General features: G+C 49.9%; 69 protein-coding genes. 25 read left to right on the forward strand and 44 right to left on the reverse strand.

Annotated features, from left to right (window positions below; all coding sequences use genetic code 11):
• Window positions 1-474 precede the first annotated feature (474 nt).
• Entirely contained in the window at window positions 475-2,001 is a 1,527-nt protein-coding gene (locus AC27IB_RS17420) for a S10 family peptidase (protein WP_487122534.1), read from the reverse strand.
• A 172-nt stretch (window positions 2,002-2,173) separates the two neighbouring features.
• Entirely contained in the window at window positions 2,174-4,948 is a 2,775-nt protein-coding gene (prsT, locus tag AC27IB_RS17425; RefSeq protein ID WP_487122536.1) for an XrtA/PEP-CTERM system TPR-repeat protein PrsT, read from the reverse strand.
• Window positions 4,949-5,107: 159 nt separating this feature from the next.
• Between prsT and AC27IB_RS17430 the strand changes: the two genes are divergently transcribed.
• The 3 genes from AC27IB_RS17430 (at window position 5,108) to AC27IB_RS17440 (ending at window position 9,375) form a co-directional block, all read left to right on the forward strand.
• Entirely contained in the window at window positions 5,108-6,862 is a 1,755-nt protein-coding gene (locus tag AC27IB_RS17430) for a DEAD/DEAH box helicase (RefSeq protein ID WP_487122538.1), read from the forward strand.
• A 90-nt stretch (window positions 6,863-6,952) separates the two neighbouring features.
• A complete protein-coding gene (cysG, locus tag AC27IB_RS17435) occupies window positions 6,953-8,350 on the forward strand; it encodes a siroheme synthase CysG (protein ID WP_296043891.1) in 1,398 nt (465 codons plus the stop codon).
• A gap of 50 nt (window positions 8,351-8,400) precedes the next feature.
• Entirely contained in the window at window positions 8,401-9,375 is a 975-nt protein-coding gene (locus AC27IB_RS17440; RefSeq protein ID WP_487122540.1) for a hypothetical protein, read from the forward strand.
• 136 nt (window positions 9,376-9,511) lie between these two features.
• Here AC27IB_RS17440 and AC27IB_RS17445 read toward each other — a convergent pair whose 3' ends face one another.
• Window positions 9,512-10,909 (reverse strand): PhoH family protein, encoded by a 1,398-nt coding sequence (locus tag AC27IB_RS17445; RefSeq protein WP_296043894.1) that lies wholly within the window; start codon window positions 10,907-10,909, stop codon window positions 9,512-9,514.
• Between the two features lie 295 nt (window positions 10,910-11,204).
• Here AC27IB_RS17445 and rapA point away from each other — a divergent pair, with 295 nt between their 5' ends.
• From rapA to AC27IB_RS17470, 5 genes are all read left to right on the forward strand, one after another.
• Window positions 11,205-14,027, forward strand: coding sequence for an RNA polymerase-associated protein RapA (gene rapA, locus AC27IB_RS17450; RefSeq protein WP_296043896.1), 2,823 nt, complete (start codon window positions 11,205-11,207; stop codon window positions 14,025-14,027).
• Window positions 14,028-14,042: 15 nt separating this feature from the next.
• A complete protein-coding gene (gene rluA / locus AC27IB_RS17455; RefSeq protein ID WP_296043898.1) occupies window positions 14,043-14,753 on the forward strand; it encodes a bifunctional tRNA pseudouridine(32) synthase/23S rRNA pseudouridine(746) synthase RluA in 711 nt (236 codons plus the stop codon).
• Window positions 14,754-14,814: 61 nt separating this feature from the next.
• On the forward strand, window positions 14,815-15,657 hold the full coding sequence (locus tag AC27IB_RS17460; RefSeq protein ID WP_487122543.1) for a hypothetical protein: 843 nt from the start codon (window positions 14,815-14,817) through the stop codon (window positions 15,655-15,657).
• 244 nt (window positions 15,658-15,901) lie between these two features.
• The gene (locus AC27IB_RS17465) at window positions 15,902-16,225 is read left to right on the forward strand and encodes a hypothetical protein (RefSeq protein ID WP_296043902.1); all 324 of its coding nucleotides are present in this window, start codon (window positions 15,902-15,904) and stop codon (window positions 16,223-16,225) included.
• A 103-nt stretch (window positions 16,226-16,328) separates the two neighbouring features.
• The gene (locus AC27IB_RS17470; RefSeq protein WP_487122545.1) at window positions 16,329-17,678 is read left to right on the forward strand and encodes an AmpG family muropeptide MFS transporter; all 1,350 of its coding nucleotides are present in this window, start codon (window positions 16,329-16,331) and stop codon (window positions 17,676-17,678) included.
• 10 nt (window positions 17,679-17,688) lie between these two features.
• On the opposite strand, the gene AC27IB_RS17475 is transcribed toward AC27IB_RS17470, so the two are convergent.
• The 7 genes from AC27IB_RS17475 to rppH form a co-directional block, all read right to left on the reverse strand.
• Window positions 17,689-18,636: a sensor domain-containing diguanylate cyclase gene (locus tag AC27IB_RS17475; RefSeq protein ID WP_487122604.1), complete on the reverse strand. Its 948-nt coding sequence runs from the start codon at window positions 18,634-18,636 to the stop codon at window positions 17,689-17,691.
• 19 nt (window positions 18,637-18,655) lie between these two features.
• Complete coding sequence (locus tag AC27IB_RS17480) at window positions 18,656-19,669, reverse strand: response regulator (RefSeq protein ID WP_296043906.1); 1,014 nt, start codon at window positions 19,667-19,669, stop codon at window positions 18,656-18,658.
• 8 nt (window positions 19,670-19,677) lie between these two features.
• A complete protein-coding gene (locus AC27IB_RS17485; RefSeq protein WP_296043908.1) occupies window positions 19,678-20,511 on the reverse strand; it encodes a thymidylate synthase in 834 nt (277 codons plus the stop codon).
• Between the two features lie 7 nt (window positions 20,512-20,518).
• Window positions 20,519-21,343 (reverse strand): prolipoprotein diacylglyceryl transferase, encoded by an 825-nt coding sequence (gene lgt, locus AC27IB_RS17490; protein ID WP_296043909.1) that lies wholly within the window; start codon window positions 21,341-21,343, stop codon window positions 20,519-20,521.
• A gap of 3 nt (window positions 21,344-21,346) precedes the next feature.
• Window positions 21,347-22,153, reverse strand: coding sequence for a sulfite exporter TauE/SafE family protein (locus tag AC27IB_RS17495; RefSeq protein WP_487122548.1), 807 nt, complete (start codon window positions 22,151-22,153; stop codon window positions 21,347-21,349).
• Window positions 22,154-22,239: 86 nt separating this feature from the next.
• Window positions 22,240-24,534, reverse strand: a complete 2,295-nt coding sequence (ptsP, locus tag AC27IB_RS17500; protein ID WP_296044007.1) for a phosphoenolpyruvate--protein phosphotransferase — start codon at window positions 24,532-24,534, stop codon at window positions 22,240-22,242.
• A gap of 44 nt (window positions 24,535-24,578) precedes the next feature.
• Window positions 24,579-25,109 (reverse strand): RNA pyrophosphohydrolase, encoded by a 531-nt coding sequence (rppH, locus tag AC27IB_RS17505; protein WP_105935729.1) that lies wholly within the window; start codon window positions 25,107-25,109, stop codon window positions 24,579-24,581.
• A 115-nt stretch (window positions 25,110-25,224) separates the two neighbouring features.
• Between rppH and mutH the strand changes: the two genes are divergently transcribed.
• Together mutH and AC27IB_RS17515 are read left to right on the forward strand one after the other, a co-directional pair.
• A complete protein-coding gene (mutH, locus tag AC27IB_RS17510) occupies window positions 25,225-25,902 on the forward strand; it encodes a DNA mismatch repair endonuclease MutH (RefSeq protein ID WP_487122550.1) in 678 nt (225 codons plus the stop codon).
• 120 nt (window positions 25,903-26,022) lie between these two features.
• Window positions 26,023-26,268, forward strand: coding sequence for a YfhL family 4Fe-4S dicluster ferredoxin (locus AC27IB_RS17515; protein WP_296043914.1), 246 nt, complete (start codon window positions 26,023-26,025; stop codon window positions 26,266-26,268).
• A 19-nt stretch (window positions 26,269-26,287) separates the two neighbouring features.
• Here the strand turns inward: AC27IB_RS17515 and AC27IB_RS17520 are convergent, their stop codons facing one another.
• Both AC27IB_RS17520 and AC27IB_RS17525 read right to left on the reverse strand, forming a co-directional pair.
• Entirely contained in the window at window positions 26,288-27,370 is a 1,083-nt protein-coding gene (locus tag AC27IB_RS17520; protein ID WP_487122552.1) for a helix-turn-helix domain-containing protein, read from the reverse strand.
• Between the two features lie 24 nt (window positions 27,371-27,394).
• Window positions 27,395-28,900: a CYTH domain-containing protein gene (locus tag AC27IB_RS17525; protein ID WP_487122554.1), complete on the reverse strand. Its 1,506-nt coding sequence runs from the start codon at window positions 28,898-28,900 to the stop codon at window positions 27,395-27,397.
• A 191-nt stretch (window positions 28,901-29,091) separates the two neighbouring features.
• Between AC27IB_RS17525 and AC27IB_RS17530 the strand changes: the two genes are divergently transcribed.
• Window positions 29,092-29,694 (forward strand): TIGR04211 family SH3 domain-containing protein, encoded by a 603-nt coding sequence (locus AC27IB_RS17530; RefSeq protein WP_487122556.1) that lies wholly within the window; start codon window positions 29,092-29,094, stop codon window positions 29,692-29,694.
• Between the two features lie 67 nt (window positions 29,695-29,761).
• Here AC27IB_RS17530 and putA read toward each other — a convergent pair whose 3' ends face one another.
• Window positions 29,762-33,562: a bifunctional proline dehydrogenase/L-glutamate gamma-semialdehyde dehydrogenase PutA gene (gene putA, locus AC27IB_RS17535; protein WP_487122558.1), complete on the reverse strand. Its 3,801-nt coding sequence runs from the start codon at window positions 33,560-33,562 to the stop codon at window positions 29,762-29,764.
• A 328-nt stretch (window positions 33,563-33,890) separates the two neighbouring features.
• On the opposite strand from putA, the gene AC27IB_RS17540 reads away from it, so the two are divergent.
• The 10 genes from AC27IB_RS17540 (at window position 33,891) to rpoS (ending at window position 42,214) form a co-directional block, all read left to right on the forward strand.
• Entirely contained in the window at window positions 33,891-35,606 is a 1,716-nt protein-coding gene (locus AC27IB_RS17540; protein WP_487122560.1) for a TIGR03545 family protein, read from the forward strand.
• Window positions 35,607-35,655: 49 nt separating this feature from the next.
• The gene (gene ftsB, locus AC27IB_RS17545) at window positions 35,656-35,946 is read left to right on the forward strand and encodes a cell division protein FtsB (protein ID WP_296043923.1); all 291 of its coding nucleotides are present in this window, start codon (window positions 35,656-35,658) and stop codon (window positions 35,944-35,946) included.
• A gap of 80 nt (window positions 35,947-36,026) precedes the next feature.
• A complete protein-coding gene (gene ispD, locus AC27IB_RS17550; protein ID WP_487122607.1) occupies window positions 36,027-36,728 on the forward strand; it encodes a 2-C-methyl-D-erythritol 4-phosphate cytidylyltransferase in 702 nt (233 codons plus the stop codon).
• A gap of 9 nt (window positions 36,729-36,737) precedes the next feature.
• On the forward strand, window positions 36,738-37,208 hold the full coding sequence (ispF, locus tag AC27IB_RS17555; RefSeq protein ID WP_487122562.1) for a 2-C-methyl-D-erythritol 2,4-cyclodiphosphate synthase: 471 nt from the start codon (window positions 36,738-36,740) through the stop codon (window positions 37,206-37,208).
• Between the two features lie 5 nt (window positions 37,209-37,213).
• Entirely contained in the window at window positions 37,214-38,272 is a 1,059-nt protein-coding gene (truD, locus tag AC27IB_RS17560) for a tRNA pseudouridine(13) synthase TruD (RefSeq protein WP_487122564.1), read from the forward strand.
• A gap of 44 nt (window positions 38,273-38,316) precedes the next feature.
• Window positions 38,317-39,060 (forward strand): 5'/3'-nucleotidase SurE, encoded by a 744-nt coding sequence (gene surE / locus AC27IB_RS17565; RefSeq protein ID WP_487122566.1) that lies wholly within the window; start codon window positions 38,317-38,319, stop codon window positions 39,058-39,060.
• Between the two features lie 42 nt (window positions 39,061-39,102).
• Window positions 39,103-39,738, forward strand: a complete 636-nt coding sequence (locus AC27IB_RS17570; RefSeq protein WP_487122568.1) for a protein-L-isoaspartate(D-aspartate) O-methyltransferase — start codon at window positions 39,103-39,105, stop codon at window positions 39,736-39,738.
• The gene (locus AC27IB_RS17575; protein ID WP_487122570.1) at window positions 39,735-40,313 is read left to right on the forward strand and encodes a YqaA family protein; all 579 of its coding nucleotides are present in this window, start codon (window positions 39,735-39,737) and stop codon (window positions 40,311-40,313) included. The genes AC27IB_RS17570 and AC27IB_RS17575 overlap by 4 nt, the downstream gene beginning before the upstream one ends.
• Window positions 40,310-41,149 (forward strand): peptidoglycan DD-metalloendopeptidase family protein, encoded by an 840-nt coding sequence (locus tag AC27IB_RS17580; protein ID WP_487122572.1) that lies wholly within the window; start codon window positions 40,310-40,312, stop codon window positions 41,147-41,149. Before AC27IB_RS17575 ends, AC27IB_RS17580 begins: the two co-directional genes overlap by 4 nt.
• A gap of 69 nt (window positions 41,150-41,218) precedes the next feature.
• Window positions 41,219-42,214, forward strand: a complete 996-nt coding sequence (gene rpoS / locus AC27IB_RS17585; protein WP_296043935.1) for an RNA polymerase sigma factor RpoS — start codon at window positions 41,219-41,221, stop codon at window positions 42,212-42,214.
• Between the two features lie 35 nt (window positions 42,215-42,249).
• On the opposite strand, the gene folA is transcribed toward rpoS, so the two are convergent.
• The 4 genes from folA to rplU form a co-directional block, all read right to left on the reverse strand.
• Window positions 42,250-42,744, reverse strand: a complete 495-nt coding sequence (gene folA, locus AC27IB_RS17590; protein WP_296043936.1) for a type 3 dihydrofolate reductase — start codon at window positions 42,742-42,744, stop codon at window positions 42,250-42,252.
• Window positions 42,745-42,772: 28 nt separating this feature from the next.
• Window positions 42,773-43,930 (reverse strand): Obg family GTPase CgtA, encoded by a 1,158-nt coding sequence (gene cgtA, locus AC27IB_RS17595; protein ID WP_296043938.1) that lies wholly within the window; start codon window positions 43,928-43,930, stop codon window positions 42,773-42,775.
• Window positions 43,931-44,093: 163 nt separating this feature from the next.
• Window positions 44,094-44,351, reverse strand: coding sequence for a 50S ribosomal protein L27 (gene rpmA, locus AC27IB_RS17600; protein WP_273643031.1), 258 nt, complete (start codon window positions 44,349-44,351; stop codon window positions 44,094-44,096).
• 15 nt (window positions 44,352-44,366) lie between these two features.
• A complete protein-coding gene (gene rplU / locus AC27IB_RS17605; protein WP_105935712.1) occupies window positions 44,367-44,678 on the reverse strand; it encodes a 50S ribosomal protein L21 in 312 nt (103 codons plus the stop codon).
• A 424-nt stretch (window positions 44,679-45,102) separates the two neighbouring features.
• Between rplU and ispB the strand changes: the two genes are divergently transcribed.
• The gene (gene ispB, locus AC27IB_RS17610; RefSeq protein ID WP_296043949.1) at window positions 45,103-46,074 is read left to right on the forward strand and encodes an octaprenyl diphosphate synthase; all 972 of its coding nucleotides are present in this window, start codon (window positions 45,103-45,105) and stop codon (window positions 46,072-46,074) included.
• Here ispB and AC27IB_RS17615 read toward each other — a convergent pair.
• The 3 genes from AC27IB_RS17615 to AC27IB_RS17625 are packed head-to-tail and all read right to left on the reverse strand — an operon-like array spanning window position 46,071 to window position 50,141.
• Window positions 46,071-46,781 carry a ZIP family metal transporter gene (locus AC27IB_RS17615; protein WP_487122576.1) on the reverse strand — a complete coding sequence of 237 codons (711 nt, stop codon included), beginning with the start codon at window positions 46,779-46,781 and terminating at the stop codon, window positions 46,071-46,073. The two genes, ispB and AC27IB_RS17615, sit on opposite strands and share 4 nt — an antisense overlap.
• A 33-nt stretch (window positions 46,782-46,814) precedes the next feature.
• Window positions 46,815-48,140, reverse strand: a complete 1,326-nt coding sequence (gene pepQ / locus AC27IB_RS17620) for a Xaa-Pro dipeptidase (protein WP_487122609.1) — start codon at window positions 48,138-48,140, stop codon at window positions 46,815-46,817.
• 57 nt (window positions 48,141-48,197) lie between these two features.
• Window positions 48,198-50,141: a transglycosylase SLT domain-containing protein gene (locus AC27IB_RS17625; RefSeq protein WP_296044015.1), complete on the reverse strand. Its 1,944-nt coding sequence runs from the start codon at window positions 50,139-50,141 to the stop codon at window positions 48,198-48,200.
• Between the two features lie 424 nt (window positions 50,142-50,565).
• Here AC27IB_RS17625 and fadB point away from each other — a divergent pair, with 424 nt between their 5' ends.
• Both fadB and fadA read left to right on the forward strand, forming a co-directional pair.
• A complete protein-coding gene (gene fadB, locus AC27IB_RS17630) occupies window positions 50,566-52,716 on the forward strand; it encodes a fatty acid oxidation complex subunit alpha FadB (protein WP_296043950.1) in 2,151 nt (716 codons plus the stop codon).
• A gap of 20 nt (window positions 52,717-52,736) precedes the next feature.
• Window positions 52,737-53,900: an acetyl-CoA C-acyltransferase FadA gene (gene fadA, locus AC27IB_RS17635; RefSeq protein ID WP_296043953.1), complete on the forward strand. Its 1,164-nt coding sequence runs from the start codon at window positions 52,737-52,739 to the stop codon at window positions 53,898-53,900.
• A gap of 144 nt (window positions 53,901-54,044) precedes the next feature.
• Here fadA and gmhB read toward each other — a convergent pair whose 3' ends face one another.
• From gmhB to AC27IB_RS17650, 3 genes are all read right to left on the reverse strand, one after another.
• The gene (gene gmhB, locus AC27IB_RS17640) at window positions 54,045-54,599 is read right to left on the reverse strand and encodes a D-glycero-beta-D-manno-heptose 1,7-bisphosphate 7-phosphatase (protein ID WP_296043955.1); all 555 of its coding nucleotides are present in this window, start codon (window positions 54,597-54,599) and stop codon (window positions 54,045-54,047) included.
• Between the two features lie 34 nt (window positions 54,600-54,633).
• The gene (locus AC27IB_RS17645; RefSeq protein WP_487122579.1) at window positions 54,634-55,722 is read right to left on the reverse strand and encodes a hypothetical protein; all 1,089 of its coding nucleotides are present in this window, start codon (window positions 55,720-55,722) and stop codon (window positions 54,634-54,636) included.
• Window positions 55,723-55,912: 190 nt separating this feature from the next.
• Window positions 55,913-57,283 carry a hypothetical protein gene (locus AC27IB_RS17650; protein WP_487122581.1) on the reverse strand — a complete coding sequence of 457 codons (1,371 nt, stop codon included), beginning with the start codon at window positions 57,281-57,283 and terminating at the stop codon, window positions 55,913-55,915.
• Window positions 57,284-57,853: 570 nt separating this feature from the next.
• Between AC27IB_RS17650 and AC27IB_RS17655 the strand changes: the two genes are divergently transcribed.
• Window positions 57,854-58,429: a D-sedoheptulose 7-phosphate isomerase gene (locus tag AC27IB_RS17655; RefSeq protein WP_487122583.1), complete on the forward strand. Its 576-nt coding sequence runs from the start codon at window positions 57,854-57,856 to the stop codon at window positions 58,427-58,429.
• A gap of 90 nt (window positions 58,430-58,519) precedes the next feature.
• Here AC27IB_RS17655 and AC27IB_RS17660 read toward each other — a convergent pair whose 3' ends face one another.
• From AC27IB_RS17660 to AC27IB_RS17760, 21 genes are all read right to left on the reverse strand, one after another.
• On the reverse strand, window positions 58,520-59,875 hold the full coding sequence (locus tag AC27IB_RS17660) for a cytochrome-c peroxidase (RefSeq protein ID WP_487122585.1): 1,356 nt from the start codon (window positions 59,873-59,875) through the stop codon (window positions 58,520-58,522).
• 211 nt (window positions 59,876-60,086) lie between these two features.
• Entirely contained in the window at window positions 60,087-63,074 is a 2,988-nt protein-coding gene (locus AC27IB_RS17665; protein WP_487122587.1) for a thrombospondin type 3 repeat-containing protein, read from the reverse strand.
• 48 nt (window positions 63,075-63,122) lie between these two features.
• Window positions 63,123-66,122: a glycosyltransferase family 39 protein gene (locus AC27IB_RS17670; protein WP_487122589.1), complete on the reverse strand. Its 3,000-nt coding sequence runs from the start codon at window positions 66,120-66,122 to the stop codon at window positions 63,123-63,125.
• 5 nt (window positions 66,123-66,127) lie between these two features.
• Window positions 66,128-67,462 (reverse strand): tetratricopeptide repeat protein, encoded by a 1,335-nt coding sequence (locus AC27IB_RS17675; protein WP_487122591.1) that lies wholly within the window; start codon window positions 67,460-67,462, stop codon window positions 66,128-66,130.
• A gap of 3 nt (window positions 67,463-67,465) precedes the next feature.
• Window positions 67,466-68,953, reverse strand: a complete 1,488-nt coding sequence (locus AC27IB_RS17680; protein ID WP_487122593.1) for a flippase — start codon at window positions 68,951-68,953, stop codon at window positions 67,466-67,468.
• Between the two features lie 8 nt (window positions 68,954-68,961).
• Window positions 68,962-70,305 carry a TolC family protein gene (locus tag AC27IB_RS17685; protein WP_296043972.1) on the reverse strand — a complete coding sequence of 448 codons (1,344 nt, stop codon included), beginning with the start codon at window positions 70,303-70,305 and terminating at the stop codon, window positions 68,962-68,964.
• Entirely contained in the window at window positions 70,295-71,452 is a 1,158-nt protein-coding gene (locus tag AC27IB_RS17690; RefSeq protein ID WP_296043975.1) for an efflux RND transporter periplasmic adaptor subunit, read from the reverse strand. The genes AC27IB_RS17685 and AC27IB_RS17690 overlap by 11 nt, the downstream gene beginning before the upstream one ends.
• Before the next feature lie 12 nt (window positions 71,453-71,464).
• Window positions 71,465-72,073 (reverse strand): metal-dependent hydrolase, encoded by a 609-nt coding sequence (locus tag AC27IB_RS17695; protein WP_296043977.1) that lies wholly within the window; start codon window positions 72,071-72,073, stop codon window positions 71,465-71,467.
• Window positions 72,074-72,083: 10 nt separating this feature from the next.
• A complete protein-coding gene (locus AC27IB_RS17700) occupies window positions 72,084-73,235 on the reverse strand; it encodes a beta-galactosidase (protein WP_296043979.1) in 1,152 nt (383 codons plus the stop codon).
• Window positions 73,232-73,975, reverse strand: coding sequence for a nucleotidyltransferase family protein (locus tag AC27IB_RS17705; RefSeq protein WP_296043981.1), 744 nt, complete (start codon window positions 73,973-73,975; stop codon window positions 73,232-73,234). The genes AC27IB_RS17700 and AC27IB_RS17705 overlap by 4 nt, the downstream gene beginning before the upstream one ends.
• Window positions 73,976-73,987: 12 nt before the next feature.
• The gene (locus AC27IB_RS17710; RefSeq protein WP_296043984.1) at window positions 73,988-74,575 is read right to left on the reverse strand and encodes a serine O-acetyltransferase; all 588 of its coding nucleotides are present in this window, start codon (window positions 74,573-74,575) and stop codon (window positions 73,988-73,990) included.
• Window positions 74,565-75,956, reverse strand: a complete 1,392-nt coding sequence (locus AC27IB_RS17715; RefSeq protein WP_296043986.1) for a glycosyltransferase family 4 protein — start codon at window positions 75,954-75,956, stop codon at window positions 74,565-74,567. The genes AC27IB_RS17710 and AC27IB_RS17715 overlap by 11 nt, the downstream gene beginning before the upstream one ends.
• A complete protein-coding gene (locus AC27IB_RS17720; RefSeq protein WP_296043988.1) occupies window positions 75,949-76,626 on the reverse strand; it encodes a hypothetical protein in 678 nt (225 codons plus the stop codon). The genes AC27IB_RS17715 and AC27IB_RS17720 overlap by 8 nt, the downstream gene beginning before the upstream one ends.
• Entirely contained in the window at window positions 76,614-77,462 is an 849-nt protein-coding gene (locus AC27IB_RS17725) for a sulfotransferase domain-containing protein (RefSeq protein WP_296043990.1), read from the reverse strand. The genes AC27IB_RS17720 and AC27IB_RS17725 overlap by 13 nt, the downstream gene beginning before the upstream one ends.
• Window positions 77,463-78,011 carry an LbetaH domain-containing protein gene (locus tag AC27IB_RS17730; protein ID WP_296043992.1) on the reverse strand — a complete coding sequence of 183 codons (549 nt, stop codon included), beginning with the start codon at window positions 78,009-78,011 and terminating at the stop codon, window positions 77,463-77,465. It lies immediately after the preceding gene.
• Window positions 78,012-78,050: 39 nt separating this feature from the next.
• The gene (locus AC27IB_RS17735) at window positions 78,051-78,632 is read right to left on the reverse strand and encodes a serine O-acetyltransferase (protein WP_296043994.1); all 582 of its coding nucleotides are present in this window, start codon (window positions 78,630-78,632) and stop codon (window positions 78,051-78,053) included.
• On the reverse strand, window positions 78,625-78,873 hold the full coding sequence (locus AC27IB_RS17740) for an acyl carrier protein (protein ID WP_296043997.1): 249 nt from the start codon (window positions 78,871-78,873) through the stop codon (window positions 78,625-78,627). The genes AC27IB_RS17735 and AC27IB_RS17740 overlap by 8 nt, the downstream gene beginning before the upstream one ends.
• Window positions 78,874-78,885: 12 nt before the next feature.
• Window positions 78,886-79,473, reverse strand: coding sequence for a chorismate--pyruvate lyase family protein (locus AC27IB_RS17745; RefSeq protein ID WP_487122598.1), 588 nt, complete (start codon window positions 79,471-79,473; stop codon window positions 78,886-78,888).
• 12 nt (window positions 79,474-79,485) lie between these two features.
• A complete protein-coding gene (locus tag AC27IB_RS17750; RefSeq protein ID WP_487122600.1) occupies window positions 79,486-80,919 on the reverse strand; it encodes a class I adenylate-forming enzyme family protein in 1,434 nt (477 codons plus the stop codon).
• An 18-nt stretch (window positions 80,920-80,937) separates the two neighbouring features.
• The gene (locus AC27IB_RS17755; RefSeq protein ID WP_487122602.1) at window positions 80,938-81,717 is read right to left on the reverse strand and encodes a glycosyltransferase family 2 protein; all 780 of its coding nucleotides are present in this window, start codon (window positions 81,715-81,717) and stop codon (window positions 80,938-80,940) included.
• Between the two features lie 15 nt (window positions 81,718-81,732).
• Entirely contained in the window at window positions 81,733-82,788 is a 1,056-nt protein-coding gene (locus AC27IB_RS17760; RefSeq protein ID WP_296044003.1) for a GHMP family kinase ATP-binding protein, read from the reverse strand.
• Window positions 82,789-83,673: the final 885 nt, after the last annotated feature.

Consider the following 83,673-nt stretch of genomic DNA (forward strand, 5'->3'; position numbering starts at 1 on the left):
GAGTAAAAGCTATCTTGGCTGAGCCAGCCTGTTCAGGAGATCCCGGATAATCACTGCGTGCTTTCCGGGATGACGGAGTAAAAGCTATCTTGGCTGAGCCAGCCTGTTCAGGCGATCCCGGATAATCACTGCGTGCTTTCCGGGATGACGGAGTAAAAGCTATCTTGCCTGAGCCAGCCTGTTCAGGAGATCCCGGGTAATCACTGCGTGCTTTCCGGGATGACGGAGTAAAAGCTATCTTGGCTGAGCCAGCCTGTTCAGGCGATCCCGGATAAGCACTTCGTGCTTTCCGGGATGACGGAGTAAAAGCTATCTTGGCTGAGCCAGCCTGTTCAGGCGATCCCGGATAAGCACTGCGTGCTTTCCGGGAAGACGGAATAATGGATACCGGCTTAAGGCCGGTATGACGTTGAGGTGTTGACCGATATAACGATGATGGCTTGGCAACTGTTAAGTTGAAGTGTTAAAACCCACCTAACGTGGGTATTTAGCCGCTTCATTTTTACCCGGCAGTGAGGCTTTGATGAAGTCGCGAATATCGTTGTTAGCCGACTCCAGGTCCTCGTGACGCAAATACATCATGTGGCCGCTGCGGTAACCTTTAAAACTCAGGCGATCTTTCATTTTACCGCTGGCATCCAGTTGCCACAGAGTGTATTTGGCATCAAAGTAGTTCGTTGCACCGTCATAGTAGCCTGACTGGATCATCACATTCAGATAGGGGTTAGCCGCCATGGCCAGGCGCAGGTTTTCGCCAGTTTTATCGTTACTGCGATCCCAGGGATGAACCGGCCCGAACATGTTGTATTTTATATCGGTTTTATAATTAAGGACTTCTCGCAGATAGTAATTCAGCGCTGGCGTGAATGAATGCAGCCAGGAGGTTAACTCGGCGTTGTAATCCGGGCGACTACCGCTATCTTTACCATCAATGCCTAGGTATCGGCTATCCAGCCGGCCTACGGTCTTCCCTTCTTCCCGGAGCAGTTCTTTCCAGTAATACCAGGTACTGACATCCAGATTATTCTGCGCAACGGCTTGTTCCGATAACCCCGAGTAAGCGGCTACCTGTTTTACGATCTTTTGTTTTTCGGCGTCGCTGATAAAGCCGCCACGGGCCACTGCTGGCAGTAACTCGTTCAGCGCAAAGGCTTCAACCTGAGGCAGGAATTCCTCCAGCGCCATATTCTGGTACTCCGGCGCCAGCAATTTATGGTGCCAGGCGGTCGCGGCGAAATAAGGTAACCGGTTGGCTACCTCTACCGGCCCGTCGCGCTTGATCCCCAGGTCTGTTGGCGATACCAGAATAACGCCATTGAGATACATCCACTGACTGTTTTGCAACGCCAGAGCGAGCCCTGAAACCCGGGTGGTTCCGTAGCTTTCGCCAATCAGGTACTTAGGCGAACGCCAGCGGTTATTGCGGGTAACAAAGGTATTCAGCCATTCTGCCAGATATTTCACATCGGCATTTACACCAAAGAACATGTCTTTTTGCGCGTCTTTCGACGGTAGTTCACCCTCTTCGTTTTTTAATACCCGGCTGTAGCCTGTGTTGACCGGATTAACATACACAATGTCGGCCACATCCAGAATAGAGTAAGGATTGGTTTTTACGCCATAAGGCTGTAACGGGTAACCCTCGTCATCGATATTCAGGATAACCGGTCCGGTATAAGCAATATGCATCCATACCGACGCGGAGCCAGGCCCGCCATTAAAGCTGATGACCAGCGGGCGCGTGCTGTCGTCTTTGATATCACTGCGTTTGTAATAGGTGTAATGCAAGGTAGCAACGGCATCGCCTGCATCATTCCAGACCGGCTGGGTACCAGTCGTGGCGGTGTAATTTAACCGGTCACCGTTAATCGTGGTTTTGTGCGCAGTGACCACGGTGCTGTCGGGCTCGATAGTACGGCCGTAGTCTTCGGCCAGACCTGGCCTGGATGCAAGTAATGTAACCCCCACGGTCAGCAGGAGAAATGATTTAAATAGTGTCATTAGCGCTCTCTTTTTATTGTCGTCACGCTTATCATAATGGCACAAAACGCGCGTGAGTTTGAATACTACAAAGCCTGACTGCTGTAAACCAGCGACATCTGGCAGTTGCAGGCTAAAACAAAAAGAGAATGGGGAGGGTGATACGAGCTAATTCCCGTATCACCGCAGGCAGTTAAAGGTTGTATTGCGTTTCGAGCTGTGTAACCCGGGCTTTGGCATCGGCAGATTCAAACATACGATCGGCCAGACGACGCTTTGCCAACGGTTTTAAATCCATCTTCAGCAGTAACTCAACGTAGTTAAGGTAAATCTCCTCGCTACGTACCGCTTCCGACATCACACTGTCGTAGATCCCTTTGGCCTCTTCGGTTTCACCTTTATCGATTAACACCTGGGCCAGGGTATCGGCAATTTCCGGTGCCTTTGGTACTACCGCAAGTGCTTGCCGGGCATGCTCTTCGGCTTCATCCAGCATTCCTTCCTGATGTTCAAGATAGGCCAGATTATTTAAGGCAATGGCATTTTCCGGCTGCTTTTCAGCAAGCTGGCGATACACTTCGACGGCTTTACCGCGATCGCGTTGTATCAGGCGCTCTGCATACAACAGCATGGCCTGAGTATTGTTCGGATTGTTTTCTCTGAACGCAGTGACCAGCGCAAAAGCCTCATCAGACTGACCAGCCATTTCGTGTGCGGCCATGGCCAACAGCAAGTTACGGGTGTTGGGTATTGCCTCATAAGCGGCTAACGCGTTAGGGATAGCGCCAGTCGGGTTATCCCGGTAAAGTTGTAAGCGCGCTCTGATGCCTCTGACATAAGGCAGCGACTGCTCCTGCTCCGACAGCTGACTGAGGATGGCTTCCGTTTGTGGAATTTGCCTCAACATGGCATGGAAATGCGCCTTAACGATTTCAATCTGACGGTCGGGGCGCTTTTCCAGAAAACCACTCATCAACTCTACGCCTGCCTGGAAGCGGCTTTGCAAATCCAGGATCATCGCCAAGCCAAGCACAGCAGTTTTGTGATTTGGCTGTTCGGTCAGCCAGGTATCGTAATGCGCTTTCGCCTCGTTGATCCGAGAACCGGCCAGCAACAATCGCCCTTTGGTATCCCAAAATAAACTCGGGGTATCTTCATTAACCGCTACCTGCTGGATTAGCTTAATGCCGTCATCGATTCTCTTTTCAGCCAGGTACACTCTGGCCAGCAAGATTTTTGGCACCGCGGCATCCGGGTGACGGGCAACAACTTCCTGCAGGTAATTAACCGCTTCGTTGGCTTTACCCATTTGCTTTTGCACTATGTACAGCAGCGCCAGTGATGCCTGATCGGTGGCATCGATGTTAAGCGCCTCTTTGATTGCCTCCAGTGCCTGCTGAGGTTGTTCCTGCAACATGGCAAGTGACACCCGCTGTACTTTTGCTTTAAGGCTCTTATTGTCCAGCGCCTCGGCTTTGGCAATAGCGGCTTCAGCGGCTTCGAAGTTTTGTTGAGCAATATAAACCTGCCCCTTTACCAGCCAGGGGCCGGCATTCTGAGGTTCGGCTTTTTGCCAGTTTTCAGCAACTTCCAATGCTTTGTCGAACTGACGGGTGGTAATGTAGGCGTTAGCCAGGGTCTGTTGCCCGACCGTCAGTTCCGGCGCACGTTCTACCGCGGCTTCCAGGTTTACCAGGCCTTCGGCATCATTCATCGACAGCTGGAGTACGCCGATGCGGGTTAAATCTTCAGCCGTGGTGGCTATCGGCACCGACTTTTCAATCATCGCTCTGGCATCCACCACATTACCGCTTTGCAGTAACTGATAACCGGCTTTTGAAAACAACATCGCATCGTTATCGGCTTCACCGTCTACTCTGGACAGAATATCGGTGGCTTCCTCGCTTTTCCCCTGTTGCAGTAAACTGTTTGCCAGCATTCGAAGTGCCGCATGTGAGGGCGGTAAATCTGAGGCAATCATCGACAGGTGGCGGGTGGTGGCCGCGTAATCGTTTAACTGATAAGCACTGAATCCGGCTAACAGCCGGGCTAAAGGATCGTTGCGGCCATTTTGAATGGCGGTTTCAAGGTGCTTGAGAGCTGCGCTGAAATTATCATTTCGAACTTCAATAACGCCTTTAAACTGATTCAGTAAGGGGTGGTTAGCGCTTTTTCCCAGCAGTTCATCAACCAATGGACTGGCGTCTTCAAAGCGCTTGGCATCCATTAGGATGGCGGTCAGGATAAATTTGGTTTCAGTGTCATCCGGCGCCACATCCAGATACGCATCGTAGGCTGTTACCGCGGCATCGAGATTTCTCAGATACATATTCAAACGTGCTTGTTGCATCAACACGTCTTTATTCATTGGCGCCTGCTGATGCAGGGTATTGATGGCCTGTAATGAGCCTTCATAATCTTCATCCAGCACCTTACCCAGTGCCAGAGATAGCCCTTTGTACACACTCGATGTATCTATTTTTGCAATATCTTCCAGCAGGACTCTGGCTTCTTTGTTCTTTTCCAGTCGCAGCAGGGCTTCAAGCTTGTAGTAAGTTACTTCGGCCCGTTTTACCGGGGTTAAACCGTCGACATTGTGGTTGATTTCAGACAACGCAACTTCCGAGTTAGTTTCCTGATAGGCCCGGGTGATTAGTGGCAAAACTTCGCTCACTTCATAACCGAGGTCCAATGCCCGGTTGAGTTCTTTTTCGGCGGCCGCAAAGTCTTTTTGTTGGAGATAGAGCTGGCCAAGTTCAAACCGTGCGTCTGGATCCTTGGGATCTTTTTGAATGGCGCTCTTATACTCGATAATGGCCGACTGACTGTCTTTTGCTTCAACAAACTGGCGCGCTGCGAGCATGTGTTCTTCACTGGTTTTCTGACCACAGCCGATCAGTGAGAGACTGGCAATACCCAGCAGTACAGCGCCCAACACGGCATTACGATTAAACGACTTTCTTTTCATAAAGCTTACCTTGCAATTGATTCTCAGACTTTCCATATTGTTACAGCACTAATACCAATCAGACGTGGTATCCACACTACTATTGGCCTATAATAGTGTTTTAATAATCAGCTGGCTTTCTGCTATGCCCCATCCGAGTTATTCAGGATCCGTAATTTAATGACCACAAATGTCGAACTGACCTTCACAGACCTTAATCTTCCGCAGCCTATCTTACAAGCCTTAGAGAAAGTTGGCTACGAGAAACCGTCGCCAATTCAGGCGGAAAGTATTCCGTTATTACTGGACGGACACGATCTGTTAGGTCAGGCACAAACCGGTACCGGTAAAACGGCAGCATTTGCTCTGCCAATGCTGGCCAACCTAGATGTCGAAGCCAATTATCCGCAGTTACTGGTATTGGCACCAACCCGCGAGCTTGCAATTCAGGTTGCCGAAGCCTTCCAGGCTTACGCCAGTTTCTCTAAAAAAATTCGGGTACTGCCAGTCTACGGTGGTCAGTCTTACGATAATCAAATCCGTCAGTTAAAGCGCGGCGTTCAGGTAATTGTTGGAACCCCAGGGCGGGTAATCGATCACATTAAACGTGGCACACTGAAACTCGATCAGCTCAAATTCCTGGTCCTTGACGAAGCCGACGAAATGTTACGTATGGGTTTTATCGATGACGTAGAACTTATTCTAAGCCATGCACCGGCAGAGCGTCAGACCGCGCTGTTCTCTGCTACCATGCCGGGGCCGATCAAGAAGATAACTGAACGTTATTTAAAAAATCCCAAGCATGTCAAAATTGCGTCAAAGGTCAGTACGGCGAGTACTATCCGTCAACGTTACTGTCAGGTAGCCGGGCACCACAAACTTGAAGCGCTTACCCGCATCATGGAAGTTGAGCCTTTTGACGGGGTGATTATTTTCGTGCGTACCAAAACTGCCACGCTGGAGTTATCAGAAAAACTGGCAGCCAGAGGCTATGATGTTGAGCCGTTAAATGGTGACATTCCCCAGAATGCACGGGAGCGCACCGTTGACCGCCTGAAACAGGGTAAAATTGATATTCTGGTAGCTACCGACGTGGTTGCCCGTGGTCTGGACGTTGAGCGTGTTAGCCATGTTATTAACTTCGACGTGCCTTACGATACGGAAAGTTACGTCCACCGTATTGGCCGTACAGGTCGTGCAGGACGTACCGGCGACGCAATCCTGTTTATCTCTCATCGCGAAAAGCGCATGCTGCAATCCATTGAGAAGGCCACCCGCCAGACCATTGAAGCAATGCCAATTCCATCGATCACGGAATTAAACGAAACACGCCTGAGTAATTTTAAACAAAGCATTTCCGAGGCCACCAAAGACGACAGTCTTGAAAACCTGATGCCGATAGTGGACATGCTGCGCGAAGAAATTGAAGCCAGCCCAGAAGTGTTACTGGCAGCGCTGGTGAAAATTGCCCAGGGTGATGAGCCGTTATTGTTAAAAGAGTCTGATCGTCCGGACCTGCATAGCAAGCCGCGCCGTGAACGCGATTTCGATGGAGCAAACCGCCGCGATCGTGATAACGGCAAAGGCCGTGATGCACGTCGTAAATCACCGCGTGATAGCCGCCGTCCTGATGAAGGTAAGCAACGCTTCCGCATTGAGGTTGGTCATGTTCATGGCGTTAAGCCGGGCAACATTGTGGGTGCTATCGCCAATGAAGCGAATATCGACAGTAAGCATATTGGTGCTATCGAAATTTACGATAATTTCAGTACCGTAGACTTACCAGAAGCAATGCCTGCAGAAACACGTCAAACCCTTCAGGGTACACGGGTTGCAGGCCAGCGACTGGCGCTTCGTGAATGGTCAGATAAACCACCAGCGAAAGGTAAGGGCAAAGGCCCTGGCGCAGGTAAAGGTAAACCTCGCGGCAAATAACAATAACGTCTAAAAAATTCTTTTTTATTCGTTTAAACAATATGAATATCGGGGCACACTAGCTGCAATTGGATACATTGAGAGTTTGATATGCGCTACTTCCCGTTATTTATTGATACACAGAGCCTGCCCTGCCTGATAGTGGGGGCAGGTGAAGTGGCTGCCCGCAAACTCGAACTCCTGTTAAAAAGCGAAGCACAGGTTACTGTAGTAGCCCCTGATGTCTGTGGCACCGTTAAGCATTTAGCGGGCGCTTCACAAGTCACCCTGCATCAACGTCCATTTACCAGTTCCGATCTCGACAATGTAAGAGTCGTCTTTGTGGCTACCAGCGACGAAGCCCTGAATGCTGAAATCCATGCTGAAGCCACAGCCCGGGGCTTGCTGGTTAATGTCGTGGATAACACTCCTCTTTGTGGCTTTATTACGCCGTCTATTATTGATCGTTCCCCGATTGTTATTGCCATGAGCAGTGGTGGTCATGCGCCAGTATTACTGCGTTATATGCGCCAGAAACTGGAGTCGTTGATCCCGGCGAATGTGAGCAAACTGGGGGCATTTTCGGAACGCTTCCGTAACAAGGTAAAATCAACACTGGCATCGGTTACCGCCCGTCGTTATTTCTGGGAGTCCGTGCTCGATGGTGACATCGCAGAGGAAGTCACCCAGGGTAATAACGATAAAGCAGTAGAAAAGTTTGAGTCGGCGCTGGCCGCTGCCGCCGAGAATAAACAAACAGAAGGCCAGGTCTATTTAGTTGGCGCCGGCCCGGGCGATCCGGACTTACTGACCTTTCGCGCTTTACGCCTGATGCAAAAAGCGGATGTGGTGGTTTACGACCGTCTGGTGTCGCCGCAAATTCTGGAACTGGTCCGTCGCGACGCTGAAAAAGTCTATGTGGGCAAAGCAAAAAGCATTCATACCGTCCCCCAGGACGACATCAATCAGCTATTGGTAAAATATGCCAAAGAAGGTAACCGGGTTGTGCGCTTAAAAGGCGGCGACCCTTTTATCTTTGGTCGTGGCGGTGAAGAAATCCAGCGCCTGATAGAAGAAGGCATTTCCTTCCAGGTGGTACCAGGCATTACCGCAGCCGCTGGTGCAGGGAGTTATGCAGGAATACCGCTTACGCACCGCGATCACGCTCAGTCGGTGGTATTTGCCACCGGCCATTTAAAAAACAATAGCATCGATTTAAACTGGCCTTCTCTGGCACAGCCTAATCAAACCGCCGTTTTTTACATGGGGCTCACCGGCCTGCCGATTATTTGTGAACAGTTAATCAAACATGGCCTGGCGCCATCTACTCCCATTGCACTGGTGCAATCGGCGACTACCCAGCAGCAAAAGGTCATCACGGGCACACTGGCCGATATGCCGAATCATCCTCAGTTGGGGGAAATCAAACCACCGGCTTTAATTATTGTGGGCGGTGTTGTAAGCCTGCAAAAGCAGCTCAACTGGTTTGAACCTGGTCAGTCTGTTTAAGCTGAGAAATTGCGCTACACTTAACGGATATCTCCGTTAAGTCGTTGCCAATGAAACGTTTTAGCCTCACCTGTTGCTGTTATTTGCTGTGCTGTGTAATCAATATTGCGTTTGCAGAGCAAACCGCTTACCGACGAACGGCGGAAGCAGCAGGCACGCATTACACTTTTGCCTGGCTCGATCACGACAATAACCCCCGTAAAATTTCTTTTTTATTGCCGGATGACAGCAGCCGGCAGTTGCCTGTTCAGCAGGTTAACTACAACCCTAAACTGGCACTCAGGGCAGTCGAGGTAGAGTTACTCAAAGCTGCGCGGGATATTGATCCCCGAGAGGCTCGTTTTAAGCTGATTAACCGCCATGATTCGCTGGAATTCAGCTTAAGCGGTAAAGATGAAAAGCGCCTTGATGAGCTGACGACTGAATTAAAGGAAACTCAGGAAACCGCCCTCGATAACTACCTGACCGAGCGTTATTTTCAGCATTACAAAACGCCGCTGTTACAGAAAGCAATCAAACCCAACCATATACGCTACATTGAAGAAAGCACGCTGCCGCTGATCCCGTTAGCCCAGTCGCTGTATGATATTGTTGATGAGCAATCCAATGCGCGCTCTTACCTTAATTTACTGCTTAGCTGGGCACAAACCATTCCCTACGATGAACTGACCAACCGCGTATCGAGTAATGGATCAGGCTTTTCCCCGCCGCTGGCCGTGCTCAATCAAAACCTCGGTGACTGCGATAGTAAGTCGGTACTTACTGCTTCTTTGATAAGAGCGTTTTTGCCGAATAACTCCATGCGCCTGGTGTTGTTGCGCAATCATGCACTACTAGCCATTGCCATGACACCGCTGACTAAAGACACCACCATGATGATAGACGGCATGCCGTTTATTTTACTCGACCCAACCGGACCGGCCCAGATGACACTGGGTGAAGTCAGCCAGTCCACCAAACAAGCCATTGCTTCTAAGCAGTACACACTGGAAGTCATTCCGCCGGCAGTGGCGCGGCAGCAATAGGTTGGAGATTTACCGGAAAGAGTCTTTCCCGGTTTTGCAAAGCGAAACCGGGATGATTGTGTGGGTAGAAAACGCAATAGCAAATAGGAATGAAACCATCTCAGTTACAGGTTTCATTCCGTTATGGCAGCCGCATTTACAGATGGTGTTCGGCAAAATCTGCCAGACGGGAGCGCACCACGCCATCGAGGTTAATCGTAGCGCTGCCAGAGAAGTCTTTAAACTTCTCCACCAGGTAGGTTAAGCCCGAGGTAACTGCCGACAAATAGTTACTGTCTATCTGCGCGAGGTTACCACTGCAAATCAGCTTAGTCCCTTCACCACAGCGGGTAATAATGGTTTTTAACTGAGATGCAGTAAGGTTCTGTGACTCATCCAGAATAACGATGGAGTTCTGAATGCTTCGCCCCCGCATAAAGTTAACCGACTTAAACTGAATGTTGGCTTTTTCCATGATATAACTCATGGAGCCCTTGGTGTTTTCATCGTGTTTGTGCAGCACTTCCAGCGAGTCGGTAATAGCCGCCAGCCAGGGCGCCATTTTCTCTTCTTCGGTACCGGGTAAAAAACCAATGGATTCGGCAATTTCCGGGGTATTACGGGTCACGATAATCTTATCGTACATGTTCCGCTCTACCACCATCTCCAGCGCCGCGGCCAGGGCCAGCAGGGTTTTACCACTACCCGCCGGACCAGTGAGGATTACCAGATCGATATGCGGGTCGAGTAAGGAATGCAGCGCCATCGCCTGACCAATATTTTTTGGGTTAATACCCCAGGCATGACGGGACATCAGACGTTCATACCCCAGGTCGAGGATTTCCATCTGGTCGCTGTCCATAGACTCTACCAGACCGGCAAACTGATTGCTTTCGTCGAGTAAGAACTCGTTGATATAAGCTTCGGGCAATAACGAACGCGGCACAGTATGAATGGTATCGCGCCCTTCTGAGCGACTGTCTACCGATTTCACCCGTTGCCAGAAATCCCCTTCAAACTGATGGTATCCGCGTGTCAGGTATTTGATGTCTGAAATCAGCTGGTCGGTACGATAATCCTCAACGTGAGCAAGCCCGGCCCCTTTGGCTTTGAGGCGCATATTAATGTCTTTAGTCACCAGCACCACTTCCTGCGAAGCGAACATTGTTTGCAAATGCAATGCAACATTAATGATACGATTGTCATTTTCGTCACTGGCAAAAATTTGCTGTGACTCGGTCATATTTAAATCAGCATAAATCGATAACGTCCCGGTCGGTCGGTTATCACCGGCGCCGAATCCACTAAGTGGCACGCCAGCCAGCATGTCTTCGGGCGTCGCATCACGTAATAAATCTTCCATGGCACGTATGCATACCCTGGCATCGCGGGCTACGTCTTTCTTACTGTCTTTTATATAATCCAGCTCTTCCAGTACCGTCATGGGCACTACTACATCATTTTCTTTGAAAGAGAGGAAAGCGAGGGGTTCGTGTAGCAGGATATTGGTATCTAGGACATATATTCTGGTGTCTGCATTGCTATTTCTTGGCATCCGTTACTCCAATGAACATGACCAAGCTCGTCTAATTGTCGACGTGCTATAACGAGCCGATGTACACGGAGTAACAAGCCGACTGACACTCCGCATCACATCGACCATCTACTCCACCATAATCCAGTTTTTAAAACTATTCACGTTTTTTGGCTATTTTCTGCAAATTAATTTTTCACACCGGCTTATGTGCTCACCCAGTACGACAAGATCGTGACTGATTGCTATATTGAGCAAGACAGCTAAGGTGGGGATCAGTACAATACGCCCCCCGGTTATCGCGGAGTAGTTGAATATGAGTACCGACACACAATTTGCCATTGGCCAGCGCTGGCTGAGTAATACCGAAACAGAACTTGGACTGGGCGCGATTATTCGCGTGGATTTTCGCTCCATCGAGGTTTTGTACCCGGCCACCGAAGAAAGCCGCATTTATACCAAAGCCGATGCGCCCCTCACCCGTCTTACCTTTGTAGAAGGTGATCTGGTGAAATCCCAGGAAGGCTGGAGTTTGTGTGTTGAGTCAATCACCGAACAACAGGGTGTGTTGATTTATCACGGCGTGCGTGAAGATACCAAGCAGGCAGCCACCCTGGCCGAGCCTAATCTCGACCATCACATTCGTTTGAATCAGCCCGAGAAGCGTTTATTCAATTATCAGTTCGACCATCCCAAATGGTTTGATTTACGCCACGGCTCGTTAACCAATGAACATGCGCATGCTAAGTCTGACACCATAGGTCTGGTGGGCGCACGTATCGAGCTTATTCCTCATCAGTTACATATTGCTTCTGAAGTGGGCCGCCGCTATGCACCGCGGGTATTACTGGCCGATGAGGTCGGATTGGGTAAAACCATTGAAGCGGCGTTGATTATCCACCAGCAAATCCTCACCGGGCGCGCATCGCGGGTGCTTATCGTGGTCCCTGATACATTGCTGCACCAATGGTTAGTTGAGATGCTACGTCGCGTGAACCTGGCGTTTGCCATTTACGATGAAAGCCGCTGCGTGGCACTGGAAGATGAAAGCGACAACCCTTTTGATAACGACCAGTTGATCCTGTGCGGACTTAACTGGTTAACGTCTAATCCCAAACGCCAGCAACAAATTCAGGAAACTTCCTGGGATTTACTGGTAGTGGATGAAGCTCATCACCTGGCCTGGTCTGCGCAGGAACCGTCATTGGAATACCAGACCATTGAAAAGCTGGCCGAAGCAACACCGGGTGTGTTGCTGCTTACCGCCACGCCAGACCAGCTGGGCCATGAAAGTCACTTTGCGCGCTTACGCTTACTGGATCCCGCGCGTTTTTATGATTACGCCGCCTTCCTTAAAGAAGAGTCTCAGTATACTCAACTGGCAGAAGCCGTGGCACCGCTGATTGAAGGCGATGCGTTAAGTTCACAACAAATCGCACAGCTGAACGCACTGGCGCCGGAAATTATGGCGCAATTTGATGATTTTAACAGCGCAGAAAACCGCGATGCCATTTTGCATCAGCTCATCGATTGTCACGGTACCGGGCGATTGTTGTTCCGCAACCGTCGTGCCGCGATTGAAGGGTTTCCGTCGCGCCATTTGCATGCCTATCCGCTGGCCAAACCTGAGCTCTACGACAATGACGAGATCACGTCATTAACGGAGGCACTCTATCCTGAACGGCAACCTGCTTTGGTTGATTTATGGCTCGACTCGGATCCACGGGTAGACTGGCTACTATCTTTGCTGGGAGAGATTAAGCCAGAGAAGATTTTGCTAATTTGTGCCAGTGCCGCCACGGCGCAACAACTGGCCGAAGTGATCCGCGTTCGCACGGGTATCCGTCAGGCGGTATTTCATGAGGGCATGAGCATTGTTGAGCGGGATAAAGCCGCCCACTACTTTGCCGACCCGGAAAACGGCGCGCAAATATTGCTGTGTAGTGAAATTGGCAGTGAAGGAAGAAACTTTCAGTTCGCCCACCACCTGGTGTTATTTGACTTACCCCTTACGCCAGATTTACTGGAGCAACGTATTGGTCGACTTGACCGTATCGGCCAGACCCAGGATATTCAAATCCACGTGCCGGTTATTGAGGAGTCGGCCCAGTCTGTGTTGCTTAAATGGTATCACGAGGGCTTAAATGCCTTTGAACAAACCTGTCCTACCGGTGGTAAAGTCTTCGATACGGTTGAAGAAACCCTGGTCATGAACTGTCTCACGCCATTCGATACCGAACTGCAGCAGGAGCTAGTAGCGCAAAGTCAGCAACTTAACAGTGAGCTTAAAGCAAAACTGGATGCCGGACGCGATAAGCTGCTGGAATTAAATGCGGCCGGGGTAGGCCGGGTAGATACACTGCTTGAGCAAATAGTGGCGCAGGACAGTGCCAGTGAATTACCTAAATTTGCCGGCCGTCTGTTTGATGCCATTGGTATTCAGCAGGAAGAAAAGGGGCAGGATTGCTTTATTCTGCGCCCTACTGAGTCGATGATTGGCCACCTGCCGGGCCTGGATCCGGAAGGCATGACCGTCACCTATCGTCGCCGCACCGCAACCACACTGGAAAACGTCCACTTCCTCACCTGGGATCACCCGCTTGTTCATCATGCCATGGAAATGGTAATGACCGACATTTACGGTAAAAGCAGCGTAGGCTTTGTTGCCGATACCAGTCAGCCGAAAGGGGCTTACTATCTGGAAACCTTGTTTGTACTGTCGGCAAAGGCGCCGGCTGCACTGCAATTAGAGCGCTTCCTGCCGCCCACGCCAATCCGCTTATGCCTGGATGCCAAGAGCCAGTTGTCAGACCTTGATACGACCGCACACCGACCGCTGGGCCGCAAAGTAGCAACCCAGCTGGTGCAGGCTTTAACCCCGCAGTTACAACAACATCTGCAACATGCCCGCGATATTGCTCACCAGCAGGCAAACCATGTGTTAAGTGAAGCAATGGCCGCCATGCAGTCAACATTAGGCGGCGAAGTCCAGCGCATGAAAGATTTGCAACAGCAGAATCCGGCCATTCGTGACAGCGAAATCGAGTTTATCGAAATTCAAATGGAGGCACTGACCAAAGTACTGCGGGAAAGCGATGTTCAGCTCGACGCAGTGCGGGTACTGGTCAATAACCCTTAAGGTCAGCGAATTGCTATGAGTGCTAATCCGGAGTTTGTTTACCGTCCGCCACAATCGCCCTATTTAAGCCTGCTGTATCACGATGACGATGTGATGGTAGTCAACAAGCCCAGCGGACTGCTGAGCGTGCCGGGCAAAGCGCCGGAGCACAGGGACTCGCTGATTGCTCGCATCCAGCGCGTTTATCCTCACGCCAGGATCGTCCACCGGCTGGATATGGCGACTTCGGGGGTAATGGTTGTTGCTCAGCATAAAGACAGTCACCGCATCTTGTCACGCCAGTTTGAACTGCGCCAGACCGCTAAGCGCTACTATGCAAGAGTAGATGGTGTTCCGGCGCAATCAGCCGGCTCGGTTAATTTACCCTTAATTTGTGACTGGCCGAACCGGCCCAAGCAGAAAGTCGATCACGAGACCGGTAAACCAGCGCTAACACACTACGAGGTAGTACAGTACTGCGCTACCGAAGCAATGGTTGCCCTGACCCCGGTGACAGGTCGCTCACATCAGTTGCGAGTGCATATGCTCGCACTTGGCCACCCGATTTTGGGCGACCGTTTGTATGGCTCACCGGCGGTCATCGCCAGTGCCTCGCGGCTCCAATTGCATGCAGAAACCCTGGCCTTTAGCCATCCGGCTACGGAACAACGCCTGCAGTTCAGTGCACCATTACCTTTCGGTCAATATACGCCCGCCCCTTTCACAGAAGACCAGCCAGCGGCTTAATTTTTACCAATCGCCGCCGATAACCTATTATTAATGTTTATTCGGTCCGCGTATTTTAGTCATGAGTCGCAGCATTCACCGCTTCAGGTGGTTTATTGTCATTAGTTTACTACTGAGTATACCCGGCAAGGGGTATGCACTGACGCTGGATGACTTAACCCATTACTTTCATGACGATGATTTGCTAAGCCTGGCGGTGGCCGACCAGCAAATTCCGGCTCTGGAAATTCAGCCAAGTGTGCCATTGGTGCGGGGGACCGCCATTATACTGGTGTCACTTCAGTCGCAGTCGCTCAATCTGGATACCGGACTGGTACTGGCAGACAGTCTCGGCGAAAAAGGCTGGCGCACCTTGCTTATTCCCACTGACTTTACTCAGGCGGAGGCTACCCAGCCCGCCACCATAACCAGCGACAAACCTGTTGCCAACCTGCTGACCGCACCGGTAGATTATGACGCCTACCGGCTGCAGATAATCGGATTGACTAACGCTGCCTATACCCGGGCTAACCAGTTTAAAGGCTACACCTTTCTGGTTGCCGAGGGCATGACCTCAGCTGTGTTGCTCGATGCCATCCATAACGGTTTCCTCAGTGCGCCTGATACGCTGGTAAGCGTTGGCGCATTCTGGCCAGCCAGAAGCCAGAATAACGCCCTCGCCGACATGCTGGCGCAAAGCAGTTACCCGGTGCTGGATATCAGTATTCCCTCGTTAAGCCAGTGGCAGTCAGCCACCGTTGAACAGCGTCGAACGGCTGTTGCAGCGAGCCTGAAACAGCTTTATCGTCAACGCTCGTTTACAGCACAGCAAAGTTATGGCGGTGCAGGCGACCGTTTACCCCGCCCCGGCAGTGCCTGGTTAAGCACCGAAATATACAGCTGGTTGCGCTATCTTGGCTGGTAACAACGTGTCTGACGGCATAGTGGCAATCGAAAAACGCTGAACTCTCAATAGTTTTACATGTGAAGGTTAATTCTTCTCTGAAACGCCGGGAATTGAGACCGTTAATTCTCATACAGCCCACAGCCTGTATGGTATACGGAGTTATACAGGGGTGTGCGGTTACTCATCGCATTTTTGCATTTCTAACGGTGACTTTAGAAATTTGGACTATACTTCGTTTAAGTTTTTAAACCGGGTTGCCAGCGTGAGTATCAGTCAATTCATTGAGGAAAAATCCCGTCAGCTGTGTTTTTATTTATGCGCTTTCTGGCAGGGCACCCTGAATTATCAGGAACTCAATTATTTCTTCTGGGATACACTGGAAGAGTGGTCGCTTTATCGTAGCGACGATTTAGAACCCAGCACGCACAAAGAACGCGTGTTTTGGCACTTATTGCACCAAATACATTACTGGCGCGAAGATCAGCTCAACGACGACGAAATTTTGCGTGAAGAGTTAACTCACTGCGTGGCATATCTTAAAGGCGAGTCCGTCTTTCCCATGGACTGTATTGGCATCCGCCCTTAATCACAACGCTCCTCGCCCACCTTTTGAGTCAGACTTTTACTTGCAGCCATGGGCTATCCATGATCCAATAAGCCCATAACAATAGCTAAAAAGAGTCTTTGTAGTGCGCACCTCCCTGGCGATTTTCCGCGATAAGCGCTTATTCAGCATTTTTGTATTTGGCATTGCCAGTGGCTTTCCGTGGGTCATGATTGGTTCGGTGCTGTCAGCCTGGCTTAAGGATGAATCTTTATCACGCTCTGCCATTGGCCTGTTTGGCGCTATCTTTGCGGTCTACTCCATCAACTTCTTATGGGCACCGTTACTCGACCGAATTAAACCGCTGGTACTGGGCCAACGCCGCGGCTGGATAGCTCAGATGCAGCTGCTCATTATTGGCTGCTGCGGGTGGATGTCGACCCTCGATGCCCAAACGTCGCTGTATCAAATTGCCCTGTGCGGCTTAATTATCGCCTTGAGTTCTGCCACGCAGGATATTGCCATTGATGCCTTCAGGATAGACAGCATCGCCCAGCACGAAACAGATGCCATGTCGGCCGCTTCCTCACTGGCCACCGCCGGTTGGTGGACAGGTTATGGCGGTCTGGGGGCGATTCCGTTTTTAGTTGCCGATTTACCCGGCTGGGAATGGCAGCAGATTTATTTGTTACTGGGCGTGATTATGGCGTTATGCCTGATCTCAACCCTGGTGGTCGCAAAAGAGCCCAAGGTCAACCGGCAGGCGATGCTGGATGCGGCGACGGCGCGATATCAGGCTTTGTTAAGTGCCGGTGACAGCTTGCTGGGCAAAGTAACCAGTTGGCTGCTGGTGAGCCTGATAGAGCCTTTCAGGGAGTTCTTCAGCCGCAACGGCGTAAAACTGGCGTTGCAAATATTGCTGTTCGTATTTTTGTTTAAAATCGGTGAAGCCTTCCTGGGCCGGATGAGTATTGTGTTTTACAAGGAGATAGGCTTCAGTAACAGTGATATAGGCACCTACTCAAAATTGCTCAACTGGTGGGTCACCATTGTATTTTCTATCATCGGCGGGCTGGTCAATATTCGCTACGGTATTTTCCGGGGGTTGTTTATTGCCGGAATTGCTATGGCTGCGAGTAATCTGATGTTTGCCTGGATGGCCGAAATCGGCCCGCATAAAGGCTGGTTTGTGGTTACCATTGTACTGGATGGGTTTACCTCAGCATGGAGTACCGTCGCCATGGTGGCCTTTATATCCCTGCTGTGTAACCGGGCTTTTTCGGCGACCCAGTATGCGTTGATGGCTTCTTTGAGTGTGGCCAGCCGCACGTTACTGGCGTCTGCCAGTGGCATTCTGGTAGATGCAATGGGCGGTAACTGGGCATTATTCTTTGTGCTTACCGCGCTGATGGTGATCCCCAGCCTGGTGATTTTGTACCGGCTGCGGCATAACATTACGGCCCTTGAAAAAGGGCATGGCAGTTCAGCCGGTTAAGCGGAACGGTTTATTTCGATCGTAAAATTGCCTGATTACGGCCGCTTTCCTTGGCTTCATATAATGCCTGATCGGCAATATCCAGCCACTGCATCTCATTATGAAACGCCGCGGAAAACTCCGCCAGACCCAGGCTCACGGTAAACTGGATAGTCTGGCCATCATGGGTAACTTCGGTGGCCTCGGCGGCCTTACGGATCCGTTCCGCCACTTGCATAGCGCCTTCCCCACCCGCATCAGACAAGATAATCGCAAACTCTTCCCCCCCATAACGGCCAGCTAAATCGGTTTCGCGAGTCTGCTTCTTAATAATCTTCGCCAGGGTCTGAATGACTTTGTCTCCGGCCTGATGGCCGTAATTGTCATTGACCGCCTTAAAGTGATCGATATCCAGCATTATTGCAGTATTTGCGGAGTCACGGCGCTTTGCCAGACGATACAGACTCTGGAACCTTTCCTGCCAGTAGCGGCGGTTGTATAGCTGGGTTAACCCGTCCACGCGACTCATTTCGGTGAGCTGGTCGTTCAGGCCCTCAATATTCAGCCGGCTACTGGCCTGGTCTGTCACATCGTAAACCAGCATACACATGCGCTCTACCTTGCCGGAGAGTGATGACAAGGGAAACAGGGTCACGTTCTGATACATGACATCCAGCTCAGAGGTAATTGGCCGGTTACAGCCAAATTTAAACAGGTAAGGGCGCTGCTCCCAAATCATAAACACCGGCGACTTAAGGTTAAATACCGGCTCCGCTTTCAGCATCAGCCAGTCCGGCTCAATTTCAGGGAAATGCTGGAACAGGGTACCGCCCACAATCTGGCTGGGCCGTAAATTGCTGTGGTTCTCCATAAACTGGTTCCACACTTCCACGTTGAAGTCGCGATCGAGCACCACAATCCCCACTTCAACGGAACTCAGTAAGTCATGCAACCAATGCTGGCGGCTTAATTCTTCCATTACATCAGTGTTCACGGCATCAGTCCTCAATATCTACCAGTCGTGAATATATACGCTCCATGGAGGTATCCGGGAACAGCAACAGCAACTCAAAATGAATACCCCGCTGCTTTATACCGTAGCCTATTTCCACCGCCATAATGCGGTTCCAGCGCTGTTTAGTATTCGCTAACATACTTTCCAGCTCACGGTTGCGCCCCAGAATAATCGGTGACGAGTGGCTAAAAGTCACATTAAGCTGATCAGACAGGGCATTCAGGCAGGCGCCAATCAGAATGTTGGAAATATCCATCAACGCCTCAAGCTGCGCGGGCGCGGCCGACAACTGGTCGTAATTTAATAGCGTAATGATATTTTCAAAATCCGTATCATTGAAAATCACCAGCGCCTCGCCGTTGATACCGGCACTCACAAACCCTTTGGAGACTGCCGAAACACTGTCATTACGGTTAACCTCGGCAAAGGCCATATGCAGTTCGTTGTTCTCAATGATATTCACATTGGGAATAGGTAAGTCGATAAACTCCCCTAGCTGGCGCGCCAGGTTTTCACCGGCACGTCCCATGGCCACGTTCACCAGTTCGCGGTAAGCATCAAGCTTTTCACTGTCACTGCTGCCGGCCAGAGTGGTTTGTTTCTTACGTTGTTCAGAGCGCGCGTCGCCGGTATAAATACCGTACTGCTTTAATAAGGTGATGAGCTTTTGATTGTCGATAGGCTTGCGAATAAAGTCTAGTGCGCCCATCGCCAGCATGCGCGTTCGCGCCTCAGGCTGTACATCACCCGACACGGTAATCACCAGACAAGGTAAGTCTTCGCGGCGAATAACTTCCATGGTGGCATAGCCATCCATAACCGGCATATTCAGATCCAGAAACATCACATCGCCTTTACCGGCGCGGATCATGTCTAACGCTTCCTGGCCATCTTTAGCAAAGTGCAACAGCACGTCCCAGCCATCAGGAATGGCCCTTGCCATCTGCTTTCTGGCGAATGCCGAATCATCACAAATCAGAACATTGGTTCTACTCATAGCACACCCTAAATTGCTACCGGCGCTTTAATGTGCGGATGCGACTGATAGTTTTCTAACGTGAAATCATCAATGCTAAAACCAAAGATATCCTTCACCTCAGGATTGAGCCGCATGGTTGGGCGCGCAAAAGGCTCACGACTTAATTGCAGCTCGGTTTGCTCCAGGTGGTTAACATAAAGATGGGCATCACCCAATGTATGGATAAATTCACCGGGTTCGAGGTCGCACACCTGTGCCACCATCAGGGTAAGCAAGGCATAGCTGGCGATATTGAATGGCACACCCAGGAACACATCACCACTGCGTTGATATAACTGACAAGACAGTTTCCCTTCCAGCACATAGAACTGAAACAGGGTATGACAAGGCGGCAAAGCCTGCTTACCGTGGGCGGCATTAGCCTTAGGCGACATGGTCGGGTCCGGTAATACCGATGGGTTCCACGCACTTACGATTAACCGGCGGGAATCCGGATTAGTTTTAATTTCGTTGATCAGCGCTGAAATCTGGTCGACCGTTTCGCCATCGGCGCCGGTCCAGCTGCGCCATTGATGACCGTAAACCGGCCCCAGCTCGCCTTCATCGGTAGCCCATTCATCCCAAATGGATACGCCATTTTCTTTTAAATAAGCGATGTTAGTTTCGCCTTTTAAAAACCATAGCAATTCATGGATGATGGAGCGCAAATGACATTTTTTAGTGGTCACCAGCGGAAAGCCTTCACTCAGGTCAAAGCGCATCTGGTAGCCAAATACGCTCACTGTACCGGTACCGGTTCTGTCTTCTTTTTTTACGCCATTGTCACGGATATGGCGCATTAATGCTAAGTACTCTTTCATGCGTCGTTTAGCTCTTTACCGTTTTGTTAGCCGGTGGGGTGACCACACCATTCTTTTTATAGGCATATAGGATGAGCCCGAGGCCACCGAGGATCATCGGGATACATAATAACTGTCCCTGACTCAGGCCAACCTGATACAAACCAATGTGCGCATCGGGTTCGCGATAAAACTCTACGATAAAGCGGAAAGTGCCATACCCCATCAGGAATAAACCGCCAACAGCGCCCGTCGGCCTTGGACGCGCAGAGTAAAGCCAGAGAATAATAAACAGTAACACACCTTCCAGGGCAAATTCATATAGTTGCGAAGGATGGCGTGGTTGCGGTCCTGCGCCGGGGAAGATAATCGCCCAGGGCACATCCGTAGTGCGCCCCCACAGTTCAGCATTGAGGAAATTACCGATGCGGCCGGCGCCTAAACCGATAGGCACCAGTGGCGCAATAAAGTCGGCCACCTGGAAAAAGCTGGCATTCAGACGTTTGGCCTGCCAGACCATGGCAGCAATAACGCCTAACAAACCGCCGTGGAAAGACATCCCCCCGGTCCAGATCTTAAACAGGTAGGTGGGATCTTCAACAAACAGGCCCCACTGGTAAAACAGCACATAGCCCAGACGCCCGCCAATGATCACCCCCACAAAGCCCCAGAATAATAAATCGCTCAGTTGGTCACGATTCCAGGGGGAGTTAGGTAAGCGCTTTTTGGCCAGCAGGTAGGCAGCTATAAAGCCCAGCAGATACATCATGCCATACCAGCGCACGCTAAGCGGCCCGAGACTGACTATAACCGGATCGATATTGGGAAATACCAGGAAGTCTGTTTCACCCATGGATTAATTCATTCCTATTATCATGCGGATACTGACTAACACCAGCAGGCCCGCTAAAATCTTTTTAAGTAATTCTGTTGGCATATTCTGCCCTAACCGGGCGCCAAAGCCAGCAGTAAATATGGAAGTGGCCATAATGCCAAATCCTGCTGGTAAGTAAACATAACCCAGTGACCAGTCTGGTAAACCGGGTAAATTCCAGCCCGCGTGGATAAAGCTTCCGGTACCAAATAATGCGATAACCAGACCACTGACTGCCGCACAGCCAATTGCCTGACGAATAGGCACCTGGAACCAAACCAGCGCTGGCACCAGTAAAGCACCGCCGCCAATGCCCATTAATGCGGAGATTGTTCCGACTATGGCGCCCACGGTAATCAGGATGGCTGGCGTGTAAGCCTTACTCGAGGCAGTGCGCTTACCAAAGACCATTTGTGCGGCAATGAGTATGACTAATCCGGCAAACACTTTGGTCAGAATATCGGCCGGCAACATGCTGGCCAGTTGAGCGCCGGCAATGGCACCAAAGGCAATCCCGGTGCCACTTAGCACAATGACCCGTGGCACAATGTTACCCAGAGAATAATGTGCTTTGGCAGAGAAAAAACCGGTAACAATAATGGTAAACAGGGACGTTGCTATCGCCATGGGCATAGCCAGTTCATGGCTAATACCGGCAATACCGGTAAGCAACGCAGACAGCACCGGCACAATAATCAGGCCGCCACCAATGCCCAGCATGCCAGCCAACGTCCCGGTGAGCATTCCCAGGGCCATACAACTGACGAAAATGAGTAGCAGAGGATCCAATCTAAGTCTCCGTGATAATTGAGGTCGCTAGCATACCATAAGTCCACCCGGGAGGGGGGTTAGCATAGCCGCGCAATGTGATGATTTTAAGAACCGGCCCGAACTAGTCCACCGAGCCCTTTCACTTCCAGGTACTGATTAATGTGATTAAAGACTTCTTCGTAACTGTCTGAAGTTAATGCACAAGATAGTAATGACTGGGCTTCGCTCAGATTCACGTTGCGAACTACCCAGTTAATTTTACGCAGGTTAAAAGCATTCATACTGAGCTTTCGGTATCCCATTCCCATCAGCAGGATAGCGCCGCCGGGTTCACCGGCTATTTCACCACAGACCGATACCGGCACCTGATACTGATCGGCCTGCCTGGCAATATCATAAAGCGCCGAAAGCACCGCCGGATGATAACTGTTATACAAGCTGGCCACCCGGGTATTATTGCGGTCTACGGCAAGCAGGTACTGGGTTAAGTCGTTGCTGCCCACTGAGAAAAAGTCGACCTTCTTGGCCAGTTGCGGCAACTGATAAAGCACGGATGGCACTTCCAGCATAATGCCCAGGCGCGGACGATAAAGCAGTTCGCCCTTCAGCCGTGCTTCTTCTTCCACCTCAAAAAAGGCCTGTTCCACCAGTCTGCGGGCTTCGTTTACTTCGCCAACACTGGAGATCATCGGCAACATGATACTGAGGTTTTGCAAACCAATACTGGCGCGTAACATAGCGCGGATCTGAACCAGAAAAATTTCCGGATGGTCCAGCGTCAGGCGTATGCCCCGCCACCCCAGGAAGGGGTTTTCTTCGGTAATTGGAAAGTAGGGCAGCGGTTTATCACCGCCCACATCCAGCGTTCGCATCACAATTTCACGGTCCGGCGCACTCATCAGCACATTTCGATACAGCTCAACCTGCTCACTTTCCGACGGAAACCGCTCACGCATCATAAACGGGATTTCGGTGCGGTAGAGCCCTATTCCTACTTTACCGGAGCGCACTGCCGTCTCTATTTCAGCCGATAACCCGGCATTGACCAACAGATTAATGCGGCAGCCGTCTTCACTCTGGCATGGCTTGCCAGCTTCTTTATCAATGCGCTCAGAAAGTAATTTTTCTTCTTCAATCAGCTGACTGAATTCGGCTTTGATCGCCTTTTCTGGTGAAACAATCACTTCACCAGCATAGCCGTCGAGCAGAATTTCTTTCTTTTCGAGCAGGGTTGGCGAAACGTTCTGGCACCCCATCACAGCGGGAACCCCCATTGCTCTGGCCAGAATGGCAGCATGAGAGTTATTGGAGCCACGAATGGATATGATCCCGGCCAGATATTCCTTGGGGAATTCTGCCAGCATGGGCGCCGACACTTCTTCGGCCACCAGGATACTGGGCTCGCTTGGGCGGTCACTAACCGACTCACTTTTGCCACTGATGACTTGCAGAATATTCACCAGAATACGGTTGGATAAATCGACGATATCGATAGCCCGTTCGCGCATATACGGATCGTCCATCGCCTCAAACCGGGCGGCGTAGGCTTCCACCACCAGCTTCAATGATGAGGCTGCGTCCCAGCCGTCACGTATTTTCGCTTCGACTTCGCGCCCTAGGCTGTTGGCATCAAGAAGTTGGTGATAAAGCTGAAAGATCGCCCTTACGTCATCGGGCACCTGACCTTCGAGGCGCTGTGACAGTGCTTCTACCTGTGTCCGGGTCACCTCTACACCTTTACGGTAGTAGTCGATTTCCTGCTGGGTTTTATCGGTTTGTTTAACAATCCAGGTGGCCAGCGTATAGGCCGCATGAGGCGAATAGCCTACCCCCATGCCCAGCCCCGGTGAGCCAGGTACCCCGCGGACATTCTTTTGCATATGACCGGCGTAAATGCCGGCTATCGGGTTGAGTGCGCCGCGGGTTTCAGCATGCGAGATTTCCAGAGCAATTTGCGCAGCCAGCGTCACCAGAAAGGCTTCTTCATCCTCACTGAATTTACGCATAGCGCTTTGCTGCATGGTGATAACCCCCAGCACTTTACGCTGGTGAATTATCGGCGTGCCCAGAAACGCGTGGTAGCTTTCTTCTTTGACTTCCGGGTACTGTTTAAAGCGCGGGTGATTCGGTGCATCCTCAATATTCAGCGGTTCTTCCCGCTGCCCCACCAGCCCGATTAAGCCTTCAGAGAAACCAATTTTAACCAGCTCAACCGCATCGGGAGCCAGGCCATCGGTAGCCTTGAGTACAAAGGCCTGAGCGTTATAGTCGGCGAGGTAAATAGAACAGGAGTCGACTCCCATTGTTTGTTTAACGCGTTCAGCAAGGCGAAACAGCGCGTCGGTCAACCGGGGGATTTGGTTGACCTCCTGAACAATACTCTTAAGTACCGTTAGAATACTGCTTTTTCGACCCGTTTCTGCCGCCAAGAGTGACCCTACCCTTATCCTCGTCGTTTGCGACGATGCTGCTTGGAATGATGATGCTGGTGTCGCGGCTGCGAGGTGATCACCGTTCCGGCAAATTCTTTCATTACACGGCGGTAGACATCGCGTTTAAAGGACACCACATTTCTCACCGGGTACCAGTAACTCACCCAGCGCCAGTCATCAAATTCGGGATGACCGGATTTCAGTACATCTACGTCTTTGTCCTGGCAATCCAGTTGCAACAAAAACCATTTCTGTTTTTGTCCTATACAAACCGGATTACTACCTTGCCTTATTAACCGTTTGGGCAGTTTGTATCGCACCCAATTTCGTGTCACGCTCAGAATGCTTACATCTTTCGGGGTAAGCCCTACTTCTTCATGCAACTCACGATACATTGCCTGCTCTACAGTTTCCCCTTCATCTATTCCGCCTTGGGGAAACTGCCATGAATGTTGGCCATAACGTCTTGCCCAAAATACTTGACCTATTTTGTTGCAAATCACTATGCCCACATTCGCACGGAATCCATCGGTATCTATCACTCAGACTCCCGGGCACTTTATATTGTTCTGTGATAGCATTCTTTCACAAACCTTTGTGCATGCAAAGTATTTATCACATATGTTTAACGTAATTGGTTTTTAAGGGATGGAAGGTTTGCAAGTACCAACCTCTGCGCCCGGTGATTTGTCAGAACTGGAAAGCCGCGCCCAGGCAATAGCCGGGTTCAGTCTTGGCGAACTGGCTGACATGGCCAATATTGCCATTCCACGCGATTTTACACGCCATAAAGGCTGGACAGGTCAACTTATTGAAACCTGGTTAGGGGCCACCGCGGGCTCGAAACCCCAGCAGGATTTTCCCGAGCTCGGCGTCGAACTCAAAACCCTGCCCATTAATCAGCACGGGCAGCCACTGGAAACCACTTACGTCTGTTATGCCCCTCTTTTACTGCCGCCGTTAATCACCTGGCAAACCTGTAATGTCAAAAATAAGCTGCAATGTGTGTTATGGGTACCGGTTGAAGGCGAGCGCCAAATCCCGGTTGCACAACGACGTATTGCCACCCCCTTTTTATGGCAACCCAGCGAAGTCCAGAACGCCCTGTTACAACGGGACTGGGAAGAGCTTACCGAGATGATTGCGCTGGGTCAGGTTGAATCGATTACGGCCCGCCATGGCGAGGTTATGCAGCTTCGCCCCAAAGCGGCCAGCGGGCAGGTGTTAACCGATGCCCTGGATGCTGAAGGCAATAAAATTCAAACCCGACCACGGGGCTTTTATCTGCGTAAACAGTTCACCAGTCATATTCTGCAGACCCATTTCGATCAGTAATTAGCCATACGCTCCCCGGGCCTTTGACCTAAATCAAGCGATGGCGTCAGGGGCTTTGCATATAAATAAAGACTTATATACAGTCAGTAGCAGAGAATTTAGCTGGCCGGGAGAATAACCATGGCATTATTAATTAGCGAAGAATGTATTAACTGTGATCTGTGTCCGGCGGAATGTCCTAATGAGGCCATTAGTATGGGCGATGAGATTTATCAGATAGACACGGCACGCTGCACCGAGTGTGTGGGCCACTACGACGACCCCCGTTGTGTGGATGTGTGTCCGGTAGAGTGTATTGAACCGGACCCGGCGAATAAAGAAACCCTGGATCAACTGGCCGAAAAATACGCGGCCATGTACGCGTAATCGCCGGGCGCTGCTTACGTTAGCGGCGGCTTTCCAGGTATTTTAAAAAGCTGCGGCTGGCGGTGCCATTAACGCCCAGCTTTAAGCGCTTGGTCACACTGTCGAGTTTGGTATCAGAACTCATTAATACCTGCTTGGCATATTTCATTCGATACTGGTAAATAAAGCCGCGAAAATGCATTTTTTTGCCTGCCAGTAGAGCCAGACAGATTTCACTGGCCGACAGATCCGCGCGGTCGGCAAACGTTGCCAGCGTCAGGCCAATTTCTTTATAAGCTTTCTGACTAATCACCGCAGACTCAGCCCGTTTTAATACCGCCTGAGCAGCACTGTGAGACATTTTAGGCGCGGCACTCATAGCGTCATGATCGAAGGGCGATGGTGATGGTTTATGGGTACGACTAAGCTGCACCAGCACCACCAGCGTGGTCAGCGCCAGAGCTGAATGAAACCAGGACAACCAGTGGTAAAAAGGTAACAGCCCAAAGGCCACCGCCGCCACTAAGATGACCAGACAAAAAGCCATTCCGACTGCAAAGCCGCAAGCCCCGCTTACCCCTTTGATATGATACATCTCAGTATCGACCACTTGCAGAGGGAGTTCATGATGGTATTGCTGCAATTGCTCAATCATCACAATGCTGATATACAAAAACAAAAAAGCCGGGATTAAATAACTTAAATACACCGCCCAGTAACTCAGAGGGTCACCGACCGGGGCTAACCCCGGCCATTGCTGCCAGTCCCCGCCATACAACCAGCCCTGGAACACCACGAATATTGCCAACAGGATAGTCGCCCCATAAAAGGGCCACAGAAGCGGTTTTGGTTTGCGCCACACCATGGCCAGCAGGTTACGATAGACACCGGCTAACACTACGGGCAGAGCCATAACAGCTGCGGCTGTCAGCCAGGGCGACGCAGTGCCAACCAGTTGCCATAGTTCGCTGACTAACAGGAATGGCCAGCTCAGCAAGGCTGGCCAGAACCCGGGAAACCCGGTGGCCGCGCCCTCGGTCCGGCTGATTTTTAACAGTAAACACAGCCACAGGACGGTAAGCACACCGGCAGTCCAGAGCGGGATCATGTGTTGGGTGGTCATTGCGTTTCAGTTCCGTGGTAAAGGTTACCAGTAGACTTCGCCGGTCATGGCTACCTGGCGACTTCTTTCCATCACATTGAGCAGCCCGTGGGTTTTCTCATGTACCCACTCAAGCAACTCCTGTTGCTCGGCCAGCTCGGCATCAAAGATTGATTTTTTTAATAATAACAGCGCATTGAGTTCATCGATACCAATAAGGATATCGAGCCACGGAGCCCTGAAGTGGCCACGGCTGGCTGCAAACATATCGGCCAGTAAAAAGCCGTTAAATAAGGTCTGACGCAGCAGCATTTCCACCGACGTATAATTCGACGCATACATGCGGCGTTGAATTGGCATGGTTTGCAGAATAGTTTGCCATCCCTGAGACAGCCAGCCTTTGGCATGTTCCATAAGTGGCATGTCATAGCCTTTGACCTCTGTACGCCATGGCTTGTTCTGCAGCATCTGCGCAATAGCCAGTTTGAGTTTTGACGGCTCCGGCTGAAACAGTCGGGTAGCAGGATCATGCGCCTGAACCAAACCCGCCTGACGCCCCTGCAAATAGCTTATCAATGCCGGGTAGCGGGACAGCTTCTTATTGAACAGGCTCTTTTTAGACAGTAACAGCCGCAAACTTTGCAGATCGTCCTGCCACAACCAGTTGTCCGCATAACTCAGCAATTGCTTATGTAATGTGAGCATGGCCGGGCACTGTAATACGGGTAGGTATAAAGAGACCGTCTGGAGCAACATGCGAACCGCGCGAGTCACCTCGGTAAGCATTTTGGTGGCGCCCGTTTCAAAATACAGATGCTCATGTTTTTGCCAGTGCAGCAAGCCGCACTCCAGCGCCCGGCAGAAAGCATCCTCGGTAGAGATGTTATCCTGCAGCGGCAGAAAATCGGGTAACGCATCCACTTTGTGTGAAACACCATGCAGGAGCTGATAGCCCTGTGCCGCCTTTGAGGTATCACTGAGTCTGGCCGGTACCGCGTCCACCAGCATATTGGCCAGTTCGAACATCCGGTTCAGTTTACCGCCTTTTAATTCCAGCTCGATTTCCCGAATGGGGGCTTCCTGCTGCTGCGCGGCGACTTTCCCGTTATCGTAAACCAGTTCAATCTCGGCATCGGGGAAACTGATGTCAAAGACAGTCCGGTTAAAATGAGTACCAAACTGCTTCTCAAGTTGCTCATTCAAGGTTTCCGCCTGATGCCCCTCAGGCCAGGGCACGTCATTAAACAACGTGAGGTCGGGCTCCGGGTTATTCAGATCAACATTGAATTCCAGACGCTGGTGCAGGCCGCCGCTGATTTGACCGGTAGTTTTCACAGTTTGCTCATACTGACCGTTAGCCCCGCGCACACGCATGCCGATCTTATGTTTCTGAAACAAATGATCGACGGTATCGTAGTAATCATTGAGCAGATCGAGCTGACCTTTCTCTTCAATGGTCACCTGTTGCGACGTTAAGGCAGTAAAAAGGTTGTTTTGAAGTGCCGGCAGCGGATCTTCGCGCAGCACAAATTTGATTTCGGTTTCCGACATGGAACAGTCGTACTCATAAGCAGTTGCGAGATAGTCCGGCTACATTACCTGCCGGTGCTTCATTTAGCAATAGGCTCTCCCGGCAGACTGCCTGCTAACGGGTTTGTATAACACTGTATGCAGGTAAGCACTTGCCTTTAATGGTGTCAGCCCCTAACATCAGAGCATTATTTTATGATGTAGAGACACTCATGCGCTTGCTAACTTTTCTTTTCGGCCTGGTTGTTGTGAGCCTGCCCGTTGCGGCTCAACAATCTTCAGACAACGTAACGGCCAACAGCGACCACTATATCGCTGATAACCTTATTGTTTACCTACATTCAGGACCAGGTCGGAATTACCGGATCCTGGGCTCTATCGAAGCAGGGGTACCGGTGACGGTGCTGCAATCTGATGCTGACAAAGGCTTTACCCAGATAAGCGACACCGACGAGCGGGAAGGCTGGGTTGAAACGCAGTACCTTATTGACACTATTTCCCGCCGTGCGCAATTACCACAACTGAGTCAGCGGCTGGCCAACAGTGAGCAGCAACTCAATCGAATTCAGTCGCGTAATAGTACTCTGGCTCAGGAACTGGCGCAGGTGAAGCAGCAAAATGCCCAGCTTGAAGCAAGTCTGAATGAGTCTCAGCAATCGGTTGCCTCACTGGAAGCGCAAATCAGCGATCAGGACACTCAGGAACGCTACAGGATGTTCAGTTATGGCGGTATTGTTGCCGGTGCCGGTGTTTTGCTCGGCATAATTATTACTTTTATTCCCAAGCGACGCCGTCGCAACGATTCGTGGATGTAAGCTAAACACATCGGGATCAAAAAAGGGCGCTTCAACAGAGCGCCCTTTTTTATGTTGGATAAGCTAACTACTCATCTTCATCCACCATGGTCATCAGTGAAGTATTCCCCCCCGATGCCGTGGTATCAATACTGATCGTTTTCTCGGTCATCAGACGCTGGATCAGTTTATCGTTATATTCGGCGGTGATCACCGGCAGAATAGCGCCCTGACGTTCAGCTAACATCGCCGAGATGTGTGCTGTCCGTTCGGTACTGCTGTCTACCACAACACCGGCCAGCTGTTCATCCATTAACAGTGCATCGAGGTGGCTCAATCTGGCTACCTGGAAGACACCATCTGGCGCCCCTACCGATTTAAACTTCTCTTTGACAGCCAGCGCTTCTTCATAGAACAGATCAGACACAACGGAAACAACGCAGTTACCGGTGGCCAGCGCCGACACAATCGACAGCATCCAGTATTCGAAAGCCACTTCTTTATCGGCGAAACACACCAGTACCCCTCGTGGCTCAAGGTAGAGCTTATTAGACTCTCCCGTAGGCCCCGGCAGTATGGTGGGTTTGGCGAGCTTTTTGTCGATACTGATTAACTGCGAACGGGCCGAGGCCAGCGTGCGGTTAAGGTCATCGGCGAGCTCTTCAACTATATCCACCGTCGCCAGTTTTGCCAGTAGCTGGCGCACTTTGGAAATGCGCTCATGCAATGGCAGGTAGCGCCAGGCTTCTTCAGTCTCGGTTGCCTTACGCATAATGGCAGCCGCTTCCTCATGTTGAGTGTCGCCACCTGACAGCGCGTCATCAATGCTTTCCGGCTCTTCCAGAATGGTAGGTTTCGGGGTGGCTTTTTCCATCATTAGCCGAGACAGGTAGCTTGGTCCACCGGCTTTCGGCCCGGTGCCGGATAATCCGCGTCCGCCAAACGGCTGAACCCCCACAATCGCACCAATCATGTTTCTGTTTATGTACACATTACCAACCCGTGAGCGGGCAGCCAGTTCATAAGCGCGTTCTTCAATACGGGAGTGGATCCCCATGGTCAGGCCGTAGCCGGTATCGTTAATCTGTTTCAGAACGTTATCCAGCTCTTTGCCTTTGAAACGCACAACGTGCACTACCGGCCCAAACACTTCCCGTTTCAGCACACTCAGATCGCTGATTTCGTAAAGCGTAGGCGGGAAAAACGTGCCGTCCTGGGCGCTTTCCGGCAGCTCTGACTGATAAAGGAGCTTGCCATTTTCTTTCATGTACTCGGCATGTTCCTGCAGCGAAGACAGGGCTTTCTGATCGATCACCGGACCAACGTCGGTACTCAGCCACGACGGATCGTCAATAGTCAGTTCTTGCACTGCCCCGGTAAGCATTTTAATAAGGTTATCGGCAATGTCTTCCTGTACAAACAAGACCCTTAATGCCGAGCAGCGCTGGCCGGCACTCTGAAAGCCTGAGTGAATGACGTCATCCACTACCTGTTCGGGCAGTGCAGTAGAATCCACAATCATGCAGTTCTGACCGCCGGTTTCGGCAATCAGCGGTACCTGCTCGCCACCGCGCTGCGCCAGCGTTTTGGAAATAAACGTACCGGTTTGTGTGGAGCCGGTAAAAATCACCGCCTTAATCCGCTCATCCGGTAGCAATACGTTGCCAACATCCGGGCCCTTGGCAATAACCAGTTGCAGGGCGTTGTCCGGCAATCCAACCGACCGCATCATCTGCACCGCTCGCAGAGCTATCATACTGGTTTGTTCGGCAGGCTTGGCCACTACCGTGTTACCGGTAGCCAGGGCTGCCACAACCTGACCAAGGAAGATGGCCAGCGGGAAGTTCCACGGACTAATACACAGCACTACGCCACGGGGCACTAAACGCTCATCCTGGCTGAGCTCTACGGCTCTGGCGGCGTAATAACGACAGAAGTCCACGGCTTCGCGCACCTCGTCGATAGAATCCTGCGTCACCTTACCCGCTTCACGGATACAAATAGCAATCAGCTCATCCATATGACGTTCGAGGGAATCAGCCACCTGATTCAATAGCATCGCCCGTTCGCTGGCAGAGCGCTCTGACCACTCTTTAAAGCCGCTTTCGGCATTATCGAGGGCTTGTTTAATGGCTGCTTCATCCGCGTAATGATGGTAACCCACAATATCGTTGAGGTTCGCCGGGTTCTTCACCGGCACCGCACCTTCCGGCACATTCTCTGGCTGCACAACGTACTGGCGAGCATAACGGCCTAAGTTGTACTTGAGAGTATTGACGGTATTCAGATCGGTAAGATCCATGCCTTTAGAATTCACCCGCTCAGGGGCAAACATCTCTGAAGCTTTATTGATTTGCTTGTTATAGCGGTATGTCAGGCGCTGAGTCAGCTCTACCGGGTCTTCAAGCAGTGCCTCTACCGGTTTGCTATCGTCCACAATGGCGTTAACGAAAGAAGAGTTAGCGCCATTTTCCAGTAAGCGACGAACCAAATAAGCGAGCAGATCTTCATGGATCCCTACCGGTGCATACACACGGCACTGAATTTGTTCTTCGGTCACCACCTGATCGTAAAGAGTATCGCCCATTCCATGCAGACACTGGAACTCAAAGCCCTGTTTGTCATCACCGGCAAGCTCAACAATCACTGATGCGGTGTAAGCATTATGCGTGGCAAACTGTGGATAAATGGTATCGCGGTATTCCAGCAGCTGGTTAGCACAAGCGTGGTAAGACACGTCGGTGGAGGATTTCCGGGTAAAGACCGGAAATGCATCTACACCCGCTGTTTGGGTAAGCTTAATTTCAGTGTCCCAGTAAGCGCCTTTCACCAGTCGCACCATCATTTTGCGACCTACGTCGAGGGTAAGTTCGCGCAGCCACTCAATTACGTGAATCGCACGTTTTTGATAGGCCTGTACGGCCAGACCAAAGCCTTCCCAGCCATCCAGGTCCGGATCGCGGAACACCGCTTCAATAATATCCAGCGAGGTTTCCAGACGGTCGGCTTCTTCGGCATCAACGGTCAGACCAATATCGTATTCTTTGGCCATCATGCACAGTGATTTAAGTCGTTCCGGCAGCTCTTTCATAACCCGCTCGTAATGCGAAAACTCATAGCGTGGATGGATAGCCGAGAGTTTTACCGAAATCCCCGGTGACTTACGCGGCCCTTTGCCAGCCGCCGCTTTACCGATAACCTTGATGGCCTTAACATACGCATCGTAGTACCGGTCGGCATCGGCAAAGGTGCGAGCCCCTTCACCGAGCATATCGTAAGAATATACGTAGCCTTTCTTTTCTTTTTCCTGGGCTCTTTCTACCGCATCTTCAATACTTTCGCCCATTACAAACTGACGACCCATCACGCGCATGGCAATGTTCATTGCGCGGCGGATCACCGGCTCACCCAGCCGGCCTATGGTCTTTTTAAGCAGGCCGAACTGTTCGCTTTTACGTTTATCAGCATAGTTAACCATGTTGCCGGTAAACAGCAGTCCCCAGGATGAGGCGTTAACGAACAAGGATTCACTGTTGCCCAGATGCGGGGTCCACTGGCCTTTGGATAACTTGTCTCGAATGAGCTCGTCCTGCGTGTGTTTGTCTGGTACCCGCAACAACGCTTCGGCCAGACACATCAAGACCACACCTTCAGAGGTAGACAACGAATATTCGTTAAGCAAGGCATCTACACCACCGTGGCCCTCCTGCTCGCGCCGAATTTTAAGCACCATGCGTCGGGCACGCTCCCATGCCCGGCTGCGGGCCCGGGGATTGACTTCGGCAATGGGCAGGATCTGATCGACCGCGTCAGTTTCAGGGATGCGATAATAATCGCGGATTAACTGTCGGATCGGGCTGGTGGTCGTAAACGTGCTTTTAGTTAACATTGAACCCCTTGTGTACTTTCTGTCGTATAAAAATTAAGATTAGCACCGTTTTTTAACGCGGTAGTATGAATACAGATCACTGTTATATTTGTAGAAGCGCCTAATGCTGCGCTTTGTAACAAAGGTTATGTATTCTAACCAAGACGACTGCGCCGGGGTATGCCCCTGAACCTGCCCGTGACGAGAAAGCCGGTGAACTAACGTAAGATTTTGTTGCCACATTAACTGGCCAGTTTTGGCGCGTCAAGGCAGAGCCGGTGCGCTGCGTTGCTGTGCGATATCTAACAGCCTGGCGTTAACGGTGTCTTTCATAGTCAAGGAGCAAGCAATGCAGAGCCGAGCCGCTAAGTTTTCCATTTGGATAGCAGGGATAATTCTTACTCCGGTAGTTATCTACTGGCTGTTTGCCGACATGCTGATTAAATCCATTCTGGAGGGGCAGCTTACGCAGTCGCATGGCGCCGAGGTCAACATCGGCGGCTTTGAACATCAATTGTTTCCTTTTAAAGTCGCCATTACCGAGGTGGCGTTTACCGATCCCTCAGAGCCTCTCAACAATCAATTAGTCGTTGGCCGAATGGCAGGCGATGTCGAGCTTACCGCGCTGCTGTCAGACCAACTGATTATGAATCAGGTAGATTTACTCGATGTCGCTTTTAATCAGCCCCGCTCTGCCCCTGGTCAGGTGCTGCGTAAACCTGAAGGGCAAAGCTTTGATGATTTACTTAGCGAAGCAAAAGAAGCATTACCGACTGTGGATGAATTGCTGGAGCGCTCGCCACTAAAAACCACCGCGGCAGTAGAAGAGGCCAGAACCACTTACAACACCTATGCCGAAGCATTGAAAACCGATTATCAGTCGCTCCCCGACAAAGCGCGCCTTGAATACTACAAAACGGAAATACAGAAACTTCGCGATACGGATTTTAAAAACCCGGCTGAGGTGGTGAAAGCCAAAGAGGCGTTTGACCAGTTAAAGCAACAAATGCGCAATGATAAGGAAAGCATTACCACTTTCAGAGCGAAAGCCAGTGAGGCCAGAGCGGCAATGAGTGCTTCCTTACAGACGTTAAAAACGGCACCGGCTCAGGACTATGAATTGCTTAAAGGCGTTTATGCCGGTGACCAGGCCGCCCTTTCACAGTTGACCGAAGCGGTATTCGGCGATAAAGCGGCGCAATATAATCGTTACCTGTTCAGCGCTTTTGATTTGCTGGTTCCTTTGCTTAAAGGCAGCAACGAAACCTCAGAAACAGAAGAGCAAGCCGGTACGCCGCTGGATGTCCTCATCAGGCAAGCCAATATATCGGTCAACTGGCAGGATACCCTGCTAACCGGCGACTGGAAAAATATTACCAATATGCACGCCGTATTTGGCAACCCGACAACTTTCTTTTTGAATGCCGCAGCCAAGGGCGCACAAACCTTCTCTACCCAGGGGCAGTTTTTTATTGATAGTAACGGGCTGGACGCCTCGCAGACATGGCAAATTGCCGGGGTGCTGCTGGACAGTGTTGCCCTGAGCCAAAACCCGCGACTTGATGCGTCAATTAAGCAAGCCTTACTGGCGACCAGTGGTTCGCTTAAGATTACTGATAATATCCTCAATGGTTCGGGCCAGGTCGACCTGACCGAACTGACCATGGCAGCCACCGGCAGTGATAACCTGACTAACGCCATAGCCGGGTTGCTCGATAGTCTTAAGCAGCTTGATATGAAAATGGACATTGGCGGTACGCTGACGGCCCCCAATTTTGGTTTTTCGTCTGACCTGGACAGGCAGCTCGCAAACGCAGCATTATCCAGCCTGAGTGCATCGCAACAGGATAAACTGAGCGAACTGAATAGCAAATTACAAGGCATGGTGGGCGATCAGGACGACAACCTGGCCAGCGAACTTGGCAATATATCCACCTGGCTGACCGCCAGTCAGCGTGACGAAGCCGCATTGCAGGAATTACTGCAGGCTACGTTTAAAAACGCGGTGGAAAAACAGAAAGACAAGCTGCTGAACAAACTGTTCGATAAACTGGATGGACGTTAAGCATCCAGCGCGGCATAATAACTTCGACTAATTCGAACAGGTGTTCATTGTGTGGCGAGATCGGGCAATCCTATTTATTCTGTTAGCGCTGTTAGGCGCGCTACAGGTTCGCCTGTGGCTCGGGAAAAACAGCATCCCTGACTATCTGGCCAAGCAACAAGAAGTGCAAAAACAGCATCAGCAAAACGCCAACCTGGTGCAGCGTAACGCCTTGTTAAAGGCAGACATCAGCGATTTGACTATTGGCCTTGAGGCGGTAGAAGAAAGAGCCAGAAACGAGCTGGGCCTGATCAAACGGGGTGAAACCTTCTACCGGATATTACCCACCGAAGAAGACTAAAGGGTGCGGGTAATTTCTGGCTTAACTCTCCCTTCCGGCAATGACCATCAAGAACAATAAAGAGAAACAAACCTTTGAGCATAACTAATACATCCATTGTTGCCGTGGTTCCTGCGGCAGGTATTGGTTCACGAATGCAGGCCGATCGCCCTAAACAATATCTGACGATAGGCGCGCAAACTATTCTGGAACATACGCTGCTAACGCTGGCAGCCCACCCGGCGATCTCGCGGGTTGTGGTGGCCATTAGTCCCGATGATGAATACTTTAAGCAGCTACCGCTGCAAGATGCGCCCTGGCTTACAACCGTTCACGGCGGCGAGAGTCGGGCAGACTCGGTATACAACGCTCTGGCAGAGCTGGCCGATGACGAGTGGGCCCTGGTGCACGACGCCGCCCGCCCCTGCGTAAGTCACCTCGATATCAGCCGGTTAACCGAGCGTACCGGCGCTGTGGATTTTAGTGGAGGCATTCTTGCCACACCGGTTCGCGATACTATGAAGCGCGGCACAGCCAGTACCAACTCAACCCCGGTGGTAGTGAAAACAGAAGAGCGGGACAACCTCTGGCACGCACTAACCCCTCAGTTGTTCCCGGCTGGCATTTTACGTGATGCGCTGGCTGGTGCATTGCAAGCCGGCGCAGTGGTGACCGACGAAGCTTCAGCAATGGAGTTTGCCGGCCACAGCGTTGAATTAATCGACAGCGATCCGGCGAATATCAAAATTACGCGCCCGGCAGACTTAACCCTGGCACAATTTTATTTACAACAAAGCAGGTAATTGACTCTTATGCGAATCGGACACGGTTACGACGTTCACAAATTCGGCGGCGAAGGCCCAATTACTATTGGTGGTGTAAGCATTGATTATGAGCAGGGCCTGCTGGCCCACTCAGACGGCGATGTACTGATCCACGCCCTTTGCGACGCCTTACTGGGCGCTGCTGCACTGGGTGATATCGGTAAACATTTTCCCGATACAGACAGTGCTTATGCCGGGGCCGATAGCCGCGGATTGTTGCGCGATGTGATGGCCCGGCTACACGGCCTGGGCTATAAGCTGGTTAATGCCGATATGACTATTGTTGCCCAGGCGCCCAAAATGGCGCCGCACATAGCGACCATGCAGCAATTACTCGCCAGCGACTGTCAGGTCGACACCGATCAAATCAATGTAAAAGCCACCACTACCGAAAAACTCGGTTTTGCCGGTCGCAAAGAGGGCATCGCAGCCTACGCTGTTGCCCTGATTACGAAATGAGCACTATGCAACTACACACTGAACACTGGCAATACCTTAACGATACGCCCGTCGCCAGCGGGCTACTAAAACAACATATTGCCGACTTTAAGGTAACCGAAGAGCTCGGCTATACACTGTCCGGTGATGGTGAACATATTTATGTCGAGCTTGAGAAAACGCAGCTCAATACCGCCTACGTAGCCGAGCAACTGGCCAGTTTTTGTGGTTTGCCACTACGCCAGGTGACCTACGCCGGTCGAAAAGACAAGTATGCCGTTACCCGTCAGTGGTTTGGTGTGCATGTGCCAGGCAAAACCGAATTTAACTGGGACGCCTTTACCCTTGAAGGCACCCGAATCCTGCAGGTACAGCGTCATAACAAAAAACTGCGTACCGGCCAATTAAAAGGTAATCACTTTGAAATTACCCTGCGAGCAGTGACCGACCCGGATGCGGTAGTAAACAGACTGCAGCAGGCGGCCCGGACCGGCGTACCCAATTATTACGGCAGCCAGCGTTTTGGCGTCCAGCGGATCAGTGAAGAGGGCGAAGTTAACCGCGGTGGCAATCTGATGATGGCGGAACGGATGCTTAACGGCGAGGTAATTAAAAACCGTAATAAACGTTCTATGGCCCTGTCGGCGTTGCGTAGCTGGCTGTTTAACGAAATGCTGTCGAACCGCATCGCCAGGGGCTGCCTGCATACCATAACCCCCGGCGACGTGATCAACCTTGCCGGTTCGAACAGTATTTTTGTTGCTGATGAAGACATCCAGCCACTCAGTGAGCGTTTAACCCGACAAGATCTGTCTACCACCATCCCATTGTGGGGCAAAGGCGATATTGGTTCGGCGGGCGATGCCAGGATCATGGAGCTGGAATCAGCCGCCGCTTATCCCGAGGTCACCGCGTTTCTGGCCGATCAAAAACTCAGTATGGAACGTCGTGCTGCGATTATTTGGCCACAACGGCTTGAATGCAATCAGCAAGGTGATACATTAATCATACGGTTTTTCCTGCCCTCAGGCTGCTTTGCGACCACGGTATTAAGAGAATGTCTGCTTACCACCGAGTTAGCCTGATGGAACACATTTCCTGTAGATACAACCGGTATACTTATTAGCTTATGAAAATACTACTCAGTAATGACGACAGCGTTTTTGCCAAAGGCATTGCCACCATGCATGCCGCGCTGGCAAAACAGCATGATGTTACGGTAATTGCCCCCGACCGCAACTGCAGCGGCGCGAGTAATGCTTTGTCATTGCATCAGCCATTGCGAATTCAGCAAATGGAGAATGGCTTTTTCGCCGTTAATGGTACGCCTTCCGACTGCGTCCATCTGGGGGTTAACAGCTTTTTGCAAGAAGATCCCGAACTGGTTGTCTCTGGCATTAATCACGGCGCGAATCTCGGCGACGATGTGATTTACTCGGGCACGGTAGCAGCCGCTACCGAAGGCCGATACATGGGCTTACCAGCCATAGCCGTTTCGTTATGCAATTATGAGGGTGGTCATTTTGAAACCGCCGCCCGGGTCGTGGTGGAAGTAATAGAGAAATTAATCACTCACCCACTGCCAGCCAATCAGATCCTGAATATTAACGTGCCGGATTTACCTTATGACAAACTGGCCGGAGTCAAGGTCACCCGCCAGGGCCGACGCCACCGCGCGGAGTCCATGGTAAAAGCGAAGGATGCCTTTGGCCGGCCGATATACTGGTATGGCCCGGCCGGCGCAGAACAGGATGCCGGGCCGGGGACGGATTTTCATGCTATCGCAAACGGTTATTGCTCAGTAACACCACTGAGCGTTGATATGACTGCCCGCGACAGCATTGCAGAAATGGAAAAGTGGCTGGAAATGTAAGCCTCAATAAGAAAAATAACCCGCAACAAGAATTAATGACACATGAGAACAACAAGAAAAGGCGATGCACTCGCGCAGCTGTTGTGCGATGAAGGGATTTCGAATCAGAAGGTGCTCAATGCTTTGGCCAGTGTTCCCCGCGAACGCTTTTTACCGGATGCATTACAGCATAAGGCCTATCAGAATACGGCATTACCCATTGGACAGGGACAAACCATATCGCAACCTTATATTGTTGCCAAAATGAGTGAATTGCTGCTGGCTGCACCGAACGCCGCGAACTCAGTACTGGAAATTGGCACCGGCTCCGGCTATCAAACCGCCATTCTCGCTTTGCTGTTTCCCCAGGTTTTTTCGGTTGAACGCATCAAAGCGCTGCAATTTCAGGCCAAACGCCGTATGAACCAGCTTGATTTACATAATATAAAAATGAAGCATGGCGACGGCTGGCAAGGTTGGAGCAGTAAAGGCCCCTACGACTGCATTATTGTTACTGCGGCGGCCAGCAGTATTCCCCAGGCCCTAACCGACCAGCTCAATGAAGGCGGCCGACTGGTGATACCGGTGGGCGACGACCAACAGGAATTACTTTGTATCGATAAAATTGAAGGCGAACTGCACAGTACCACTGTGGAAGCGGTTCGTTTTGTTCCCCTGGTGGCCGGAGACCTCCTTTGAAATTATTCCAACCTTGTTATGATCTCGCTTTACGCTGGTCTAAGCACCCGGCCGCCAGTCGCTATCTGGCGATACTGAGCTTCGCCGAGTCTGTCATTTTTCCCATACCACCAGATGTCATGCTGGCGCCCATGTCGCTCTCGCAGCCATCGCGCGCCTGGCACTTTGCCCTGATCACCACAATAGCTTCGATTGTTGGCGGGGTGGCAGGTTATCTGTTGGGCTTTTTTGCTTTCGACACCCTGTTACAGCCCTATATTGAATCATCAGGTTACGCTCACAAACTGGAAACCGCTATAGGCTGGTTTGAAGCCTACGGCGTGTGGGTAGTTTTCCTGGCGGGGTTTTCGCCTATTCCGTACAAGGTTTTCACCATCAGCGCCGGTTTCTTGCAAATGGCTTTTCTACCCTTTTTAATTGCCTCAGCCGTTGGCCGCGGTGCGAGGTTTTTTTTAGTGGCAACACTTATGAAATGGGGTGGCGCTAAGATGGAAGAGCAGTTGCGTAAATATGTGGAAGTACTTGGCTGGGCAGTGGTTGGACTGGCGGTTATCGCTTATTTGATGCTACGATGAAGTTACACAACACTAACGTGATGCGCGGAATAATCGGCATTATTGTCAGCATAGCGTTAGTGAGCTGCGCAGGTCCCGAACGGCCGGCGCCGGTGGTAGTACTGAACAGTCAGCACTACCCCAAAACGGCGGAAAAGCTCACCCAGTACACCGTCAAAGCAGGGGATACGCTCTATGCGATTGCCTGGTATACAGGGAACGATTACCGGGATATAGCGAAATGGAATTCGTTGTCCGAACCCTACAATATTTATCCCGGCCAATCACTGAATTTACAACAACCGCGAAGGGTGTCAAAAAAACCTCACAGTGTCAATAATATGACTGGTCAAACTAGCAGGCAAAATCCAAAAATGTCTATTGACCAAAAAGATAGCCAGGCGTATTGTGATTGTGAATCAGATGTTAACAACACAAAAGGAGTTGTGAGTAAGCCCAAAAAGAAAGGCTTTCCACAACGTGTTGAAAAATGGATGTGGCCTGCACAAGGTCGGTTCCAATTATCAAACAGTAACGGTCAGACCACCCAAACAGGGGTCGACATTTACTCAAATCAGGGCAGCGAAATCGTTGCTGCTGCCGCAGGGAAAGTTGTATACGCTGGTAACGCGCTGCGCGGATACGGTAATCTAATAATAATAAAACACACCGAATCCTTTTTAAGTGCATATGCGCATAATGATCAGATAATGGTCAGTGAGCGTGACTGGGTTAACGCGGGTCAGGAAATTGCAAAAATGGGCAACACCGGAACAACAACCGTTAAGCTCCATTTTGAAATACGTTATCGGGGAAAAGCAGTAGAACCGATGAAATATCTACCAAACAAACAATAACAATAAATAATAATAATAATTAAGAATCAGGAGAACGTCGTAAGGTAAAACAACGCAGGAGATACAGTTGTGGGTCAACAAAATATCGCTGTCATCGACGCAACACCCCAAGACGAAGTAGACAACATCGAAGTTAATGAAAATATCAAAGACGACGAGTTGTTAAATGAAGAAAATGAAAAAACCAAGACCGACACCTGGATAAACCAGGAAGAGGTCACAAAAACACTGGATGCAACTCAGTTATACCTGAGCGAAATTGGTTATTCTCCCCTGCTTACCGCAGAAGAAGAAGTCCACTTTGCACGCAGAGCACTGAAAGGCTGCGAAGCATCTCGTAAGCGAATGATCGTTAGCAACCTCAGGTTGGTAGTGAAGATTGCCCGACGTTACAACAATAGAGGCCTGGCACTGCTGGATCTTATTGAGGAAGGCAACCTTGGATTGATTCGGGCCGTTGAAAAGTTTGATCCGGAAAGAGGGTTCAGATTCTCAACGTATGCAACATGGTGGATTCGTCAGACTATTGAACGAGCCATTATGAATCAAACCCGGACGATTCGGTTACCAATTCATGTGGTAAAAGAATTAAACGTCTATTTGCGTGCGGCCCGTGAACTGGCTCAAGAGCTTGATCACGAACCTACAGCAGAAGACATTGCACTTTATCTGGACAAGCCCATTGATGAAGTTAGCAAGATGCTGCGTCTTAATGAACGCATCAGCTCTGTTGACACTCCCATTGGTGGTGAAAATGATAAAGCATTGCTCGATATTCTGGCGGACGATAATGAATCAAGTCCGGAGGACGAGTTACAGGACAGCAATATTAAACAAAATATTGTGTCCTGGTTGCAGGAACTAAACGCTAAGCAACGTGAAGTGCTGGCCAGAAGATTTGGACTGATGGGCTACGAGCCCTCAACCCTTGAAGATGTAGGCGCTGAGATTGGCCTGACGCGTGAAAGGGTTCGGCAGATTCAGGTAGAAGGTCTGCGTCGTTTAAAAGACATGCTCAGTAGTCAGGGCCTGGATTTAGAAAGCGTCTTTAGCCGTCTAAGTTAATTGATACACAAAAACGCCCCGATTCGGGGCGTTTTTTATTGTCTGTCGAGAGTAATGAATCGGTATGGATGCGGGTTTTTATCGTCTGCTTCAAACGATTGCTCGTTGGTGATAAGCCATTCACCAGCGGTCTTATAGTCTGGGAAATGAGTATCGCCTTCAGTATCGAGCTCTATCTGCGTAAGATATAAGCGATCAGCTTTAGGTAACAGGCTGGCATAAATTTTACCGCCACCGATGATCATCACTTCTTCCGTTTCTGTTTCCTGCGCTTTTTGCAGGGCCGGCTCAATGGCGTTAACCACCACCGCATCGTCCAACTGATAGTTAATATCGGTTGTAATAACAATGTTCAATCGGCCAGGTAAGGCTCTGCCAATGGATTCATAGGTTTTTCTGCCCATAATCACTGGCTTGCCCAGGGTAGTGCGTTTAAAGTGCGCCAGGTCTGCTGGCATATGCCAGGGCATCTGGTTATCTTTGCCAATTACCCGATCGTTCGCCATGGCGGCAATCATAGCTATTTTCATTTTCACTGACACCTTACTACCCGTCAGGTTACTTACGATAAATCACTTCGACATCATAATCGTCGTCATCATCATCCCAATCATCATCATCATCGTCGGCCTCTGCCTGTGGCTCAGGACTATAGGTATCCCATTTGAACTCAACTTCAGGTTTGTCCTGCTCTTCTTCTAGCTCATCAGGCAGGCTCTCAATGAAGTTCATGATTTCATGGCAAAGTGGTTCGAGCCCTAAACGCTGAAAGGCGGAGATATAGTAAACCGGACCGTCCCATTCCAGCTTTTCAACGATTTGCTGACACAGTTCTTCAGCTTCATCCTCAAGCAATAAATCAATCTTATTGAACACCAGCCACCGCGGCTTACCAGCCAGTTTCGGGCTGTATTTTTCCAGCTCATTGATAATAGTGAGGGCGTTCTCAGCCGGATCGGACTGATCCGCCGGCATCAGATCGACCAGGTGCAACAGTATCCGGCAACGTTCAAGGTGTTTAAGGAATCGAATCCCCAACCCCGCCCCTTCCGAAGCGCCTTCAATTAACCCGGGAATGTCGGCAATGACAAAGCTACGTTGGGCATCTTGTCTGACAACACCTAAATTAGGGACCAGCGTGGTAAACGGATAGTCTGCCACTTTCGGCTTTGCCGCAGACACAGAACGAATAAAGGTTGATTTTCCGGCATTCGGCAAACCGAGCATGCCAACATCAGCCAACAGCATCAGTTCCAGTTTCAGATTGCGAATTTCGCCGGGTGTGCCGTTGGTTTTTTGTCGTGGAGCACGGTTGGTACTGCTTTTAAAACGAGCATTGCCCAATCCGTGAAAACCACCCTGAGCTACTTTTAAACGCTGTCCATGACGGGTTAAGTCTCCCAGCACTTCCTGGGTATCGGCGTCCGTAGCGCGGGTACCCACCGGCACCAGTACGGTGAGATCTTCACCTGCTTTACCGGTACAATTGCCGCCCATCCCGTTCTGACCACGCTCAGCGCGATGAAAACGTTCAAAACGATAATCGATTAAGGTATTCAGGTTTTCATCGGCTTGTAAGTACACACTACCACCATCACCACCATCACCGCCGTCCGGGCCACCTTTGGGCACATATTTTTCGCGACGAAAACCAATGGTACCGTTGCCGCCATCGCCTGCTTCAACTCGAATTTCAGCTTCATCTACAAATTTCATGTTTACCCCGGACCGAACCTTAAACTTTTAAGTGTAACTCACTTTATCAAAGTGCGTAGCAGTTATGCCTGCATACCACTTCAATGATTATAACCTGTCTGTGTTGCCTGCAACAAAAAACCCCGCAAGCGCGGGGTTTTTTTAATCAGTATGCGATTGCGCTTTATTCAGCAACAATGCTCACAAACTTACGGTTGTTAGGTCCTTTAACTTCGAACTTAACTTTACCGTCAGATAATGCGAACAGGGTGTGGTCTTTGCCGATACCCATGTTGTTACCAGCGTGGAAACGAGTACCGCGCTGTCTAACAATGATGTTACCGGCCAGCACAGACTCACCACCAAAACGCTTAACACCTAAACGTTTACTTTCTGAGTCGCGACCGTTTTTGGTACTACCACCAGCTTTTTTGTGTGCCATGTGTCTATGCTCCTATTATGCGTTAATACCAGTGATTTTCACTTCAGTGAACCACTGACGGTGACCCGCTTGCTTACGCGAGTGCTTACGACGACGGAACTTAACGATTTTTACTTTATCGCCACGACCGTGTGTAACCACTTCAGCAGTCACTTTACCACCGGCTACATATGGTGTGCCGATTTTAACGTCGTCACCATTGCTAACCATTAATACGTTATCAAACTCTACACTGTCGCCTGGAGCGACTTCGATCTTCTCGAGACGAACGGTTTGACCTTCGGCCACACGGTGTTGTTTACCACCACTTTGGAAAACCGCGTACATAACTTTCTCCGCTCTGCGCCTAAATTTATTGCGCAATCAATTCTAAAACAGGGCGCGAATTGTACGTGAATCGATTTTCGATCTCAACCCCAGAATGCGAAAAAAGTTTATTTTTCGAGCGAAGTTATCAATCGCCGGTCAGAGTGACTATTTTAACAGGTTTAACGGTCAACAAAAATGCTTGTTTTGATTGAAATTTACCTGCAATTTCAAGGTCATGCGATTTTATACTTAAGGAGGCGTATGGATTGTGTTTGTCTGATAGTCGCGGCGATGGGCGCCCTGCGATCGCCGGATCCGTTGTCATTTGTCCCGACAAGCCTGTTAATTATGGTGAAATTAATCTAATTCACTGGATAGACGATAATATTTATGTACAATCTGCTGCCAGTCAGCTTACACGTTCCGGACACTACGAGACGCTATGAATATTGATCAAATAAAAGCATTGGCCGAATCCGATATGCAGGCAGTTAATAAACTGATCCAGCAGCAGGTCGATTCGGATGTTGCCCTGATCAATCAACTTGGCTTTTATATTGTTAACAGTGGCGGCAAACGACTCCGCCCGCTGTTAACCGTGCTGGCGGCCCGAGCGTTAAACATTGAATCCGGTCAGCATCACACGCTGGCTGCGATAATCGAATTTATTCATACCGCTACGCTGTTACACGATGATGTGGTTGATGAATCAACCATGCGCCGTGGTCGCGAAACGGCTAATGCCCTGTTTGGTAATCAGGCCAGCGTACTGGTAGGTGACTTCCTTTATACACGTAGTTTCCAGATGATGGTTGAGCTACAGAGTATGCGGGTTATGGAAATCCTGTCTGACTCCACCAACCGCATTGCTCAGGGTGAAGTTCAGCAGTTGATGAACTGCAACGATCCGGATACCACCGAGGCGAGCTACTTCGACGTAATTTATGGCAAAACTGCCCGTTTGTTTGAAGCGGCCACTCAGTTAGCCGCGGTGATTACCGGACAATCCGCTGAAGTTGAACAGGCTATGCAGGCGTACGGTCGCCATCTGGGGACTGCATTTCAGCTGGCTGATGACATTCTCGACTACGAGTCTGACAGCGAGGCCATGGGCAAAAATGCCGGCGACGATCTGGCTGAAGGTAAACCTACCCTGCCTTTGCTTTATGCGATGTGGCATGCCAATGAAGAAGACGCATTGCTTATCCGTGAAGCCATCGAAAAAGCCAATGGATTACCCCATTTACAACGCATAGTAGCGGTAATGAATGATACCGGTGCACTGAGCTACACCCGTCAGAAAGCCTTTGAAGAAGCTGATACGGCAATCTCAGCGCTTAATGTGTTGCCTGAAAGCGATTACAAGCAGGCGCTAATTGCCCTGGCGCACATCGCTGTAGACCGCAATAGCTAAAGGCTAAATCCCAACATTCCTATCATAAAACCCAGGATCCCGCCCAGCGGCGGTGCCCAGTGGTTATCCATCCGCACCTGGGGGGCGATGTCCTGCAGCACCGAATAAAGAATTCCCCCCGCGGCAAACAGCATAATAGCCGATACTACAATCGTATATTGCGAGAGCAGAAAGTACCCTACTAACGCCATCATCGGTCCCAGCAATGCCATTAGCAAAAACATCACCAGGATTCGCCGCGAGCTAAAATGTCCGGCCGCTTTGAGTTCGCGGTAGGCATTAAAACCCTCGGGAAAATTTTGCACTGCAATTAACAACCCTAACAGCACACTGCCACCACCGAGAGCTGCCGTTGTGCCAAGCGCAATGGACTCAGGAATAAAATCAGATAACATCGAGGCCAACTGACTGGCGGGCAGTTGTTTTCGCGCCAGCCAGATATCCAGTGCCATAAAAGCCAGGGCACCAAGCAGGAAACTCACGCAGGAGGCGGCAGTCCCCAGCTCCTGCATGCCATCCGGCACCAGCACCAGCGCCACCGCCGACAACAGTGCTCCGGCCCCCATGGCGAGGATGCCATGCCGTAACTCTTCGTCGAGCCAGGCCGGAAAAACGCCTTCAACCCTGGCCAGTAAGCCGCCCGCAGGCATAGCGAGGCCAGCCACGAGTGCCATTATCACAACATAGACGACTGACGGGTCTGTCACGCAATTCCCTCTGTTAACTGTGTTCGCTGCGGCTTATTGCGCGTTACCTTCGGCAATTCGGGTCATATTTTCGTTACTGTCCCGGTGCACAATAATATTATCCTCAATACGAATGCCGCCATAAGGCCGATAGGTTTCCACAACACCCCAGTTCACATATTTTGATAATTCACTGCTTTTCAAATCGGCTAGCAGTGATTCAATGAAGTACAAACCCGGCTCAATGGTAAAGACCTGACGGGCTTCCACTGTGCGGGTGCAACGTAAAAACGGGTGATCGTCAGGCGCAGGTTTGGGTGTGCCGCGATCGTCCATTACCAGTCCGCCCACATCATGCACCTGCAATCCGAGGAAATGGCCAATCCCGTGCGGGAAGAAAGTACGGGTAATACCCTGCGCCAGGCAGTCCTCTGCGTTCATGTTAACCAGTCCGGCCTGCACCAGCACATCGGCAATGCCCTCATGGGCCGCCAGATGAATATCGGCATAATCCACACCAGGTTTTAACCTGCCGGCCAATGACAGGGTGAGCTTGTCGAGCTCACTGATAAGCCCTTTAAACGGATTATCACCAACGGTGTAAGTCCGGGTGATGTCAGCCGCGTAACCATTATAATTGGCACCGGCATCAATCAGAAATGACCGATGTTGCGCTGGCCTGGCGGTATCATAGTGCATGTAATGAAGAATCGAGCAATGCTCATTGAGAGCAATGATACCGGTATACGGCACGTCATTATCGCCCTGTTGAGTGGCGGCATTATAGGCAAGATTAATAGCAAACTCGCTTTCTCCGGCAAAGAATGCAGCAGCAGCGGCCTGATGACCCGCTACAGCGATGCGGTTCGCCTCACGCATACAGGCCAGTTCATAGTCTGTTTTATAAGCCCGCTGATAATGCAGGTAATGCAGTGCTCTGTCCGGGTTAACGTTGTCAAAACCCAAAGCGCTGGCCACCTCAATGTATTCCCCTACATAGGCAAAATGACGTTTGTCATAAGGCAGGTGCTTTTCAACCATATCCGGCTGTTTAAGCATCACCACGTCAAAACAGTCAGTCCAGTACTCGTTTGGCTCAGGCGGCACCTTGTGCCAGAAGTCTGTAGGCCGGTAAAAGATAAGTTTCGGTTTATCCACACCATTTACCACCAGCCAGCAGTTAGGGTTGTCGATAACCGGTAACCAGGCTTTAAACTGCGGATTCACTTTAAAAGGGTAATGGTTGTCGTCTAAAAACAATCGCTTGCTTTGACCTGAGTGAATAACCAGCCCTTCCAGTCCTTCCCGTTCCAGGGCTTCGCGGGTGCGTTGCTGGAGTGTGTCGATATGCGCTGCATACAGGTCGTGATGCTCTGTCATAGTGCCTCTGTCGTTATCTTTTATGCTTGTATTATGGCGCATAACACTACCATGAGCCTAAGGTAAAGTCAGGCTGTCCGCCGAGAGTTTCATGCGACTCAAAGTATCAAACAGGTGTGAGGGCTGACCGAGCTGAACCTGATAGATATACCGGTACGCCATCACCGCTTTTACGTAATGCCGGGTCTCCCGGTATGGGATGTTCTCAATCCAGACATCCAGCGATTGCTCGCCGCTGGTTGGCAACCACTCCATCACCCGCTGCCAGCCAGCATTGTACGATGCAGACACCAGCACCGGGTTATGGTTGAGTTTGTCATTTAAGTATTTTAAATACTGAATACCAAACTCCAGGTTTTGTTCAGGTTCGAGCAAAGTGCGATACCCTACCCGCTGATTGCTGATGTAATTTACCGTGCCGGGCATTAACTGCATCAGTCCGCGTGCACCGGCGGGAGACACCGCATCAACCATAAACGAACTCTCCCGACGAGCAATCGCCATTGCCAGCGCCGGGTCGACCTCATGCTGAGAAGCTTGTTGCTGAAATTCCTCGGCAAACGCCATAGGAAAGCGGCGACGCACATCATTAAAATAACCGGTTTGCGCAAAGCCAATAATCGCCTGATCATGCCATCCCCAGTCACTGGCAAGCAGGGTCACGGCACGCTTTTCTTCGGTGGTTAACCGCCGGTTGAGGTAATACCATTCCCGCCGGGCTTCTACATACCGGCCCAGCTTGAATAACTCATAAGCGCGCTGTACCGCAGGCACTGTACTCATTCTGGCCAGGGTGTAATCACTCATTTCCAGAGGTTTATCGGCCAATTCAGGCGGCTGTTGCAGCCGGGCACTGGCCAGGAACCCGTAATAATGGCGCTCTTTGGCCAGCTCGCCGTAAAGTTGTTGCGGCCCTTGTGCCGCCTCAAGTTCTCCCAACCCGCGAGCCCGCCAGTAACGGAAAGCATCCTGACGCTGCTCATCCTCCGGCGCGGTCTGAATAACTTCTAACGCCTGCTGCCAGTCACTTTGCCGCAGCATGTAAGCCAAATGCCAGTGCCTGACATCTTCCTCAGCGTCAGGGACGTTAGCCTTAGCCAGCCACTGATCGGCGTTATCATCGCCTTCAATCACAAGACTGATCGCAATAGCACGGTAAATCTGTCTGGTTTGCGCTTCGCTGAAGGCAATTTTGCCCTGCCAGTACTGAAAGGCCTTTATGGCTTTTGCCGGTGTTTGCCAGGCGAGTCGAATCAGGCCGTAATACAGCACCGCCTTTTCCTGCTCCGGGTATTTACCAGGGAACAAGCTATAGTTGAGCACAGTAGACGATGAACGTCGGGTTTGCCGCCATAAATCCACCAGATAATGATGTGATGCAGGCAGCCTGCGCTGTAAATACCCCAGCAGATTGCGATCGCCGCCTCTTATTACTTTTTCAATCCGGCCCAATACTTTATCGGTGGTCATATGACCGGCTTGTTGCCATTGTTTAAATACCGGGTCGCATTCGTCCGGGCGTGACTGCCCCGATAACCACAGGGCATCGACCTGCTCAAACCAATAGTCGGGCGCATCGGACTCCTGCAACTGATAGTGCAGATACTGGCAGGTGTATTTAGTGCCCAATCCCGGCTGATAAGCCTCGATAAACGCCGCCTGTTTTTGTCGCTTGCTTAACAGGTCGAGCCAGCGTTTACGCAGGTGAGTTGCCAGGGGGGTGCCAGCATAACGGGCCAGAAACTCATCCACCGTTGCAGCGGTGAGGTTACTCAGGGTCCGCTCGGCGAGCCGTAACTTCAGATAAGGCACCAAAGGATAGTTAGCCAGGTCTTCAATATCCTTGTGGATAGCCGGCAGCTTAGAAACTGGCAGGGTATTGAGTTGTTTTTCAAGACTCAGAAATTGTGCACGTTGCTGTTCACGCTGCTTGCCATCCTCGGCAAAGGAGAGCGGCGATAGGATCCAACTCATTAACGTGAATAGCAGAACGAACCGCATTGCCTGCACACTATCTCCTTCTTCGCTTGGGGCACCATCGATTCCCCGTAGTGTAGATATTCTGCGTCCGTGATGACAGCGAAAATCGATGACTCGCTTTTCTGCGAGTTTCAGCGCAAAAACTAACCAACAGTGCTACCATCAACAACAGCTTTACCGTAACTGGCTGCCTTCCTCTTTAATTTAGCAAAATTGGCAAAAAATGGCAGTGAAAGGATTGGCTATACACAACTATAAATAAATTAAATATGCGTTAAAGGGCTTGAAAACGTTACCTTAGACACCATTGATTCAACATAATTGAAACACCCGTTTGAATTTTTGTTGATATTTTTCTCTGCATTGGAAAGAATCAGGGTTTGAAAGACAACGCGCCTCCCTACAATTTTATTAATTTCATGCGTAACGCTGAAAGGAGACAACAATGATCTACGAAGGCCAAAATCTAACGGTATCACTGTTGGATAACGGTTTTGCTGAACTGGTATTCGATGCCAAAGGTTCAGTAAATAAATTCGACCGCCAAACCATCAGTGACCTGGACGAAGCGACCCAGGCAATCGCCAGCAACAGTAACGTAAAAGGGGTGGTAGTTCGCAGTGCCAAGCCCGCTTTTATTGTTGGCGCCGACATCACTGAATTCACTGATATGTTTGCTCTGCCTGAAGAAGAAATTCTAGCCTGGGTGGCAAAAACATCAAAAGTGTTTGACCGTTTCGAAGATCTCCCGGTTCCTACAGTCGCCGCAGTGAATGGTTTTGCATTAGGCGGCGGCTGCGAGATGGCGCTGGCCTGTGACCTTCGAGTTGTTGATACCACCGCTTCCATCGGCCTGCCAGAAGTGAAATTAGGCCTGATGCCAGGTTTTGGTGGAACAGTACGTCTGCCTCGGCTTATCGGCTCCGACAATGCCCTTGAGTGGATGACAACCGGCAAGGATCGCAAAGGTCAGCAAGCGCTTAGTGAAGGCGCCGTTGATGCCGTTGTCGCTCCTGAAAAACTGACAGACGCCGCATTAAGCATGGTAGCCGACGCTGCCGCAGGCAAAATCGACTGGCAGGCTCGCCGCGCGGCGAAAAAAGCGCCACTTAAACTAAACAGTAATGAAGCCATGATGAGCTTCTCTACTGCACAAGCCTTTGTTGCCGCGAAAGCAGGTAAACACTACCCGGCCCCTCACATGATGGTGGAAACGGTTAAGAATGCTTCTTCACTGGATCGTGATGGCGCGCTGGCACTGGAAAATCAGGGCTTTGTAAAACTGGCCAAAACGGATGCAGCGAAAGCGCAGATTGGCATTTTCATGGCCGATCAGCTGGTTAAAGGTAAAGGCAAGAAATTAGCTAAGTCTGCCAGCAAAGCCGTTAAAATGAACGCCGTGTTAGGTGCCGGTATCATGGGTGGCGGTATCGCTTACCAAAGCGCCGTAAAAGGTTTACCGGTGATAATGAAAGACATCAACCAGCCCGCCCTGGACCTCGGTTTGTCTGAAGCTGCCAAAATCCTTAACAAAGGAATGCAACTCGGTAAGGTCACACCTGAAAAAATGGCGAAAACGCTTAACGCTATTACGCCATCACTGGAATACAGCGCCATTAAAGACGTGGACTTAGTGATTGAAGCTGTGGTTGAAAACCCAAAAGTTAAGAGCATGGTACTAAAAGAAACTGAGCAGCACGTAGATGAAGACACTCTCTTATGCTCAAACACCTCCACCATCTCTATTAACCAATTGGCAGAAAGCCTGGAAAAACCTGAGCGTTTCTGCGGTATGCACTTCTTTAATCCAGTGCACCGCATGCCACTGGTCGAAATCATCCGCGGCGAGAAAACTTCAGACGACACCATTGCTGCCGTAGTGGCTACCACACTGCAAATGGGCAAAACGCCTATTGTTGTGAATGACTGCCCCGGCTTTTTGGTAAACCGCGTATTATTCCCTTACTTTGCCGGTTTCTCGAAACTGGTACTCGACGGTGCTGACTTTGTTGCCGTTGATAAGGTCATGGAAAAACAATTTGGCTGGCCCATGGGCCCGGCTTACCTGCTCGACGTGGTAGGAATGGATACCGCCGACCACGCGGCATCAGTAATGGCCGATGGTATTCCAGAGCGCATGGCAAAAGTTGAAAACGACCCGGTAACGCTACTGTTTAAAGAAGAGCGTTTAGGTCAGAAGAATGCCAAAGGCTTCTACAACTTCAGTAAAGATAAGCGTGGTAAGCCGAAAAAAGACGCGGCCCCTGAAGCTTATGAGCTGATCAAACCTCACCAGGCAGAAGCCGGCGAGTTCAGCAGTGAAGAAATTATTGCTCGCCTGATGATCCCAATGGCCAACGAAGCGATTCGTTGTCTTGAGGAAGGCATCGTGGCCAGTGCTGCCGAGGCTGATATGGCCTTAATTTACGGACTCGGCTTCCCGCCGTTCCGTGGTGGTATTTTCCGTTACATCGAAACTATGGGATTAGCGAACTTTGTCGAACTTGCCGACAAATACGCCCATTTAGGTCCGATTTACCAAATTACAGACGGCGTTCGTCAAATGGCCGCTGAAGGTAAATCTTACTTCGCTTAATCACCTTAGGAGACATAATCATGAAAGATGTAGTAGTTATTGACTGTATTCGCACGCCCATGGGTCGCTCCAAAGGCGGCGTATTCAGAAACGTTCGTGCCGAGAGTTTATCGGCGCACTTAATGAGTGCCCTGATTGCCAGAAACCCGAATGTGGATCCGGCAGAAATTGAAGACATTATCTGGGGCTGTGTACAGCAAACCAAAGAGCAGGGCTTTAACGTGGCCCGTAATGCCCAACTGTTAACCGAAATACCGCGCAGCACTGCTGCCGTAACGGTTAACCGTCTGTGTGGTTCATCCATGCAGGCCCTGCATGATGCCACTAAAGGCATTATGACCGGTCAGGGTGATGTTTATATGATTGGTGGCGTTGAGCACATGGGCCATGTGCCAATGACCTTTAACCTCGACTTCCACCCTGGACTGGCCAAGTATACGGCTAAAGCGTCTGGCAACATGGGGATGACAGCAGAACTGCTGGGCCGTCAAAACGGCATTACCCGTGAGATGCAGGATGCTTTTGCAGCTCGCTCGCATCAAAAAGCGCACCAGGCCCACCTGGAAGGCCGCTGGGCCAGCGAGATTGTCGCCACCGAAGGTCATGATGCCGACGGCGTACTGAAGATGATCGACTTTGATGAAGTGATCCGCCCCGAAAGTACCCCCGAATCCATGGCAGCGCTGCGTCCGGTATTTGATCCGGTCAACGGTACTGTTACCGCTGGCTCAGCTTCAGCCATTTCGGACGGCGCTTCGGCGATGCTGTTAATGTCGGCCGACCGTGCGAAAGAGCTTGGCCTGACGCCGCGCGCTAAAATTCGTTCAATGGGTGTGGCTGGTTGTGACGCGGCGATTATGGGTTACGGCCCAGTGCCTGCTACCCAGAAAGCCCTTAAGCGTGCAGGCTTAACCATGGATGATATTGAGATTGCAGAGTTCAACGAAGCCTTTGCCGCTCAGGCGCTTAGCTGTATCAAGCAACTTGGCTGGCTGGATAAGTACGACGAGTGCGTAAACTTAAACGGCGGCGCTATCGCTCTGGGCCACCCCCTCGGGTGTTCAGGTTCCCGGATCAGTACCACACTGATTAACCTGATGGAGGCCAATGACAAGTCAATTGGTCTGGCGACCATGTGTATTGGTTTAGGCCAGGGTATTGCTACCGTATTTGAACGCGTGTAAGACTGTATAACTTCATTGAAGGGCACCTTAGCGGTGCCCTTTTTTGTTGTATGACGAATGGTTAGCCGACAACATTAAAGGCGCGTACTGCTCACTGGTGGGTGACTCTTATTTTCACTTTCGCGAGGACCTTGATACAGGCTACTAACCTGCAAAAAAGTGTTTTACTGCATCAAACAGGCTGGAACAGCGTTGGTAGCCGGAGGCCACCCCATCGCTTTCATAATGAGAATCCACCCGGTATAACTGGTTGATTCCGGCGCTTTGACCGGCCTGTATGTCTGACATTTTATCGCCAATCATCACCGAGCTTGCCAGGTCAATCTGATGTTCTGTGGCAGCAGCGTTGATCATACCCGGATTTGGCTTACGGAAATCACAATCTTTAAGGTATTCGCCCTGACCGTGGGTGGCGTGATGGGGGCAAAACCGAACATCGGTAATGGCGACCCCATGTTGGGAGAATTGCTCACACATCCACTTGGTGAGCGCCGCAAACTGCTCTTCTGTGTAGTAACCCCGTCCAATGCCCGCCTGATTAGTTACCACAATAATGTCGTAGCCTTGTTGAGAGATCATTTTACAGGCTTCAAACACACCGGGGGCAAATTCAAAACTCTCAGGCTCGCACACATAACCGTGATCGATGTTAATCACGCCATCGCGGTCGAGAAAAAACGCTTTTCGCTTTGGTGCCATAATGATTCCATTTAATCGGGCGAGCTCAACTGGCCTAATTTTCGATATCAGCCAGATAGTCGGCGTTCAGTATTGCCGTAAGATTCTCATTCTGAATATCGTTGGTCCAGAATTCAAAGTTTTTAAATCCGGCCCCCACAAAAAATGCCATTTCGTTGCGAAAAACCTGCTCAGTCGTCATACCTTCGTCAAAGCGTTCCGGCTCATCGGTAAAACTGGCGATGGTCTGACAAATGGCGAAAGAGTTGTTGGCGGCTTGCTGGGCGACACTAAATACCGGATATTCAGACTCCCTGGGATTAGTGGCCATACGTGATGCGCACCACCAGATTGCCACACCACAACGCTCGCCAATAGTGTCAAAACAATAATCGTAGGCCGTTTGTGCCAGGGCAGCGCTGTCGAACACGGTATGCGCTTCAAGTATAATGGAGGTCGTTGGAAAATACGTCATATACATATCCACCACGCTGTTGTAAGCGTCGCTAAGCCGGGAAAAGGTGTAGCCGGCCGCTGCAAACTCGCTCTCATCCACACGCCAGTGCATCTCAACGCCGTTAGTCATCGCGGCATAAGTAACGTAAATACCGGCCAGGTTGGGGTGACTGTCGAACTGCACACCGAGTTCGCTTACCAACGCTTCTTTATAACTCAGATAATCAGCATCCCACGGTAAGCACGTCACCGCCGGGTTGCCCCTGAACGAGTAGTCAAAGGTCACACACTCATCGAGCAGCCACTGGGGCATCTCTTTGCTATCAATGACTGCCAGATTGACGAAATCGCCCAGGGTTTCAGCTTCCAGTAGTTCTCGCTCTATCACTGAAAAGTCATATTCTCCGGCCGTGGGATTGATATCTGACCAGCTTAACCTAATCAGCGTGCCAGAGACGTGAGGTAAGCCATTAATATGTTCGGATACCTGGGTTGAAGGGGTATTGATGTTTCTGACGCCCGCACTGTTAAAAACGCCCTGAGGGGCCGCTTTCGTTTCGCCTGCCGGGGGCGGATCAGGCACTGGTGGCAAAGGCGTTGGCGTTGGGGAAGACGTTGCAGAGTTACCGCCTCCACAAGCCGTTATAAGCAGTACCATAGCAATCAGCAAAACGAATAGTCGAAACAAAGGTGGTTACCTCGTTGATAGAAACAGCGCATTCGATTATCAGACCGACCCGGTTACTGCTTTCGGGCTGAATCTTACTCAATCAAAGTATGCTGGTAATCTCTCTCATTCTCAACTATGACGTGACGAGCTGTTACCGACAAATATAAAAAAGGCCCCGAATGGGGCCTGAGAAATCATGCTGCGAGGCTTACTTCAGCAGCGGGGCGTACTCGTTTTCCAGAATAGTCATCAAACTGGCATCCTTTAAGTCAGCAGACCAAATCTCGAAGTTTTTAAACCCTTCGCCGATGAAGAAGTCCATTTCGTTGCGTAATGCTTCTTCTGATGTCCAGCCCTGACCAGAATCGAAACGGTCTGGCTGTGTGCTGAAATTACCGATGGTCTGACATACAGCAAACGAGAGTTCAGTAGCTTGCTGGGCAACATGATAAACCGGGTATTCCGCCTCTCTTGGATCGGTTGCCATACGTGATGAACACCACCAGATGGCCACACCACAACGACTGCCCAGTGTATCGTAACAATGATTGAAGGCATTCTCAGCGAGGTAGGACTCGTCGAAAACCGTGTGAACTTCCATCATTATTGGCGTAGTGGTAAACGCGGCAGCATACATATCCATAACATCGTTATACGACTGCTCTAGGCGGTCTGGCGTATAACCGGCTGCTGTGAACTCATTTTCATCCACACGCCAGTGCATCTCAATACCGTTAGACATAGCCGCGTAGCTCATATAAACGCCACGCAGGTTAGGGTGCGAGTCAAACTGTGCACCTAATCGACTCACCAGCTCGGCTTTAAATTGCTGATAGTTGCTATCCCATGGCAAGCAGGTGGTAGCGGGCTGGCCACGGAAACTGTAATCGAAGGTTTCACACTGATCCAATACATACTGGGGCATTTCCTTACTATCGAGAATCGCCAGGCTGATACTGGCATCCAACGCTGCGGCGGCTGCCAGTTCATTTTCTAACGGTGTGAAGTCGAACACTCCTTCAGAGGGGTTAATTGCCTTCCAGCTGACTCTCACCAGACTGCCTGACACATAATCTTCGCCGTTAATATCATCACGAATTATGGTACCGCGCTGATCGCTCGAGCTGATAACCCCTGCACTGTGGTAGAGCCCCTGAGGTGCACTCTTAGTGTCTGGCTCCGGAGCAGGTTCAGGCGTTGGTTCCGGAGTTGGTTCCGGAGTTGGCTCTGGAGTCGGCTCAGGCGTTGGCTCAGGCGTAGGCTCTGGAGTTGGTTCAGGCGTTGGCTCTGGAGTCGGCTCAGGCGTTGGCTCTGGAGTCGGCTCAGGTGTTGGTTCCGGAGTTGGCTCTGGAGTCGGCTCAGGTGCAGGGTTCCTGAAGTTTCGGCGCCAGAAATTACGGGAAGTAGCAGTCGCAGTAAACGCACTGGTACGAGAAAATTGAACTTGGGTCGATCCATCGAGGTTATTGGTTTCCATACCTTTACGGGTGAAGTTAGTGTCGCTCAGGTTAGCAGCACCTGCAGAGAATGTTGCAGAGATCACAGCAGTAGCAACAACACTTTTAATAAAACCAGTCATTTCTATTTACCTCAAAAAAAAACTTAAACACGGTTGCAAAGAACGGGATGCATTAAAGTCTTTTTCGGTATAAATAAAAATCACAGCCCCTATACGAGGGTATATAAAACGCGACCTGAAGCTATTTTACGGCCTTTTTGCGGAATCATTATCGCCTCGGGCAACGCATAATTTAAGCCTTAATGAAAAGACTAACCCTATGACACAAAACAGCTTTAATGCTATTCACTTTTGCTATTCTGAGCGATATTAAAAAAGACAGGCTTTAATCATATTCATCCGCACAATCAGGTATACAAAAAAATAACCTACAGTGTGAAAGAAAATTGAATAACGGCGGTTGAGACACTTAAAAATGCTAAAAAGTACGATAAAACAACAGGATCTAATAAAAAATGGTGACCGGGGTTTTCCTGAGCACAACATTCTTACTATTTTTGCTCACAGGTGAGCGAAGTAATCTAAAAAGGAGTGTTTTTCCCAGGGGTCTATGGCACGATAAATGACTCTCGCAAAAATTAAATAATGCACAGTACGCACTGAAGCAACCCTACACGACAGGAGTAATGCATGAGCCCGGATATTCTGGAAGAGATCAAAGCATCCATCGCGGTAAAAGAAGCCACATTACAGGATGAAGCACTGCTATCTCAACTTAGCGACCTAATAGATGCATGCCTGACTTCATTGCAACAAGGCGGTAAAATCATTTTCTGCGGAAACGGCGGCAGTTTCGCCGACGCACAGCATTTATCTGCTGAGTTTACGTCCCGCTTTCTGTTCGATCGGGCGCCACTGCCTTCGTTGGCATTAGGTACCAACAATTCCGCCATCAGCGCCATTGGCAACGACTATGGCTATGAATTCGTTTTTTCCCGGGAGCTGCAAAGTATCGCTACTGAAAAAGACGTATTTGTGGGTATTTCTACCAGCGGCAACAGTCCGAATGTGATTGCTGCTGTGGAAGTGGCGAAAACAATGAACGTTACTACCTATGTATTAACCGGTAAAACCGGGGGTAAGTTAAAAGCACGGTGTAATTGCCTATGCATTCCTTCGCCAGATACGGCACGGATTCAGGAGTGTCATATTCTGCTCGGCCACATATTGTGCGGACAGGTAGAAAAGCGTTATTTCAAAGGATAAGGTAAAAGACTGACGCGCTAATTCAGTTGATACTCAATAAAAAAGCACCGTAAGGTGCTTTTTTATTGAGCGTTTCAGGTAACGCCGCCGTTAATCCAAAACCGGCAGGCCGCTGGGGACTTCAGCAGGGATCATTTCCCCCCTTTCAAAGCTGTTCCAGTCGGTGAGTGCTTTCAGGAACGCCATAATATCATCAACCTGATCTTCGCTCAGGTTTGCAGGCTGCAATTCATTTGCGTCAATGACATCCTGACGCAGCACCAGATCGTTGTAGCCTTCCAGATCGGTTAATTCAAACTCTGCATGTTGAGCCACGACTAACTGACTACCATCATAATTTTCCAGTGCTGTAAGCGGATCCAGATGATGTTCAATAACGCCTCGTAAGGTTGCGTAGGCACCATCATGGCCATAAGGTGCGGTTAGCCATACATTTCGCAGGGATGGTGTTTTAAATTTCGCCCAGTCCTCGGACTTACCGGTACGTTCAGCACGCCCCCTATCCTGCAGCGGAAAACGGAACTCTGGACCAGGACCTACCTGAGGCATAGCAATCCCATGGAACCCCTGATCGGTTTGAAATTTGCCACTGTGACAGCTTGAACACCCAGACTCGCCATAGAATAAATTCATACCGCGCACTTGTTGTGCGGTGAGCGCATCGGTGTTGCCGCGTAAGTAGTCATCAAAAGGGCTGTTGTCACTTCTAAAGGCGACGGCCTGAAAAGCGCCGACAGCATTGGCATAGTGTTGAATTTGCATATCCCCGGCACTCAGAATTTCGCCTGGATAAGCATCCATAAACAATTGCACATACAGCGGAATCGCTCGTAAACGTTGCATATAAACGTTCCAGATAGCCGGAAAGTTTGCAGGCCCGATACGGGGTCTGACCACAGAAGACACCTCATTATCGCCAATTTCCCCCATCATTTCCGCGAAGTTTGTAATTGGAAATAATGATTGTCCGGCTAAAACGTTTTCAATATTACGCGGTGTGGCACGACCTGACGGCAAATCCAAACGTCCATCACTGATCTGATGAATCCCATTCCAGTTCATTTTGATGAACTCTTTGGCGCCAAGATTAAACAGGTGTGGTGCATGCCGGCCAATTCGGGTGGTCACGGCTTCCGCCCCTTCACCAGTGGTGCGGTAACGGCCAAGGCCACGACCACCTTCGCCGATCCCCAGAGACAAACCATCACCACTGGTGAGCAGTGGGTTATGACAGGTCGCACAGGATATGTTTTGGTTACCGCTCATGATTTTATCAAAAAACAGCATATTCCCCAGTTTAACCTTAGCCTGGGGCGGGGCGCCGTTATCGTAATAATCGGCATCGGTGACCGGTTCAGGAAGTTCCTGTGCCTGTGCGCTACTTAACGTAACGGATATTCCCAGAGACACAGCTAACAGTTTCAGTATATCGGTATATCTGACCATAAGGTCTTCTCCTTGTGTTCCAACCCATTGCACTTACTGCTGTGCACTCAGAGTGTTTCTTGTTTTTGTGTTTTATTGCTTTTGTAAAATTAATGCTGCAATATGGGGACCATAATTTACTCAAGTAAATACAGCCATTTATAACCTCAAGTATAGAAAGCAGGCACCAAGCTGAACAAAAAAGCATCAACCTGGTGCAAGGCCACTTGCCTTACTCGCGAATTTGTATTTCTCTTATAAAAGGATATTCCCGGGCCGGGTTTGCACCGAAATCACGGCACCAAATGCGTAACAGGTAGGTTCCTGGCTCTTGCAAGGTCCCATTACCCGAAGTACCGTCCCATTCGTAATAGACATCCTGCGCACCTTGTTCGCCATCATAGCCGCCCCCCAATTGGGTTCTGACCAGCTCGTTTATGGTGGTGAAGCCCGATTCATCGAAGATGTAAATAGTAACAACCGCACTTTCAGTAATGTGAAAACCGATGCTCCCTGCTGTACCGGCACTGAGATCCACGTCGACAATTTCCAGGTTTTCCACTTCCACCGGTGTCATATCAATGACAATATCAACGGCAGATTGCGCCGTACTGCCGTCATCTGACTGAATAAACACATTAAAGGTATAGGTCCCTTCCGGATACGAGGTGCCGTCTTCAAGCAAACCATCCCATTCGATGGTGGTAGACGCACTCTCACCGGTCTGAGAAAAGATAAGATTGGCATCACTGTCGAGCAACGTCACTTCCCAGGGTAACGACTGATTAAAAGTAGCCGTTGCAATGGCAATATCCGTTCTGCCATCATCATTCGGCGAAAATGCCTGTCGGTCTGTTGTAAAAGTTACGATTTGTGGAAGTCGCTCAGGTGAATCGACACTATAAACCCGAATAGTACCGGTTCTTTCGATTGGTATTCGCTCGGGTGTGTAGGCGGTTATTACGTAACTGTACTCTCCTTCACTCACCACTTCCCCGTCAGCATTTCGTCCATCCCAGAAGTAATAAGTACTGGTTCCGGTGCTGGAAATATTGACGACACTGGCGCCCGTATTTGTGTAAATCGCCACATTCGAGACCAACGAATCGGAGAAAGCAGCAGCGAGCATTACCGTTAATTCAGCCTCAGGGTCAAAGAAACCGGGAACGTCACTGATGTCATTCACTAGCGGGATAGCACTAGTGCCGTAAGACAGTGCAATATCGAAAGAGTCATAACGGTTATCATCCCACCCGACAATAAAGTTGTTATTCTCATCGACGTCCGAATCGATAACCAGCGAACCGTTATCACTCGGTGAAATCACCACCAAATCACTAAATGTTTCGCCACCATCCTCAGACTCCACATACACTGTTTCATAATTGCCCGTGGTGGTATCTGACCAAGCCAGAAAAACGTCGCCGGTGGGTCCGACAGCCAGAGAGGGGTAAATAGACGTCCCGCTGTTAGCCGAAATATTTCGTGACTCGCTAAAAGTCTCGCCGCCATCGCTTGATCTCATCATTAGGATATCGGTATTCTGATTTAACAACTCCTGATCCCAGACAATATAAACAATATCGCCATAGGCCTGAATATCCGGTCGCTGGATTGTATCCGGCGAAACATAAAGCTGACGGGGCGTTTCGAACGTTTCGCCGCTATCGGATGACGTTACATAAATCAGGCTGTCCTGTTGTGCCCAGACTATTCTTACCAGACCACTGTCACTTACGGTTAGCGCAGGTTCAACAATCACGTTTGTTCTGTAACGCAACGGGCTGCTAAACGTTGCGCCATTGTCTGTGGAGCGAATAATATTGACCGCGGTATCCGATGACCACACCACATAGATGACGCCAGCGGCGTCAATGGCTATCGTAGGTTCGTTACTTGCCTGAGCTGAATTTGAAAGGTTCGTTTCTGGATTAATGTCATTGGCGTTACGGGTTGGGCTGATCTCAAACACGCCTGATTCTTCGTTTTGCTCAAGGATCAGGTAATAAATATCCGAAGTATTGGTTTTAGTATCCTGCCAAACCACGTGCACACTGCCGTCAGGCGCAACATCAATGTCTGCACGTTGCGCCAGACCGATGATTTCAGATCGTGAGTTTGAAAGCTTTATGACTGTCTGCTGTTCAAAACCATCAACTTTAACTGCGGTATAATAAACTTCGGTTGCTCCTTCGATGCCGGTGTTATCATCCCAGACCGCATGATAGTTGCCGTTATTATCAAACTTAATGGCAGGCCGCAGAGTAAGACCGGGGTTATCCGATAAATTTACCGGTTCAAAGAAGTTAACTCCCGGTGAGCTTAAACCGGTATCACAAACGTCCCCCTGGCCATTTCCATCTTCGTCTTCCTGCTCGGGGTTGATATCAATCGGACAGTTATCTGTTCTGTCTGATACGCCATCGCTGTCGCGGTCACAGGCATCGCCCAGACCATCCTCGTTGCTATCGGCCTGATTAAAATTAGCAGTAAAAGGGCAGTTATCGAGTTCGGTTGGAATCGAGTCACTGTCTACATCACAGGCATTTCCCACCCCATCACCATTAGAATCTACCTGATCGGGATTATCCTCAAACGGGCAATTATCCTCTACGTCCAGGATCAAGTCTGCATCGGTATCCTGGCAAGCATCGCCGGGGTAAGCTTCATCGCTGTTCAGCTGTTCGGGGTTTGCAACATCCGGGCAATTGTCGATGCTATTGAGAATACCGTCGTTGTCATTGTCACAGGCATCACCAATGCCGTCACCATTGGCATCCAGCTGATCAATATTAGCTGTTGCCGGGCAGTTATCATCAATACTGCGAATGCCATCACTGTCTTCATCACAGGCGTCACCGATTGCATCGCCATTGCCATCGAGTTGTTCAGGGTTGAAGGTTGCCGGGCAGTTATCCACGGTACTTTCAATACCGTCACCATCAACGTCACATGCGTCCCCCAACCCATCACTGTTGGTGTCCAGCTGGTCGGTATTGGCCACCAGCGGACAGTTATCAATGTCGTCATCGATAGTATCGTTATCATTGTCGGTATCGCACTGATTAATAATGCCATCACCATCCTGATCGCCCGCACCAGGATTCACCAGGGCTGAACAACGGTTCGCTTCGGTATCTTCTACCGAATTCCCTTCTCCGCAACCCGCCAGTAAGGTTACGCAAACAACAAGCATGAGAAAGACGCTATAGATTCTCACTACAATTACTCCCTGGTTTTGCACTGCTGCGATACTCAAACATCCTTATCAACGCTCCCAAAGATACAGGCGACTGTCGTAGCTTTCGGCAACAACCCGCATATTCTGATTAATAAAATCCAATGTGTCGGCATCGATAATCCGGGTTAAACCGTCTACCGGGGCTGCCACAAAAAACACCCGGTCGTGTCGACTCAGGACATCCTGAAGTTCCTGTTTATTTCGTAACACCGGGTTTCCGACAAATTTATCCACGTAGTAAGGGCGCTGTTTCACCGTGTCATATACCACCTTACGGTCGGTAATGGTTTGTACAAAATAGTCGCCTTTGTTCTCTACATAGTGTTCGGTGAGTAACGGTATCGAAGTAATGAGTACATCTGAACTGCGCCAGTATTGAGAAAGTGCAAGCGACACTGACCGTCCGTCCATGCCTGCCAGGCCCGGTCGGTAATCCACCCGCATAGCATCAATATTGCCACTCATCAGGCGGTAGAGGTGCAGTCCACCAGCGCCGGCAGGGACCACTAACACCCACATAATGAGAGCGGCGGTGAGCGCGCCCTGAACGCGGAACACCTTGCCGCTTATGCGCTGACACTGGCGTTGGATCAGCATCAGCAATTTAACGAAGACAGCCGCCACAGCGAGTAAAAAGACCGGCAGTACGAAATAAAAATAGTGGGCATTGTAGTAGCCCAGCAGATTGGTTAACGACAGATAAGCCATCACTACAAACAACACCACAAAGCTCAGTTTGCGGTCATAAAACATAAATATCAGTCCCAGCAGGAAGAATAAGCTCAGTCCAATGTGGGTTTCGGTGAAAAAGAAGTTATTGATGTAATACCAGGGCTCATAAGACGGCTGGGTGAAAGTCAGTTTGGGCGTAGCCAGGTCACTCTTACCAAAGCCCACCATAATGAAGGGCTCCTGGAGCAGCGAACGGCGAATCCCCTGGGCCGCTACCACAAAAATAATTAACACCGCCGCAATCCACAGGTTCAGCTGAAAGAACCAGCGCCAGTCCTGCCAGCGTATTACCAGGGCCACAAAAGCCATAATTGGTAACACCAACCCTGAACCTTCCCAGCTCAGATAACTGCAGGCAAAAGCCAGTGCCGACAAGCCTGCGAGTTTAAGGGAAATCCGATCGCTGGCGAGTAACCGGTAAAACGCAATTAACGCGAGTAAATTAAAAAATTGAATTTGCGACGGGTGAAAGCAATTTTTCCCCCAGTATATTGCCCAGGGCGAAATAGCATAGAGCAAGCCAGCCGTTAAGCCGGTTAACCGGCCAAACCAGGCTGAACCACAATACATGATTAACAGGCAGGTTCCGGTACCAAAGAGCACGGCAGGAATACGCAGGGCAAAGTCACTGTATCCAAACACGTTAACCGAAGTGGCGAGGAAATAAGGCACTAATTCATAGGTGGCCAACTCGACTTCCATACCTCCCACCATTAAATACGGATAGCCGCGCTCCACTACGCCTCTGGCAAAGCCCGCAATGGTCGCTTCATCCACGGTAAGCGCTTGTTGTTCGATATTCTGCAAGCGCAACAGCAGAGCCACCAGGGCTACGACAGCACTCACGACATAGAAAGCTATATGACCCAGTTTGAACTGACTGGCGCTTTTCCACCCTCGGGGAATTATTCCACTCGTGTGCTTATTCACCGATGCCGCCTGTTCAACGAGTACCGCAATAACCATCAGCATCCACACAATAAGCATCAGGTGTAAGGCACTTACAGAGAATATTTGCCGCGCATCAAACCGCACATCCTGAGCCACAAACCAGGCCGCAATTAAACATAAAATGGCAATGGCATTGGCAAAGCAGGTACTGGTTAGCTGCGTCAGCAGCCCCACTCCCAACAGCCTGAATAGCGGCGCAACAAGCAGGATAAACCCCACTACAAGGGCCCCCTGCAACCAAGGACCGGCTTGTGCCACCGCCGGCGGCGTAAAGGCATCGGTTACCGTGTAGGTATAGGTTTGTGGCACCGCCGGGGCTGCCATATTTACCTGCGTCCGCCCGGCTGTTGACTGAATATCATCCAGCGCCGAATGACTACTGCCGCCGCCGCCTCGAACTTGCCAATCGGCACCAATAAAGGTTGTAGACACCTGATAATCATTTCCCTGAATAAGCCCTCCCGCCACCAGCGGATCGACACCATTATTCATGAGATTAATTTCTATACTGTTTTCGCCATCGCGCAGACGGGGCAATACCGAATTCAAGTGCAGCTGCGCGTCGGAGGGCGGATAGACGCCGCCACTAATACCATTAATCACCACCTCGTAAGGTACATCAGCGGCTAGTGCCAGCCATACCTGCCCGGTTGCCGACTTGTCGTAGCTAAAGGTGGTTGAGAGTGAAACCGACCAGTGCTGAGAAGCATTCAACACGAAGGACGGCGGACTGGGCAAGGCAAGCAATACCTCTGGTGGAATAGCCACCTGAGTTAACCGGTTTTCACCAGCTACCCTGCTCGAACGTGTCCATAAGGCGTCATCGTAGCCTTTATCGAACCATTTATGACGGGTCGTGGTTTGCGGATATAACGCCTGGCTCTGCACCGTAGGATCAGAGAAAAATGTTTGTCGCTGGCCAAGCGCGTCAATAACGGTTAACTCGTATCGCAATGCTACCCTTGCCGGGAATGATGAGCGGTGCAATTCAAACGCCAGAATGTTATTGCCGGTTTGTAACTGACGGCTCAAGTCCAGCACGGCGGTAGCCTGTAACGAGCGACTTTCGGCCGCTTTAATAGCCTTGCCATTAACGTAAAGTTGCAGGCTGTCAGTACCGGAAACCTGCAGCACCGCCCGTTGTGGTGCATTATCCAGCTCGATGGCATGGCGAAAGTATCCATTAGCGCCCTCAGAGGCCGTACTAATCCACTGACTTTGCGACCAGTTCAGTGACTTGCGGGGATTTGCCGCATCGACTGACTGCAGGTAGCCGAACAAAACTGCGCTAACCATCAGGATGATAAGTGTAATGCCACTCCACCAGTGCTCTGCTTTCATCATCCCCCCTACGTACCACTCAGGCCTTTAACGGCCCGGTAGTTCTTATCGCTATCTAAAGCAATAGACTGCTGATAGGCCTGGCGGGCCTCTGCAGGGTGACCCAGTGCGCTGAGACAATCGCCTTTTGACGACCAGACGTCAGCCGATACTGAGCGGTTTTTGGTGCTTTGCAATAATAGTTCTGCGGTGCTCACGCAAGACGAATACTGACGGGTTTGCTGATAAATTCGCAGTAGCGCCGTTTGTCCTACCAGATTACTACTAATTGCCAGCGACGATTTAAAATGACTTTCCGCCAGTCCCCATTCGTTGCGCCACAGATACAACAGCCCCGTTCGATTATAAGCGTCCATGGTGATCCGTTGCTCAGTTCTGATGTGGGCATTTACCAGTGCCGGCTTAATATTGTCCTGTTGATTAGTGCTATTTAACCCCGCGGCACTGGCTGATAATGCATTAATATCGGTGACTTCGCTAAACCGACCGGCGCTGAATCGTTGTTCCAGCTGATAAGCTTTCGCCAAAGGCGTGGCCGGCCCATAAATTGAAAAGTACAGGTAAGAGTGCAATAGCGTAAAACCCGGTGAATAGGTGAGTACCGGGTCCAGCGTCACCGCTTCATTGAGTATACCGATAGCCGCCGCAGGCTCCCCATTGTTAATGGCACGTACGCCCTGATTGAGCTTCAGATAGGCCAGCGATACCGACCCTATCCCGGTTGCAAAAAACGTTGTCAGGGCAAACAGCACTGCCAGCAAGCACGCAATCAGTTTGCGCGGGCTGCTCACCAAACAATAAACCGACACCATACAGCCGATCAGGATACTTAACTTGGCCCCCCACCCCAAAATCCCCAGCGAAGCCCTGATGCGGTCGGTGAAGTGGTAAGCGTCGAAGGCCAGCGCCGTTTCTACCGAACGCCCGGCGTTGGGAATAGTGTTTAACGCCAGAATGTGTTGAATATCCCGAAATGACTGGCTTTCAGTGATATACAGCTGAATACGTTCGCCATCGAGCAGACTAACGGAAAGGGCAAGACAAACCATAAACGCCGTTAAGCCATAGCAAATCAGTAAACGCAGGGTAAACATGCGCAGCGCCGTGGTTAAAAAGATCAATGCGATCAGTCCCAGCACCACCAGTTTAAACCGGCCGTTCTGGGCAGCCGGCTGCAAATCTGCCAACCGATACTCACCGGTCAGAGGCATTCCCACCCAGGTCCCCCCACTGCCAACCAGTATTAATAACGCAGCCAGTAACAATACCGGGTGCTGCTCGATGAAGCGCCAGGGTTTTGTGGCCGTATGCAGTCCGGTTTGCAGGTAACTGAGAGCACGCATCCATTAACTCCCGGATGCCGAATTATCGGCCAGTGGAGGAGCGCTCGAACGCTCTGTTAGCAAGCGGATGACCCGCTTCACCTCTGCCGGTTTCAACACCCGCAACACAAACAGCCCGGAAACATAACTTACGACGTAAACCACTGAAAAAAGAATTTGTTCGGCTACGCCCTGAGGCGGCAACTGATAGGCCACCCAGCTTAAAGCCGCACACAGCAACACAGGACGAGCCAGTTGAGTTAACCAGGCATAGGCCAGTTGTACGCGGGATAAAAACACAATACACAGCAGAAAATAGCTCAGCTCTCCGAGTAACGTTCCCCAGGCTGCGCCGGTTGCGCCCATCCGGGGAATAAGCAGCACATCGACCAAAGCGTTAACGATCAGGCAGCTCATTGCCGCCAGCAAATAGAAGCGTTGCTTACCTAATGCCATAAACACATAGCTGAGCAACATATTGACAAACAGGCCAATTATGGCAAATGCGAGGATCCGTAAAGCGGGCACCGCACTAACAAATGTCTGGCCATAAAAAAGCTCAATCAGGTTACCTGCCGACACAAACACATAACCACACAGCGGAATGGATACCAGTAAAAAACCGGTCAGGGTTAACGAGAAGAATACCGGTAGTTTATCCGGCTCTTTGCTGGCCATTCGCGACATAGCCGGGAACAGTGGCAGACAAATAGCAAACGGGATCATATCGACAACCTGAACCACTTTATACGCCGCGCTGAATAACCCTACGGCACTGGCAGTTGCCAGTACGCCAAGCAATAGCGTATCGACCTGAAGGGTTAACCGGCGTATCACCATAGACGCGCCAATGGGCACTGCATCCTTTAACAGCTGCCAGGCAAAAGCGAAATCGCGGCCGAAACCAAAGCGTATAAACCTGGCTCTGACTACCAGATAAAAATAAGCATACTGACAAAGATTGGCCACCAGATATGCGGTGCAGATAGCCAGTAGCGAAGAAGAGAACACAGACCAGTGATAGAACAGGTAAATGAGTCCCAGTAAAATAACCTTATGCACCACAAAGCTGATGGCGTTGTAGCTCATTTGCTCAAAAGCCCGGCAAACCGAAGAATAAACAACAGAGTGATAGGTAGCCAGAACAGCCACGCCCATAATAATAGCCGCACTCTGTTGCTCGGCGGTAGTGAGACTAACCAGTGAGATCAGGGTGACCAGCGCAAGGATCACCGCCGATAATCCCCACGCCAGGGTCAGCACATTACTCATGATATATTGTGCTTTACTGGTATCCTTTGCTACTTCGCGAACAATTAAATTGGTTAACCCAAAATCGGCCACCAACTGACAAACACTGGTGATCGCCAGGATGTAAGAAAACACACCAAACTGCTCTACCCCTAATAACCTGGCCGCCAACAGAACGATAATAAAACTCAGCAGTCCGCCAACCCCTTCGCTGGCAAACACCATCACCAGGTTTTTGAGTACACGCCCGTTGCCTGCCATCACTTATCTCACTCAGACCGACAGGTTTGATTGCTGAACAACGACGCATCGGCATATTGCATCCACGCCTGATTGTAGGCGGCGAGTAGATTCAGCTGTGCAGTAATCTTGTCGTCTTCTGCCTGTACCAGTTCATCAAGTCCCGACAGGCCGTTCTCAACCCTCTCGTTTTCGCTGGTCAGCATTTGCTCGCGACGGGTTAATTCCAGTCTGGCAACCTCAATTTTGCTTTTCGAGCTGGCCAAATCGCCGGCAATGTTGGCCGCCTGCAGGCGCTTTATTTTGCGCAGGTAGTCCAGCTCTGAATCAATAGCCGTAACCGTTTTTCTCAGCGCCTTCGACTCTCCGTAATTACTGGCAACGGCGCCGAGTGGGTACTCTATGGTTAAGCCTATTTCACTGTAATCTTTGCGTAGTGCATTGCCAAAGTTATCCCCGGTACGTAATTTTACGTACAGGCCAAGGGAGGGTTTCAGCTTGCCATACTGGGCGTCGAGCTTGTCCTTTTCGAGCGCCAGTTTCGACTCCAGCAATGCAATATCCGGATGCGCCGACACCAACCGGTCGAGGTCATTCATTTGCAAGCGCCGCTCGGTAATAGCCGCTAACTCTTTAAAGCTCTGCTGAGGTTGTGCATTTAATAACTCAACATCGCGCTGCAACATAAGCAGTAAAAACTGATAATTGACCTCTCGCTGGCGAATAGCATCGTCAAGTTGGTCCTTAAGACTGGCATAGGCTGCACTGGCAGTGTAGAGGTCGTCGGTAGTGCTCACCCCGGCCTCTACTTTGGTTTTCATGTCATCCAACTGCTGCAGCCGTTTTTCAACTAAAGGCAGCAAAACGTCCCGCTGGGCGCTGTACATCATAATATTAAAGTAATACTGGCTTACTAACGTCAGCGCTTCTCGGTGAGCGGTGCTCAATTGAGAGCGGGCAACCGACAGCTCAGACTCAGCTTCCGAATTGGCCAGTGCAGATTCACCCAACCATTTCCCTTCTTCATAAAGCCCCCAGTTCATATCAACCTTGCCTTGCCAGGCTTCGCCTTTTGAATAAAAGTTAGGTTGTTCAGGGTCCTGCACCGTGCCTTCCTGAACCGCAAAGAAGCTGGTGGGCTGACCTTTTGCGGCGTAGACGTCCAGTCCTACGGTCACGTCGGGCATCCATTTGTTTAACTCGGCATTCTCTACCCGCTGCCTGGCAGCGTCTAACTGTAACCGGACATTCGCTGTCATATCATGGGCTTTGCATGACATGTCAATCAACTGCTCGTAACTGTTAACCGGCACGGCAGCCAACGCTTTAATCGACAGACAGCTAATGAATAATAATAAATACTTAGCTCGCATTACCCATCTCCACACTGTCTCCCTCTTTAAGGGCTTGCTGGCCTACCACCACGATGCGATCGCGTGGGTTCAATCCCGAGCGAATACCGACATAGCCCTGCTCGTAACCAATAATGGATACTTCTTTAAGATGTGCTTTTTGGGATTTGTCGATAACAAATACAAAGCCACTGCGACCATTACTGCCAAGCAGAGCAATGGCCGGGATTCTGAGGGTATCCGCAGAGCCACTGGCTAATTCGATGGTAGCAATGCCGCCCATTCCGGGGCGCAAAATCAGATCAGGGTTATCAACTTTGGCATAAACAGAGACCGTATCGCTGATCCGGTCAACTTCATAACCCAAGCGCAGAATTTCCGCAGTAATAGTCCGTTCCGGAAAGGCATCTAAAGACACGCTCACTGGCTGCCCCAGCGACAACTCACCAAAATAACGCTGAGCCACTTTGGCTTCTACATAGATAGGATTAGTCACACTCAGCGTAATGATTGGCATAGTCATACGCACCTGAGTATTTTCGAATGCTGACACCGTTGTTACCACGCCACCTACCGGCGCTTTTAACTGAACCTGTGAATACTCAAATTCGGCTTTCTGCACTTCATACTGATTGTTAATCAGCTTCGATTTGGCCTGTTTTTCTGCCAGGGTAGCTTTTGTAAACTCGTCTTTACCAACCAGGTTCTTAGCAAACAGTGATTCTACCCGGCTAAAATTCCGCTGGGCCTCCTCGTACTCTTCTTCGGCAATCTCGGCAACAGATTTAGCCAGCTCAACTTTGGCTTTGAGCTGATCTTCATAAAAGCTCACCAACACATCGCCTTTCTTAACCAAATCACCGACCTGCACACGCACTTCACTGACCATGGCATTCGACCCCGGATAAATGGGCAGCTCCTGATTTTCCACCAGTGTTGCCTGGGTCACCAGGGTCGCTTTAACCGGTGCCGCTTCAACTTCGATCACCTTCACCGGTATGGGCTTGTCGTTATCCCTGGCAAAACTGGCACTGGTAGTACTGAGGTGTGCTGAGATGATATTTAACGCCCAGTTTCCCAGGATCACTAACGCCACAATCAATACCACCAATAAGGTGACGGACAAGCGTTTTTCTATTTTCTGGTTAGCGCTGTTATTTGCTGCCATAATTCATCCCACTCACTTTAATCTGGCTGGCACCAGACTCATTAAAAAGCCGTTTATCTGCTGCCTGAGCGCTGGCGAGAAATACCAGAGCGCCAGTGCAAATCCGCCAAAAATCAGGGTTTCCCGGGTCATCACCCAAACGTTATGTAACGATAGGAGCTCCGCCATCGATGCGTGATTAGGTCCAAGGAAAAGCGTTACGGGTGCATGAATTCGCTCCATATTAAATGGCCACAGAATAACAATGCCAAAACTGGGGTTAATACCGGGATTAGGCCCGGTGAACCAATCAACGAACACATGGCTCAATAGGGTGGCAGACACCATGGTGGCCATCACCCGCCCTTTACGCTCTTCAACACCGGTTATCCGGGCAATAAGCCAGAATGTCAGGCCGCAGAGCAGAGCAAACATAATTGAGTGGGTTAACTGACCGTGTAAATAGTGGTGATGCTTACCCAGTAGGGGCCCTACCAGCAGATCGAGATCCGGTGCATTCGCTAAGAACACCGCCGCGAAAACCGATCCCACGGTGAGTGGACTAACCCACTTCGGGCTAACCAGTCGACCAACCAATAAACAATCTATGCCACATAATGCGTGACCAAGTGTACTAGCCATAACGTCTCTTCTAATCCTGTTTTAAGGTGCTGCTAAAAGTTGCTATTTCATGCTTAAGCGCGGTGTTTGCTAAATCGGCACTCCATACTTCGAAATACTTTGCGCCCAGTTCTTCGGCTTCCTGCATGGCACTTAACAAACTGCCATTGAGCAAGCGTTCGGGTTGTCGGGTTTGATTGCCAATCATCTGAATATTACAAAACGAAAACTCACAGGCATTCTGCAAAATAGGGTAAAGCGCTTCGTTCCAGCGCTGTGACTTACCGCTCCACCAGGCAGAGAACAAGCCAAATCGCTTACCATAGTGAGTCTTACCGTATTCATAGACCCGGCGTGCAGGTTCAACAGAATCCAGCACCGGGTGTATTTCAATATCGATGGGCGTATTTGGAAACGCCGTGGCGAAATCTGTAATGACCTGTTGGATGGCCTTCACGTGCTTATCTTCGGTGTAGCCAGCGTCATGCCATGGCCCCTGAGCCGCGGTTTCCGGACGACTCCCGACCCGCTCTTCGGGTAACTGCATTTCAAAACCATTTTTTGAGGCATGGGTGATATGTACCAGTGATATTACCGGGTTATCAGCATAGCGCTTGCCCAGAGACGCAATCAGTTTGCCCCAGTAAGTGAGATAAGTGGGATCCCAGGGCAAAGGAATAGTTTCCTGCCGGTTCCCCCGGCCTGAATAGCGCGTTTTAAACTCGTAGGAAAAGGCTTTCGCGCCTTGTTCGTAAAGCCATTGAGGAGTGCGAGGCCCATTCAATACGCTTAACGTCACCTGTTTATTATGCTGACGGGCCTGGCTAATCAGGCTGTCGATGGCAGAAAAATCGTAGCTATCCGGCGCCGGTTGTAACTGATCCCAGCCGACTCTGATCAGGTTTCCGGCAACGTGCTCTTGTGCCAGTACGCGGTCGCTTACCGTCGGTCCGGAGCTGACAAAAATCCCAGCCGGAGCAGAAACAGACGGTATATTCTGACTGGCTGGATCAGGAATATCCTGTTGGGGGTGAGTAACAACCGGGGCATTACCACTGGCTGGCTGCTGGGTTGTTGGATATTGCATATTGTTGCCATGACAGGCGGATACCAGTAATAGCAGTGCAGCAATACACCAGTACAGTCGACGGTTGGCGGAACGTTGACTAAATACCATTTTCATACATTGCTGTCCGCAACAGCCGGCGAACAGGCCGGCAGAACCGGGAAGTAATGTGCTGGTCTTGCGGCCAGTCGCTGATAATCTTCCGGGATCCCCATATCGATAAACGGCCCCGCCGCCGCCACAGTAGCCACGCCTTGTGCCAGTAAGCCGGGCATAATAGCCTGCTCAAAGGAGAAGCTATCCGGGCCATGATAATCAGCAAAAATATCACCAGGCAGGCAATATACGCCCGCATTAATCCAACCTGGCCGGGTTTCGGGTTGTTTCTCGTGGAAAGCGTGCACACACCCATCTTCGCGCAAGCTAACTTCGCCATAGCGACTGATGTTGTCCACTTTGGCCACCACCATGGCCATATTGTGCTGATTTGCTGCCGCCAGCAGATCAGCCAGAGGAAAATCACAATAGCTGTCACCATTGAATATCAGGTAACGATTATCCAGGTGAGTATTAAAACAAAACTGCATTGCACCGCCAGTCCCCAGAGGTTCTGATTCAACGACCAGATCCAACGATAAATCTGGCAGCCGTGATTTCTGGCTGACGATAAATTGTTCAAAATGGGCAGACTTATACCCTACCGATAAAATGAATTCGCGCAGCCCCTTGGCATACAGAGCATTGAGCATATACGCCAGATAGGGCGTGCCCTGAATGGGAGCTAAAGGTTTCGGCACATCACTGACAACACTGCGTAACCGGGTCCCTAAACCGCCGGCAAGAATAATGACTTTCATTGACCCCTCCGGTTACTCAACATCAAAATTAAGGTAATCACTGGTGACCCCCCGGGAGACGATTTTGGCCGGAATACCTACCACAGAGCAGTTGTCCGGAATTGAAGTCAGTACCACTGAATTGGCGGCAATCATCACGTTATTACCAATTTCTATATCGCCGAGAATTTTAGCGCCGGCTCCCACAAACACGTTATTACCCAGAACAGGCTTGCCCCGTTTGTAGTAATCCGCACCAATGCAAACATTTTGATTGACCGTAAGGTTGGTTCCTGCCCGGCGAGGGTCAAGTTCGATGCCCGCAAAGTTATGCAGCACCAGTCCTTTATCGATATCAGCCCGGGGGTTGATTCGGCAGTCTGTCGCCAGTTTTACCGGCACCGAGAGTCCTCGAAACAACATCAGTAACAATGAACGAAGCAGAGGAATACGCAAAGCCATAAGCTGCTGCTCGCAGCGATATACCATTACAGCTAACGAGCCCCACTGTAGTGTCATCTTAATGTATTTATTTACAAAGTTATCGATACGCGTGTAGTGGCGGCGTTTGCGGCGCAGGTCGATTCTTAACGCATCAAAACCCGATAGACTATTCTGCATCAATGACTCTCCGGCGCTCGATGAAGTCGATTCGCGTGTGCTGCTGACGACGTTCTCCCTTGCGACGTTCCAGTATTTCCTGAGGCACCGGTGCCGACTGCTGTTGGCGCTTATCCCAGAATTTCGGCTGATAACTATCCCGAATATATTGTTTTAATAGTGGCTTTCGGGTTTCGAAGTCGCGCTCTATCAGCATGTCGTAAATAACAGCGATACCTCGTGCGAGAACCTTCCATTCATACAGTTCTCCCAGCGTTAACCGCGCCTGCTCGGCAACGTACTGCGCTTTGTCCGGCTGATCCAGTAACATAGCAATTGAGTCGGCAAACTCTGCCACATTGTGATCTTCCGCCAGCACTGCGGTTTTCATATGGTGTAAGCCTTTCGCTGCGCCGGTAAAGCCCGCGATGGGAATATTGCCACACATGTAATTGAGAATTTTTACCGGATGGCCGGGGCAATCCGTTCGGGGCAGCGTGGCTACATCGGATAACGCCAGATAATCGGGTAACTTTTCAAGTTCCAGCCCTTTTACAATGTCTACCACTTCGGCAATATCCAGAGACTGAATCTGTGATTCAATGCTGTCCAGATCCTTTTGATTGGCGATATTCGACGCCAGTATGACCTTGAGGTTTGGATACCTTGGCTTGAGCAAATGGGTGGCGTCCAGCAAGTAATCAATGCGCTGAAACTTGTCCAGACTGCCGGTGTAAATCACTATTTGCTGGTCTTCGGTGTACTGGTATTTTTCTCTCAGTGCCTGCTTGTCGCGCGCTGAAAACATACTGGCATTAACCCCTGCCGGCAGTACCTGGATTTTGTCGGCCTTAACACCAACCTTTACCAGATAGGCCTTTAGCGAATCCGATACCGCCGTAACATAGTCGCCCATGAAAGGAATGGTTTTATCCAGAAAACCCGCTAGTTTAAGGGCAAACTTTTTCGACCAGATAAAATCATAGGTAACCAGTTCGTCGACCATATTGTTGACCGCGTTGTACAGCATCGGACGACGGGTAACGACTTTAGCCAGCCAGCCTATGAGTGCGCCTTCATAATTGTGGGCATGGATAACATCAATCTTGTAACGCCAGATCATCCAAATCAAACGGAACACCATTAGCGGATCGTAGACAAACTTTTCCAGTGTTGGTCCGACAGTCACCTTATTCTTGTTGAGGAAAGGAAATGACACGCGATGAATCTTTGGCCCGACAACCGGAATATTTTCCTGAATCGGATAGGTCAGGATATGCACCTCATGCCCCAGTTCTACTAACGCTTCTGACATTTCTCTGATGGATGCAGGCGAGCCGTGGTTAGCTGGAAAAGGGCACGCCGCAACCATCACTACTTTATGTTTTCGGGATTCATCCATGACTGACTGCAACTTCTTTGTTAACTACCGGATGCGGCTCAATTACCGTGATCGCAGGCATTGCGTTCACTTTGTCATTGAAGCCACCGTACATTTTCTCTAACCCTGCCACTATAGCTGGCGGCTGATCGCGCCAGGATGACTTGCGGGTACACACCTCAAAAGGCTTCGCACAATCAAAGAAAGCCAACACGTCATCAATTGACGTTGCGAGTTCTTCGTACTTAATAAGGATTATCGGATGTTTGGTGAGCGCCGGATTCAGCCAGTTATCGAGTTGACGCTCGAGATGAAACTCATCGATACCTCGCTCCAGATAAGTCTCAATAGACATATTTCTTAAGTCTGTTGCGGGAGTTGGGCTGTTAGCATTCATCGCTTTAGCATGCATTGACTGATAGCCCCGACGGAAAACAGACAGTACGCTGTTATAAGGGTTACCAAACACATAACCGAGTTTGATTTGGGTTTCGTCGTTGTATACTGCCGGTGAATAAGCATGTTCACGCACGGTTTTATCGGCAATTGAACCAATATGCCTGGCCAATGCCGTTGAGCCTACGCCCCCCATTGAACAAAGTGCCACCGAAGGGCCTCGAAAAATCATGCGACGCAAGGCAGGCACCCGGTTTAATAAGGACACAACGCCATCCAGTTTTAACGATTCCATATTTGCGTATCCCTGCCTAGTAGTTGAGCTAACCGGGTTTGTTCCTCAGCAAAGTAATCAACAAGCTTCTGACGGCTGGCTGAGTCCATCTCGGGTAGCGGTTCTGATTTGGCATTTAACTTTCTGACAAACTGCGCAAGGCCGGAACGCTTCAAGCGTTCAGCAAACCCGGTGAGGCCACGTTTAGCCATAAAACGGTAGGTTCTTACCAACACGTTTTCTAATTTCAAAAACCGGTAATTCACGCCCTGGTTACGCTTTTCCTCAACGCCTTCAGGCAAAAAGTCGATGTTTTCTACGCCAATAAATTCAAATATTTGTCGGTAGCATGCAGCCAAATCGTGCTGCATTTCTTCCAGCACCAATACCAGTATGTTCCCTTTTGGAAAATGCTCGTAAAACGGCGCCAGGTAATCGGTGTAATAACCAAACTTTAATTTATCCTGATCGCGGATGTATTCAGAAAAAGGGTAATCCCGACTCACATCGCCTTTGCGAATAAAGTGTTGGTAATCGGAATAGGTTCTTTCCACCGGATCGCGAACCATGGCGATAATCTTCGCGTTAGGGAAATGCTCGTATATGCGTTCAGCGGCCAAAGGGTGATACATGTAGCTGATCGAAAACTCACCTTTAATTTTACCTTCTGAGCCCGCAAACAAGTCCCGGTACCAGGTAAAATCCTGTTGTTCATAGAGATCACCAAAATAATGTATCTCTTTAGGATTGCCGTTGAACACCTCGGGATGCTGTATAATATTTTCGTACAGCCAGGTAGAACCACATTTGCCGGATCCTACGCCAATAAAGTCAACTTTAAACTGTTCCTGAGACATCTAACTCTCCGACTCATCTGGTTTTCGTTTAATCCGCGCGGGGTTTCCCACGGCCATGGTATTTTCGGGAATATCCGTTAACACCAGGCTATTTGCTCTGATAAGCACGTTATCGCCAATAGTCACTTCGCCTAATATCTTAGCGCCGGGTTCAATACACACGTTGCTGCCAATAACCGGCAGGTTTTTACTGCCACGCACATTGCCCACTGTGACCCCGGAGCCAACCACAAAATTTTCACCGATGGTTTCAGCCAAAATAAACAACCCTCCGGTGCCATTAAGCACCAGACCAGGCTCTATTTTGCAGTGGGCCTGAACGCTTATCCCGGTAATCCCCTGAGTGATAAAAAACAGTGGGTAATACAGCACCTTGCACACCACTTTGAGTGGTTTAATGTCGATTTCGTTAGCATAACGACCAAATCGGTACACACAGGTAGCTAACCATGTGCGACTCAAAAAATGACCTGCGCCACTGCCATTGAGCCCACCATCTGCGGCCCAGGCTCGACGTTGCCCGGCATCAACTTTTAATTTTTTAAACATCCCTTTGAACCTTATGTGCGGGTCCGAACGAGTCCTGCGTTAATAATTATCGTCTTTGCCAGCTAACTTTTCTGACATCCAGTTAGTCTCACGAGAAATTATTCGAGCCGGATTTCCCATTACCGTGCAGTTATCCGGTACATCATTGATGACCACCGAATTAGCACCGATCACCACATTGTTGCCAATGGTGACACTACCAAGCACCTTGGCTCCGGCTGCGATAAGCACATTATTACCAATCTTGGGTGGCTCAGGCTGGCCTCTCAGATGGCCAATGGTTACGCCCTGAAAAACAATCACGTTCTCGCCCATTTCACCTTCGCTGATAAAAATTCCAGAGAAATTATGAATGGTGAAACCTTTGCCTATCCGGGCTTTTGACGGGATATAAATACCAAAGGCTGTCACCACTACGGCCTTTGCAAAAATATAGGGGATACGTACCAGCAGCCTGAGTAAATTAGGGCTTACTGTTCGGGTCCAGTTACCGTACCGATATACAATCGACGCTATGGTGCCAGGCTCAAGGAGGATCCTGATGTTCTTCACAAACCAGCTTTTCTGGCTGAGGAACCAATCCTGCTTAAACTTCAGGTCAGCAGAAATTAAATCAAACACTTTCGTTCACCAATCCTTCAATGTAACCAGCCAGTGCATTGAGTGTGTCGAAGACTTCCGGGTCGAGGCCGTCCGAATCAATTTCAATATCGTAAACCCACTCCAGTTCGACAATCAGCGAAATTCGGTTGATAGAATCCAGGTTAAGCGATTCATCGGCATCGACTTCGCTAAAGTCTTTTTTGACTACCTTGGTAAGGGTTTCCCGTAACGACTCAATAATTTGTGCTTTACTGCTCATAATTCTTCCTGACTAGATAGCTTTTTTCTGAAATAAGCGGATGGGGAATCGCTCAGTGATCTGAATTGCCGGATTGCCGCCAATGTTAATAACATAGGTTCTGTAGATCGCTTCCACGTACTCTGGCTCTCCCTCCTCCTTGAGGCTTGCGCTAAACACTTCGCGGCCGAAATCCACGATTTCGCGGTAGGTTTCAAGGCCAATCTCACGTAATAATTCGCCAATACCGATTTTACCGCCCAGCATTTGCTGCTTTACTTCATCGTCGAGCAATCCCGTAAGCAGGTAGGACGTAGCATACGCATAGATATCAGATGTTTTCGCGCCTTTTAAAATAACGTCACGCTTGAGAGCATGCTCGCCCGTTTTGGCGTTAATAAAGGGAAGGTCCTGGGTGAGCCAGCATTGCTCCTGCATGCGCATCTCAACCTTAATATTTTCCCAGAAGAAAGCTTCAAGGCTTTTGGTAACTGTGCCATCGGTTACCAAAAGGGTGCGCAAGAATGGAGGAAGCGCCTCCATATCCATAGCCGCCTTTTCGCAATTGTGGACAATGCCCCCTTCTATGAAACCGCGACTTCTAAAGTGCTCTTTCAACATAATTGCTTTCCTTTATAAATACTTTCGTAAAATTTTTCCGAGCGGGCTCTTCGGAATTTCATTTCTAAACTCTATGATTTTCGGCCATTTGTATTCAGCGAGGTGAGCTTTACAATGGTCTATCACATCGCGTTCTGTAGCAGCTTCCAGGGGCACGATGACAGCTTTCACTTTCTCGCCGTAATCACCGTCTTTCTTACCCAAAACAACGACTTCACTTACGCCATCCATTGCCAGAATGACCGATTCAACCTCCGCAGGATCCACTTTTAACCCGGCCACATTAATCATTTTCTTACGCCGACCGGTTACATATAAATTACCCTGCTCGTCAAACCTGCCCAGGTCTCCCGTATAATATCGCCCATTCCGGAAGGTTTTCGCAGTTTGTTCAGGCATACCAACATAGACCTTTGCCGATGCCTGGCTGATCACTACTATCTCACCTTCTTCGCCCTGGGAAAGCGGTTTATCCTGTTCATCAACAATTAAAATTTTTACGTTGGCCATGGGTTGCCCAACACTGTTTGCAGGAGCTGCCAGTTTATTCACCGCTGCAGCCCCGGTTTCAGTGGAGCCATAAAGCTGGCGGGGGCTTACTCCGTAGGTAGCGGTAAACGCGTCTATTACCTCGGCCTCTAGCGGCGCGCCTGCAGTGTAAACAATCTTGAGGCGGCTTAAATCTGGCTGCTGTCGAAGACGCATAACAGAGAGCATTTTGACCATGAACGTTGCCGATGGATAAATGCTTATTTGATGACTATCCAGCGCCTTTACGACACTTCGGGGGTTAAACTCGCCTAGCGTCACCACAATTTTGGCGCCACTTAAAATACCGGCCAGTAACACGTTGCCGAAACCATGAGTGTGATGCAATGGCACTGTACATAAGATGGTGTCGTCAGGGGTAATTTCGAAGGTTTCGACTTCCGATTTCCACTCGGCCAGTAAGGCCGAATAGGTTCTCATTACCTGTTTAGAGCCACCGGTGGAGCCGGAGGAGAACATCAGCAGTGCTGGCTGTTCGCCCTCAAACGTGGCAACCCGAGGCAGGGTAACTGACAGTTCCGGAGTAGTGTCTATATACGTAGCGGCTAAACCCAGTGATTCAATTCGTGCTTGCTGACTTGAAGCGTCGCCAATAATGGCCATAGCTGCCGACTTATCAATGTACTGGAACAATTCTGAGTCGGTATAATTCACATTGAGTGGAACCAGCGTTGCGCCCAACCGAAACGTCGCGAGGGTAGCGACAAAAAATTCGATACTGTTCGGGATAACCGTTGCTACAGTGCTGCCGACGGTTACTCCCTTTGCAGCCATTGCAGCGGCGAGTTGCGATGCTTGTGAATTCAGCTCTGAATAAGTAACCGTTTTTTCGCCTGCGCTAAGCGCAACGCGATCGCCATATGCGTCAACTATGTTTAAAAACTGCTGATAAACCATAACTAACTACCACCCAGCCTAGGAAATCTTTGCATAGAGCTTAAACAGCTCTGCAAAAGCTCTGATTATTACCAATGGGTTCGCCCCGGTTTGTTCACCAAGCTGTCGGGGGTAATGTGATACCGGTACGTTGGTCATACTAAAACCGCGTTTTCTTGCCAACGCTAACAATTCGGTATTGACCATTGCTCCGCCCGCCTGAAGATTTATTTCATTGAAAATATCACGGCGGAAAAGCTTAAATGCACAGTCAATGTCTTTCACTTTGACGCGGAATAACAGCCTTACCAAGCTACCCCACGCCCAGGCATTCAGCTTTCGATGCAAGGGATCGGCACGATGTGCTCTGTAGCCCAGCACCATATCGAAGCGATCGATATGTTCGAGGAGTAAGGTAATTTCTTCCAGATCAAACTGGCCATCAGAGTCTGAGAAAAAGATATAGTCATTTTCCGCAGCGCTAAAACCGCTCCGTAAAGCAGCACCATAGCCCTTATTAACTTCATGATGTACTGGCTTAATCCGGCTATCTTTAGCGGCCATGTTGTCGATGATTTCGCCCGTGGCATCGTGCCCGCCGTCATCTACGGGAATCACGGTAACGTTCTGAAAATACTTACTAAATGCTTTAATAGCGTGATTAATAGAATTGGCAATATTTTCTTCTTCGTTATAGGCCGGAAAGATAATTGAAACACTCGATAATTTTTCTGGCAGCTCGAAAACGTTGGAGACAGCAACACACTGAGTGTCACTCTCCTCCATATCCAAAGCAACGGTAGTAGCTTCACTGTTCATAATGGTATCCTTACCCTACACAGCAACATTCAAGCGCTCACGAATGAGCTGCTCTTTTCTTATATTCCGCCAGGATTCAACACCGTCTAATTCAAATTTGAAGCTTTCTACTCTGGCGCCCATTCTCTCGAGTGACTCAACAACCTGACGTTTCCTATTGTTTTCACAGTAAAACATCATAAAGCCACCGCCACCGGCACCACTTACTTTACCGCCTATAGCACCGGCATTCCTTGCTGCTTCGTAGAGTTCGTCGAGATGTTCATTGGTGATTGAATCAGCCATACGCTTTTTTTGCTGCCAGGCTTCGTGCAGCAGTTCACCAAATTCATTAGTACGGCCTTTAAGCAAAAGCCTTTTCATATCATTAGCATGCTGCTTGATCTGATGCATGGCTTCGATATTGTCTGTCTTCTTAGCCTTCACGTTGCTGATTTGATCTTCGATGATATTGGAAGAAAGACGGGATTTCTGGGTGTAAACGAGAATCATATTGTATTCCAACTCTCTTACGACCCAGGGATCCATTTTCAGCCTATTAACCAGTACGCTGTCGCCGTCGAACTCCATAAAGTTAAAGCCGCCAAACGCCGCAGCGTACTGATCCTGCATGCCGCCTAGCTGCTGAAGCTCCTGGCGCTCAATGTCATGGGCAAGACGCGCCACGTCATAGGGACTCATCACCAGGTTTTCTAATTCTTTAAATGCGCTGATGATAGATACCATCATAGCGGAGGAGGAACCAAGACCCGATCCAGGAGGAGCATCATTATGGGTAATGACTTCCATCCCTAAAGGTTTGCTAACTAAATGTTTATAAACAGATTTAACAAAACAATCGTTAACATTGTCAGTTTTTAATGTTGAACTACAAAACTCGGTTGTCGTATCAAAATCATAAGAATTAACAGTGATTGACTCACTATTATTCAATGCAATGCTTGTATATGCATACTTGTTAATAGTGGCATTCAGTACAAAACCACCATACATTGACGCAAAAGGGTTAACGTCTGTACCACCGCCAGCGAAACTTATTCGCAGAGGGGCCCTTGCTCTAAAAATTTCCATCTTCCGTCTCCAGTGTGCTTCATTGCATCCCGACGCAAACATCCAATCAGAAATATTGTATAAAAATGATCTGATTTTTAAGTTGCCGCGTTTTAAGCAAGAGAGTAGACGTACGTCACTACTACAAAATGACTACTGTAAGACGCTAGTTACTCTTATTAGGCTTCTTATATATTTATTGGATTTAAAATCAGATAGCCTTTATCTGATTAAGGCAATTTACATACCAGTACAATTTATTGTGAGGTTTATCCGTAAATACAGCGCTTTAATCGCAAACTGTAAAAAAACTTAACGGTTTAAAATTATAAATTGCACCATTTATGACCAACAGAGTTCAGTCTAGGGCATTTATTGTTCAGACTCACTCAAGCATTGTCATGATTCGTCAGCAGAAAAATTAGTACTTTAGTGCTAGATCTCACCCTTTACCGCACCCTTCACTACGCTTTTAATTGATTCTACGATTGTACAATGGAGATCCCGGATAAGTACTGCGTGCTTTCCGGGATGACGGTGTTGTTTTGGTGAGCGCTACAGTTCTATTTTTAACTCTACGGTTGCACGATGGGGGTCCCGGATAAGCACTGCGTGCTTTCCGGGATGACGTTCTTTCTTTTATTAGCGCTGTATTCGGTGCGCTTTTTAACTCTACGGTTGTACGAGGGAGATCCCGGATAAGTACTGCGTACTTTCCGGGATGACGGTTCTTTGTTTTATTAGCGCTGTATTCGGTGCGTTTTTTAACTCTACGGTTGTACGAGGGAGATCCCGGATAAGCACTCTGTGCTTTCCGGGATGACGTTCTTTGTTTTATTAGCGCTGTATTCGGTGGTTTTTTAACTCTACGGTTGGACGAAGGGGGTCCCGGATAAGTACTGCGTA

This window comes from Alteromonas sp. 4NH20-0104, assembly GCF_057547795.1.

Excerpts from the sequence above, each read along its gene's own strand:
- AC27IB_RS17420 (WP_487122534.1), bottom strand. The coding sequence starts at position 2,001 with ATGACACTATTTAAATCATTTCTCCTGCTGACCGTGGGGGTTACATTA.
- prsT (WP_487122536.1), bottom strand. The coding sequence starts at position 4,948 with ATGAAAAGAAAGTCGTTTAATCGTAATGCCGTGTTGGGCGCTGTACTG.
- AC27IB_RS17430 (WP_487122538.1), top strand. The coding sequence starts at position 5,108 with ATGACCACAAATGTCGAACTGACCTTCACAGACCTTAATCTTCCGCAG.
- cysG (WP_296043891.1), top strand. The coding sequence starts at position 6,953 with ATGCGCTACTTCCCGTTATTTATTGATACACAGAGCCTGCCCTGCCTG.
- AC27IB_RS17440 (WP_487122540.1), top strand. The coding sequence starts at position 8,401 with ATGAAACGTTTTAGCCTCACCTGTTGCTGTTATTTGCTGTGCTGTGTA.
- AC27IB_RS17445 (WP_296043894.1), bottom strand. The coding sequence starts at position 10,909 with ATGCCAAGAAATAGCAATGCAGACACCAGAATATATGTCCTAGATACC.
- rapA (WP_296043896.1), top strand. The coding sequence starts at position 11,205 with ATGAGTACCGACACACAATTTGCCATTGGCCAGCGCTGGCTGAGTAAT.
- rluA (WP_296043898.1), top strand. The coding sequence starts at position 14,043 with ATGAGTGCTAATCCGGAGTTTGTTTACCGTCCGCCACAATCGCCCTAT.
- AC27IB_RS17460 (WP_487122543.1), top strand. The coding sequence starts at position 14,815 with ATGAGTCGCAGCATTCACCGCTTCAGGTGGTTTATTGTCATTAGTTTA.
- AC27IB_RS17475 (WP_487122604.1), bottom strand. The coding sequence starts at position 18,636 with ATGGAAGAATTAAGCCGCCAGCATTGGTTGCATGACTTACTGAGTTCC.
- AC27IB_RS17480 (WP_296043906.1), bottom strand. The coding sequence starts at position 19,669 with ATGAGTAGAACCAATGTTCTGATTTGTGATGATTCGGCATTCGCCAGA.
- AC27IB_RS17485 (WP_296043908.1), bottom strand. The coding sequence starts at position 20,511 with ATGAAAGAGTACTTAGCATTAATGCGCCATATCCGTGACAATGGCGTA.
- lgt (WP_296043909.1), bottom strand. The coding sequence starts at position 21,343 with ATGGGTGAAACAGACTTCCTGGTATTTCCCAATATCGATCCGGTTATA.
- AC27IB_RS17515 (WP_296043914.1), top strand. The coding sequence starts at position 26,023 with ATGGCATTATTAATTAGCGAAGAATGTATTAACTGTGATCTGTGTCCG.
- AC27IB_RS17520 (WP_487122552.1), bottom strand. The coding sequence starts at position 27,370 with ATGACCACCCAACACATGATCCCGCTCTGGACTGCCGGTGTGCTTACC.
- AC27IB_RS17525 (WP_487122554.1), bottom strand. The coding sequence starts at position 28,900 with ATGTCGGAAACCGAAATCAAATTTGTGCTGCGCGAAGATCCGCTGCCG.
- AC27IB_RS17530 (WP_487122556.1), top strand. The coding sequence starts at position 29,092 with ATGCGCTTGCTAACTTTTCTTTTCGGCCTGGTTGTTGTGAGCCTGCCC.
- putA (WP_487122558.1), bottom strand. The coding sequence starts at position 33,562 with ATGTTAACTAAAAGCACGTTTACGACCACCAGCCCGATCCGACAGTTA.
- AC27IB_RS17540 (WP_487122560.1), top strand. The coding sequence starts at position 33,891 with ATGCAGAGCCGAGCCGCTAAGTTTTCCATTTGGATAGCAGGGATAATT.
- ispF (WP_487122562.1), top strand. The coding sequence starts at position 36,738 with ATGCGAATCGGACACGGTTACGACGTTCACAAATTCGGCGGCGAAGGC.
- truD (WP_487122564.1), top strand. The coding sequence starts at position 37,214 with ATGCAACTACACACTGAACACTGGCAATACCTTAACGATACGCCCGTC.
- surE (WP_487122566.1), top strand. The coding sequence starts at position 38,317 with ATGAAAATACTACTCAGTAATGACGACAGCGTTTTTGCCAAAGGCATT.
- AC27IB_RS17570 (WP_487122568.1), top strand. The coding sequence starts at position 39,103 with ATGAGAACAACAAGAAAAGGCGATGCACTCGCGCAGCTGTTGTGCGAT.
- AC27IB_RS17580 (WP_487122572.1), top strand. The coding sequence starts at position 40,310 with ATGAAGTTACACAACACTAACGTGATGCGCGGAATAATCGGCATTATT.
- folA (WP_296043936.1), bottom strand. The coding sequence starts at position 42,744 with ATGAAAATAGCTATGATTGCCGCCATGGCGAACGATCGGGTAATTGGC.
- cgtA (WP_296043938.1), bottom strand. The coding sequence starts at position 43,930 with ATGAAATTTGTAGATGAAGCTGAAATTCGAGTTGAAGCAGGCGATGGC.
- rpmA (WP_273643031.1), bottom strand. The coding sequence starts at position 44,351 with ATGGCACACAAAAAAGCTGGTGGTAGTACCAAAAACGGTCGCGACTCA.
- rplU (WP_105935712.1), bottom strand. The coding sequence starts at position 44,678 with ATGTACGCGGTTTTCCAAAGTGGTGGTAAACAACACCGTGTGGCCGAA.
- ispB (WP_296043949.1), top strand. The coding sequence starts at position 45,103 with ATGAATATTGATCAAATAAAAGCATTGGCCGAATCCGATATGCAGGCA.
- pepQ (WP_487122609.1), bottom strand. The coding sequence starts at position 48,140 with ATGACAGAGCATCACGACCTGTATGCAGCGCATATCGACACACTCCAG.
- AC27IB_RS17625 (WP_296044015.1), bottom strand. The coding sequence starts at position 50,141 with ATGCGGTTCGTTCTGCTATTCACGTTAATGAGTTGGATCCTATCGCCG.
- fadB (WP_296043950.1), top strand. The coding sequence starts at position 50,566 with ATGATCTACGAAGGCCAAAATCTAACGGTATCACTGTTGGATAACGGT.
- fadA (WP_296043953.1), top strand. The coding sequence starts at position 52,737 with ATGAAAGATGTAGTAGTTATTGACTGTATTCGCACGCCCATGGGTCGC.
- gmhB (WP_296043955.1), bottom strand. The coding sequence starts at position 54,599 with ATGGCACCAAAGCGAAAAGCGTTTTTTCTCGACCGCGATGGCGTGATT.
- AC27IB_RS17650 (WP_487122581.1), bottom strand. The coding sequence starts at position 57,283 with ATGACTGGTTTTATTAAAAGTGTTGTTGCTACTGCTGTGATCTCTGCA.
- AC27IB_RS17655 (WP_487122583.1), top strand. The coding sequence starts at position 57,854 with ATGAGCCCGGATATTCTGGAAGAGATCAAAGCATCCATCGCGGTAAAA.
- AC27IB_RS17660 (WP_487122585.1), bottom strand. The coding sequence starts at position 59,875 with ATGGTCAGATATACCGATATACTGAAACTGTTAGCTGTGTCTCTGGGA.
- AC27IB_RS17670 (WP_487122589.1), bottom strand. The coding sequence starts at position 66,122 with ATGATGAAAGCAGAGCACTGGTGGAGTGGCATTACACTTATCATCCTG.
- AC27IB_RS17675 (WP_487122591.1), bottom strand. The coding sequence starts at position 67,462 with ATGCGTGCTCTCAGTTACCTGCAAACCGGACTGCATACGGCCACAAAA.
- AC27IB_RS17680 (WP_487122593.1), bottom strand. The coding sequence starts at position 68,953 with ATGGCAGGCAACGGGCGTGTACTCAAAAACCTGGTGATGGTGTTTGCC.
- AC27IB_RS17685 (WP_296043972.1), bottom strand. The coding sequence starts at position 70,305 with ATGCGAGCTAAGTATTTATTATTATTCATTAGCTGTCTGTCGATTAAA.
- AC27IB_RS17690 (WP_296043975.1), bottom strand. The coding sequence starts at position 71,452 with ATGGCAGCAAATAACAGCGCTAACCAGAAAATAGAAAAACGCTTGTCC.
- AC27IB_RS17695 (WP_296043977.1), bottom strand. The coding sequence starts at position 72,073 with ATGGCTAGTACACTTGGTCACGCATTATGTGGCATAGATTGTTTATTG.
- AC27IB_RS17700 (WP_296043979.1), bottom strand. The coding sequence starts at position 73,235 with ATGAAAATGGTATTTAGTCAACGTTCCGCCAACCGTCGACTGTACTGG.
- AC27IB_RS17705 (WP_296043981.1), bottom strand. The coding sequence starts at position 73,975 with ATGAAAGTCATTATTCTTGCCGGCGGTTTAGGGACCCGGTTACGCAGT.
- AC27IB_RS17710 (WP_296043984.1), bottom strand. The coding sequence starts at position 74,575 with ATGCAGAATAGTCTATCGGGTTTTGATGCGTTAAGAATCGACCTGCGC.
- AC27IB_RS17715 (WP_296043986.1), bottom strand. The coding sequence starts at position 75,956 with ATGGATGAATCCCGAAAACATAAAGTAGTGATGGTTGCGGCGTGCCCT.
- AC27IB_RS17720 (WP_296043988.1), bottom strand. The coding sequence starts at position 76,626 with ATGGAATCGTTAAAACTGGATGGCGTTGTGTCCTTATTAAACCGGGTG.
- AC27IB_RS17725 (WP_296043990.1), bottom strand. The coding sequence starts at position 77,462 with ATGTCTCAGGAACAGTTTAAAGTTGACTTTATTGGCGTAGGATCCGGC.
- AC27IB_RS17730 (WP_296043992.1), bottom strand. The coding sequence starts at position 78,011 with ATGTTTAAAAAATTAAAAGTTGATGCCGGGCAACGTCGAGCCTGGGCC.
- AC27IB_RS17740 (WP_296043997.1), bottom strand. The coding sequence starts at position 78,873 with ATGAGCAGTAAAGCACAAATTATTGAGTCGTTACGGGAAACCCTTACC.
- AC27IB_RS17745 (WP_487122598.1), bottom strand. The coding sequence starts at position 79,473 with ATGTTGAAAGAGCACTTTAGAAGTCGCGGTTTCATAGAAGGGGGCATT.
- AC27IB_RS17750 (WP_487122600.1), bottom strand. The coding sequence starts at position 80,919 with ATGGTTTATCAGCAGTTTTTAAACATAGTTGACGCATATGGCGATCGC.
- AC27IB_RS17755 (WP_487122602.1), bottom strand. The coding sequence starts at position 81,717 with ATGAACAGTGAAGCTACTACCGTTGCTTTGGATATGGAGGAGAGTGAC.
- AC27IB_RS17760 (WP_296044003.1), bottom strand. The coding sequence starts at position 82,788 with ATGGAAATTTTTAGAGCAAGGGCCCCTCTGCGAATAAGTTTCGCTGGC.